The following is a 113,369-nucleotide window of genomic DNA, read 5'->3' on the forward strand; positions in this document are numbered from 1 at the left end:
AGCTGGCCAGAATAGCCTGGGCACTGACGGCGCGACAGCAAACTTACGAAGCATAAAGGCAGAAATACACCAGTTTAAACAATCATTCATCTGGTTTTGCGAATACTGATATTGATGATACAAACGGCCCACCGGCCTGTTGAGGAACCTGTAAAACGGAAAGGCTCGCTGAAGCCGTATATTTTCTGGAGGTTCATCAGGCGCGGAACTCATCGAGGCGCGGGAATAAAATCCCATTCAGACGCCGGATAGATTCAAGCAAGCCAACTTATCGTCAAAATCGGTGTTGCAAAAACGGGAGTGACCATAGATTCCGTTTATATCGTTATGCGTTAATAAATGTAGCTTATGAATCAGTGACAAGGATTGGCGATTCCGGGGGATTGCCGTAGAATGTCCGCCCTCATTACGAGTCACCAAGGTGGTTACACACAAACCCCGCTTCAGTCTGCTGCCTGAGGCGTCTATATGGGACAGCGCAAAAATTGAATACACAAACCCGTTCACCGCTGGTGAAACTGGAACGAATTCGTAAACGTTTTGAAGGCAAAGATGTCATTTCCGACCTCACTCTCACCATCAATGACGGTGAGTTTCTGACGCTGCTTGGCCCCTCCGGCTGCGGCAAAACAACCGTACTGCGCCTTATCGCCGGGCTGGAAAGCGTCGATAACGGCCATATCCATCTTGAAAACCAGGACATCACCCGGGTTCCTGCCGAAGATCGCCACGTCAATACCGTCTTTCAGAGCTATGCTCTCTTTCCGCACATGACCGTGTTTGAAAACGTGGCGTTTGGCCTGCGGATGCAAAAAACCCCGGCGAGCGAGATTGAACCGCGCGTCACCGAGGCCCTGCGCATGGTGCAGCTTGAGACGTTTGCCCAGCGTAAACCCCACCAGCTTTCCGGCGGCCAGCAGCAGCGCGTGGCCATCGCCCGCGCCGTGGTCAACAAGCCTCGCCTGCTCCTGCTGGATGAATCCCTTTCCGCGCTCGACTACAAGCTGCGCAAGCAGATGCAGAACGAGCTCAAGGCGCTGCAGCGCAAGCTCGGCATTACCTTTGTCTTCGTCACCCACGATCAGGAAGAGGCCCTGACCATGTCCGACCGCATCGTGGTGATGCGTGACGGCAAAATCGAGCAGGACGGCACGCCGCGTGAAATCTACGAAGAGCCGAAAAACCTGTTTGTCGCCAGCTTCATTGGCGAGATCAATATCTTCGACGCCACGGTGATCGAGCGCCTGGACGACCAGCGCGTGCGCGCCAGCGTCGAAGGACGCGAGTGCAATATCACGGTGAATTTCCCCGTCGAAAAGGGGCAAAAGCTCAACGTTCTGCTGCGTCCGGAAGATCTGCGCGTCGATGAAATCCACGGCAGTACCGAGGCCGAGGGCTTGATCGGCTATATCCGCGAGCGCAACTACAAAGGGATGACGCTGGAGTCTGTCGTCGAGCTGGAAAACGGCAAAATGGTGATGGTCAGCGAATTCTTTAACGAAGACGATCCGGACTTCGACCACTCTCTCGACCAGAAAATGGTTATCAACTGGGTAGAAAGCTGGGAGGTTGTGCTGGCTGATGAAGAACACAAGTAAGTTCCAGAATGTGGTGATTGCCACGATCGTCGGTTGGCTTGTGCTGTTCGTCTTTTTACCCAACCTGATGATTATCGCCACCAGCTTTCTGACCCGCGACGACGCTCACTTCGTTTCGCTGGTCTTTACGCTGGACAACTACGCGCGCCTGCTCGATCCGCTCTATTTCGACGTGCTGCTGCACTCGCTCAATATGGCGCTGATTGCTACCCTCGCCTGCCTGGTGCTCGGTTATCCTTTCGCCTGGTTCCTCGCAGGCCTGCCGCAAAAGGTGCGTCCCCTGCTGCTGTTTTTACTGATTGTTCCCTTCTGGACGAACTCGCTCATCCGCATTTATGGCCTGAAGATCTTCCTCAGCACCAAAGGCTATCTCAACGCGTTTCTGCTGTGGCTGGGAGTGGTTGATACGCCGATCCGCATTATGTTTACCCCGAGCGCGGTGATTGTGGGTCTGGTCTATATTCTGCTGCCGTTTATGGTGATGCCGCTCTACTCCAGCATTGAGAAGCTGGATAAACCGCTGCTGGAAGCGGCAAAAGATCTGGGCGCCAGCAGGCTGCAGACGTTTATCCGCATCATCATTCCGCTGACGATGCCCGGCATTATCGCGGGCTGTTTGCTGGTGATGCTCCCGGCGATGGGCTTGTTCTACGTGTCGGACCTGATGGGCGGCGCGAAAAACCTGCTGATTGGTAACGTGATCAAGAGCCAGTTCCTCAACATCCGCGACTGGCCGTTCGGATCCGCGACCAGCATTACGCTGACGGTCGTCATGGGCCTGATGCTGCTGGTCTACTGGCGCGCCTCGCGCTTGCTGAATAAAAAGGTGGAACTCGAATGATCGGTCGACTGCTTCGCGGCGGTTTTATGACCGCCATTTACGCCTATCTGTATATTCCGATTATCATTTTGATCGTGAACTCGTTTAACAGCTCGCGGTTCGGGATTAGCTGGCAGGGCTTTACCACCGACTGGTACAGCCTGCTGATGAACAACGACAGCCTGCTGCAGGCGGCGCAGCACTCGCTGACGATGGCGATCTTCTCCGCCACCTTCGCCACGCTGATTGGCTCGCTCACGGCCGTAGCGCTTTATCGCTACCGCTTTCGCGGCAAGCCGTTCGTCAGCGGCATGCTGTTTGTGGTGATGATGTCACCGGACATCGTGATGGCGATTTCGCTGCTGGTGCTGTTTATGCTGCTGGGCATTCAGCTGGGCTTCTGGTCGCTGCTGTTCTCGCACATCACCTTCTGCCTGCCGTTTGTGGTGGTGACCGTCTTCGCGCGCCTGAAAGGCTTCGACGTGCGCATGCTGGAGGCGGCGAAAGATCTGGGCGCCAGCGAGATGACGATCCTGCGCAAAATCATCCTGCCGCTGGCGATGCCCGCCGTGGCGGCCGGATGGCTGCTGAGCTTCACCCTGTCGATGGATGACGTGGTCGTGTCCTCCTTCGTCACCGGGCCGAGCTATGAAATTCTGCCACTGAAAATCTATTCGATGGTGAAAGTCGGCGTCTCACCCGAGGTGAACGCGCTGGCGACCATTCTGCTGGTGCTGTCGCTGACTCTGGTGATCGCCAGCCAGGTTATTGCTCGTGATAAAACAAAATCTCAGGGGACAATGAAATGAAAAAAATGCTCGCCGCTGCGGCGCTGGTGCTCGGCATGGGTGCCGCGCACGCTGATGACGGTAAAACGCTCTACTTCTACAACTGGACCGAATACGTGCCGCCGGGTCTGCTGGAACAGTTCACCAGGGAGACGGGCATCAAGGTGATCTACTCGACCTACGAGTCGAATGAAACCATGTACGCCAAGCTGAAAACCTACAAGGACGGCGCGTACGATCTGGTCGTTCCCTCTACCTACTTTGTCGACAAAATGCGCAAAGAGGGCATGATCCAGAAGATCGACAAAACGAAGCTGAGCAATTTTTCAAACCTCGATCCGGAGATGCTCAACAAGCCGTTCGACCCGAATAACGACTACTCCATCCCGTATATCTGGGGTGCGACCGCGATTGGCGTCAACAGCGATGCCGTCGATCCGAAATCGGTGACAGGCTGGGCCGATCTGTGGAAACCCGAATATAAAAGTAGCCTGCTGTTGACCGACGACGCGCGTGAAGTGTTCCAGGTGGCGCTGCGCAAGCTGGGCTACTCGGGCAACACGGCAGATCCTAAAGAGATCGAAGCGGCGTATAACGAGCTGAAGAAGCTAATGCCTAACGTGGCGGCCTTCAACTCCGATAACCCGGCAAACCCGTACATGGAAGGCGAAGTGAATCTGGGTATGGTCTGGAACGGCTCCGCGTACGTTGCCCGCCAGGCAGGTACGCCGCTTGAGGTGGTCTGGCCGAAAGAAGGCGGGATATTCTGGATGGATAGCCTGTCGATTCCGGCCAACGCGAAAAACGTGGATGGTGCCCTGAAGCTGATCAACTTCCTGCTGCGCCCTGACGTGGCAAAACAGGTTGCCGAGACGATTGGCTACCCGACGCCAAACCTCGCCGCACGCAAGCTGCTGAAGCCTGAAGTGGCCAACGATAAGACGCTCTACCCGGATGCCGAAACCATCAGCAAAGGGGAATGGCAGAACGATGTCGGTGACGCCAGCCGCCTCTACGAAGAGTATTACCAGAAATTAAAAGCGGGCCGATAAACGGTATCGCGTTCTTCCTCACGCCGCCGTGCGGCGTGAGGGAGGATTAACTTACCGCATTCTCCCCTGCCCAGATGGTCGCCTTTCTCATCGCCTCAACCACCGCCTCATCCGACAGCCCCAGCGCCTGACGAACCCTGTCCGCCTCGTCCCACTGCTGCTGTTCATAGTAACGGCACAGGCTCAACACGTCGGCCAGACGTCCCTCCTGATGGCACAGCGCGTTGCTCACGCTTTGCGGCACCGCAATTTGCTTCATCAACTCGGCCATCGGCAGCTCAAGGAGCGTATCGAGCAGAGAAAACAGGCCGCACATGAAGGCATTTTCAGCCAGCGCCGGTTCTTTCATGGTCTGTGCGATCAGCTCGCAGAACTTGCCGCGCATCATACTCAACGGGTAAAGCTCGCTCACGGTGTCGTTGCCCGCGCTGGCGAGGACCACGACGGCAACGAAGCGTCGGAGCTGGTTTTCCCCAAGATATCTGAGCACTTCACTCAGGGTTAACTTGCTGAAATTGCAGGCGCCGATATGTTTAAAGGCGGTGTGTTTCATGTAGCGCATGATTTTATATGACAGCGTAAGATCGCTTTTAATCAACGACTCGACGATCCGGAAATCAGGTTTATTGCGTCCGACCTCCATTTGCAGCCGAAAAATCGCCAGCTGATTTTGCGACAGCCGTTTATATTTAATCACCTCCGGACGGCAGAAGAAATAGCCCTGAAACAGCGAGAATCCCTCTTCCCTGTACTGGTTGAATTCCTCTTTAGTCTCAATTTTTTCAGCAAGATATTTAATATGGCCGGTGAGGTGTTTATGCTCGTCCAGATACGCTTTAATTTGCGCTAAGGTATAATTTCTGACGTCAAATTTCAGTATCGAAATATAGGGCAAAAAAGCATCCCATTCTGGTGCAAGGGTAAAATCATCAAGCGCAAATTGATAACCGTGCGCATTCATCTCCCTGACGGCCTGCAGCAGTTCCGCTCCTGGCTCCGCGTCTTCAAGGATCTCAATCACCACGCTCTCTTTATCCAGCGCTTCACCACTGCGGTCAATGACCATTCGCGACGGGAAATTAATAAACGACGTATGCGCCCCGGCGATGCGCTGGGACGGCACGCATAAAAACTGATCGGATATCATTCTGGACGTGGCGTATTCCGCCGACACATCCGGAAATCGGTTTGTCATCCCATCGCGAAAGAGCAGCTCATAGGCCACCGTCTTCATCTCGGGGTTAAAAATGGGTTGTCGCGCAATAAATCCGTACATATCCCATCCTCCTCTACAACTTTATATTTATTAGCATCCTCTTTCTACACGACGATAACGAGTATTATCGAGCACTATTTTGATTGAATGCACAAAATAAAAGCATCCACACTAATTAACAGGATTTATATGTTCCGGATTTAAATTAAATATATCCGGCGATCTACAGAAAGCGGAAAAAATATCCGATAAGGAATAGGTGCCTGCCCGACATGCACGATATTACGGGAGAAGAGAATGAGAGATGCCATGGTCCGAAAACCGAAAATAAGAGTCAAGACGTTGATGCTATTGTCCATTTTCCTCACCGTGACGGTGGGCTTTACGGCAACGATCGGGTTTATGATGTGGCAGTGGATGGTGCAGCAAGAGGTGCTGGCCAAAAAACATATCCGCCAGATAGCCGAGGTGCAATCGCTACAGGTCAGCAAACAGCTGGATTCCGCCCTGACGGCCGCCCGGGATATGGGCAATAGCGCCCTGGCGCTGCGCGAGGCGGGCGTGGCCGACCGCCAGAGCCTGAACCAGCTGCTCATCCACTATCTGTCGGCGCATCCTCAGTTTCTCTCTATGTCGATGGCCTTTGAGCCTAACGCGTTCGACGATAACGATGCCGCCTTTGCCGGCCAGAGCGGTGAAGATCCTGCCGGACGCTACGCCCGCTACGTCGATCGCGACGCCACCGGCAAACCGACATTACACCTGCTGACGGACATCGAAACGCCCGGCAGCGGTGATTACTATCTGCTGCCGAAACAGCGGCATAAAGAGGTGATCATCGAGCCCTATATTTATCCCTACAACGGCGTGGACGTGATGCTTACCTCTATTGCCGCCCCCATCATGCGTGACGGGCAGTTTCTGGGCTCGGTCACCTCTGACTTCTCGCTCGCCACGCTGCAAGCGACGATCGGCGCGATTAAACCGTGGAACGGCACGGGCTACGCTCTGCTCCTCTCGGCGGGCAATAGCGTGGTGTCCAGTCCGGACAAGCGCGCCGCAGGCAAGCCTTACGCCGGTCAGATTACCGGTCATGACGTCACTCGGGTCGACGATCCGCTCCTGAAGGAAGAGGCGTTTATCACCTGGCAGGACATTGCCGTCGGGAATAGCCAGACGCCGTGGAAACTCGCCATCATCACCCCGGTGAGCGAAGTGATGGCTGAAGCGCGGGCATTTTTACTGAAAGCCATCATCCTGATGGCGTTAAGCATCGTGGCGGTTAGCCTGGTGATGGCGCAGATCTTTACCCGCAAAGTTGACCGCCCCGTCGGGGGTGAACCTTCTGAAGCCGCCGGGATCGCCCTGGCCGTTGCGCGGGGAGAGCTGAACAACATCATCCCGGTGCGTTCCGGGGATACCCGCAGCATTTTTTATGCCCTGCACACCATGCAGATGCAGCTCAAGCGCATCGTCGACAATATCAGCGAAGCCAGCCATTCCGTGCACGGCGGCACCAGCGAAATTTCGGCAGGCAACCTTGACCTCGCCTCGCGCACCGAAGAACAGGCGGCGGCGATTGTGGAAACGGCAGCCAGCATGGAAGAGATTTCGGTCACGGTAAAAAATAATGCCGATAACGCCCACAAGGCGACCACCCTGACCGATCGCGCCGCGAGCCTTGCCGGACATGGCGAAACGCTGGTGAACGACGTGGTCGTGGTGATTGGGGAAATTGACGAAAGCGCGCGTAAGATCGGTGAGATTAACAGCATCGTCGACGGCATCGCCTTCCAGACCAATATCCTGGCGCTGAATGCGGCCGTTGAAGCGGCACGGGCTGGCGAACAGGGGCGCGGCTTCGCGGTCGTTGCAGGCGAAGTGCGTAACCTTGCCCAGCGAAGCGCTAACGCGGCAAAAGAGATCTCTCAGCTGATTGCCGAGTCCTCAGGCCGCGTAAGCAAAGGCGTTGCGCTGGTCAATGAAACCGGGGTGATGATGAAACAGGTGATTGAGGCGGTGTCGCACGTGCATCTGGTCATTAACGACATCGTTCAGGCGCTGGACGAGCAGAATCGGGGGATTAGCCAGGTCAGCACCGCGGTTAACCAGATGGACAGTACCACCCAGCAGAACGCCTCTCTGGTGCAGCAGATCTCTGCGGCGGCGCTCTCGCTGGACGAGCAGGCTAAATCGCTGGAGAAGACGCTGGCGTTCTTCCACTCATAAACAGGAAGGCACCCGCTGGACGGGTGCCTTTTCACGCAATTGCCGTTACAGCCCTTTCAGCAGCTTGTCGACAAATTCCGGGACGACCGCGCTTGCCAGACCGTAGTGTTTCTCTTCGAACTCGCTGCCCACCTGGCTTGGCTCAAGATTGAGTTCTACCGTATGCGCGCCGTGCAGTCGCGCTTCATGGACAAACCCGGCCGCCGGGTAAACGTGGCCGGATGTGCCGATGGCGATAAACACGTCCGCCATGGCCAGCGCGCTGTAGATCTCATCCATGCCCAGCGGCATTTCGCCGAACCAGACCACGTGCGGACGCAGGCGCGACGGGAACTGGCAGCAGTGGCACTTATCCTCAGGCAGCACGTCCTCTTTCCAGTCCAGCACCTGACCGCTCCAGGCGCAGCGAACCTTGAGCAATTCACCGTGCATGTGGATGATGTTCTTGTTACCGGCCCGCTCGTGCAGGTTGTCGATATTCTGCGTCACCAGCAGGAAACGATCGCCGAGCGCCTCTTCCAGCTTCGCCAGCGCCAGATGCGCCGCATTGGGCGCAATCTCAGGCTGGAGCAGCTGGCGGCGGCGGGCGTTGTAAAACGCCTGCACGAGATCCGGGTCGCGGGCAAAGCCTTCCGGCGTGGCCACATCCTCCACGCGGTGCTCTTCCCACAGCCCGTCCGCCGCGCGGAAGGTTCGAATACCTGACTCGGCGGAAATCCCGGCCCCGGTCAGCACCACCACTCTGGGTTTATCCATCGCTTCTGGCATGATTCTGTCTCTGAAAAAGATCCGCTGGCGCAGACGCTCACGCAAGCGGCGTTTGTTTTTGCGAAAACGGCTGAGTCGACCCTGGCGACGCGACAGCATAGAAACCTCGTAAACTAATCGGTGAGATGAAGGAATGCGGCTCCGCGCATGCCTCCTGCGTCCCCGTGTCGCGCGCGTTCAATACGCGGCACGCGGGCAACCGGCAATAAATGTCGGGGCAAACGCCCGGACAACCGTTCCGTAATCGCGGTAAAGTTTGAAAGCCCTCCCCCGATCACCAGCAGATCCGGGTCGACGATGGTGAGAATATTGCCCAGACACACCGCCAGCAGATCCAGATAGCGCTCGACGTGCTCACGCGCCTGCGCATCCCCCTGCTCCCACAGGGTAATGATTTGAGGGGCCTCAAGTTTCTGATGATAGAAGTGTTCGTAAAGCCATGCAAACCCGCGACCGGAAAGGTAGTTCTCAATGCAGCCGTGCTGGCCGCAGCCGCAGCGGGTCAGCGGGAAATCACGTCCTACCACCTCGAGGGCATCCACCGGCAGGCGGATATGGCCAAACTCGCCGGTGATGTAGCTGCGCCCGGTGATGGGCTTACCGTTGATCACCATTCCCCCGCCGACGCCGGTGCCGAGGATCAGCCCCATCACCAGCGGATAATGACGAAACTCATCATCCCAGGCTTCAGAGAGCGCAAAGCAGTTGGCATCGTTATCTAAACGCACGTCGCGTTCAAGGAGGGCGGAGAGATCGGCGCGCAGCGGTTTACCGCTGGCGGCAGGTACGTTGGCCGCGTACAGCGTGCCGTCGTCGGTTTCGGGCATGCCCGGAATACCAATGCCGACGCTGCCTTTGACGCCAAAGCGTTCATCCGCCTGCGCCACCAGCGCGGCAATGGTGGTTAAAAATTCGTCGTAGCTTTCGCGCGGCGTGGGAACGCGAGTTTCCCACTGCAGCTTGAGGTTTTTATCAAACACGCCGAGCGCAATCTTGGTGCCGCCAATATCAAATCCATAATACATAGTGCATTCCTCTTTTGACCTGGCGACCCGCAAGCCGCTAGATCATGACGTAATTACTGGCCACTTAATACCCTCGCCGGATCGATTCGGCTTGCGCGACGCGCCGGATACCAGCTTGCCAGCAGACTCAGTAAAAGTGCTGTAAGCAGCACATAAAAAACGTCCAGCCAGTGCAGTTCAGACGGCAGGAAGTCAATAAAATAGATATCACCCGACAGGAACTGGTGACCAATAAGCTTTTCAATCCCGTTGATAATGGGGGTCAGCTGCAGGGACACCACCACGCCGATCGCCACGCCGCACAGGCTGCCGAAGAGCCCCGCCAGCAAACCGTACCAGACGAAGATGGCGCGAATAAGACCGTCTTTCGCCCCGAGCGTTCGCAGGACGGCAATGTCGCCGCTCTTGTCCTTGACCGCCATCACCAGCGTGGAGACGATATTAAAGCACGCGACGCCAATCACCAGCACCATCGCCAGATACATAATCGCGCGGATCATCTGGATATCACGATACATATACCCGTAAGTGCCGATCCAGCTTTTGATGTAGACATAGTTATTGGTTACGCTGCCCGCGTCGCGGACCAGTTTATTGGCGTTAAAGACGTCGTTCACCTTAATGGCAATACCCGTCACGCTGTCGCCCATGTCGAGATACTGGCGCGCATCCTCCATCGGCACCATCGCGAAGCTGTGATCGAGCTGACCGCTCAGCTGAAGAATACCGGTGACGTGCAGGCGCACGCGCTTAGGCTGCTGCAGCTTGTGATCGGCGCTGGCGTTCGGGATCATGATTGACACCCAGTCGCCCTGCTTCACCTTCAGAGCGTCGGCAACGCCTTTGCCCATGATGATCTGCTGCTCTCCCGCCCTGAAGTTGGCCCACGCGCCGTTCTGCACATAGTTCGGCAGCGCGCTGAGACGCGCTTCCTGAGCGGGGTTGACCCCTTTCACCTGAATGGCGCGCAGGTTTACCCCGCTCTCCACCAGCCCGGTGAAGTTGATATAGGGCGCGGCCGCGGCAATGCCCGGCACTTTTTCGACCCTGGCGAGCGCGTCGCTCCAGTTCATCCACGGCTGGTTAACCGGCTCGATCTCCCCGTGCGGCACCACCGCCAGAATGCGGTTATTCAGCTCGCGCTCAAAGCCGTTCATGGCGCTTAAGCCCACGATCAGCACCGCCACGCCCAGCGCAATGCCGATGGTCGAGATAACGGAGATCAGCGACACCATGCCGCCGCGACGGCGGCCGCGGCTAAAACGTAAACCGATGAGTAACGATAACGGTGACGCCATTAGTCTGCTCCCATCAGGGTCAGTTCCGCGTTCAGATGGCCGTCGCGCATCTCAAGCTGGCGCCCCATGCGTTTTGCCAGCTGCAGATCGTGGGTCACCACCAGAAACGCGGTGCCCTGCGAGGCGTTCAGCTCGCCCAGCAGCTGGAAAATACTGTCCGCGTTGCGCGCGTCCAGGTTACCGGTCGGCTCATCCGCCAGCACCAGACGCGGGTTGTTGACCAGCGCACGCGCAATCGCCACGCGCTGGCGCTCGCCGCCGGACAGCTCCGACGGACGGTGGTTACCGCGATGGCCCAGCCCCACCGCTTTCAGCATGTCGCTGGCGCGGGCGTTAATTTCTGCCGGCTTTTTTTTGCCAATCAGCAGCGGCATCGCCACGTTTTCCAGCGCCGTGAAATCCGGCAGCAGGTGGTGGAACTGGTAGATAAAGCCCAGCTCGCGGTTGCGCAGCTCGGCCTTCGCCGCTGAGGACATTTTGCTCATCGGCTGGCCGGAGAAAATCACGTCACCGCTGGTGGGCGTATCCAGCCCGCCCAGCAGATGCAGCAGCGTACTTTTGCCCGAGCCGGAGCTGCCGACAATCGCCATCATCTCGCCTTCGCCCACGCTAAAGCTCACATTGTGCAGCACGTCGGTTTGCACAGTGCCTTCCTGATAGCGTTTGGACAGGTTGTCGCATTGCAACAGGATCTTATTCATAACGTAAAGCCTCAGCGGGTTGAGTGGCGGCAGCGCGCCAGGAAGGATAAAGCGTAGAAAGCAGCGCAATGGCCATCGCGGCCAGCGCAATACCGACCACCTGCAGCGGCTCGATAGCCACCGGCAGCGCCGCGCCGTCAAGCAGCGCGCCGATAATCGGCATTAGGTTGTTGAGCTGGCTGGCAAGCAGTGCTCCCAGCACCGCCCCGAGCAGCGCGCCGATGATACCGGCGCTGGCGCCCTGCACCATAAAGACGGCCATGATCTGGCGCGGCGTGAGCCCCTGGGTTTGCAGAATCGCGACTTCGCCCTGCTTCTCCATCACCATGAGGCCCAGCGAGGTGATGATGTTAAATGCAGCCACCGCCACGATCAGGCTCAGCAGCAGCCCCATCATGTTTTTTTCCATCCGCACGGCCTGGAACAGTTCGCCTTTACGCTCGCGCCAGTCCTGCCATTTGGTGCCGTCCGGCAGTTTTTGCTGGCTGAGGGTATCGACCTTCAGCGGCGCGTCGAGCCACAGCCGCCAGCCGGTGATATTTCCTGCCGGGTAGCGCATCAGGCGGGACGCGTCCTGGATGTTAACCAGCATCTGATAGCCGTCCACTTCGCTATTGGCGGCAAAGGTACCAATCACGTTGAACAGGCGCTGGCTTGGCAAACGGCCCATCGGCGTAAACTGGCTGGCTGAAGGCACCATCACGCGCAGCTGGTCGCCACGGTTGACGCCAAGCTGTCCGGCAAGCTGTTCACCCAGAATCACGTTGTATTTTCCGGCTTCCAGATCGCTCTGCTTCACGTTCACCAGATAGGGCGTGAGCGGGTCTTTTTGCGCCGGATCGATACCCAGCATCACGCCGACCGCCACGCTGCGGGCGCTTTGCAGCACCACGTCACCGGTGGTCAACGGCGCTACGCGCGTGACGCCCTGTAACTTCGCCGCGCTTTCCGGCAGCTGTTGCGGGTTAACCGAACCGTTGGATGATGAGAGAACGGCCTGCGGCATCAGCCCCAGGATGTTGTTTTGCAGCTCGCGCTCGAAGCCATTCATGACGGAAAGCACCGTCACCAGAGCCATCACGCCAAGCGTAATGCCAATAGTCGAAAGCCAGGAGACAAAGCGACCGAAGCGGTCCGCGGCGCGCCCACGCATGTAACGTAAGCCTATAAAGAGTGCGACAGGTTGATACATGAAGTCCGTCTGTTTGCTGATAGCAGACCCACGAGTATATAAGCGAATCCGCTAAGCGTAAATGACTGAAACCGTAAGCTTTGGTAATCATTTTTCCGAAAAATTCAGATAAATCAGGGTGCTATTGCCTGAATACTCGCCTCGCCACCTCCACCTTTTCCGAAAAACCTCCTGATACAGACTGTTACCCATTACATCCTGGCGTCGTTTTACAACAATTGCCCGTTCGTTTATGGCAATAAGGTAGTGGCGAACAATGAAGCAAAAAGCATTATGGATTAACCAGATAAAGGGGCTGTGTATCTGCCTGGTGGTTATCTATCACTCGGTTATCACGTTTTACCCGCATCTGATCGACCTGCAACACCCGCTCTCCGGCCTTCTCGCCAAATGCTGGGTCTATTTTAACCTCTATCTCGCACCGTTTCGTATGCCGGTCTTCTTCTTTATCTCCGGCTATCTGATCCGTCGCTATATTGACGAGGTGGGCTGGCGAACCAGCCTCGACAAACGGATCTGGAGCATTGTCTGGGTTCTGGCGCTGTGGGGCGTCCTGCAATGGCAGGCGCTGACCCACCTGAACGCCTGGCTGGCGCCCGATCGTGAGCTTGCCACCGCGTCGAACGCGGCCTATGCCGACTCGCTCTCGGGATTTGTACGGGGAATGCTCACCGCCAGCACCAGCCTGTGGTACCTGTATGCCCTGGTGGTCTACTTCACGCTGTGCAAACTGCTGAGCCGCTGGAAACTGCCGGTACTGGGAGTGCTGGCGCTGGCAAGCATCGCGATCAACTTCCTGCCGCTGCCGTGGTGGGGGATGAACAGCGTGGTCCGCAACATGATCTACTACAGCCTCGGGGCGTGGTATGGCGCAGCGCTGATGGCGTGGATGAAAAGTTTCAGTCTGCGCCGCACGTGGCTGGCGACAGGCGCCTTCGCGGCCGTCTCGGTGGTGCTGTGGTTTGCTAACGTTCCGCTGCTGCTCTCGTTGCTGTCGATTGTGGTGATCATGAAGCTGTTCTACGGCCTCGAGCAGCGCTATGCCGTTCAGCCGAACAATCTGCTGAACGTGATTGGCTCAAACACCATTGCGATTTACACCACCCACCGCATCCTGATTGAGGCCTTTAGCCTGTTCCTGATTGGCGAGATGAATGCCGCGTACTGGCCGGTCTGGGCAGAGCTGGGCTTAATTCTGGTCTACCCGTTTGCCAGCCTGCTTATCTGTACCCTTGCGGGGCTCGGGGTGCGTAAACTCTCCACCGCGCTCTTTGGCGATCTCTTCTTCTCTCCTCCTTCGACTCTCACTCTGTCACCGTCGACGCGCTAACGCCCTCTCCGCCCCCGTTTCGGGGGCGTATCGTCCCGCCGTGCGGTTACGATTTGCTTATGTAAAACGATCGAGGATAATAAAGACATTGCGTATCAGTGATATGCCCCAATACTGTTGGTATATCCCTAAGAGACTCTGACATAGCCATGCCTGAACACTATCGTTATTCCTTGCCTGTCAAAGCGGGCGACCAGCGCCAGCTGGGTGAACTCACGGGCGCGGCGTGCGCCACGCTGGTGGCGGAAATCGCCGAGCGTCATCCGGGCCCGGTGATCCTGGTTGCCCCGGATATGCAAAACGCCCTGCGCCTGCACGACGAAATCGGCCAGTTCACCGATAGCCTGGTGTTCAGCCTGGCCGACTGGGAAACGCTGCCGTATGACAGCTTCTCGCCGCATCAGGAGATCATCTCCTCGCGCCTGTCGACGCTTTATCAGCTGCCGACCATGCAGCGCGGCGTGCTGATCGTGCCGGTGAATACCCTGATGCAGCGCGTCTGTCCGCACAGCTATCTGCACGGTCACGCGCTGGTGATGAAAAAAGGCCAGCGCCTGTCGCGTGATGCCCTGCGCGCGCAGCTTGACGGTGCGGGTTATCGCCACGTTGACCAGGTGATGGAGCACGGAGAATACGCGACCCGCGGCGCGCTGCTCGACCTTTACCCGATGGGCAGCGACCAGCCGTATCGTCTGGACTTTTTCGATGATGAAATCGACAGCCTGCGCGTATTCGACGCCGACACGCAGCGCACGCTGGAGGAAGTGGAGTCCATCAATTTACTGCCCGCGCACGAGTTCCCGACGGATAAAACCGCCATCGAACTGTTCCGCAGCCAGTGGCGCGACAGGTTCGACGTCAAGCGTGATGCCGAACATATTTACCAGCAGGTCAGCAAAGGCACGCTCCCGGCCGGGATCGAATACTGGCAGCCGCTGTTCTTCAACGAGCCGCTGCCTGCCCTGTTCAGCTACTTCCCGGCGAACACGCTGATTGTGAACACCGGCGATATCGACGCCAGCGCCAGCCGCTTTGAAAGCGAAACCCGCGCGCGCTTCGAAAACCGGGGCGTTGACCCGATGCGTCCGCTGCTGCCGCCGGAAGCGCTGTGGCTGCGCACCGACGAGCTCAACGCCGAGCTGAAGCGCTGGCCGCGCATGCAGCTGAAAACCGATTCTCTCGCCGATAAGGCCGCCAACACCAACCTCGCCTTCCGAACGCTGCCGGACCTGGCCGTTCAGGCGCAGCAGAAATCCCCGCTGGATAATCTGCGCAAGTTTCTCGAGTCCTTTACCGGCCCGGTGGTGTTCTCCGTTGAGAGCGAAGGCCGTCGCGAAGCGTTAGGTGAGCTGCTGGGACGCATTAAGGTCGCGCCGAAGCGCATCCTGCGCCTGAGCGAAGCGACCGGAAACGGTCGTTACCTGATGATAGGCGCCGCCGAGCACGGATTTATCGACACGCTCAACAACCTGGCGCTGATTTGCGAAAGCGATCTGCTGGGCGAGCGCGTCGCGCGCCGCCGTCAGGACAGCCGTCGGACCATCAACCCGGACACGCTGATCCGTAACCTGGCCGAACTGCATCCGGGCCAGCCGATTGTTCACCTGGAACATGGCGTTGGGCGCTATCAGGGAATGACCACGCTGGAAGCGGGCGGCATTAAGGGTGAATACCTGATGCTGACCTACGCCAACGACGCCAGGCTGTATGTTCCGGTGTCGTCCCTGCATCTGATCAGCCGCTACGCGGGCGGTGCCGAAGAGAACGCGCCGCTGCACAAGCTGGGCGGCGACGCCTGGGCGCGCGCGCGCCAGAAGGCCGCGGAAAAAGTGCGCGACGTGGCGGCCGAGCTGCTGGATATCTACGCCCAGCGCGCGGCCAAAGAGGGCTTCGCCTTTAAGCATGATAAGGAACAGTACCAGCTGTTCTGCGACAGCTTCCCGTTTGAAACCACGCCGGATCAGGCTCAGGCCATTAACGCCGTGCTGAGCGACATGTGCCAGCCGCTGGCGATGGACCGCTTAGTCTGCGGCGACGTCGGCTTCGGCAAAACCGAAGTGGCAATGCGCGCCGCCTTCCTGGCGGTGGAAAACAACAAGCAGGTAGCGGTGCTGGTGCCGACCACCCTGCTCGCCCAGCAGCACTTCGACAACTTCCGCGACCGCTTCGCCAACTGGCCGGTGCGCATCGAGATGCTGTCGCGTTTTCGCAGCACCAAAGAGCAGACGCAGATCCTGGAGCAGGCCAGTGAAGGCAAAATTGATATTCTGATCGGCACCCACAAGCTGCTGCAAAGCGACGTGAAGTGGAAAGATCTGGGGCTGCTGATCGTCGACGAAGAGCACCGCTTCGGGGTGCGTCATAAAGAACGCATCAAAGCGATGCGCGCCGACGTCGATATCCTGACCCTGACCGCCACGCCAATCCCGCGAACGCTAAACATGGCGATGAGCGGCATGCGCGATCTGTCGATTATTGCCACGCCGCCAGCGCGCCGTCTGGCGGTAAAAACCTTTGTCCGCGAGTACGATAACCTGGTGGTGCGCGAGGCGATCCTGCGTGAAGTACTGCGCGGGGGTCAGGTCTATTACCTCTACAACGACGTGGAAAACATTCAGAAAGCGGCCGACAGGCTGGCGGAGCTGGTGCCGGAAGCGCGCATTGCCATCGGTCACGGGCAAATGCGCGAGCGCGAGCTGGAACGGGTAATGAACGACTTCCACCACCAGCGCTTTAACGTGCTGGTGTGCACCACCATCATCGAAACCGGGATCGACATTCCGACGGCGAACACCATCATCATTGAACGCGCGGATCACTTTGGCCTGGCGCAGCTTCACCAGCTCCGCGGCCGCGTCGGGCGTTCGCACCATCAGGCCTACGCCTGGCTGCTGACGCCGCATCCGAAAACAATGACCACCGACGCGCAAAAGCGTCTGGAAGCCATCGCCTCGCTGGAAGACCTCGGCGCAGGCTTTGCGCTGGCCACGCACGATCTTGAGATCCGCGGGGCTGGCGAGCTGCTGGGTGAAGACCAGAGCGGCTCGATGGAGACCATCGGCTTCTCGCTCTATATGGAACTGCTGGAAAACGCGGTTGATGCACTGAAGGCCGGGCGCGAACCGTCGCTGGAGGATCTCACCAGCCAGCAGACCGAGGTCGAGCTGCGCATGCCTTCCCTGCTGCCGGACGATTTCATTCCGGACGTGAATACCCGACTGTCGTTCTACAAGCGCATCGCCAGCGCGAAGACGGAAAACGAGCTGGAAGAGATCAAGGTTGAGCTGATCGACCGCTTTGGCCTGCTGCCCGATGCGGCGCGAAACCTGCTGGATATCGCGCGCCTGCGCCAGCAGGCGCAGAAGCTGGGCATTCGCAAGCTCGAAGGCAATGAAAAAGGCGGAGTGATTGAATTCGCCGAGAAGAATCACGTCAACCCGATGTGGCTCATCGGCCTGCTGCAAAAACAGCCGCAGCATTTCCGCCTTGATGGCCCTACGCGCCTCAAATTTACCCAGGAGCTGACGGAGCGCAAAACCCGTATGGACTGGGTGCGTAACTTTATGCGGCAGCTGGAAGAGAACGCGATCGCATAAATCCCCTTCCCCCGTTAGCCAACGCTAACGGGGGACAATTTACAAACTCTTTGCACTTCACCCGATCTTCCCGACACATCCATTCGCCATAATTATTATTAACGCCTTATAAAACAATAACCTTATCATTTACATGGATTATGGTGATGATGACCTCTTCGCGTTTTACTCGCTGGATGACCCTGTTTGCGCTGGCAGCCACCGTCGCGGTTGCGCTTCCTGCTCGGGCAAACACCTGGCCCCTTCCTCCGCCCGGCAGCAAGGTCGTGGGCGAAAACCGCTTCCACGTGGTTGAAAATAATGGCGGTTCGCTGGAAGCCATTGCAAAAAAATATAACGTCGGCTTTCTGGCGCTGCTGCAGGCGAACCCCGGCGTCGACCCGTACGTCCCGCGCGCGGGCAGCGTGTTGACCATCCCGTTACAGACTATCCTGCCGGACGCGCCGCGCGAGGGAATGGTGATAAATCTGGCCGAGCTGCGTCTCTACTATTACCCACCGGGCAAAAACGAGGTCACCGTCTACCCGATCGGTATTGGACAGCTGGGCGGCGATACGCTGACGCCGACGATGGTCACCACGGTCTCGGATAAACGCGCGAATCCAACCTGGACCCCAACGGCGAACATTCGTGCCCGCTATAAGGCTCAGGGCATCGATCTTCCCGCGGTTGTTCCGGCTGGTCCGGATAACCCGATGGGGCACCACGCGATTCGCCTGGCGGCCTACGGCGGCGTTTACCTGCTGCACGGAACGAATGCGGATTTCGGCATCGGCATGCGCGTCAGCTCCGGCTGTATTCGCCTGCGCGATGATGATATCAAAACGCTGTTTAACGTCGTTACGCCGGGAACCAAAGTGAACATTATCAATACGCCGATCAAGGTTTCTGAGGAGCCGGGCGGCGTGCGGCTGGTCGAAATTCACCAGCCGCTATCGAAAAATATCGGCGACGATCCGCAGACGCTGCCCATTAACCTCAATGCTGCGATGGTAAGTTTCAAAACCAATGTGAATACCAACAGCGCGGTGATGGAGCGGGCAATGGAGGTCCGGTCAGGCATGCCGACCGACGTCACCCGGCATCACGATGTCATTCAGCAATCGATGTGAACCAGAAAGAAAAACGCCCTGCTTAGCAGGGCGTTTTTTATTGCAGTGGCATAAATGAGGGTTTTTATGTCCGGCTTATTTGTAGATGACGGCGGTGCCGTGCAGGGTGTTAGGACCGGTCACAGAGGTGATGCGGTAAGATTTTGCACCCATTTCCTGCGCTTTTTGCGCCAGCTGATCTTCCAGGGAACCCAGGTTGGTCCCGGCAGACGCGGAAATTGTACCGACTTTATGCTGATCGGCAGGGGTGGATTGAACCTGTACAGCAGCAAAGCTTGCGAAAGAGAGTGAGCTCAGAACAGCGGCAGCGATAAGAGTTTTTACGTTTTTCATGATGTTTACCTATAGCAGATGAATATGGAGGTCGTTAATCATTTAGTTAACGATCGATATGTAAATCATAAATGTGATCCACATCACACGTCAACACAATTTTATAACGAGCATTAATTTAATTTCAAAGTCGTTATTTTTCATGAAGATATGATTAATTTATTTTTAAGCATTCTGCACTGGTGGTGGGTTGCGTTTATTTTTATAATGGTCATTCACCAAACCAACAGAGGACCAACGGCAAATGACAACCGACGTCACGAGTTGTGCGAAGAAAAGCCGTGGCCGACCAAAAGTGTTTGACAGGGATGCCGCGCTTGATAAGGCCATGACGCTCTTCTGGCAATACGGGTATGAAGCGACCTCGCTTTCCGACCTGGTCGAAGCGACCGGAGCCAAAGCGCCAACGCTGTATGCGGAATTCACCAATAAAGAGGGGCTGTTCAGGGCGGTGCTGGACAGGTACATTTCCCGCTTTGCGGCGAAACACGAAGCCCAGCTTTTTTGTGAAGAGAAAAGCGTGGAACAGGCGCTACGGGACTATTTCACCGCTGTCGCCACCTGCTTCACCAGTAAAGATACGCCTGCGGGCTGCTTTATGATTAACACCTCTGCCACCCTGGCGGCATCGTCAAAAGAGATTGCCAAAACGGTGAAATCGCGGCATGCGATGCAGGAGGAGACGCTTTGCGCATTTCTAGCTCAGCGCCAGCAGCGCGGTGAAATTCCCGCGCAGTGTAATCCTCAGCTTCTGGCGCAATACCTGAGCTGCATTTTGCAGGGTATGTCCATCAGCGCCCGCGCAGGGGCTACGCTGGAAAAACTGCAGAATATCAGTGAAACCACGCTTCGGCTGTGGCCTGAGCTACTGAAAATCTGAAGCAAAAAAAAGCTCCTCAGCCTGAGCGCATGAGGAGCTAAATTCAGAGAACATCTTTTTTACACTTTGTTATTCAGAACCAGCTGGCCGTTTCCATCCAGTGGAATTTGCGTGCCCGGGTCTTTATCCATGCGGATTTTGCCCTGCTGATCGCCAATTTTGTACGTCACGTCATAGCCCAGCATTTTTTCCGACTTGTCATAGACGGTTTTACAGCGTTGCTGAGTGGTGGTGTAGGTATCGTTGTCCTGCATCGCGCCCTGCACCTGGTTACCGGCATAGCCGCCACCCAGCGCGCCAACCACGGTTGCGACATCTTTACCCCGGCCGCCGCCAAACTGGTGACCAATCACGCCACCCGCTACCGCACCCAGAACAGAACCGGCGATGCGGTTTTCATCCTGCACCGGACGACGATGCGTCACGGAGACGTTGCGGCATTCCTGACGAGGGGTTTTTACGGTTTCTTTAATCGGTGTTGCAGAAACCACCTGAGCATACTGCGGGCCGCGATCTAATACGTTGAGACTGGCAACGGCAGCCACACCTAACGCAGCCGCGACGCCAATCCCTATACCCGCCAACATTGATTTATTCACGGGACTTCCTCCTTTGTTGCTATTGGTAACAATTTTGCTATGGAAGCAACGCTGCGCCAATCAGATAAAGGATCAAAAAATGGGCGTTGAAAGGAGATATATTCTATTTAGGAGAACTCTTAAGCACTCAATCGGTGATCTACAGCATGAAATGCTAAAAACTCCCCCCGGAGAGCCCGGAGGGAGTGAAAGATTAGTGCAGCTTGAGACGCGGACGGATCACGCGGTTGATTCTGCCCACCAGCATCATCAGCCCGGTTTTAAAGTAGCCGTGCAGCGCAATCTGATGCATTCTGTACAGGGAGATATACACGAAGCGGGCAATGCGCCCTTCTACCATCATTGAGCCGCGCATCAGGTTGCCCATCAGGCTGCCGACGGTTGAAAAGTTTGACAGTGACACCAGTGAACCGTGGTCTTTGTAGACATAGGCTTTCATTGGCTTGCCTTTGTACTGCGCCAGAATATTGTGCAGCACCAGGCTTGCCATCTGGTGAGCGGCCTGCGCGCGCGGCGGCACGAATCCTCCCTCAGGACGGGCACACGAGGCGCAGTCGCCGATGGCAAAGATTTCAGGATCGCGCGTGGTTTGCAGCGTAGGCTCCGTCACCAGTTGATTAATGCGGTTGGTTTCCAGGCCGCCGATATCTTTCATAAAGTCAGGGGCTTTGATGCCCGCCGCCCAGACCATCAGATCCGCTTTGATGTACTCGCCGTCTTTGGTGTGCAGGCCGCCTTCGTCGGCGCTGGTCACCATGGTCTGGGTCAGTACCCGGACGCCCAGCTTGGTGAGCTCATTGTGCGCCGCACCGGAAATACGCGGAGGCAGCGCAGGCAAAATGCGCTCACCGGCTTCAACCAGCGTGACGTTCAGCGCGTCATTCGTTAACCCTTTGTAACCGTAGCTGTGCAGCTGCTTCACCGCATTGTGCAGCTCCGCAGAGAGCTCAACGCCCGTCGCGCCGCCGCCGACAATAGCGATATTCACCTTACCGTTTGCACCCATATTGCTGGTGTACTTCAGGAACAGGTTCAGCATTTCCTGATGGAAACGACGCGCCTGGTGCGGGTTATCGAGGAAGATACAGTGCTCTTTTACGCCCGGCGTGTTGAAATCGTTGGAGGTACTGCCCAGCGCCATGACCAGCGTGTCATACGCCAGCTTGCGCTCGGGAACCAGCAGCTCTCCTTTTTCATCGCGCAGCTCTGCCAGGGTGATGGTTTTGCTTTCACGGTTGATGTCCACCACCGAGCCCAGCTGGAACTGGAAATGATGGTTGCGCGCGTGTGCCAGATAGCTGAGCGCGTCCACGCCCTCATCCAGAGAGCCGGTCGCCACTTCGTGCAGCAGCGGTTTCCACAGGTGGCTGTGGTTACGATCCACCAGCGTGATTTTGGCTTTTTTACCGCGACCCAGCTTTTTACCCAGCTGCGTAGCCAGCTCCAGCCCGCCAGCACCACCGCCTACAATCACTATCTTTTTCAATGGCGTAGTCAACGTGACCCCCTCAAATTATTAACCAATTGTTAATTAAAAGTTATAAAAATAACCCTTAATTAACAACAGGTTACAGCACTGAAACCATTCAGGTGCATTGAGAATACCACGTCAGGCGCATTGGTCATACCAAAATTGATATGCATCAAGTTTTGATGGCTTAAAAGTAGACAATTCTGGGTAAAAAGAAAGCCCGGCACGCTTTCGCGGCCGGGCTTAGATGCCTGCTCGCACGGGGTTAACCCAGCGTTTTAAAAGCTTTGATACGCTGCAGGTGCGGGGAGATGTTTTTGAACTTGTGGGTCTGCTCTTCGTCCCAGACGATCTCATAGTAATGATGCAGCAGTTCTGCTGACCGGTGGCTGTTGAGCGCCTCGTCATTACGCGACAGGATGACCAGGCAGCGGTCACGGTTTTTCTCACGAAAATTGCTGACGCACTTGGTCGCAATGTCGACATACTCTTCCGGGCGGTCGATCTTGCCTTCCATGTTTTCGTTCGGGAAAAGGTTGGGATTGAATACCACCTGGCGAATGTCGCACAGGAAGCCAATCCGCTCCGCCCAGTAGCCGCCCAGCCCCACGCCGCAAATCAGGGGGCGATCGTCGACGTTGAGCTGCAGCATCTTGTCCACCTCTTTAAGCAGATGCTGCATGTCATGCTTCGGATGGCGCGTGCTGTAGCTGATTAACCGTACATCCGGATCGATAAACTGCAGCTGCAGCACCTTCTCATGATTACCTGGACTGTTTGAGTCAAAACCGTGTAAATAGATGATCATCGTCTTCTCACCACGCTACGCCTTCCGGGAGGGTTTACAGGCTGGCTTTATGTGCCTGCCAGCGCTCATTCAGGTCTTCAAGCCGGGCGTTGACCGTCTTCCAGCGCGCCGAATCCATCAGCTCCTGACGGCTAAATGAACCTTTATGATACAATTGTGTAACACGCTCTGCATTGATCGGCGACAGGTTATCCAGCACGCTAACGGCACCTTTACGATTATTGCAGACCAGGATCATATCGCAACCCGCATCCAGCGACGCCTGACCGCGTTCAGCGTAGCTGCCCATAATCGCGGCGCCTTCCATCGATAAATCGTCAGAGAAGATCACCCCATTGAAGCCCAGCTCCTGACGCAGAACGGTTTTCAGCCAGTGCGGTGAGCCGCTGGCTGGGCGCGGGTCAACGTCGCTGTAAATCACGTGCGCGGGCATGATGGCATCCAGCTTGTTGTCGGTGATAAGCGATCTGAACACCGACATATCTTTGGCGCGAATCTCCGCTTCCGGGCGCGGATCGCGCGGGGTCTCTTTATGGGAATCCGCCGTCACCGCTCCGTGCCCTGGGAAGTGTTTCCCGGTGGTTTTCATCCCGGCATCGTGCATGCCGTCAATGAACCGGGTCGCCATGGCCAGCGCAATACGCGGATCGTCATGGTATGAGCGCTCGCCGATGGCAGCGCTGATATGCCCTACATCCAGCACCGGGGCGAAGCTGATATCGATATCCATGGCAATCATTTCGCTGGCCATCAGCCAGCCGGCCTCCTGTGCCAGCTTGCCGCCCTCTTCCGTGCCGAGCAGCGCAGCAAAAGACTGGGCGGCGGGCAGGCGGGTAAAACCGTCGCGAAAACGCTGCACGCGTCCGCCTTCCTGATCGACGGCGACCACCAGATGATTGCGCGACGCGGCGCGGATCTGACGCACCAGCTCGCGCAGCTGCGCCGGATCGTGATAGTTGCGGGTAAACAGGATCAGGCCACCCACCAGCGGATGCGCCAGAATTTCACGCTCCTCCGCATCCAGCTCAAACCCTTCTACATCCAACATGACTGGACCCACATCCACCTCTCTTATCCTTTCGTTTGTAACTGACGCCAGGCATCGTCTGCCAGCGCAATAAATTGTTTGTCTCTGGACTGCCGATAGCGCATTTCAAACCAGCCCGCCATTAACATGACGACCCAGGGTCGCCAGCGTTTGACCTGACGCCTCAGCAGGTCGGGTTCAATATGCGCTACCCGGGCGTAGTCACCGATGAGCCTCTGCCGCGCGGCATCGCTCTCTGCCCACACTGCCGCCAGCTCCAGCGCCACATCGCCATCCCCGGCATATTCCCAGTCGACAAGCCTGACGCCTGCTGGCGTATGAATAATATTTCCGGCATGAACGTCCATATGCAGCGGCGAGAGCCGAATCGGCTGCGGCTCGCCGGTTTTACGCAACCGCCTGAGAAGCGCCAGCCACGCGGGCGTGCGTCTGTCAGGCGAAGCCTGCTGCCAGTAACGTTCAAGCAGCGGGTATAGCGTGATCCGCCATCCCAGACGCCGCTGCCGGTGCAGATGATACAGCATTGCCGCAAGCTCGGGCGTGTCCGGCAGCGCGCTTTTAACGTCACCGTCCAGATAGTCGACGGCCATCCAGCCCTGGCTGAAAAAACGTGGGGCAGGCACGAGATCTGATGGAAGACGTTTCAGGGCGCGAAACTGACGACGGAAGTGGGAGGCTGGCGCGTCGGGGTCGTGATGGTGCCGCAACACCAGACGTCGTTCGCCATAGGCGATAATGCAACTCGCGCCGCCAAGCCCGGAGTGGGCCTGCGGCGCGATAAGGCGGTACTGAGGAAAAGAGCGCGTCAGAATCTCTTCACGCGTGCTGTCATTGTTGCGTAACCGCACCTTTACCTGACCAGATAATTTCGCCTGTCTGAACCAGCATCAGCTGCATCTGCAGGGCTGGTGTGTTCACGTTACCGGTGGCGTTAGAGTAAAGCACGTACTGCGCGCCAACGTTACGGGCAATGCCGATCGCCTTGCTGCGCGTGCCCAGGCTATCCTGCGGCGACAGGCCCAGCTGCTGTTTGGCTACCGCGAGCTGCTGAGCCGAGACCAGCGTAAACTTGCCGTTGTTAGCCAGCGCATTGCGCAGGGTTTCCGTCGCTTCGCCCGCGTTCAGCGAACCGTTGGTGCGGTTGTTCACGCTGTCGACCAGCAATACGCTTCCCGCCGTCACGCCCTGTGCCTGCAGCATTTTGCCGACCATAGGCTGCATCGCCCCGTTCCAGTCGTAATGGCGAACGCGCGGCGTAGGCTGTGACGTCTGGTCCGGATGCTCAATCGGGCCTGGCTGTGCCGGTATTGACGGTACGGACGGCACGGTTGGCTGCGGCTGCGTTGGCTGCGTCGGCTGTTCCGTACCCGGCTTCGCCTCTTCCACAGGCGCAGGCTGTTCAGTTCGGGTCACACACCCTGCCAGGAACAGAGCGAAAGCTGTGACGAGCGCATAGCGGCTCAAATTTTTAATCAAGATTCACCCCTCAGAGATAAAGATAAAGTCTCACCTTGTGTGCACCCAGATAGTTGGCGCTGCCATAGAGCGTTACCGACGATCTGGCCGGAATGGTGACGCTGCGCGGCGCCTCCAGCGGATGCATTTCGAGACCTCTTACGTCATACCAGAAAAAACGGTAGTGGACCGTCACGGGTTCGTGTCTTTCATTAAAGAGCGTAGAGGAGGCAGATGAGTTGATTTCACTGATGGTCAACGCGGGCTGTTGCGCCGTGATGCCTGCCGCAAGCACGGAAGATTCCATGACCAGCGTCTGTTCATCATTAACGGGGATCGCCGGACGCGAGCTGCATCCCACCATCATCATCGCCATTACCAGCGCTGCAATACGCCCTTTAAGCATGTCAAAGACCTTTATGTGCCAGCATCGGTCCCAGAGGACGTCCACCCAGCAGATGCATGTGAATATGGTAAACTTCCTGACCACCGTGACGGTTGCAGTTCATGATCAGACGATAACCGTCTTCTGCAATCCCTTCCTGTTCAGCAATTTTCGCGGCCACCGTCAGCATACGACCTAACGCCACTTCGTGCTCGGTTTTTACGTCGTTTACAGTCGGAATCAGAATATTGGGAATGATAAGGATGTGCGTCGGTGCCTGAGGGGAAATGTCCCGGAAAGCCGTCACCAGTTCATCCTGATAGACGATATCCGACGGAATTTCGCGACGGATAATTTTACTGAAAATCGTTTCTTCAGCCATGACCTTTTCCTTTTTTGTTTAATCTGGCGCAATGCGTCCGCTGTAAACACACTCTCTAAATGAGCGTGTGACACAATTCAAGAGTATGAGCGAGTTTCTCCTGTCCTTTCAACCTCCTCCCTCGATTTCTTTCCTGAATGACCATCAGCTGACTGAAGAGTGACCGCTCGCGGAGCTAAACGGGCTGAAACATTATTTCAGATCGGGTCGACACATCTGTTTACAGCATTAATAGCAATGCGTATATTTCGCATTTGCATTTTCATGCGCATTTTTAACATAGAAAACGACGCCAGCCCGCTGCTGCGGGACTGACGCATCCCCCCTTCACCGTTATAAGGGTTTGATCATGTCTTTCATTAATCACTCCAGGGATGGGCAACATCAGCCTGCCGCAACGCCTTCGTTGCTGGCAGTCTGCATCGCTATGGCATTGACGCCAGCCGCCGCTTTCGCTGCATCAGCGGCTGAAGACACCGTTGTCGTTGACGGCGGTTTTGACAACACACAGGATCCTTCCGCAAGCCAGGAGCAGGATTACAGCGTAAAAACCACGACTACCGGCACCAAACTGTTGCTGGTTCCCCGCGATATCCCGCAGTCCGTCAGCGTGATTAGCCAGCAGCGCATGGCCGATCAGAACCTGCAATCTATCGGCCAGGTGTTAACCAACACCACGGGCGTGACGGCGCAGGTCCAGGACAGCGACCGTACCGTATTTTACTCGCGCGGATTCTTCGTCAGTAACTACGCCTATGACGACCTGCCCACCTCCATCAGCGAGGTGTGGAACTTTGGTGATACCGCCGCCGATACCGCCATCTACGACCGTATCGAAGTGGTGCGCGGCGCAACCGGCCTGATGTCCGGTACGGGCAACCCGGCGGCGTACGTCAACATGGTGCGAAAGCATGCGGACAGCAATGAATTCAAAGGGAATGTCTCGGCCAGCTATGGCAGCTGGGACAAGCAGCGCTACGTGCTGGATCTCCAGGCACCGCTGGTGGAGTCCGGTAAGGTGCGGGGCCGCCTGATTACCGGTTATCAGGATAACGACAGCTTCGTGGATAACTATCACTACCGGAAGAAATTCCTCTACGGCGTGATGGATGCGGACGTCACCGACAGCACGACCCTCTCTGTGGGATATGAGTATCAGGAAAGCAATACCGACAGTCCGACCTGGGGCGGGCTGCCGACGTGGTACAGCGACGGAAGCAAAACCGATTACAATCGCAGCCAGACCGTTGCACCAAAGTGGGCTTATTCGGATAAAGACAGCACGCGCATCTTTGCTAACCTGACCCAGCGCTTCGACAACGGCTGGGAGGCGCACATTAACGGCATGCATGCTGAAACCAACTTCGACAGCAAGCTGATGTATATGTCCGGCTATCCGGATAAAGAGACCGGCGCGGGCATGGTGGGCTATGGCGGCTGGAACCGTGGCGAACGTAAACAGGATGCCGTGGACGCGTTCCTGCGCGGCGATTTCGACCTCTTTGGCCGCCAGCACGAAATGATGTTCGGCGGCAGCTTCAGCCGCCAGCGTAACCATTATGACAATTCAATGCCTGACGCGGTTTACGGCATGGTTGATGTGGGCAACTTTAAGAACTGGAATGGGAACATTTCCGACCCGCAGTGGACGCCGTGGAAGCTCTACAGTCAGGACGATATCCGCCAGTCCTCAGCGTATACCTCAGCCCGCTTCTCGCTGGCCGATCCGCTGCATCTGATCCTCGGCGCGCGCTATACCAATTATAACATTCGCTATAATCCGGCAGGCTCTCCGGACACCCGTCTGCAAAGCACCAAAGATGACGTAACCCCCTACGCGGGCCTGGTCTACGACATCAATGAAGACTGGTCGACCTACGTCAGCTTCACCTCCATCTTCCAGCCCCAGGACAAGCGGGACGCCAGCGGACGCTATCTCGACCCCACCACGGGAAAAAGCTACGAAGCCGGTGTGAAAGCAGACTGGTTCAACACCCGCCTGACCACCTCGCTGGCGATATTCCGCATTGAACAGGATAACGTGGCAAGCAATACCTATACCTACATGCCGAGCGGCGAATCCATTTATGAATCGCTGGACGGCGTGGTCAGTAAAGGGATTGAGTTCGAGCTGAACGGCGCGTTAACCGATAACTGGCAGCTGACCTTCGGCGCGACGCGCTACATTGCTGAAGATAAGAACGGCAACGCGGTAAGTTCCGATCAGCCACGCACCACCATGAAACTGTTCACCCGTTATCAGCTGCCTATGCTGCCCGCGCTGACCGTAGGCGGAGGCGTAAACTGGCAGAACAAAGTGTGGACGGATGTGGATGGCGCGCCGGCGGGCCGCAGCCGTGCAGAGCAAGGGAGCTACGGGCTGGTTAACCTGTTTAGTCGCTATCAGGTCACTAAAGATTTCGCCGTTCAGGCGAACGTCAACAACCTGTTCGACAAAGAGTACTACGATTACGTCGGCTCTTATGTGGTTTACGGCGCGCCGCTGAACGTCTCGGTGAGCGCGAGCTACGACTTCTGAGCGTTAAGCCGGGCCTGCCCTTCACGTAGGCCGGGTAAGGCGCAGCCGCCACCCGGCATCACAAACCGCACTAATAAAAAAGGCAGCCATTCGGCTGCCTTAGTCTCCCCGGTCACAACTTAGTTGTTGCGGATGTACTCATCCATTTCGGTTTTCAGGTTATCGGATTTGGTACCGAAGATTGCCTGAACACCAGAACCTGCAACAACCACGCCCGCTGCGCCCAGTTTTTTCAGACCCGGCTGGTCTACTTTCGCTACGTCGGCAACGCTCACACGCAGACGAGTGATACACGCGTCCAGGTTAGTGATGTTCTCTTTACCACCGAACGCGGCAACCAGTGCTGGTGCCATTTCGCTGGTCGCACCTGCTTTGCTGTCTTCAGTTGCATCTTCACGACCTGGGGTTTTCAGGTCCAGTGCTTTGATCAGCACGCGGAAGATGGTGTAGTAAACAACGGCATAGCACGCACCGACGATTGGGAACAGCCACAGTTTGCTGCTGTTACCAGACAGAACGATGAAGTCGATCAGGCCGTGAGAGAAGGACGTACCGTCACGCATACCCAGCAGGATACAGATTGGGAACGCCAGACCCGCCAGAATCGCGTGGATAACGTACAGGATCGGCGCAACGAACATGAAGGAGAACTCGATCGGCTCGGTGATACCGGTCAGGAACGAGGTCAGCGCTGCGGAGATCATGATACCGCCCACTTTTGCACGGTTCTCTGGTTTAGCAGAGTGCCAGATGGCAATCGCAGCAGCCGGCAGACCGTACATTTTGAACAGGAAGCCACCAGACAGTTTACCTGCAGTTGGGTCGCCCGCCATGTAACGTGGGATATCGCCGTGGAATACCTGACCTGCCGCGTTGGTGAATTCACCAATCTGCATCTGGAATGGAACGTTCCAGATGTGGTGCAGACCGAATGGCACCAGGCAACGCTCGATGAAGCCGTAGATACCAAACGCCACAACCGGGTTCTGGTAAGCAGCCCACTGAGAGAAGGTCTGGATCGCGGAACCGATTGGTGGCCAGATGAAGGACAGGATCACGCCAGTGAAAATCGCTGCCAGACCAGAGATGATCGGAACGAAACGCTTGCCCGCGAAGAAGCCCAGATACTCAGGCAGCTTGATGCGATAGAAGCGGTTGAACATATACGCTGCAATCGCACCGGAGATGATACCGCCCAGAACACCGGTGTCAGCCAAGTGTTTCGCGGCAATCTCTTCTGCCGGTAAATGCAGAACCAGCGGCGCAACCACGGCCATGGTTTTCACCATGATGCCGTAAGCTACCACTGCAGCCAGCGCAGATACGCCGTCGTTATTGGTGAAGCCCAGAGCCACACCGATCGCGAAGATCAGTGGCATGTTAGCAAAGACAGAACCGCCTGCTTCGGCCATCACGTGGGACACTACGGCTGGCAGCCAGCTGAAGTTAGCAGAACCGACACCCAGCAGGATACCTGCGATAGGCAGTACGGATACTGGCAGCATCAGCGATTTACCGACCTTTTGCAGGTTAGCAAATGCATTCTTAAACATAATTGAGAGTGCTCCTGAGTATTTGTGCTTTTTTTACGCTTTCACGCATTGGCCCGGGGGGAGTACCGTGCCGTGGACAGGACATCTAAGCGCCCTTTATTTATTACACAGAGTAAAATAATTCCCTCTGAGTTTGTTTGACGGCTATCACGTTTCAGCTTAAGGCGGTCGAAAAACTTGCAGTTATTTACAAAAAGCATGTCTGGATGTGTCTAAAAACACCCTCACCGCCCCAAATGAGGCGGTGAACTTTACTCGCTTTGTTTATTAATTACGAGCCTAAAAAAAACAGGTGTATCAGACAGATTGCAGGCGGGCGGGGTCAATATGGAACAGCGTGGAGAAGTTTTCCGTCGTGACGCGGGCCAGCTCTTCGATGCTGACGCCCTTCAGTACGGCCATGTACTCCGCCACGTCTCTCGTCATCGCGGGCTGGTTCTCTTTACCGCGATGCGGAACCGGCGCCAGATACGGAGAATCGGTCTCCACCAGGATGCGATCGAGTGGGACATAACGGGCAGCATCACGCAGCTGCTCGGCGTTACGGAACGTCACGATCCCGGAAAACGAGATATAAAACCCCAAATCAAGCAGCTTACCCGCCGTTTCTCTGTCTTCTGTGAAACAGTGTAGTACGCCACCGCAATCCGTCACGTTTTCTTCCCGGAGGATCGCCAGGGTATCCGCTCGCGCATCGCGGGTGTGGACGATAACCGGCTTGTTCAGCTCGCGGCCAATACGAATATGGTTGCGGAAGGACTCCTGCTGGCGCGGTTTGGTTTCCGGCGTATAAAAATAGTCCAGCCCGGTCTCGCCCATTGCCACTACGCCCTCTTCTGCCGCCAGTCGGCGCAGATCCTCAACGTCGTACGCCTCGTCCTGATTCAACGGGTGCACGCCGCAGGAGAACACCACGTTATCGCGAACGCCCACCAGCTCGCGCATGGTGCGATACCCCGGCAGCGTCGTCGCCACCGCAAGGCAGAATTTCACATCGCGGGCAGCGGCTTTTTCCAGCACGTCATCCACGTTTTTATGCAGGGATTGATAATCCAGGCCATCAAGATGGCAGTGTGAGTCGACTAAAAACATAATGTCTCTCTCAGAGATGGGAAACCGGCGGCGTAACGCCGGGTTGCAGGTAGTGTTCAATACGCAGTAACTGGTCGGTCAGTAAAAGCTCGCGATTAAGACCCGTCACGGTTAAAAGCTGTTCACGGCTGTGGCAAACTTCATGAAGCACCGCGCGCAGAATCGCCCCTGAGAGGCGGTTCGCCAGCGTATTGACCAGCGGCCACGCGTCCGGATTGGTCAGCAGCGTTGCCCCCTGCTGGATTTTAAGCGCATCCAACAGCAGGGAGGCCAGCCAGTGCAGACGCTCCACCACCCGATCGCTGTTCAGCGCGGGCAGTAAACTGAGCCAGTCACGGTTATCGAGCGCCGCTTCGACGGCCCGGCAAAGCGTTTCTCGCTCTGACCAGACGTCAGGTTGCAGCAGCGCCAGCGCCGCCGCGGGCGCACCGCTGCTCAGGCGTAACGCGGTCAGCGCGCTTTCTTGTGACGTTGTCACCTCGCGCGCAAGCCAGCTCAGCGCCCACGATTCCTGAGGCACCGCCAGGTGATGAAGACGACAGCGGCTGCGCAACGTCGCCAGCAAGCGTCCCGGGTCACGGCATGAGAGGAAGAACCACGTTTTTACCGGCGGCTCTTCCAGGGTTTTTAGCAGGGCGTTAGCCGCCGCCTCGGTCAGCAGCGTTGCGTCTTTAAGCCAGACCACCTTCGCGCCGCCCAGCCGCGCGTGTTCATACAATTTTTCACTGACTTCACGCACGGCATCAATACCGAGCGCGCTTTTGCCCTTCTCAGGCTCAAGCGTATAGTAGTCAGGATGCGTGCCCGCCTGCATCAGCTGGCAGCCGCGGCATTTGCCACAGCTCTTGTGCCCTTCCGGCTGCTGACACATCAGAAAACGGGCGATGGCGTAAATCAGCGCATCGTCGCCCATTCCCGGCAAGGCCTGAATCAGTAACGCATGATGCCCCCGACCCGCCTGATAGCTGCCGATCAGCTGTTCAAAGTGCGGGCGCAACCATGGATACCATTTCATGCCTGCTGCTCCTGCACCCACTGCGTAACGGTTTGCTGAATGTCACGCGTAACGTCGTCCAGGGATTGCGTTGCGTTGATGGTGCGAATGGAGCTGTCCTGTGCGGCCAGTTCAAGATAGCGCGCGCGGGTGCGGTTAAAGAAATCAAACGACTCCTGTTCAATGCGATCCAGCTCGCCGCGCGCGCGGGCGCGCTTGAGGCCCACTTCCGGGGTCACATCGAGATAGAGCGTCAGGTCGGGGCGAAAATCACCTAATACGGCATTGCGCAGCGTTGCCAGCATGGTCTGGTCAATACCGCGACCTCCGCCCTGATACGCCTGAGTGGACAGATCGTGACGATCGCCAATTACCCACTTGCCGCTGGCCAGGGCAGGCTTAATCACCGTCTCAACCAGCTGAACGCGTGCCGCGTAGAACATCAGCACTTCGGCTTTGTCAGTGATAACCTCGTCGCCGACGGATTTAATATCCAGCACCAGGCTGCGCAGCTTTTCAGCCAGCTGCGTGCCGCCCGGCTCGCGGGTGAATACCATGTCCACCACGCCAAGCGCGTTGAGCGTATCCACCACCACGTTGCGGGCGGTGGTTTTACCCGCCCCTTCGAGTCCCTCAATGACAATGTATTTACTGCGCATTTTTTTCCTTAAGTGCCTTCAGATAGTCCTGAACGGAGCGATTGTGGCTGGCAAGGTTGGTGTTAAAGGTATGCCCCCCTTTTCCATCAGCCACAAAATAGAGATACGGTGTTTTCGCCGGATGCGCGGCGGCGTTGAGCGACGCTTCGCTCGGCGTGGCAATCGGGCCTGGCGGCAGGCCGCTAATCACGTAGGTATTATACGCCGTTGGCGTCTCGAGATCTTTCCTCGAAATCTTTCCGCTGTAGCTCTCGCCCATGCCGTAAATAACGGTAGGGTCGGTTTGCAGACGCATGCCGATGCGCAGACGGTTGATAAATACTGACGCCACGCGATCGCGCTCCGCTGGCACGGCCGTCTCTTTCTCGATGATCGAGGCCATGGTCACGAACTGGTTCCGATCGCTGTAAGGCAATCCTTCCATTCGGCCTTCCCAGGCGGCATCGACGGCGGCGACCATTTTTTTGTGCGCCCGCTTCAGGATCGCCACATCGGTCGTGCCGGCCGTGTACATCCAGGTGTCGGGCCAGAACCAGCCTTCCACCCATTCCGGGTGTTCAAGCTTCAGCGCTTCAGCTACCGTCTGATAGCTGTCGTCTTTTAACGTATGTTTGATATACGGCGCATCGCGCAGCTGTTTGAGGTAATCGCTCAGGCGCATCCCTTCCACAAACCGCAGGGGGAACTGGGCTTCTTTGCCGCTTTCCAGCAGCTGCAGCATCTCTCTGACGGTCATTCCCGGCGTAAAGCGATAGGTCCCGGCCTTGAAATGTGACAGCTCCGGTTCAACGCGCAATAGCCACTGGAATACCCGTGGACGATTAATGATCTTGTCGCCATAAAGCTGTTCCCCAAGCGCCTGACGGCCGGTTCCTGCTTTCAGGGTAAAGATCGTTTCGTCTTTAACCAGGATCTTGCTGTTCGCCAGCTGGCGAACTTTCCATACGCCAGCTCCGCCAGCGACGCCCAGCGCAACGATGAGGATAAGGACAAAGCGCAACATTTTTTTCATGACTATCTGGTTTGCTCACATATCGGGGCTAAAAACTGAAACAGCTCGCGCGAAGACCAGCGTTGGTGGCCATACGCACGGACCGGTACAACAGGCATCAGCGCATTGCAAATGATGACTTCATCCGCGGTCTGTAGGGCGGCTTCTCCTGCGCTAACTTCGACAACGCGAAAGCCAGAGCGTGCCAGCCGATCCAGACAAAACTGACGCATTAATCCATTTACGCCAGCGTGTTCCAGCGACGGCGTAAACACCTCTTCCCCCTGCCGCCAGAATAAATTAGCCGCACAGCATTCCGTAATGAACCCTTCGCTGTCAAGAACCAGCGCCTCATCGGCGTCTGTCTGTTCAAGTTGAGTACGAATGAGCACCTGCTCAAGGCGATTGAGATGCTTAAGCCCGGCCAGCATCGGGTTTCGTCCCAGCCGTATTGGGCTCAGCGTCAGCGTGACGCCGTCCTCTCGCCAGCGAGAGTAGTGCGCGGGATAAGCAGAAACGGAGAGAATACGCGTGGGGTTAAGACACGCTGCGGCGCTGTAACCCCGGCCACCGCTGCCGCGGCTGATGATAACCTTGAGTACGCCGCCAGGCTTGCCGGATGCGAGCTGGCACATTTCCTGGCGCAGTGCGTCCCAGAGCGTAAAGGGGATCATTAGCGTTTCACAGGCATGCTGCAGGCGACGAATGTGCGCCTCAAGCAGGCAGACCTCGCCGTCCAGAATGCGCGCCGTCGTAAAGCAACCATCACCGAACTGTATCGCCCTGTCGCTGGCAGGCAGCGTGTCCTGCTCAAGGCCATTGATTAAAAACATGGTGGCTCCTTATGCGTGGGCGTTTAGTCTGGCAGGATGTCATGCAGCCGACAAGAAGATTAGGCTGAATAAAAAAAGGCCCGGCAAGCGGACCTTTTTAAACGCTATCGGGACGTCAGGATCAGATCTTTTTGAAGATCAGAGAACCGTTGGTGCCGCCGAAGCCGAAGGAGTTACACAGGGTGTACTCCATACCGCTAACCTGACGCGCTTCGTGAGGCACGAAGTCCAGATCGCAACCTTCATCCGGGTTATCCAGGTTGATGGTTGGCGGCACAGCCTGATCGCGCAGCGCAAGGATGGAGTAGATGGACTCTACCGCACCCGCCGCACCCAACAGGTGACCGGTCATGGATTTCGTCGAGCTGACCAGTACGCGGCTGGCAGATTCGCCGAAGATAGACTTAACCGCCTGAGCTTCCGCTTTATCGCCTGCAGGCGTAGAGGTACCGTGCGCGTTCACGTAGCCAATTTGTGCTGGGGTAATACCCGCATCACGAATCGCGTTTTCCATCGCCAGCGCGGCACCCGCGCCGTTCTCAGGAGGAGACGTCATGTGATACGCATCGCTGCTCATACCAAAGCCAACGACTTCAGCATAAATTTTCGCACCGCGTTTTTTCGCGTGTTCGTACTCTTCCAGTACGATCATGCCCGCCCCGTCGCCCAGCACGAAGCCGTCACGGTCTTTATCCCACGGACGGCTCGCCGCCTGCGGATTATCATTACGGGTAGACAGCGCACGCGCCGCACCAAAACCGCCAACACCCAGTGGGGTACTGGCTTTTTCAGCACCGCCCGCAACCATAGCATCTGCATCGCCGTACGCAATAATGCGCGCGGCCTGGCCGATGTTATGTACGCCAGACGTACAGGCGGTCGCGATAGAAATGCTTGGCCCACGCAGGCCGAACATGATGGTCAGGTGACCCGCCACCATGTTAACAATCGTGGACGGAACGAAGAACGGGCTGATCTTACGCGGGCCGCCATTCATCAGAGATGTATGGTTTTCCTCAATCAGGCCAAGACCGCCAATCCCGGAGCCAATAGCGGCGCCGATACGGGTTGCGTTCTCTTCCGTAATCTCAAGGCCAGAATCCTGCATGGCCTGAACGCCAGCGACAATTCCATATTGAATGAAGGCATCCATCTTGCGCTGTTCTTTGCGCGAGATGATCTCTTCACAGTTAAAATCCTTTACTAAGCCAGCAAATTTCGTTGCATAGGCGCTAGTATCGAAATGGTCGATTAGGCTGATGCCGCTCTGACCGGCAAGGAGAGCTTTCCAGGTGGACTCTACGGTATTGCCGACAGGAGACAACATGCCAAGTCCGGTCACAACTACACGACGCTTAGACACGTTTGTCCTCCAGGGAGGGATAAAAAAAGAGATTCGTGGGACTAAAAAAGATAAAACTCAGGCGGTCGAATGACCGCCTGGAGATGTTCACTTACGCCTGGTGACCGTTGATGTAATCAATGGCAGCCTGAACGGTGGTGATCTTCTCAGCTTCTTCGTCCGGAATCTCAGTATCAAACTCTTCTTCCAGAGCCATTACCAGCTCAACGGTGTCAAGAGAATCTGCGCCCAGGTCTTCAACGAAGGAAGCGGAGTTCACAACTTCTTCCTGCTTAACGCCCAGCTGTTCGCCGATAATTTTCTTAACGCGTTCTTCGATAGTGCTCATACTCTTAAATTTCCTATCAAAACTCGCTTTCGCGATGGTTTTCGTAGTGTATAAAATGTTGAAAAATTTGCAACTAAATCCCGGCAGTTCTTACCACGATTTTACGTTATTTTGAGGCCATTCGCCCTAATAACGCAAATATTTTTGATCGTGATTAAACCATGTACATCCCGCCGTTGACGTGGAGGGTCTCACCAGTGATGTAACCCGCTTCGTCAGAGGCTAAAAATGCAACCGCACTGGCGATTTCTTTAGGGTCGCCAAGACGACCCGCCGGAACTGCCGCCAGCGTACCCGCACGCTGATCGTCCGTCAGCGCACGCGTCATGTCCGTTTCAATAAAGCCCGGAGCAACAACGTTTACCGTAATACCGCGGGACGCAACTTCACGCGCCAGCGACTTACTGAAACCGATCAGACCCGCTTTCGCCGCAGCGTAGTTAGCCTGACCAGCATTTCCCATGGTACCAACCACAGAACCGACAGTGATAATACGACCATGACGCTTTTTCATCATAGCGCGCATTACCGCTTTTGACAGACGGAATACAGATGACAGGTTGGTTTCGATGATATCGTTCCACTCGTCGTCTTTCATTCGCATTAACAGGTTATCGCGAGTGATCCCGGCATTGTTTACCAGAATGTCCACTTCGCCAAACTCTGCGCGAATATTTTCCAGAACAGATTCGATAGATGCAGGTTCAGTCACATTCAGTACCAGACCTTTACCGTTCGCACCCAGATAGTCGCTGATGGCCTTAGCGCCATTCTCGCTGGTTGCTGTACCAATCACCTTCGCGCCGCGCGCAACCAGTGTTTCAGCAATTGCACGCCCGATACCGCGGCTTGCGCCAGTGACCAGGGCGATTTTTCCTTCAAAACTCATGGTATTCCTCTTTTATTGCGAGAGTGCCGCTGACATGGCTTCCGGCTCGTTAATCGCCGAGGCAGTCAGGGTGTCAACAATACGTTTTGTCAGGCCGGTGAGGACTTTACCTGGGCCGACTTCATACAGATGCTCAACGCCCTCCGCTGCCATAAACTCAACGGTTTTGGTCCACTGTACCGGGCTGTAGAGCTGGCGAACCAGCGCATCGCGGATCGCTTCCGGCGTGGTTTCGCATTTCACATCGACGTTGTTCACAACGGAAATCGTCGGTGCGTTAAACGTAATTTTTTCGAGCTCAACCGCCAGCTTCTCGGCAGCAGGCTTCATCAGTGCACAGTGGGACGGCACGCTGACCGGCAGCGGCAGCGCACGCTTAGCACCGGCTGCTTTACAGGCCGCACCCGCACGTTCAACCGCTTCTTTATGACCGGCAATAACCACCTGGCCCGGCGAGTTGAAGTTTACCGGAGAGACAACCTGACCTTCAGCAGACTCTTCACACGCTTTTGCAATGGCCGCATCATCCAGACCGATGATGGCTGACATGCCGCCCGTGCCTTCCGGCACCGCTTCCTGCATGAATTTACCGCGCAGCTCCACCAGGCGTACCGCGTCAGCAAACGCGATCACACCGGCACACACCAGCGCAGAGTATTCGCCCAGGCTGTGACCGGCGAGCAGGGCTGGCGCTTTACCGCCCTGCTGCTGCCAGACGCGCCACAGCGCAACGGAGGCGGTCAGCAGCGCGGGCTGCGTCTGCCAGGTTTTGTTCAGTTCTTCGGCCGGCCCCTGCTGGGTCAGCGCCCATAAATCATAACCCAGTGCATCAGAAGCTTCACGGAAAGTCTCTTCAATGACCGGATAGGTTGCTGCCATTTCAGACAACATACCAACGGTCTGAGAGCCCTGGCCCGGGAACACAAAAGCAAATTGCGTCATTTTTTATTCCTTATACTAGAAACGAACCAGCGCGGAACCCCAGGTGAACCCGCCACCGAAGGCTTCAAGCAAGACCAACTGGCCCCGTTTGATTCGTCCATCGCGTACCGCTTCATCAAATGCGCACGGTACCGACGCCGCAGAGGTGTTGCCGTGACGGTCCAGCGTCACCACAACGTTATCCATCGACATGCCCAGCTTTTTCGCGGTCGCACTGATGATACGCAGGTTCGCCTGGTGCGGCACCAGCCAGTCAAGCGCGGAGCGCTCAAGGTTATTCGCTTCCAGCGTTTCATCGACAATGTGCGCAAGCTCAGTCACTGCCACCTTGAACACCTCGTTCCCTGCCATGGTCAGGTAGATTGAGTTGTCCGGATTCACGCGATCGGCGTTAGGGAGCGTCAACAGTTCGCCATAGCTGCCATCAGCATGCAGATGCGTAGAGATGATGCCCGGCTCTTCGGACTGCCCCAGCAGCACCGCGCCCGCACCATCACCAAAAATAATGATCGTTCCACGATCGCCAGGATCGCAGGTGCGCGCAAGCACGTCAGCACCGATCACCAGCGCATATTTAACGGCACCGGATTTCACGTACTGATCGGCAACGCTCAGCGCATAGGTGAAGCCTGCGCACGCGGCAGCGACGTCAAACGCCGGGCAGCCTTTAATACCGAGCATGTTTTGCACCTGGCACGCCGCGCTTGGGAAAGCATGCGTGGCAGACGTCGTGGCAACCACGATCAGGCCAATCTGTTCTTTATCAATGCCCGCCATCTCGATAGCACGCTGTGCGGCTTCGTAACCCATGGTCGACACGGTTTCGTCTGGCGCGGCAATACGACGTTCACGGATACCTGTGCGCGTGACAATCCACTCGTCAGACGTATCTACCATTTTTTCCAGATCGGCGTTGGTACGCACTTGTTTTGGCAGGTAGCTGCCGGTACCTAAAATCTTCGTATACATGTACGCTCAGTCACTTTTAGCTAATACAGATTCCAGGCGAGCGGCAATCCGCTGAGGGACTTGTCGCTGCACCGCCTGCACTGCCTGTTCAATCGCGACAGCAAATGCTCGCTGATTGGCGGCGCCATGACTCTTAATCACGATGCCGCGCAATCCTAACAGACAGGCGCCATTATACTGGTCGGGGTTGAGGTGACTGAATCGCCGCGTCAGGCTTTTTTGTAACCAACGCTTCAATAAAATCAGCCACCAGGCGCTTTTTTTGCCTTCTCCCTGAGATTTCAGCAGAGAAAGAAACATGCGCACGACCCCTTCCATGGTCTTCAACGTGACGTTTCCGGTGAAGCCATCGCACACCAGAACATCCGTTTTCCCCGTCAACAACTCATTGGCTTCGAGATAACCAATATAGTTGATGGAGGGAACCTGTTTGAGCAATTCAGCCGCTTCGCGAATGCTGTCCAGGCCTTTGGTCTCTTCTTCACCAATGTTCAGTAACGCAACACGGGGCGTGTTGATCCCGACCACTTCTTCTGCCAGCACCGCTCCCATCACGGCAAACTGGGCCAGCATAGTACTATCACAGTCGACGTTAGCGCCCAAATCGAGCACTACCGTCTTGCCCTTCTGCTGATGCGGTAATACCGTCACCAGCGCCGGGCGCTCAATACCGTCAATCGGTTTGAGCAGCAATTTCGACAGCCCCATCAGCGCGCCGGTATTCCCCGCGCTAACGCAAGCCTGGGCTCGCCCCTCTTTCACCAGCTCCAGCGCTATCCGCATCGAGCTGCCACGACTGTTGCGAATCGCCTGCGAGGGTCGGGCATCACTGGCAATAACTGACTGCGCAGGAATAATCTGCAGACGTGAACGTTGTTCAAAGTCAGCTTTTGCGAGTAATGGCGTGATTGTGTCGGGATTGCCGACTAAAAGAAGTGTGAGTTGCGAATTAGAATTCAGTGCCTGCAATGCTGCAGGCACTGTCACGGAAGGGCCAAAATCTCCCCCCATGACATCTAACGCCAGGGTTAGACGTGTCAAGGTATCGTCGCAGCCTGGTTCGGTAAATTCCCCGCTTGCACGGGGAAATCCTCACTAAGCCTAATCACGCTTGCGCGTGATTACTTAGTGATAACCTTGCGGCCGCGGTAGAAACCGTCAGCGGTGATGTGGTGACGCAGGTGTTTCTCACCAGAAGTCTTGTCTACAGACAGGCTGGTAACTGCAGTCAGCGCGTCATGGGAACGACGCATGCCACGTTTGGAACGGGTTGGTTTATTCTGTTGTACGGCCATGGACCTTACTCCTCAATTACTTACGCTTTAAGCTGGCTAATACGGCAAATGGGTTTGGTTTTTGCGCTTCATCAGGCAGTTCCCCAAAGACCATGTCCGCCTCGGACACTTCACAGTGTTCAGAATCATGCACCGGAACCACTGGCAAGGTGAGGATGATTTCATCTTCAACCAAAGCCAGAAGATCGATTTCACCGAATTCGTTAACCTCAATCGGCTCATACGCTTCCGGGAGTGCTTCAGCCTGTTCGTCAGAACGAACCGGACTGAAACAATACGTTGTGTGAACATGCTGTACAAACGGTTTCCCGCAACGCTGACACTCGAGCGTTACCGTCACCTTTGCATCACCGGTTAAAACGGCGAGACGCTGGTTGTCGATAGCGAACGACATGGAGCATTCTACATCACTGTCCACACTGACTACGGATTCGGCAATACGCTCGGCCTGATCGGAAGTATAGATACCTTCGTAATCGAGGCGTTTTTGAGCCGTACGAACCGGATCAAGAGTCAGGGGTAATTTTACCTTTTGCATAGGGCGCGCATATTAACTTTGTAACGTCATAGAGTCAAAGAAAAAGGCAACCAGAGCTGCCTTTTGCCAATTATTCGCACACATTGCGGCCTGTAGTTTAAAATGGCTGGCATCGATACGCTATATCTGGTGATAAAAATATGCCAAATCTCGTCCTTGCTTCCACGTCTCCCTACCGCCGAATGCTGCTGGAAAAGCTCGGGATCCCGTTTGAATGCGCCGCGCCAGAGGTGGATGAGACGCCACAGCCGGGTGAATCACCGCGTCATCTGGTGACGCGTCTTGCCAAGGAGAAAGCGCAGTCGCTGGCCGCACGCTACCCTTCGCATTTGATTATAGGCTCCGATCAGGTTTGCGTACTGGACGGCGAAATCACCGGCAAGCCCCATACTGAGGAGAACGCCTGCCAGCAGCTGATGCGCGCGCGCGGTACTATCGTGACCTTCTATACCGGCCTTGCCCTCTATAACTCCGCATCTGGCCATCTGCAAACCGAGTGTGAGCCGTTCGACGTACACTTCCGTCATCTCAGCGAGCAAGAGATTATGGATTACGTGCACCGGGAACGGCCGCTGAACTGCGCGGGGAGCTTTAAAAGTGAAGGATTGGGAATTGCGCTGTTCGACAAGCTGGACGGTCGCGATCCGAATACGCTGGTGGGGTTACCGCTGATTGCACTGTGCCAGATGTTGCGCAGAGAAGAGTGTAATCCGCTGACGGTGTAACTTTGCCCAGCGGCGCTTCGCTTGCATGGGCCTGCGGGTTTCGTAGGCCGGGTAAGCGCAGCGCCACCCGGCAAAAAATCAGCCGCGCAAAACCTTAAGACAGCGTTTCAACTGCTCATCCAGCGGCGCTTCAATACGGATGACCTCCCCCGTATTAGGATGGGTAAACTTCAGCGCTGCCGCATGCAGGAACAGTCGCGACAGGCCCGTCCCTGCCAGCTGCTTATCAAACTCGCGGTCGCCATAGCGGTCATCAAACGCGATGGGGTGCCCTGCAAACTGCGTATGCACGCGGATCTGGTGGGTACGGCCGGTCACCGGGCTGCAGCGCACCAGCGTGGCATACTCATAGCGCTCTTCAACCTTAAAGCGCGTTTCAGACGGTTTCCCTTCCTGGCTCACGCGAACAATACGCTCACCGCTTTGCAGAATGTTCTTCAGCAGCGGCGCCTGAACCACTTTTACATGGGACTGCCACTGGCCGCGCACCAGCGCCAGATAGTCTTTCTGCATTCCTTTCTCACGCAGCTGTTCATGCAGCGAACGCAGCGCGGAACGCTTTTTCGCCACCAGCAGCACGCCGGAGGTGTCGCGGTCCAGGCGGTGAACCAGCTCGAGGAAACGCGCTTCCGGGCGCAGGGCACGCAGCCCTTCGATTACGCCGAAGCTCAGACCGCTACCGCCATGAACGGCCGTTCCTGACGGTTTATTCAGCACCAGAATATGGTCGTCTTCGTAAAGAATGACATCGCTCAGGGCCGCCACTTTCTGTAGCTTCGGTGAAACGGTCTCTTCTTCACGCTCTGCCACGCGCACCGGCGGAATACGCACTTCATCGCCCGCCTCGAGCTTGTACTCGGGCTTCACGCGCTTTTTGTTGACCCGCACCTCGCCCTTACGCAGGATGCGGTAAATCATGCTCTTCGGTACCCCTTTCAGCTGGGTACGCAAAAAGTTGTCGATACGTTGCCCCGCGTCATCTTCGGCGATAGCAACCATTTTTACGGCTGGAGTCTCTGTTTTCATGGTTGGCGATTCTAAATATCGTCAGCCATTAGCGCCACTCATTTTTCTATGCTTATATTTACTTTTATCCGGGCACTCTTCGGTTTCGCGCAATCGATTTGGTGGTTATTAAACCAATCACCACCTTGAAGTGAAAAAACTGTGAGTAACCGGGTGATAATTGGTAAAAGTCATCTTGCTATAACCCGGCGAGCAGTGGAATAATGAAGCCGTTTTCCGTGTTAAATCCTGGTTACGTAAGGATGTCGACGGAATGACCAATTTTGCCTGACCGATCATCCACGCAGCAATGGCGTAAGACGTATTGATCTTTCAGGCAGTTAGCGGGCTGCGGGTTGCAGTACTTCCCGGTATAAGGATTGTTCTCTGGAGAGTTCTACCCAGGCAATTCCCCTGATAATTGCGCTGTGTTTCCGTATGAAATACAGGCAACCGACACTCTGCGCCTCTTAAGCGAGCGACAACCGTGAGGTTGGCGACGTGAACAGACACGAGGCCATCGGTTCATACCCCGGAAAGCGTCACCTTGCCCGCAGCTTTGTCGTCAATGTAAGAATAACGAGTAAGTTACGATGAAAAGAATGTTAATCAACGCAACTCAGCAAGAAGAGTTGCGTGTCGCCCTTGTGGATGGGCAGCGCCTGTACGATCTGGATATCGAAAGTCCTGGACACGAACAGAAAAAAGCGAACATTTACAAAGGTAAAATCACCCGCATTGAACCAAGCCTTGAAGCTGCATTTGTCGATTACGGTGCTGAGCGTCATGGTTTCCTCCCTCTGAAAGAAATCGCCCGCGAATATTTCCCTGCAAACTACAACGCCCATGGCCGCCCAAACATCAAAGATGTTCTGCGTGAAGGTCAGGAAGTTATCGTTCAGATCGATAAAGAAGAGCGTGGCAACAAAGGTGCCGCACTGACTACCTTTATCAGCCTGGCAGGGAGCTATCTGGTACTGATGCCTAACAACCCGCGTGCGGGTGGCATCTCTCGCCGTATCGAAGGTGATGACCGTACCGAGCTGAAAGAAGCGCTGGCAAGCCTTGAGCTGCCTGACGGCATGGGGCTTATCGTGCGTACCGCAGGCGTTGGCAAATCCGCCGAAGCGCTGCAGTGGGACCTGAGCTTCCGTCTGAAGCATTGGGAAGCTATCCAGAAAGCTGCGGAAAGCCGCCCTGCTCCGTTCCTGATCCACCAGGAAAGCAACGTGATCGTGCGTGCCTTCCGTGACTACCTGCGTCAGGATATCGGCGAGATTCTGATCGACAACCCGAAAGTGCTTGAGCTGGCGCGCCAGCACATTGCCGCGCTGGGCCGTCCGGATTTCACCAGCAAAATTAAACTGTACACCGGTGAAATCCCGCTGTTCAGCCACTACCAGATCGAATCCCAGATTGAGTCCGCCTTCCAGCGTGAAGTGCGTCTGCCGTCCGGCGGCTCTATCGTTATCGATTCCACTGAAGCGCTGACCGCTATCGACATCAACTCCGCTCGCGCAACGCGCGGTGGCGATATCGAAGAGACCGCCTTCAACACCAACCTCGAAGCCGCTGATGAAATCGCCCGCCAGCTCCGCCTGCGCGACCTGGGCGGTCTGATTGTTATCGACTTCATCGACATGACCCCGGTTCGTCACCAGCGTGCGGTAGAAAACCGTCTGCGCGAAGCGGTGCGTCAGGACAGGGCGCGTATCCAGATTAGCCATATCTCCCGCTTTGGCCTGCTGGAAATGTCCCGCCAGCGTCTTAGCCCGTCTCTCGGCGAGTCCAGCCATCACGTCTGTCCGCGCTGCTCCGGCACCGGTACCGTACGTGATAACGAATCTCTGTCTCTCTCTATTCTGCGTCTGATTGAAGAAGAAGCGCTGAAGGAAAATACCAAAGAGGTTCACGCGATTGTGCCTGTGCCGATCGCCTCCTACCTGCTGAACGAAAAACGTGCAGCGGTCAGCGCTATTGAAGCGCGTCAGGGCGGCGTTCGCTGCATCATCGTGCCAAACGATCAGATGGAAACCCCGCACTATCACGTGCTGCGCGTCCGCAAAGGTGAAGAGACCTCCACGCTCAGCTACCTGCTGCCGAAGCTGCATGAAGAAGAGATGGCCCTGCCATCCGATGAAGAGCCCGCCGAGCGCAAACTGCCAGAGCAGCCTGCGTTAGCGACCTTCATCATGCCTGAAGCACCGCCGGAAGCGGCCCTGGAAAAACCTGCGGCCAAGCCTGCAGCGCAGAAACCTGAAGCCGCAGTGGCGAAAGCCCAGCCGGCACAGCCGGGTCTGCTGAGCCGCTTCTTTGGCGCGCTGAAGAAGATGTTTTCTGGCGAAGAAGAGGTTCAGCCAGAGCAGCCGAAAGAAGAGCCAAAAGCAGCCAAGCCTGAGCGTCAGCAGGACCGCCGTAAGCGTCAGAACAACCGCCGCGACCGTAATGACCGTAGCGATCGTAATGACCGCAGCGAGCGTCGTGACAACCGTGACAATCGCTCTGAGAATGGCGAAGGCCGTGAGCAGCGCGAAGACAACCGTCGTAACCGTCGCGAGAAACAACAGCAGAATGTTGAAGATCGTGAAATTCGCCAGCAGGCGGGCGATGAGTCTGAGAAGAGCAAACAGCGTGATGACCAGCAGCCGCGCCGTGAACGCAGCCGTCGCCGTAATGACGAGAAGCGTCAGGCACAGCAGGAAGTCAAAAACCTGAACCGCGTAGAGCCTGTTGAACAGCAGGACGGCGAGCAGGAAGAACGCACTCAGGTTATGCCGCGTCGTAAGCAGCGCCAGCTTGCTCAGAAAGTTCGCTTCGCCTCTGAAGTAGCCGAAGAGTCAGCCGTTGTCGCGGTTGAAACCCGCGAGAGCACCACCGGTACACAAGTGGCGAAAGTCGATCTGCCAGCGGTTGTTGATAACAACGTTGAGCAGGATGACAACGGTGAAAACCGTGATAACGCCGGTATGCCGCGCCGTTCACGCCGTTCTCCACGTCATCTGCGCGTCAGCGGCCAGCGCCGTCGTCGCTATCGTGATGAGCGTTACCCAACGCAGTCTCCAATGCCGCTGAACATTGCCTGTGCTTCACCAGAAATGGCCTCCGGTAAAGTCTGGATCCGCTACCCGGTTGCGCGCCCGGAGCAGGTTGTAGAAGAACAGCCTGTAACCGAAGAGGTGATTGCCCCTGTCGCCGCGGTTGAAGAGGTGGTGACAGAAGCGGCAACCGTGGTTGAGCCTCAGGCTGTTGAAACGGAAGCACCTCACGCAGTGGAAGTTGAAACCACTCACCCTGAAGTGATTGCCGCGCCGGTTGAAGCCGCTCCGCAGCTTATCGCTGAAGAAGATGTCGCGGTGGCTGAAGAAGTCGCTGAAGAAGCTGAACCGGTCGCCGCGGTCGAAGACAGCGCTGAAACCGTCGTCGAAACCACTCCTGAAGAAGTCGTTCAGGACGTTGAGATTCAGGTTGAACCGGTTGTTGAAGAAGCAAAAGCGCCGGAAGTGAAGCCTGAGCCGGTTGTTTCTGCGCCAGCCGCTGCCCACGTGGCGACAGCACCGATGACGCGCGCCCCGGCGCCGGATTACGTGCCTGAAGCCCCGCGTCACAGCGACTGGGTACGCCCGGCCTTCAGCTTCGAAGGTAAAGGCGCTGCAGGCGGCCACAGTGCAACGCATCAGGCAACTGCACCGGCGACCCGTCCGCAGTCCGTCGAATAACGACGCTGAAAAGTAAAAAGCCGACCCTCGGGTCGGCTTTTTTATGCCTGCTTCATGGGCGTTCTCATCCCGGTAACCTCCGGCATGACCTGCCGCATCAGCTCCAGAAAACGCCGCAAGCGTGCCGGATAATAGCGGGACCAGGGATAAACCAGGTGAACCGGTAGCGCCGCCGGCTGCCACTCCGGCAGCAAATGTACCAGCCGCCCTTCCCGAAGATCCTCCTGTACCGTCCAGCTGGAGACCACCGCCACGCCAAGGCCGGTGAGCGCCGTATTGCGTGCGACATACAGGCTGTCGGTGCTGAGGCGTGGGGTAATCGCAATCCGCGCGGTGGCGGGCGAGGCATGGTGAAAAAGCTCTACGTGGCGCTGATAGAATGAGCTGATCGCAATCCAGGGAAACTGTTGCAGATCTTCCGGCGTATTCACCGCCGGAAAGCGAGCCAGCAGCGCCGGAGACGCCACCACCGAGCGCGGCACTTCGGCCAGCAGCACGGACACGGTTGCCGGATCGACCTCCATGCCCACCCGAATGGCGCAGTCGAGGTTATCACCCAGGAAATCCGCCGATCGATCGTTGAGCATCCACTCGATCGAAAGCTGCGGATAGCGTTGCAAAAATTCGGTTACAGGTTTCAGCAGCTGATCCTGACCAAACGCGTGCGGTGCCCGCACCCGCAGCACGCCTACAGGCTCGTCTTCCGTCTGCCCTACCTCATCTTCGAGCGCCAGCCAGCTGTCAATCACCCGGCGGGCGTGCTGATAGCAGCGCTCGCCGTCGTCCGTCAGCCGCGTGGTGTGGGTGGTGCGCAACATCAGGCGCACGCCCAGCATGCTCTCGAGCGACTGTAATCGTCTGCTCACCGTGGCCTGGGTTGTGGCCAGCTGACGTGCCGCCGCAGAGAGGGAACCCGCTTCTACAATGCGCACAAACGTCCGCATTAGCTCCACTCTGTCTATACGCTCAGCTCTTTTCATCTTCTTTTCAATTATACGTTCAACGTATAAGCGTTTTACCACCGGGCCCGCTACCGTCGCAAGGCGTCCTGATAAAAAATAGCGCCACACAACGTATGAGGAACATCTGATGAACACAACAAACGCCGCCCATGCCGTGAGCCGCTGGGTCATCTTCATGCTGGCGATCGGGGCTGGCTTCAGCGTGGCATCTATCTATTACGCCCAGCCTCTGCTGCCGCTGATGGGGGCCGATCTGCATCTGAGCATTGAAGGTATGGGCCTGGTGCCAACATTAACTCAGGCAGGCTACGCGCTCGGCATCCTGTTCCTGCTGCCGCTTGGCGATGGCCACGACCGCAGGACGTTAATTCTGATAAAGAGTGCCGCGCTGGCGCTGTTTCTACTCGGCTGTAGCCTCACCGGACAGATCCACTCCCTGCTGCTGGCAAGCCTGCTTATCGGCATGGCCGCCACCATGGCGCAGGATATTGTCCCTGCCGCGGCCATTCTCGCGCCGGAAGGCAAACAGGGGAAAACCGTGGGCACGGTAATGACCGGGCTGCTGATGGGGATCTTGTTATCAAGAACCGTGAGCGGCGTGGTGGGCGAAGCGTTTGGCTGGCGCGTTATGTACAAGCTGGCCGCGGCGAGCATTGCGTTCATCGGCGTGATGATGTGGTTCGTACTCCCCCGCTTTGCTATTCACTCCACGCTGAGCTACCCCGCGCTGATGCGCTCAATGGAACACCTGTGGCGTCGTTATCCGGCGCTGCGCCGGGCGGCGCTGGCTCAGGGTTTCCTGTCGATTGCTTTTAGCGCCTTCTGGTCAACGCTAGCGGTCATGCTGCTGGAACGCTATCACCTTGGCAGTGCCGTCGCGGGAGGTTTTGGGATTGCCGGTGCCGCCGGTGCGCTAGCCGCCCCGCTGGCAGGCGGTTTAGCAGACAGGCTGGGGGCAGGAAAAGTCACGCAGCTTGGTGCCGTACTGGTAACCGTCTCCTTCGCCCTGATGTTCCTGATGCCCGCGCTGAGCGTTCATGGACAGCTGATGCTGATCGCTCTCTCCGCCGTCGGGTTCGACCTGGGCCTGCAGTCGAGCCTGGTCGCCCACCAGAACCTGGTGTACAGCCTTGAACCGCAGGCGCGTGGTCGTCTCAACGCCCTGCTCTTTACGGTGGTCTTTATCGGAATGGCGCTGGGTTCCGCGTTGGGCAGCAATATCTACTCGCTGGCCGGCTGGACGGGCGTGGTCGCGCTGGCGACCGTCTGTGGCGCCATTGCGCTGGCAATCCGTCTGATTGAAAGCGCGCGTGTTGCCTCGGCACCGGCGGAAGCTGCATAAAAAAATGCCCAATCCACACGGATTGGGCAGTAAAACATGCCCAGTTTCAAGACATGCTCTAAGAGGTCAAGATGTTATTTGTTCAGCTGGAACAGAGACATGCCCTGCATATCACTAAACGCTTTATAAGACGCCTGCAGGGCCGCCTGCTGCATGGTGTAAGAGGAAATTGCCGCATTCCAGTCAACGTCCACAAGGTCGCTCATTTGCGAAGTCTGAGAGAGTGACCGGTCGTTACTCAACGTGTTCAGTTTATCCAGTTCGTTAAGCTTGGTACCCAAATCAGCCCGCACGGTTAATACATTATCGAGCGAGTTACGTAGCCCCCGGTTAGCAGCATCAATAGCGGCATTTTCCTGGTCGACCTTTGTTTGATCGTCCCCAACGGGGGTGTTCAACGAGGCGATCGCGTTATCCAGTATTTTGAACAAATTCTTTTCCGGTGTTCCACCACCCGGCTCCGGTGTTGCATTACTGGTAAACGTGGCGAAAACCTCTGTACCCGTGTGGCTGATCTGCATATTTCGCGCAGAATCCACCTGTTGGTTAACCGGGGTAGCACCACCGATATAATTGCCGCTGGTTTGGTCAAAAGCGACATTTTCCGTCTTGTAGCCAGCGAAGATATATCGTCCATTACCGTCAGTGCTGTTGGCGAGGTTCATCAACTGATCGCGGATGCCTTGCAGGTCCGTCGCCAGAGATGCTCGATCGCTGTCACTCAATGTCCCGTTCCTTGCATAGACGACTTTTTCCTGAGCGCTCTGAATGGCCGTTGTAACCTGTGAAAGGACGCTTTCTTCAAGAGATACTTTCTGCGTTGCAAAGGTACGCGCAAGATCGAATTGGCTATTCTGCGCCTGAGCCTGAGACAGAACAATCGCCTGCGACGCCGCAATAGGATCGTCCGACGGACGATTGACGCGCTTACCGGTGGTCATTTGTTCGCCGTAACTCAACCATTTGCTTTGGGAATCGGTGATCCCCCGCATGTTCTGGTCGTACATCATCTGGGTGCTAATACGCATTGTTCACCTCAACCTTAACGAATATTGATAATTGCGTCGAAGAGCGTGCTAGCAGTTTGTAAAACCTGCGCGTTGGCAAGGTAATACTGCTGGTAACGCTGCAAATTGCCATACTCTTCGTCGAGGTTTACCCCTGAGATAGACTGCTGCTGCTTGGTTAACTGCGTTTCCACATTCGCTTTCGTCTGGCTACTCACCTTCAGTGACGCCGTTGAGCTACCGACTGTACTGACAAGAGAGGCATACGCATCGTTGAAGGTTTTATTTCCGCCCACCACTTTCGCGTTTTGCAGGTCAAGCAGTTTTTGGCCGTTACGGTTGTCACTTTCGCCGCCGTTCTGCACCGAGGCCATCGCCAGCTTGGACTCGTCGCTGATCGCCAGATCCATGTTCATGATGACGTCGGAAACGGGCTTCACGGTGAAACTGTCTTTGGTATTTGCCGTGCCGCTTACGTTCACGTTAAGGCCATCAAACGACAGATTTCCACTGGCATCCGGGCTCATCGTAAAGCTGGTTTTGTCCGAAGTACGGGTGATGGTCCAGTCGGTGCCGTTAAACTGCAGCTGATAGTCCGTTGCCTGAACCTTGGTGCTATCCGCTACGGCGGCAGTGACGGTCGCCGTACCGCTATTTTTGCTGTTTGAAAGCACAGCTGGCGAACCAAAATCGAACAGCTTACCGCCCGCGTCGCCATTCGCATCAAATCCCGCTTCATGCTGCGTGTTCATCGCATCGGCAAAGGCCAGCGCCATCTGGTTCAGGGTATTACGCGCCTTATCCAGATCTTCAGAGCGAAACGTCAGTAACCCCCCTAACGAGCCGGTGGTGACCATCTTCTCAGGGATCTCAACATTCCCCGCCACGTCATCGACGTAGGCGATAGTGGTACGGGACGGATCCGCGCTGGACTTCACGGCCGCCAGCTGGTTAGCTTTGCTGCCCTGCACCAGGCTGTAACCGTTGCCGAAAGAGATGTTGTACGTGCCGCCATCCTGAACAGAGACTTCCACACCTACGATTTTGTTCAGCTCGGTAACAAGCTGATCGCGCTGATCGAGCAGATCGTTCGGCGATGCGCCCGCACCGACGCCGGTCAGGCGGGAAATCTGATCGTTCAGATTCGCAATCTGCTTTGCATAGTTGTTGATCTGCGAAACGCTGGCACCGATCGCAGTATTGACCTGCGCATCCTGGTCGCGAAGATACTGATCGTTGGTTTTGAACTGATTGACCAGACCACCCGCTTTACCCAGCACCGTCTGACGTGCAGCCGGGTCTTCGGCGTTGCTCACCAGGGTTTGCAGGCTTTTGAAGAAGTCCTGCAGGGTGGTGGAGAGCGAGTTGGTGGTATCGGACAGCACATCGTCAATTTTTGACATCTGCTGGTAGCGCGTCGTCAGGCCGCTGCTCTGCGTCTGCGCGGCGCGCAGCTGGTTGGTAATGAAGGCGTCATACTCACGCTGGACACCGGAGACATACACCCCGTTACCCACCCAGCCACCGCCGGTCAGCGTGCTGTTAGAAGCGCCCAGCACCGTGGTCTGGCGGGTGTAACCTGCCACGTTATAGCTTGAAATATTATTACTGACGGTATTGAGTGCCGACTGCGCAGCACTGAGGCCACTCATGGCGCTGTTAATCAAACTGGACATGGGGGTTCCTTTTATACGTTCAGACACGAGTCCTGATGAAGGTTATCGGCAACCTCCACCGGGACTTGAGAACTTTCAGAACAGATTTTCAATATCTGTGCTATAGGCTTTGCTGACCTTCTCGCCCATCGATTTCAGCTGCTGGATCATGCTGGTGAGCTTGCGGGCATAGTTCGGGTCAGTCGCGTAGCCCGCGTTTTGCAGCGCCTGAGCACCCTGCTCCGCCGTCGCCGCCTGGGTCACGGCGGTATAGCGCGGATTTCGGCTCAGCAGGCCAACGTAATCGGACAAGGCTTCCAGATAGGAGCTGTAGACGCGGAATTTGGCTTTCACCTTCACCGCCGCGCCGTTCTCGTATTCGGTGGTGGTGATCTCCGTTGTCGGCCCCTTCCAGCTGGAGGTAGCCTTCACGCCGAAGATGTTGAAGCTCGGCTCGCCGTTTTGCTTGCGGATCTGGCGCTGCCCCCAGCCCGACTCCAGCGCGGCCTGGGCCAGAATCAGGTGATGCGGCACGCCGCTCTGTTCGCTGGCAAGGCGCGCAGGCAGAGAGAGCTGCGCCAGGAAGTCTTTGCTGTCACCCGAGAGCGGCTCATCGCCGCTGCCCGTGGCTTTCGGCATCGCTTTACGCACCAGTTGCGTCAGGGCCTGGTTCTGATAACTGGTCACCGTTTCCAGGTCGAACTTCATCGGCACCTGCTGCGGCTGCTCCTGAGGCTGAATGCCCTGCGCGGCTTCGGTCTGTTTGACAATCATGTCAGCCAGGCCGAGGCCTTTACCGGCGGTCATCTGCTGCGCAATCTGCTGATCGTACATGCTGGTGTACAGACGCGTTGAATCACTGCTGAACATCCCGTCCTTCGGCAGGGTTTCACGCATGCTTTTCAGCATCATCTGTACAAACATCCCTTCAACCTGGCGGGCGACCGGGCGGATGTTTGCCGCCGGGTCTTTTCCTGCTTTGGTTTTCAGTTCGTTCAGCGACTGGGCGTCCCAGGCGGCACTGGTCAACAGTTTGCTATCGGTCAACATTAGATGATTTCCAGTTTCGCGCGCAGGCAGCCGGCGCTTTGCATGGATTGCAGGATGGACATCAGGTCCATCGGCGTTGCGCCCAGGGCGTTCAGGGCACGCACCACGCTGTTCAGGTTGGCGCTGGAGCGCACGCTCTGCAGTGACCCGCCGCTCTGGCGCAGATCGATCTGCGTTTGTGGCGTCACCACCGTCTGTCCTCCACCAAATGGCGTATTCGGCTGGCTCACGTTCGCGGAGCGGTTTACCGTCACGGAGAGGTTCCCCTGCGCCACGGCGCAGCTGTCGAGCGACACTTCCCGGTTCATCACCACCGAGCCGGTACGGGAGTTGATGATCACCTTCGCATCCTGAACCGGAACGTTCACTTCCATATTCTGGATATCCGCCAGCATGCGCACCTGGTTGCTGCTGCCGGTGGAGGTGCGGATCTGCACGGTGCGCGCATCGAGCGCCGTGGCATTACCGTAGCCGCGGCTGCGGTTGATGGTATCGGCAATCTGCTGCGCCATCGTGAAGTCTTCATTATTGAGCTGAAGGTTGATGGTATTGCCCGTACCAAACTGGGTCGGCAGCTCGCGCTCAATGATCGCCCCGTTGGTAATACGTCCGCCGTTGAGCTGGTTCACCTGCACGCTGCTTCCGCCTGCGGATGCTCCCGCACCGCCGACCAGAATGTTCCCCTGCGCCAGGGCATAGACCTGGCTGTCGACGCCCTTCAGCGGGGTCATCAGCAGCGTACCGCCGCGCAGGCTTTTGGCGTTACCCATGGAGGAGACCACCACGTCAATGGTCTGCCCCTGACGCGCAAACGCCGGATAGGACGCGGTAACCATCACCGCGGCCACGTTTTTCAGCTGCATGTTGGTTCCCGCCGGCACGGTAATGCCGAGCTGGGAAAGCATGTTGTTCAGGCTTTGGGTGGTGAACGGCGTCTGGGTGGTTTGGTCACCCGTACCGTCCAGCCCCACCACCAGGCCATAGCCAATCAGGGAGTTTTCACGCACGCCCTGAACGCTGGTGAGATCGCGAATACGGTCAGCCTGGGCAAACGTTGCCACCAGCGCGAGCGCCACGGCGAAGATCGATTTAAACATGGGTCACCTCGCTTACATCGGCGATAAATTAAGGAAGAAGCGCTGCAGCCAACCCATATTTTGCGCTTCATTGATATAGCCGTTACCGACGTACTCAATGCGCGCATCCGCCACCTGGGTGGACGGAACGGTGTTGCTGCCGCTGATGGTGCGAGGGTTAACCACGCCCGAGAAGCGAATGAATTCAGTGCCCTGGTTGATGGCGATCTGTTTTTCACCCACAACGTGCAGGTTGCCGTTAACCAGTACCTGGTCAACCGTGACCGTCAGCGTGCCGCTGAAGGTATTGCTGGCGTTCGCACCGCCTTTCCCGTTAAAGGTATTGCCGCCGGACGCGTTCATATCAGCACGCGCGTTGCCGAACAGCCCTTCGAGATAGCGTGGCACGGTATCGAAGCCAAAATTGGTTTTGCCATCGCGGCTGGCGTTCGCCGACGAGCTCTTGCTCGCGCTGACGTTTTCCTGCAGCACAATGGTCAATGTATCGCCGACGTTACGCGGGCGGCGATCTTCAAACAGCGGCTGATAGCCGTAATTAATCGGCTGCGCGGTCTGGAAAATGGAGCCGTTTACCACTGGCGCGGGGCCGGGAACGGGTTGGGCAGTCGTCGCACCCTGGACCAATGGTTTAGACGGGATCAAAGCACACCCGCTGAGGGTGACGGCCAGAACAGTCAGTATCGGATAACGAAACGCCGCGTTTTTTTGCATTGCCTTCATCTTCGAAAACAGGGAGCCGGCGCGGCGTTGACCGCACCGGGCTACACCTTAGAGTTGCGTCAGTTTCTGCAGCATCTGGTCGGTCGTCGACACTGCTTTACTGTTAATTTCATACGCGCGCTGGACCTGGATCATATTCACCAGCTCTTCAGCCACGTTTACGTTGGACGTTTCAACATAACCCTGGTACAGCAAACCCGCGCCGTTCAGGCCCGGGGTGCTCTCATTCGGCGTACCGGAGGATTGCGTTTCGGTGTAGAGGTTCTCACCAATGCTTTCCAGACCGGTATCGTTCATGAAGGTCGTCAGGTTGAGCTGCCCCACCTGAACCGGCGCCGCCTGCCCCTGCTGGGTGACGCTCACCACGCCGTCACGTCCAATGGTGATGCTCAGGGCGTTCGCCGGGATGGTGATCGCCGGCTGCACCTGGAAACCGCCCGCCGTCACCAGCTGGCCGTTCTGATCGACCTGGAACGAGCCGTCGCGGGTATAGGCTGAGGTTCCGTCAGGCAGCTGCACCTGGAAGAAGCCCTGGCCTTTGATTGCCACGTCTTTGCTGTTGTTGGTCTGTGACAGGTTGCCCTGGCTGTGCAGACGCTCGGTCGCCACCGGACGCACGCCGGTACCGATCTGCAGGCCGGAAGGCAGCGTCGTCTGTTCAGAAGACTGCGCGCCCGGCTGGCGGATGGTTTGATAAAGCAAATCTTCGAAAACGGCACGCTGACGCTTGAAACCATTGGTGCTCACGTTTGCCAGGTTGTTGGCAATCACGTCCATATTGGTTTGCTGGGCGTCCAGGCCAGTTTTCGCGATCCATAAAGAACTGATCATAAGGAGTCCTGTTAACTCATAGACAGAAGTTGGTTAGCCTTGCCCGCGTTTTCATCCACGCTGCTGATGATCTTCATCTGCATTTCGAAACGGCGGGCGCTGGCGATCATGTCGGTCATGGCTTCGACCGGCTTGACGTTACTGCCTTCCAGAACGCCGGACATCACGCGGATGCTCGGATCGGCCTGTAACGTGGCGCCCCGCGTCGCCTGCGCTGCCTGGGTCAGACGGAACATGCCGTCGTCGCCGCGCTGCACGTCTTTGGCTTCCGCTTTAACCAGCTTCAGACGGCCGACGGGCGCAACGGTGTTGGCCGGGTCGCCCGGGTTCAGCGCCGAAATGGTGCCGTCCGCGGCGATAGTCAGCTCAGAGCCTTCCGGCACGGTCAGCGGGCCTGCCTCGCCCATCACCGGATGACCCTGAATCGTCAGCTGGCCCGTCGCGCTCACCTGGATATTCCCGTTACGGGTATAGCCTTCACTGCCGTCCGCCGTTTGCACCGCCAGCCAGCCGTCCTGCTGCAGGGCAACGTCCAGCGGGCGTGAGGTATAGTCCATCTGCCCAGGCGTCATATCTGCGCCCGGGGTCGATGCCGTCACCAGCGTGCGGGTCGGCAGGGAAAGCCCTTCCACCGGCACCGCGCGCAGCGCATTAAGCTGAGCGCGAAAGCCCGGCGTCGAGGCGTTTGCCAGGTTGCTGGCGGTAACGGCCTGCTGGTTGAGCGTCTGGCTTGCCGCGCCCATCGCGGTATATATTGCGTGATCCATTGCGCCTTCCCGTTAGCCGCTTAACGCAGGTTAACCAGCGTGTTGAGGATCTGGTCCTGGGTTTTGATGGTCTGCGCGTTCGACTGATAGTTACGCTGCGCGACAATCATGTTCACCAGTTCTTTACTCAGGTCCACGTTGGAGGCTTCCAGCGCGCCGTTGGTCAGCGTACCGAAGTTGCCGCTTCCCGCCGTGCCCAGCAGCGCCACGCCGGAGGACTGGGTCGCCGACCAGACGTTATCGCCTTCCGATTTCAGGCCTTCGTTGTTGGCAAAGTTTGCCAGCACGATCTGCCCCAGCACCTGAGTCTGCTCGTTGGAGTAGTTCCCGACTACGGTGCCGTCATCGTTGATCTGGTAGCTCACCAGGTCGCCAGGCTTGAAGCCGTTCTGGCTGGTCGCCACGATATTGTTCGCACCGGTGTTCTGCTGCATGGAGTTAGCAAAACTCATGGCGAAGGTCGCAGGGGTCGCACCCGGAATGGTTCCGGTCGTGATGTTGATGCTTCCACCGCCGGTCAACGTGCCGTTATTGTCGAAGGTCAGGGTGGTAGCCGGCGCCGCCGGGCTGCCTGCCACGCTGCCGTCCTGGGCATAGACTTTCCAGGAGTTGGCCGGGGCCGCATCTTTAACGTAAAACAGGTTCATGTTGTGCGCATTACCCTGGCTGTCAAAGACGGTGACGGTGCCTTTTTTGTTGTAGGTGTCCGGGTTGGTCGGATCAAAGGCGGTCGTCGGTGCGGTATCGGTGGAGTTGAGGTTAATCTGCTGGGAAGCCGTGGTGGTGGACTTCGCCGCCATCAGCGTGGTCGGAATGTTGATCGCCTGCGGGTTTGCACCGGTCTGAACCGTTGACGGCGTCCCGGCCACCGGATAACCGGTTAATTGCATTCCCTGCATGTTCACCAGGTTACGGTTCTCATCCAGCTTGAACTGGCCGTTACGGCTGTAGAACACCGAGCCGTTTGCATCGACCATACGGAAGAAACCGTTCTGGCTGATGGCAACGTCCAGACCGCGACCGGTATTGGTGGTGGTGCCGTCGGTAAAGTCCTGAGTGATGCCCGCAACCTTCACGCCCAGGCCCACTTTGGAACCGGCAAACATGTCTGCAAAGGAAGCAGAACCGGATTTAAAACCATAGGTCGCGGAGTTGGCGATGTTGTTGCCAATGACGTCCAGGTTGGTGGCTGCAGCATTCAGGCCGCTGACCGCTTGAGAAAAGGCCATGACTTACTCCTGATAAGTGTTAAGGCTTAGATAATCTGCCGAACTTCGTCGAGTGTGGTGGAACCCGAGGTTCCCAAATCCAGTTTGCTGCCGTCGCTTCCTTTAATCACGCCCTGTACCAGCGCGAACTGCAGCGGCTGCGCGACCAGCTGGGTCGTCCCGTTGCTGGCGCTGATGGCCACCTTGTAGGAACCGTTTGGTGCTTTCGTGCCGTCGGTCAGGCTGCCATCCCAGGTAAAGGTATGAACGCCCGCCTTCAGCTCGCCGATGTCGATGGTGCGGACCACGGCGCCGGTCGAGTCGGTGATCGTCGCGGTCACTTTGTCAGCGGCCTGCTGCAGTTCAACGCCAAACGGCGTGGTGGTCGTGGTGGTGTTGCCTTCGGTGGTGCTGGTGCCCGCCAGAATCGTGGTGCCCGGGATCATCACCCCGTGGCCAATCAGGCTGGCGGCCTGCAGAGACTGGGCGCTGTTGATCTGGCCGGAGACGGAACCCAGGGTGGTGTTCAGTTTCTCAATGCCGCTGACGGTACTGATCTGCGCAAGCTGCGTGGTCAGTTCGTTGTTCTGCATCGGGTTGGTGGGATCCTGGTTCTTCAGCTGCGCCACCAGCAGCGTCAGAAAGCTGCCCTGCAGATCGGCGGCATTACTCCCGGTCAGGGAGTTAGACCCTGTCGAACTCTTCGTGTTATTAACACCCGTGTTCGTGGGATCGTTCATATTGACGGCAATGGACATGCGTGTCTCCTTTACTGGCCGAGAGTGAGTGTTTTGAGCATCATGCTCTTCACGGTATTAAGCACTTCGACGTTGGCCTGGTAGCTGCGGGATGCCGACATGGAGTTCACCATCTCCCCCACCACATCTACGTTCGGCATTTTCACGTATCCGCTGGCATCCGCGAGCGGGTTACCCGGCTCATACACCAGCCTGTCCGGCGCCTGGCTCTCAACCACATCAGAGACCTTCACGCCGCCCGTCGCCGCGCCTGGCGCCGCGTCGACCTGAAAGACAACCTGTTTGGCACGATAGGGCTGACCGTCGGGTCCGGTTACGCTGTCGGCGTTCGCCAGGTTACTGGCCGCCACGTTCAGACGCTTGGACTGGGCGGTTAACGCCGAACCGGCAATATCAAAAATATTCAACAAGGCCATCTATCAGTTCCCCCCCTGCAGGACGTTCATCATGCCTTTGATTTGTCCGCCGAGTACGGTCAGGCCCGTCTGGTATTTCAGGCTGTTATCGGCAAACTGCGTACGCTCCCGGTCCATATCCACGGTGTTACCGTCGAGTGAGGGCTGATCGGGAATGCGGTAAAGTAAATCGGTCGCTGGCGCGGTCATCGCCTGAGCAGGAATATGGCGAGAAGACGTCATGGCAAGTGCAACACCCGTTCCTTCGGCACGTCCACGCTCCATCACCTTTTTGAGTTCACTGGAAAAATCAATATCGCGCGCCTGAAACCCCGGGGTATCGGCGTTAGCGATGTTGGCGGCTAAAATCTCCTGCCGCTGGGCGCGTAAATTGAGCGCTTCCTGCTGAAAACGTAACGCGGCGTCGAGTTTATCGAGCATGTCTCCTCCGCTGATGGCAAAATTTCAGTTCACAGCTTAAATCTCACCCGGTCTCCCCTATCGACGGAATAAGCGCAAAATGCGTCGCTATTTATTCCGTTGATGCAAAACCGCTGCAGGTAGAATTCATTCAACTCTGGAAACGGTGGAACTTGCGATGCAAACGTTAAAACGTGGCCTGGTGGCAACTTTCTTGCTGTTTAGCCCGCTGGTGCAGGCTGAAGGCTTGCAGGATCGGCTGACGGCTTTTTTTGCGGAAAAGCTGGCGGGCTTTAGCGATGAGGTTAACGTTACCGTGCGCACGCCGCCGAATCTGTACCCGACCTGCGACCAGCCGTCATTCAGCGTGACGGGGACCACCCGGCTGTGGGGGAATGTGAACGTGCTGGCACGCTGCGCCGGTGAAAAACGCTATTTACAGGTTGCCGTTCAGGCGACGGGCAATTATGTTGTTGCCGCCGTGCCGATTGCGCGCGGCAGCGTGCTGCAGCCGAGCAGCGTGATGCTGAAGCGCGGCCGCCTGGATCAGCTCCCGCCCCGCACCATGCTGGAAATGAACCAGGCCCAGGACGCCGTGAGCCTGCGCGATGTTGCACCCGGCCAGCCGATACAGCTCTCCATGCTGCGTCAGGCATGGCGGGTAAAAGCGGGTCAACAGGTGATGGTGGTGGCCAACGGAGATGGCTTTAGCATCAACAGTGAAGGGAAAGCGTTAAACAATGCCGCGGTGGCGCAAAACGCCCGCGTCAGAATGTCCTCAGGCCAGGTGGTGAGCGGAACCGTCGATCCCGATGGGAATATTCTGATTAACCTATAATCTTTTTAAAGATTTTGCGGCGCGTGCCGATAAATATTCCACTAATGATGATGTCAGGCGCAAACGCCGCGAACCCTCGATGAGGACAACACTATGAGCATTGATCGTACATCAGCCCTGAAGCCGGTAAGCGCTGTACAGCCTCGCGAAACGAATGACGCTCCTGCGCAGAAAACGCGTCTGGAAAAACCGTCAACGTCCAACAGCACCAGCGTAACCCTGAGCGACGCACAGGCAAAACTGATGCAGCCAGGCACCAACGATATCAATATGGAACGTGTTGAAGCGCTGAAAACGGCTATTCGTAACGGTGAGCTGAAAATGGATACCAGCAAGATTGCTGATGCCCTGATTCAGGAAGCTCAGAGTTTCTTACAGAGTAACTAACCGTATGAGTCGACTGTCAGAAATACTGGACCAAATGACGGTTGTCCTGAACGACCTGAAAACGGTAATGGACGCTGAGCAGCAGCATCTCTCTTCCGGTCACATCAACGGCAGCGCGCTGCAGCGCATTACTGAAGACAAAAGTTCGCTCCTGGCAACGCTGGATTATCTTGAGCAACAGCGTCGCGCTGAGCAAGATGCAAAGCGCAGCGCCAATGACGATATTGTTGAGCGCTGGCAGACCATTACCGAAAAAACCCAGCACCTGCGCGACCTTAACCAGCACAACGGCTGGCTGCTGGAAGGTCAGATTGAGCGTAATCAGCAGGCGCTTGAGGTGTTGAAGCCGCATAAAGAAACCGGACTCTACGGAGCGGACGGTCAGACAGCGACGGCGCGTATTGCGGGAGTTAAAAAGATTTCGATTTGAAGCCTGGGCGACAAATCATGCAGTGGGGAGCACCATCAGGTGAACTCCCCTTTTGGCGTTTATGCGGTACGGCGGGCAAACTCTTTCACTTTGAAGCCCAGCACCGCGAGCGTAGCAAAGTACGCCACCACCCCGACGCCCACCACGGCCATCAGCCGCATCAGACGGAAGGGCATGGTGCCCTGAGACCACTCCGGCATGACATACATAATGCCGAGCAATGCCGCAGACATCACCAGTACCGCAATAATCAAACGCACCAGGAAGCTTGCCCAGCCCGGCTGCGGCGTGAAGATATCCTGCTTGCGCAGCTGCCAGTACAGCAGTCCGGCATTCAGACAGGCCGCCAGACCAATCGATAGCGACAGGCCGGCATGCTTCAGCGGGCCGATAAACGCCAGGTTCATCAGCTGCGTCATAATCAGCGTCACGATGGCAATTTTTACCGGCGTTTTGATGTCCTGACGGGAATAGAACCCCGGCGCCAGCACTTTTACCACAATAAGCCCCATCAGTCCGACCGAGTAGGCAATCAGCGCGCGCTGGGTCATTGCCGCATCGAAAGCGGTGAATTTGCCGTACTGGAAAAGCGATACCGTCAGCGGTTTGGCCAGAATACCCAGCGCCACCGCGCTGGGCAGCGCCAGCAGGAAGCAAAGACGTAAACCCCAGTCCATCAGGCGGCAATATTCATCGTGGTTGCCGCTGGCAAAGCTTTTCGACAGCGACGGCAGCAGAATAGTCCCCAGCGCCACGCCCAGCACCCCGGACGGAAACTCCATCAGACGGTCGGCGTAGTACATCCACGATACCGAGCCGGATACCAGGAAAGAGGCAAAGATGGTGTTGATGATCAGCGAGATCTGGCTGACGGAGACGCCGAGAATGGCGGGCCCCATCTGCTTAATCACGCGCATCGCGCCGGCATCTTTGAGATTGATGCGCGGCAGCACCAGCATGCCAATTTTTTTCAGGTGCGGCAGCTGGTACGCCAATTGCAGCACGCCGCCGACGGTGACCGCCCAGGCCAGCGCCAGCACGGGCGGTTTGAAGTGCGGCGCGGCGAACAGGGCAAAACCGATCATGCTGACGTTAAGAAACGTCGGCGCAAACGCCGGCACCGAGAAGCGGTTCCAGGTATTGAGGATGGCCCCCACCAGCGAGGCCAGCGAGATGAGCAAAATATAGGGAAAAGTAATGCGCAGCAGCTGCGAGGTCAGCGCAAATTTATCAGCCGTATCGGCAAAGCCAGGCGCGGTCACCATAATCACCCACGGCGCGGCCAGCATCCCGACGACGGTCACCACCGCCAGCGCCAGCGTCAGCAGGCCGGAGACATAAGAGACGAAGACGCGCGTGGCGTCCTCACCCTGCTTGCTTTTATATTCCGCCAGGATTGGGACGAATGCCTGAGAGAATGCCCCTTCTGCAAAAATACGACGCAGCAGGTTCGGCAGTTTGAACGCGACGAAGAAGGCGTCCGTGGCCATCCCTGCACCAAATACCCTTGCCACAATGGCATCGCGCGCAAAACCGAGCACGCGGGAAAACATGGTCATCGAGCTGACGGCCGCCAGCGATTTTAATAAGTTCATTAACGTGAATTTCCAGAACCATACGGATGTATAGGCCGGGTAAGCGCAAGCGCCACCCGGCAAAGCCAACAAGCGGCGCTTAGTCTAACCGGATTTCAACGAATTACTATCCGCAGATGTTACAGCGGGTTATTCGCTCATGGCCTCGCGCCAGAGCCTTTCCACAATGCGCTGGGCCAGAATGGCCTGTTCGCCAGACGTTTCAGGAACCGTCTGATTTTGCACGCAGGTGATAAAGTGGCGGGCGCATCCTGCGAAACCGCGCTGCTCGAGGGTGCTCTGCCAGCCCGGCGCCGGGAGCGTCACCACGCCGTTCCCCTTCTCTTCCCGCCACTCGCGCATGTCGGTAATGTCGTACAGCGCGCCGTCGGTCACCGCCTGCACGGATTCACGCTGACTCCCCGCGCGACGGTGCATGCTGGTGGTAATCTGAAGGTGCTCAACGGCAAAGTGATGTTCCGCATAGACCATCTGCCCCTGGTCGTTCGTCACCAGGGTACCGCTTTTCAGCAGCGCTTCGCCGTTGCCCAGCCACAGCGCCGTATCCACAACGTGCAGATAGTCATCCAGCAGCGTAAAGCGCAGATCGTTTGGCCCAATGCTGTCGGTGCGGTGCTTATCCATCCTAAGCGAAGCGAGCGTGCCCGACTGCGCCTTCAGCTGCTGATAAAGCGGCGCGAAGCGGCGGTTGAAGCCCACCATCAGCGTCAGTTTTTTGCGCGCTGCCAGCTCAATCAGCCGTTCCGCATCCAGGACATTTTCCGCCAGCGGTTTATCCACGCAGACGTGAACGCCCGCGTTGAGCAATTCGCTCACCACCTGGTAGTGGGTGGCCGTTGAGGTGTGCACAAAGACCGCATCACACTCGCGGGCCAGATCCTGAAGCGATGCCGCATACGGCATGCGCCAGGTGTCGCAGATCCGTTCTGCCTTTTCTCGGGTGGGGGACCATGCCCCTTGCAGGGTCCAGTCCGTCGCGGCACCTAAAACAGGCAGCCAGGCTTTTTGCGCGATGCCCCCCAGACCCACCACGCCTATGCGTAACTTTTTCACGGTTAGTCTCCCAGATGTGCCAACAGGGCATCCAGACGCTGCTTCAGCCCGGCAACCTCTTCTTCCAGCGCCTCTACGCGCGCGGCAAGCGTTTCGTTGCCTGCTGGAGATCCCGCGTCATCCTCCGCGCTAGCGACATCGACGTCGCCGCTGAAAAGATGCATATAGCGGCTTTCGCGCTTGCCCGGCTCGCGCGCCAGACGCGCCACGTAGGGGCCGTCTTCACGCCCGGCGAGCCCTTCCAGGGTCTGCTCGACTTCCTGCATATCGCTGAACTCGTGCATACGCGACGCGCGCGTGCGCAGTTCGCCCGGGGTCTGCGCCCCGCGCAGCAGCAGGGTGGTGATGACCGCCACTTCCGCACTGCTGAGCTTAAGGTCGCCAAATTCGGAGTTACAAAAGCGCTGCTCGTATTTGGTTACGCGGTTGCCGAAGCCGCTGACGGTGCGCAGATAGTGGCGTTTTACCAGTGCATCCAGCACGTCCTGAACGTCATGCTCGCTGAGGTTCATCACCGGCTCGCGGTTGGTTTTCTGGTTGCAGGCCAGGGTGACGGCGTTGACGGAGAGCGGATACTGCTCCGGCGTAGTGACCTGTTTTTCGAGCAAGCACCCAATCACGCGCGCTTCTGTAGCGTTTAGCTGATACTTCATCTTTTCTCCTTAACGACCTGCGGTCCAGTCCCGGGTGGTTAACGCCGTCAGAACGTGGTCGCGCCACTCTCCGTCTATCAGCAGATAGTCTTTGGCGTAACCCTCTTTCTCAAACCCTAAACGCGCCAGCAAATTGCCGCTGCGCTGGTTATGCGGCATATAGTTCGCCATAATGCGATGGATGTGCTGCGTGCGTTGCATATAGCGGATCGCCACCGTCAGCGCCTCGAACATCAGCCCCTGCCCCTGCCATTTTTGGCCGATGGAGTAGCCAAGGTAGCAGGCGTGAAACGACCCCCGCACCACGTTTGAAAAATTGGCGATCCCGATAATCTCTTTCTCTTCTGGATCCAGCAGCGCAAAATAAAACGCGCTGCCCTGCTTGTGAAATTCCGCGATCATGCTGAGCCGCGCCTGCCAGCCGGAAGGGTAACAATGGCTCTCGTCCCGAACGGGTTCCCAGGGTTTTAAAAACTGGCGATTCTCGGCGTAATAATCCGCCAGACGCCAGGCATCACGCTCGTGCACCAGACGAACGACCAGCCTGTCCGTTGTCAGACGCACTTTTGGCACATTACTGCGATAGCCAAACATCGATACCACTCCTTCCCGTCACTTCTGCTCACCCATTAGCTTTACTATACCTGCGCCTGCGCCGTCTGTGAAAACAGTGACATACCATTTTGCCCTCTTTTCGCCATTTTCGATGAGAACTCTCTATCAAAGCACCCTTTTGATAAAAAAATATTGTCACCTCCAGGGGTGGGAAAACGCGCGGCGACACCGCAGAATGTTAGCGTGCTCACCTTCTTATTTTCCCTGGAGGGAAAATGTCCCGCGTATCACAGGCCAGGAGCCTGGGTAAATATTTCCTGCTCGTCGATAACATGCTGGTCGTGCTCGGCTTTTTTGTCGTTTTTCCGCTCATCTCGATCCGCTTTGTCGATCAAATGGGCTGGGCGGCACTCATGGTTGGCATTGCCCTCGGGTTACGCCAGTTTGTCCAGCAGGGTCTGGGCGTCTTTGGCGGGGCCATTGCTGACCGCTTTGGCGCTAAGCCGATGATCGTCACCGGTATGCTGCTGCGCGCGGCAGGGTTTGCCACAATGGCGGTCGCCCAGGAGCCCTGGCTGCTCTGGTTCTCCTGTTTCCTCTCCGGTATCGGGGGTACGCTGTTCGATCCGCCACGCACCGCGCTGGTGGTGAAGCTGATTCGCCCGCAGCATCGTGGTCGTTTCTTCTCGATTCTCATGATGCAGGACAGCGCCGGGGCGGTTGTCGGCGCCCTGCTGGGAAGCTGGCTGCTGCAGTATGACTTCCGTCTGGTCTGCGCCGCTGGCGCGGTGCTCTTTATCCTCTGCGCGCTGTTCAACGGCCTCTATCTTCCGGCCTGGAAACTGTCGACGGTGAAAGCGCCGGTGCGCGAGGGGCTTGGACGCGTTATGCGTGACAAGCGCTTTGTCACCTACGTGTTGACCCTGACCGGCTATTACATGCTGGCCGTGCAGGTCATGCTGATGCTGCCAATCATGGTTAACGACATCGCGGGCACGCCTGCTGCCGTTAAGTGGATGTACGCTATCGAAGCCTGTCTGTCACTGACCCTGCTTTACCCTATTGCCCGCTGGAGCGAGCGGCGTTTTCGCCTGGAACATCGCCTGATGGCCGGCCTGTTTCTGATGACGCTGAGCATGATGCCGATCGGCCTGGTGAACTCTCTCCAGCAGCTGTTTACGCTGATTTGCACGTTCTATATTGGGTCGATCATCGCCGAGCCTGCCCGTGAAACGCTGAGCGCCTCCCTTGCGGATGCGCGTGCCCGCGGCAGCTATATGGGCTTCAGCCGACTGGGGCTGGCGCTGGGTGGCGCCTTAGGCTACGCCGGCGGCGGCTGGCTGTTTGATGCCGGCAAAGCGCTGAACCAGCCCGAGCTGCCGTGGATGATGCTCGGCGCGGTGGGCTTTATGACGCTGCTGGCCCTCTGGTGGCAGTTCAGCCAGAAGCGCAGCGCGAGCGGGATGCTCGAGCCGGGCGCGTAGCCTTTCCCTCGGGCGGGAACCTTCCCCGCCCCACTTCTCAGTTTTTTCTGCTGGTTTCTGCTATTTCACACTGACATACTGGCGCAACAGGACAGAAGCGCCGATTTTTCGTTGAGGAACACTATGAAGAAAATTGTCTTAGCCGCGGCATTAGTCGTCAGCGGCCTGCTGGTTGGCTGTAACCAGCTCACGCAATATACCGTCAGTGAACAGGAAATTAATCAGGCGCTGGAAAAGCATAACAATTTTTCTAAAGACATTGGCGTGCCGGGGCTGGCGGACGCGCATATCGTGCTAACGAATCTGACCAGCCAGATCGGACGTGAAGAGCCAAACAAAGTCACCCTGGCCGGCGATGCGGCTCTCGATATGTCATCTCTCTTTGGCAATCAGAAGGCCAACATCAAGCTCAAGCTGAAGGCACTCCCGGTGTTCAACAAAGAGAAAGGGGCCATTTTCCTGCAGGAGATGGAAGTCGTCGATGCGCAGGTTTCGCCGGACAAGATGGCGCCGGTTCTGCAAACTCTGATGCCCTATCTGAACCAGTCGCTGCGTAATTACTTTAACCAACAGCCCGCGTACGTCTTAAGTGAAGATAAAAGCAAGGGTGAAGCTCTGGCGAAAAAATATGCAAAAGGGATAGAGGTGAAGCCGGGAGAAATTATCATTCCTTTCACCGATTAACCTGAGGGGCGCTGCGGCGCCTTTTTTTTTCCGGAAAAGTGTGCAAACGAAAACGTTTCCGCTTATGATTTGTGTCCGGCAAAAACAGCCATCCTTATGACTGATTCCTGACAAGCCGGAGCTTCCATGACTGTACAACCCCAGGTTTTAAAAATCCGCCGCCCAGACGACTGGCATATCCATCTGCGCGATGGCGATATGCTGAAAACCGTCGTGCCTTATACCAGCGAAATTTATGGCCGCGCGATTGTCATGCCTAACCTGGTGCCACCAGTCACCACCGTCGATGCCGCAATCGCCTATCGCCAGCGCATCCTGGATGCCGTGCCTGCGGGGCACGATTTCACCCCGCTGATGACCTGCTATCTGACCGACTCGCTGGATCCGAACGAAGTGGAGCGCGGATTTAACGAAGGCGTATTTACGGCAGCGAAACTCTACCCGGCGAACGCCACCACCAACTCCAGCCACGGCGTCACCAGCATTGATGCCATCATGCCGGTGCTGGAACGCATGCAAAAACTGGGCATGCCGCTGCTGGTTCATGGTGAAGTCACCCATGCCGAGATTGACATCTTCGACCGCGAAGCCCGCTTTATCGAGACCATGATGGAGCCGCTGCGCCAGCGCCTGCCCGCGCTGAAGGTGGTCTTTGAACATATCACTACCAAAGATGCGGCAGAGTACGTGCGTGACGGTAACGATCTTATCGCCGCCACCATTACGCCGCAGCACCTGATGTTTAACCGTAACCATATGCTGGTAGGCGGGGTGCGCCCTCATCTGTACTGTCTGCCCATCCTTAAGCGCAACATCCACCAGCAGGCGCTGCGCGAGCTGGTGGCCAGCGGGTTCTCCCGCGCGTTCCTCGGCACCGATTCCGCGCCTCACGCCCGCCACCGTAAAGAGGCGAGCTGCGGATGCGCAGGCTGCTTCAACGCCCCAACGGCCCTTGCCAGCTACGCGACCGTATTTGAAGAGATGAACGCGCTGGACCATTTCGAAGCGTTCTGCTCCCTTAACGGCCCGCGCTTCTACGGCCTGCCGGTCAACGACACCTTCATCGAACTTGAGCGCAAAGCGAGCCACGTTGAGGAGTTTATTGCGCTGACGGATGATACGCTGATCCCGTTCCTGGCGGGCGAAACCGTTAACTGGACGGTAAAACGTTAAAAAATCAATGCCCCTTGTTGTCAAACCGACAATATGCCTGTATAAATAAACAGTATATTACACAGGGGGCATTTATGCGTATTGAAGTCACCATTGCCAAAACTACCGTTCTGCCTGCCGGCGCGCTTGATGCGCTGGCCAGCGAATTATCCCGTCGTATTAACAACACCTTTCCCGACAACGCGGGTGCCGTCACGGTGCGCTACGCCGCGGCAAACAACCTCTCCGTCATGGGTGCTGCGAAAGAAGATAAAGATCGCATCAGCGAAATCCTGCAGGAAACATGGGAAAGCGCAGACGACTGGTTTATCACAGATTAACACTGCTCCCTCATTGTGTTTTTTTGCCGGGTCGCCCCGGCTTTTTTTTGCCTAAAAATACGGTAAGTTCAAATTAATTCGGTATCTTCTTTAAGAATCGTGAACAAGATGGTGTTTTATTGTTCGAACAATCCTAAAAAGCAGAAAAATGTGTTGCCACCTGTTTATTTTTCCCGTCGGAACCCTTATTACTTGGTATACTGAAGATGCTTTCAGAAAAACATGCATTGAACCTCAAAGCCGTTGTCTTCTAACACGCATTAAGGGGGTTATAATGGAAAAGAATAGTGAAGTGATCCAGACCCATCCACTTGTCGGCTGGGATATCAGTACCGTAGATAGCTACGATGCGCTGATGCTGCGTTTGCACTACCAGACCCCAAATCAACTTAACCGTGACGAAGCGGAAGTTGGACAGACGCTGTGGCTAACAACAGACGTCGCCCGTCAGTTTATTTCTATTTTAGAGGCAGGTATTGCAAAAATAGAATCTGGCGACTATCAGGAAAATGAGTATAAACGGCACTAAGCTTATGCCCACTTTTCTCTCTACAGGCACCCTCGCGGTGCCTTATTTATTTCTCCCTTGTCTAAGCCCGCGTTGTTAATTACTCTGCTAACAAAACGTCAGTTTAAGAGATGCATATGAGATACGACTTAATCATTATTGGTAGCGGCTCCGTGGGCTCTGCCGCCGGTTATTACGCGACGCAGGCAGGGCTGAAGGTCCTGATGATCGATGCCCATCTTCCTCCTCATTCGGAGGGTAGCCACCATGGCGATACTCGCCTCATGCGCCATGCGTACGGAGAAGGCGAGCGCTACGTACCGCTGGTGCTTCGCGCCCAGACGCTGTGGGATGAGCTGGCGAAGCAGACCGAAGAGCGCATTTTCGAGCGTACCGGCGTCGTCAACCTGGGTCCTGCCCATTCTGAATTTCTCGCCAGCGTCGAGCGCAGCGCGAAGGCCTTTAATCTGGACATGGAGAAGCTGGACGCAACGGGTATTACCGCGCGCTGGCCTGAAATTACCGTCCCGGACGATTACATTGGCCTCTTTGAAGCCCACTCCGGCGTGCTGCATTGTGAAACGGCGATCAAGACCTGGATCGATCTTGCCGCGAAGGCCGGCTGTGGACAGCTGTTTAACTGTCCGGTGGAGGCCATCACCCATGACGAGAACGGCGTCACGGTCACGACGATTGACGGCGACTATTCCGCAGACCGCCTGCTGGTCAGCGCGGGAACCTGGGTTACCCACCTGCTGCCGGACCTGCCGATCCAGCCGGTGCGCAAGGTCTTCTCCTGGTTCCAGTCAGACGGTCGCTACAGCGCGCAGAATAAATTCCCGGCCTTCACCGGCGAATTGCCGAATGGCGACCAGTTCTACGGTTTCCCTTCCGAGAAGGACGCGCTGAAAATCGGTAAACACAACGGGGGCCAGGCGATCTCCTCCCCTGAAGAGCGCAAACCCTTCGGCGCCTTCCCACAGGATGGGTCAGAAGCCTTCACGTTCCTGCGCACGATCCTTCCGGGCGTCGGTGGCCTGCTTTATGGCGCAGCCTGTACCTACGACAACACGCCGGACGAGGACTTTATCATTGATACGCTGCCGGGGCATGACAACACGCTGATCATCACCGGGCTGAGCGGTCACGGCTTTAAGTTTGCTTCCGTGCTCGGTGAAATCGCCGCGCAGTTTGCCCAGGGCATTACGCCGCAGTTTGATCTGACGCCGTTCTCCCTCTCGCGTTTTAACGGATAATCCGCCGCGGGCTCCGGACGTGCCGGGGCCCGTTTCATTCACACGGCACTACGGGGCGTTATGCGCAGGATCGTTAACTTTCTGATGAACAATATTCGCGAGCATTTTATGCTCTATATCTTGCTGTGGGCGCTGCTGGCCATTATTGATTTTGTTTACATTGTATTTTACTGAAAAGCCGGATTGACAATAATTGACGTTAATTTATATTAGTTGAAACTCTTAATTTCATCTTGCCCGACCTCACTGAATTACATTAGCCGATCCTTTTCAAAATCGCTGATATAAATAAAATAACAGTCCATATACCGTTTTTTCAGTTGCAATATATCGCCGCCCCGTTCATTTTTAACTTTCTGTTAATCTGAAAATGGACATTCTAATGCAGTTGCGTAACGCCCCCCAACGCTACGGAATAATATCCATAGGTTTGCACTGGATATTTGCTCTTGCCGTCTACGGTATGTTTGGACTTGGACTCTGGATGGTCACGCTCAGCTATTATGATGGCTGGTATCATCAGGCACCGGAGTTACATAAAAGCATTGGCGTCCTTCTGATGCTGGGGCTGGTTTTCCGCGTCATCTGGCGGCATATTTCCCCGCCGCCCGCCGCGCCGAAGACCCACAGCAAACTGACCCGCGTCAGTGCAGTCGCCGCGCATATTGCTCTTTACGCGCTGCTGTTTGCCATCCTGATTAGTGGTTATCTCATTTCGACGGCTGACGGTAAGCCGATCAGCGTCTTTGGACTTTTTGACGTCCCGGCCACGCTCAGCGATGCGGGCGCTCAGGCGGATACGGCTGGGGTCGTTCACCTCTGGCTTGCGTGGAGCGTCGTCATTCTGTCCGTACTGCACGGGCTTGCCGCCCTTAAACACCATTTTATTGATAAAGACGATACGCTAAAGCGCATGCTTGGCCGCTCGTCAGCTGACTCTGGAGCATAAAATGAAAAAACACCTGCTGGGTATCGCACTGGGTTCTCTGTTATTTACCGCCGGTTCCGCCGTGGCGGCAGATTATAAAATTGATAAAGAGGGCCAGCACGCTTTCGTCAATTTCCGTATTCAGCACCTGGGATATAGCTGGCTGTACGGCACCTTTAAGGATTTTGACGGCACGTTCACCTTTGACGATAAAAATCCCGCGGCCGATAAGGTCAATGTGACCATTAATACGAACAGCGTCGACACGAACCATGCAGAGCGCGATAAACACCTGCGCAGTGGGGAATTCCTGAATGTCGCGAAATTCCCGCAGGCGACCTTCACCTCCACGGAGGTGAAAAAAGAGGGCGATAAGCTGAATATTACCGGCAACCTGACGCTTAACGGCGTAACAAAACCTGTCACGCTTGATGCTAAATTACTGGGTCAGGGTGACGATCCGTGGGGCGGTAAACGCGCAGGATTTGAAGCGGCGGGTAAAATTCACCTGAAAGATTTTAATATCACAACGGATTTAGGCCCGGCATCTCAGGACGTTGAGCTGATTATTTCCGTTGAAGGTGTGCAGCAGAAATCATAATAGATTCGCCCGGCAGGCTTTCGCCTTGCCGGGCGTGATTATCATTCCGGGTCAGGGATACCCAGTTTGGTATTCAGACGGCCGCGTGATTTATTAAAAATCTTGTTGCCATTTTCACGCCCTGCCCGACGGCGACGCTGCTCTTCTTCCGGCAGGACGCTCTCTTCGCTGCACAGCTCGCTGCAGCAGCCGTTAAACTTCTCGGCACAGGCCGGACACTGAATGAACAGCAGATGACACCCGTCGTTCTTGCAGTTGGTATGGGTATCGCACGGCGCGCCGCACTGATGGCACTGGGCAATCACATCCTCTGAGATTCGCTCGCCCATACGCTCGTCAAAAACAAAGTTTTTCCCGATAAAGCGTACAGGTAACCCCTGCTCGCGGGCGCGGCGGGCATACTCGATAATGCCGCCTTCAATGTGCCAGACCTTATTAAAGCCGTTGTGCTTCATCCACGCGCTGGCTTTCTCACACCGGATACCGCCGGTGCAGTACATAACGATCTTTTTATCTTTATGTTCCTGCATCATCTCAACCGCTTTCGGCAGCTGTTCGCGGAAGGTATCGGCGGGGATTTCCATCGCGTTCTCGAAATGCCCCACTTCGTACTCGTAGTGGTTACGCATATCGATGAACACGGCATCCGGATCGTCCAGCATCGCATTGACTTCCGCGGCCTTCAGGTATTCACCGACATCCGCCGGGTTAAACTCAGGATCGTCGATACCGTCCGCCACGATGCGCTCACGCACCTTCATGCGCAGCACCCAGAAGGATTTCCCGTCATCATCCAGGGCAATGTTCAGGCGCAAGCCGTTAAGGGCCGGGTCAAACTGATAAAGCACGTCACGGAAGGCGCTGACCTTGCTTTCCGGTACGCTAATCTGCGCGTTGATGCCTTCACGGGCAAGGTAGACGCGGCCGAAGACGTTCAGCGCGGTGAACGCCTGATAAAGCGCATCGCGGGTCGCCTGCGGATCGTCGATGGTGAAGTACTTGTAGAACGAGATGGTCGTGCGCGGTTCGGTTTCAGCCAGCATACGCGCTCTTAACATCTCATTCGATACGCGGTTATGTAACACTGGCATGGTGTACAGTCCTGGATCGTTAGAGAAAATGAAAAAATCGGTCGGCATCATATAGCAAACAAAACCAATTTACATCCACACAATTTACGCTACATTTCACACTCCCTGATTAATCAGGCTTAACAATTGCTGTATTCGTGCACGCTTCGACAGCAGATATTTTGGCTACGTCTCAAAAAATGAGACACTAGCAAAACAGGACGTTTATACACAGGAAAGACATGACCCAGTTACCAAAATTTACTGTCGCCCTTTTGCATCCCCGCTATTGGTTGACCTGGCTTGGCATCGGCTTTTTATGGCTACTGGTACAGCTTCCCTACCCTGTTATTTTCCGGTTGGGTAAATCTCTGGGCCGTTTCGCGCAACTGTTTATGAAGCGCCGCGCCGCAATCGCGTACCGCAACCTTGAGCTGTGTTTTCCGCAGATGAGCGAATCAGAACGTCACGATATGGTCACGAAGAATTTCGAATCCGTCGGAATGGGGCTCATGGAAACCGGTATGGCGTGGTTCTGGCCGGACAAACGCATGGCTCGCTGGAGCGAGGTAACAGGAACCGGTATGGATCCGGTGCACACGCTTCAGGCCAACCAGACGGGCGTTCTGCTGATCGGCGTCCATTTTCTGACGCTGGAAATCGGGGCGCGCATGTTCGGCATGCAGGCGCCCGGCATTGGCGTTTATCGCCCTAACGATAACCCGGTCATCGATCTCATCCAGACCAACGGCCGCATGCGCTCCAACAAAAGCATGATCGACCGGAAGGATCTGAAGGGGATGATCCGCGCGCTGAAATCCGGTGAAGTGGTCTGGTATGCTCCCGACCACGATTATGGCCCACAGGCCAGCGTATTTGTTCCCTTCTTCGCCGTTGAAGAGGCCGCCACCACAACCGGAACCTGGATGCTGGCGCGCATGTCAAAAGCGGCCATCGTGCCATTTGTTCCCCGCCGTAAGCCGGATGGGTCAGGCTACGAGCTGATGATGCTGGAGCCGGAGCTCGCGCCGCCGCTCGACGATGCGGAAACCACCGCGCGCTGGATGAACAGCGTCGTGGAGAAGTGCATCATGCTCGCGCCGGAGCAGTATATGTGGCTGCACCGTCGCTTTAAAACGCGACCACAGGGCACGCCGTCCCGCTATTGATCCTCATGCGGCCCCGTCCGGGCCGCATTCCATTTTAGCTTTAAAAGCTCACCCGCATTGCGGCAATCATAACCCAGGCGCATAATTAGCAGGCTTATTACCTTATGCTTCAGGTGCTCTGCACCTCATTATGCGGATAGTTATGTCACCCTCAGATGCCCCCATAAACTGGAAGCGTAACCTCACGGTTGCGTGGCTTGGCTGTTTTCTTACCGGCGCGGCGTTTAGCCTGATCATGCCCTTCCTGCCGCTCTACGTCGAACAGCTGGGCGTGACGGGCCACGGCGCGCTCAATATGTGGTCTGGCCTGGTCTTCAGCATCACGTTTCTCTTTTCCGCGATGGCCTCGCCGTTCTGGGGTGGCCTGGCCGATCGCAAGGGTCGAAAAATCATGCTGCTGCGTTCGGCTCTGGGGATGGCCATCATCATGGCGCTGATGGGCGTGGCGCAAAACGTCTGGCAGTTTCTGATCCTGCGCGCGCTGCTGGGCTTGCTGGGGGGATTTATTCCCAACGCGAATGCCCTGATTGCCACGCAGATACCCCGCCATAAAAGCGGCTGGGCGCTGGGCACGCTCTCCACCGGCGGCGTGAGCGGCGCTCTGCTGGGGCCGCTTGCCGGTGGATTGCTGGCGGATAACTACGGCCTGCGTCCGGTCTTTTTCATCACCGCCAGCGTGCTATTCCTGTGCTTTATCGTCACCCTGCTCTGTATTCGTGAAAAATTCACGCCCGTCGCCAAAAAAGAGATGCTCCACGCCAGGGAGGTGCTGACCTCGCTTAAGCATCCCAGACTGGTGCTCAGCCTGTTCGTGACGACCCTGATTATTCAGGTGGCGACCGGTTCGATTGCCCCGATTCTGACGCTGTACGTGCGGGATCTGGCGGGTAACGTGAGCAGTATTGCATTCATCAGCGGGATGATTGCGTCCGTGCCCGGCGTGGCGGCGCTGCTGAGCGCCCCGAGGCTGGGCAAGCTGGGGGATCGCGTCGGTCCGGAAAAAATACTGATCTGCGCGCTGGTGATTTCCGTCCTGCTGCTTATCCCGATGTCAATGGTGCAATCGCCCTGGCAATTGGGCGTCCTGCGCTTTTTGCTCGGTGCCGCCGACGGCGCGTTACTGCCCGCCGTACAGACCCTGCTGGTCTATAACTCCACGAACCAGATCGCCGGGCGTATTTTCAGCTATAACCAGTCATTCCGCGATATCGGTAACGTCACCGGACCGCTGCTCGGTGCCGGGATCTCCGCCAGCTTTGGTTTTCGCGCCGTTTTTATCGTGACGGCCGGCGTGGTGCTGTTCAACGCGATTTATTCATGGTTCAGTCTATCCCGCGCGCTACGGCCCGCGACAGAATAAGGTGAAAGCCTGACGGCTTATTTTCGCTTTCATACTTGCAGAATCTGATATTCAGCTATTCTTTCCCTGAAACCTTCTGGAAAACAGGGAGACACCCATGACCATGTACGCCACGCTGGAAGAAGCGATTGATGCCGCTCGTGAAGAGTTCCTCGCCGATAACCCCGGCGTTGAGGAAGAAGATGCTGACGTTCAGCAGCTTAATATCCAGAAATACGTTCTGCAGGATGGGGATATTATGTGGCAGGCCGAATTCTTTGCCGACGAAGGCGAAGAAGGGGAATGTTTGCCGATATTAAGCGGTGAAGGTGCGCAGGCCGTTTTTGATGGCGATTATGATGAGATCGAACTGCGGCAGGAATGGCTGGAAGAGAACACCCTGCACGAGTGGGATGAGGGTGAGTTTCAGCTCGAGCCGCCGCTGGATACGGAAGAAGGTCAAACCGCAGCCGATGAGTGGGACGAGCGTTAACTGACGCTACTCGTAAGGGCCATGGCTGGCGTCAATGGGCAGTAAGAGGGTGTCAAAAATCAGCGAGAACGGCAGATCGAGCACGGTCAGGTAGCGCCATGCGGAATCGCGGACATCCCACTTCACGCCCGGGTAATACTGATTCCCATGGCCCTGCCCTGGTATGGTGCGGCTGATGATGCTGCCGCAGCCGCTCAGCAGGCACGCCATCAGTACGACGATGAGTATTCTCATGAGTTACCTCTAAAAAAATACCGGCGATTAAGCCGGTATTTTATCTGGCGGGAGGCGTTTCGCTTACCCGCCCTGCTTAACAACCTACTTCGCCTTCAGCGCCAGCGGATTGAGCTTCACGTCCTTATAGTAGTTCACCCACGAAGAGTATCTTTCCGGAGCGGACCACACGCGGTAGTGAAGACGCGCCATTGTCACCGGGTCGCTCAACAGCACCAGTCGACGGTCGCGGCTGAGTTTCTCCGGCGTCTCGTTAAGCGCCTGCTCAACGTGACGATCGCGGGCAATCTCCAGCACCTGGCTGGCACGGTGACGCGCAGTCGCCATTGCCGTTGCCAGGGCGTTGAATGACGGGTTAAACACGGCGTGCATAAAGCCATCATCCAGCGAGCGATTGCGGTTCTGTTCCAGGTAACGATCGGTATCCACCAGCACCTGCGGCGGGGAGTACTCTTCCGGGATCAGGAACAGCTTCCAGCGCTTGGTTCGCAGCCCCACCGTTGAACGGCTGGAGATCACGGAGACAAACGGCGACAGGATCAGCGAGAACACAATCGGTGCCAGCCAGAACAGGAAGCGCAGATCCAGCCAGGCCATCCCGGCCGCCCACACCAGACCCAGCAGCAGCTGAGAACCGTGGCGCATAAAGGCCTCACCCCACGGCGTGGAGTCGTCGTCACGCTGCGGTGAGTTCCAGACCACTTCCCAACCCAGGAACGCGCTGACCACAAACACGGTGTGGAACAGCATACGTACCGGCGCCAGCAGCACGGAGAACAGGACTTCCAGCAGCAGTGAAAGGGTCACGCGGAAGAAACCGCCGTACTCTTTCGAGCCTTTGCACCAGATCAGGATGATGCTGAGCAGCTTAGGCAGGAACAGCAGCACCATGGTGGAAGCAAACAGCGCAATCGCCAGCTCCGGACGCCACTGCGGCCACACCGGGAACAGCTGGCGCGGTTGCAGGAAGTACTGCGGCTCCGTCAGAGCATGGACGACCTGCAGCGCAGTGGAGAGCGCGAGGAACATAAACCACAGCGGTGCGGAGAGATAAGACATCACGCCCGTCAGGAACACCGCACGGTGAACCGGGTGCATCCCTTTCACCAGGAACAGGCGGAAGTTCATCAGGTTACCGTGACACCAGCGGCGGTCACGCTTGAGCTCGTCCAGCAGGTTCGGCGGCAGCTCTTCGTACGATCCCGGCAGGTCGTAGGCAATCCAGACGCCCCAGCCAGCACGACGCATCAGCGCCGCTTCCACGAAGTCATGCGACAGAATCGAACCGGCAAACGAACCCTCGCCCGGCAGCGGCGCCAGCGCACAGTGTTCAATGAACGGCTTCACGCGGATGATGGCGTTGTGACCCCAGTAGTGCGACTCGCCCAACTGCCAGAAGTGCAGACCGGCCGTAAACAGCGGCCCGTAGACACGGGTGGCGAACTGCTGGCAGCGCGCATAAAGGGTGTCCATACCGGACGCTTTTGGTGAGGACTGGATGATACCCGCGTTCGGGTTGGCTTCCATCAAACGCACCAGACCGCTCAGGCAGTCACCGCTCATGACGGAGTCGGCATCCAGCACCACCATGTAGCTGTACTGATTACCCCAGCGACGGCAGAAGTCATCAATGTTACCGCTTTTACGCTTCACACGACGGCGGCGGCGGCGGTAGAAGATCTGCCCTTCGCCCTGCACTTCTGCAATCAGCTCCATCCACGCTTTTTGTTCCGCCACGCAGATATCCGGGTTGTAGCTGTCGCTCAGGATGTAAACGTCGAAATGCGCCGCGTTGCCGGTCGCCTTCACGGACTCCCAGGTCGCACGCAGGCCCGCAAAGACGCGGTCAACGTCTTCGTTACAAATAGGCATAATCAGCGCGGTACGGTGCTCAGGATTGAGGGGTTCATCCCCGACCGTTGACGCTGAAATGCTGTATTTGTCACGCCCCATCAGCAGCTGCAGGAAGCCCATCAGCGCGGTCCAGAATCCGGCCGAAACCCAGCAGAAGAGCACCGCGAACAGCAGGAGAATGCCGCTCTGCAGGATATACGGCAGCAGCTGCATGAAGGAGACCCAGAGATCCTGGCCCATCATGTCCGTCGGGTTGATGAACGCCCAGCCCTGATAAGGCAGGATGGTTTTCATGTACCAGGTCGCGACGACCGTCTGCGCCAGCGTCAGAAGCAGCAGGATGTAGCGACGGATAGTCCCCACAGTACGCCATTTCTGTTCGGACGCCTGCTCCTCTTTCGTCAGGCGCGACAGATAGCGCGGCGTCACATCGCGCCCGCGCAGGCGATCCCAGAAGCGACCCACCGGGTTGGTGCGCCAGGGGTCGGGGAACATCGAGGAACGCGTCGCCTTCGGCATCGCCTGAAGCTGATCGCGTCCTTCGTCGTCTTTAATCAACTGCCCTTCCGCCAGCGAGTCCGGCCAGGCCTGCTCCAGACGCGCCTTGACTGACCCGAGCGGCGTATCATCATCACGGGTAAACGTACGATGTTCACCATCCAGCGCGGTGTGAACCGCGCGGATGTCGCTCTTAGGCAGCGCCGCTTTTTCGATATCCGTCAGCGGCATGGCATCAATATATTCAGATGTATTATTCATTGGCAGGTAGCTGATAGCTCCAGGTTTCACTCAGCGGCTGATCGTTACTGACCAGCGCAGCACGCATTTCAGTGGTCTGTTTCGGATCTTTCACTTTCACGCGCAGGGTCAGACGCCAGCCTTTGGTTACCGGGTTGTAACGCACGGTATTCTCAACGATTTCACCGTTATCACCGATGCTGGCCTGAGCGGCAACAGCGGTATCCGGTGACAGTTTCTTCATATCCTGGCCCGTGAAGTCCACGACAAATGCCACGGTACCGTCAGGCTGACGGATGAGATTCGACTGCTTCACATCACCCGTTGAGCGGCGAGTCTGCATCACGTACGCGTTATCCGGCGCATGCAGCTTGTCTTCGTCTCGGCTGAAGGTAATGGTGTACTTGAAGTTCATCTCTTTACCGGCTTCCGGCAGCTGATCCGGCGTCCAGTAAGCGACGATGTTATCGTTGGTTTCGTCGTTGGTTGGGATCTCTACCAGCTCGACCTTACCTTTACCCCAGTCACCGTTTGGCGTGACCCAGGCGCTTGGACGCTGGTCATAGCGATCGTCCAAATCTTCAAAGCGGGAGAACTGACGACCACGCTGCAGCAGGCCAAAACCTTGTGGGTTTTCCATTGCGTAGCTGCTCACCGCCAGGTGTTTCGGGTTATTCAGCGGACGCCAGATCCACTCGCCGTTGCCGGCATGAATAGACAGGCCGTTGGAGTCATGCAGTTCCGGGCGGAAGTTGGTTGCCGGTGACGGCTGGTTCGGCCCAAACAGGAACATACTGGTCAGCGGTGCCACGCCCAGTTTGCCCACTTTATCACGCAGGTAAACCTTGGACTGCACGTCAACCACCGTGTCACGACCCGGCATAATCACAAAGCGATAGGCGCCGGTTGCACGTGGGGAATCCAGCAGCGCATAGATGGTCAGACGCTTGTCCGTTGGTTTTGGACGCTCAATCCAGAACTCGCGGAAACGTGGGAACTCTTCACCTGATGGCAGCGCGGTATCAATAGCCAGACCACGCGCGGAAAGCCCGTATACCTGCCCCGCGCCAATGACGCGGAAATAGCTGGCACCGAGCATGCTGACGATTTCGTCGTTTTTATCTTTGCTGTTGATCGGGTAAAGCACCTTAAAGCCCGCGAAGCCCAGGTCTTTCACCGTATCTTTGTCGTGTTGCACATTGCCAAAATTGAAGTAATCCGGGCTGTACTTGATCTTACGGACCGCGGTCGCCGTCACTTCATTGATGGCAACAGGCGTGTCGAAGTACATACCCTGATGATAAAACTCAAGCTTGAACGGGGTTTTAATGTTGCTCCAGTACGCTTTGTCGTGATTGAACTGGATCTGCTGATAGTCCGCATACTTCATGTCGCGGAAAACGGAGGGCAAGTTACTTTTCGGCGCTTCGTAGCTCTTGCCTGCCATCGATTTTGCCTGTTTTGCGACATCGTCGATGTTAAAGGCCAGTGCCGATGAGGTATACAGTGATAACACCACTGCAGCACCTAACCAACGCATTTTCATCATCTGTGGTTTATGTTTCATAATAAGTAAGCACTTCCCCCTTTGTGTGCTTATATCGATCCGATCCATTTTAATGGAAACTCAGGCAATCCGACAACATTATCACTGCTTTGTTCAGCTGCTGGCTCATGGAATAAGCAAATGAAAGAACCCGCTTTTCACTTTGCGTGCTTATCCTGGAGACAGGGTGTCGGTCTTGGTGTAGGGTTGGCTTCGAATGTAACCATTATGAGTCTTAGGGATAAGACGAAAAGTCTGAGAATGCACAACGTTATATGAGCACAACACCAACAGAACGTGAATATTTCCTCGACTCGATCCGGGCCTGGCTGATGCTATTGGGGATCCCCTTTCACATTTCACTGATTTACTCCAGCCACACCTGGCACGTGAATAGCCAGATGCCGTCCTGGTGGCTGACGCTGTTTAATGACTTTATTCACGCCTTCCGTATGCAGGTGTTTTTCGTCATATCCGGCTATTTTTCCTACATGCTGTTTTTGCGGTATCCGCTTAAACGCTGGTGGAAAGTGCGCGTAGAACGCGTAGGGATCCCCATGTTGACCGCCATTCCGCTGCTTACGCTGCCCCAGTTCATTATGTTGCAGTACGTCAAGGGCAAGGCGGAGAACTGGCCGAATCTTACGCCGTATGAAAAGTACAATACGCTGGTCTGGGAGCTGGTGTCTCACCTGTGGTTCCTGCTGGTGCTGGTGGTGCTCACCACGGTGAGCCTGTTGATATTCAGCCGCCTGCGCCACCATTTGAGTACGAAAGCCGATACCTTCTTCGCTAACGTGACGATGGGTAAACTGTCGGTGCTCTTCTTGCTGTTGGGGATCGCCTATGCCGCCGTGCGACGGACCCTGCTCATCGTCTATCCGCCGATTTTGAGCGACGGATTATTTAATTTTGTCGTGATGCAGTCACTGTTCTACATTCCGTTCTTTTTAATCGGCGCGCTGGCCTTTATCCATCCCAAACTTAAATCGCTGTTTATCACCCCGTCACCGTGGTGCGCGCTGGGAGCCACCCTTGCGTTCGCAGCCTATCTGCTGAACCAGCGCTACGGCAGCGGCGATGCCTGGATGTATGAAACGGAAAGCGTGATCACGATGCTGCTGGGCCTGTGGATGGTGAACGTGGTCTTCGCGCTGGGCCACCGTCTGCTGAACTTTAAGTCCAGCCGCGTGACCTACTTCGTGAATGCGTCACTGTTTATTTATCTGGTGCATCACCCGTTAACGCTTTTCTTCGGGGCTTACATCACGCCGCACATCACCTCCAACACGCTGGGCTTCTTTACTGGGCTGGTGTTTGTAGTAGGCGTGGCGATCGTCCTTTACGAAATCCACCTGCGGATCCCGCTCCTGCGTTTCCTCTTTTCAGGAAAGCCACCGGCGAAAGCCTCATAACAAACGCGGCGCATTGAATGCGCCGCGCTTGCTTTAGCTTTCCAGCTCTTGCCGGCGCTGAGTCAGAAGCCGCTGATAAAGATGCAGGGTGTCTTCGTCAAAACAGACAAAAATGACCTTCTCTGGCAGCGGTTTTAACGACAGATAGCGGTAAACGGTGTCTACGGCGATGGTGGCGGCGGCGGCCTTAGGGTAACCATACGCGCCGGTGCTGATGGCCGGGAACGCCATCGTTTTATAACCGTTGTCGGCGGCCAGCCGCAGGCAGTTCCGGTAAGCCTCTTCCAGAATGCTCGCTTCGTGCTGGTGCCCGCCATGCCAGACGGGCCCTACGGCATGAATAACCGCTCTGGCAGGCAGATTACCCGCCAGCGTAATGACCGCGTGACCGGGAGGACACTCGCCCTGCTGTTGCCGCACGGTTTTACAGGCTTCCAGCAGCTGCGGTCCGGCGGCCCGATGGATAGCCCCGTCCACGCCGCCGCCCCCCATCAGGGATGGATTGGCCGCATTGACGATAACGTCGACGTGCTGTGTCGTGATATCGCCATGAATAATGTCAATTTGCGGTTTCATAAAGCCCCTCTGCAACCCGCCTTTTTCTTAAGTGTATCGCAGAGGAGACCGGGAGAAAAAACTATCAGAAAAAATCCTCTTCCACCGCAGGGCGGGAAAGTGCGCATCAGCGATACTGAATTTCGACAACCGCGAGCGTTTTTTCAGGATTAAGGTATTTCATATTGAGCGTCGCCAGGCTTGAGTCGCTCACTTTTCCGTTGAGCGCCTCTTCATAGCTGACCATACGTGTTTGCATACGGTTATTATTTGGACATGACATGGCAAACTGCTGCTTCTGCGGAGTGACTTCACAGGGGTCTGCGACAATGGCCCCGCGAAAATGAATGACGCCACCGTCAACAAGCGTGGCTGAATAAGCCGGGATACTCAGAGCAGAAACGACCAGACCCAGACCTGCCGCGAGCCGAGCAAAAGAGTTGTTCATTATAAGTACTCCTCAATGAAAATCGTCCATGAGGGGTAAACGCGCTTCATTAATCAGGACAAACGAAGTTCACGTTACGGAACATAACGACCAGGTTCCTGATATCAGCATAGCTCAACGGCACAGACCCGCCACATTCGCAACGCATTGATTTCATGAATAATTAGATCGAACTGCCCGCTGGCGACCACTGTTGTGATAAATGAAGCGATTTTCCATCTGAAACGGTGACGACGATTTTTACCGTGTCACCGGCGCTTATATTTAAACTCAGGCGCATTAAATCAATCGTCTGATTAGCGGGGATAAAAAGCGTGTTTTGCTGACGGGAAGAGCTTTGTCCTCCCTGTCCTTCCCGCACAGAAACAATCTGAACCTGGCAGTCACACGATTGCGCCAGGGTGACCTGCGGAATAATGGTGGTCATATTTTCCTGCTGCGACGTTTTGAAAGTGATCTGGCTTGAAAGGGCGGCAAGTAGAATTAAGGTATTCATGATGAACTCCCGAAAAAAAACAGGGCATCAGCCCTGTTTTTTTGTAGCACAGATATCAGTATCAGTACTGATGGGCTGTCGCGTGGTTACCAAAACCGATCTGGGTAACGTTAACAGTCGAGTTGGAAGCAGTCTGGTCTACGAGTGCACCGTTAAAGCCGCCGGACTGGCTCACGTTCATGACGGATTTTTTACTGTTCCACTGGTCAAGTGTTGCACTGTTGCCGAAACCGTTCTGGGTCAGGTTGATTTTACTGTCATCAGAACCCTGACCAACGTCAGCGCCGTTACCGCCACCGGTCTGGCTAATATTCAGGACGGAATTTCTGGCATCTGTCTGCAGGGCTACCGCGGAGTTACCGCCACCGTTCTGATAAATATTCAGGGTAGAATTTGGACCACCGTAACCGCCATGGCCATGTCCATGACCCCAGCCATCCTGATTAATCAGACCAGCCATAGCACTACCAGAAACTACGATTGCTGCAAGCGCTGCCACTTTGAAAAATTTCATGGTAAACCCCCGTCGGATTGATTAAAGTCGCCGCGTAAGCGTTAATGTTGAATAACGTTAATCGCCATTTGCGACTGTTTCTGCACTACAACTGCGGTTTTCTGCGTACCGTACTGCGTAATATTTGCTCTATTACCCGACCCTTGCTGGATAATTTTTGCGCTATTACCGTATCCATCTTGCGTAATACCTGCATCATTCCCGTTACCGCTCTGAGCGATCCAGGCAATATTGTAACCCCCTGATTGATCAACTCTCGCTCTGTTGCCTGCTCCATCCTGGGAAATAATGGACAAAAGTTTTGAACCTTCCTGGCGAACCTGAGCGTCATTAAAAACACCCTGTTGACCAATAATGGCTGCCTGATTTAATGCTGAAAGACTTAATTCGTTCACCGCAAAGTTATATTCAGGATTGGCTAAATCTGAATTCGCTGCGGTTACAAATCCAGGCGCACCCAGTAATGTAAACACCATAAATAACGATGTGTATTTCATGTTGTCACCCTGGACCTGGTTATTGAATCACGCCATAACCGTAAGACCGTGTTACTTGTAAAAACGATTCGTATTGTGTTAACGCGTCGTTACGGTGAAGAGTATGTCCGCTGAAACATTTTAAATATCTCACCCGCGCGGCTTATTTTTATTTAACGGCTCACCTCAAAGTCGTAATTTCCATCAAAAATCACTTGAATCAGGCCAGCTTATATTTTTTATTGCGAATATCTGACAGTAGGGTTGTACAACGAGACGAAGGCTGTCCACGCTTCCTTCCGCGTTGTTTAAACGTAACGGCAGAAGACGATTTTTTCTCAAGCGTGACACGAAACCCGTTTTCTTAAGGCAGACAGCCGCTCAATTCCGGACTTAGAAATAATCGGTAAATCATACTCAACTATCATTGTCGGAAAATAATAAATTCCATTTTAAATCATGCAGATAAAAATATTTGTATGATTTTTAAAATCTATGCATACGTATTAGCATGTACAACTTTAGCATCATTTTTCATCATTCACTACATTCGATTTTAACAAATTAATATTGATTTTTACATTTAGTTACACGTTTAACACTTGCTTTAAACTTCGTAAAAGCTAGATTGAAATTAGATGTACGAAATTGGTTTTATATTTACCTCCCTGTGGAGGTTATGGTCTGATTCTACACACAGCAGTGCAACATCTGTCAGTACTTCTGGGGTCCTCTCTTAATGAGGAGGCCAACTGTCAGGTGCCAATAAAAAGTGGGGTTTCATCATGTATAATGAAGTCCATAGTTTACATGGTCATACATTACTGTTGATCACAAAACCTTCTTTGCAAGCGACAGCGTTATTACAACATTTAAAGCAATCTTTATCACTGAACGGGAAATTGCATAATATTCAACGTTCTTTTGATGATATTGCACCTGGCAGCATTATTCTGTTCGATATGATGGAAGCTGATAAAAAGCTTATCCATTACTGGCAAGATATTTTAAGCAGGAAAAACAATAATATCCGCGTACTGTTGTTAAATACCCCTGATGAATATCCTTTCAGGGATATCGAAAGCTGGCCGCATATCAATGGCGTGTTCTACGTCACGGAAGAAGAAGACCGGGTGGTCGAGGGCCTGCAGGGTATCTTGCGCGGAGAGTGTTATTTTTCGCAAAAGCTTGCCAGCTATCTCATCACGCACTCCGGAAATTATCGCTACAACAGCTCAGAGTCAGCACTGCTCACGCACCGTGAGAAAGAGATCCTGAATAAGTTACGCATTGGTGCTTCAAATATTGAAATCGCCCGTTCGTTATTTATCAGCGAAAATACGGTAAAGACGCACCTCTATAATCTTTTCAAGAAGATAGCTGTGAAAAACCGAACTCAGGCGGTTTCGTGGGCAAACGATAACCTCAGGCGTTAATCACATGAAGCGCACGTTGAGTTGGATCGCCGCAGCGGGTTTTCTGCTCGCTGCCGGGAATCTGAAGGCCGTCGAGGTTGAAGTTCCCGGATTGTTAACAGACCACACCGTCTCGTCGGTCGGGCACAGCTTTTACCGTGCCTTCAGTGACAAATGGGACAATAAATACACGGGTAATATAACAATCAATGAGCGGCCCAGTGCACGATGGGGAAGCTGGATAACAATAACGGCTAATCAGGACGTTATATATCAAACGTTTTTATTCCCGACCAAATTAGACTTCGATAAAAACGTAGCCCAGGCACTGGCACAATCAGAAGACGCTATTAATCGCCTGCAAATAGATAAAGCTCTATTAAGCACGCGCGATTTAGCAAAAGATGAGTTCTAGCGAACCGATATCTGGAGGCTGTCATGCGTATTGCATATGCAGTTGTTTCGATAATGCTGATCACCCCGATTAGCTGGGCCGGGAACATGACGTTTCAGTTCCGTAACCCTAACTTTGGCGGTAACCCTAACAACGGCGCGTTTCTGCTGAATGAGGCTCAGGCGCAAAACTCTTATAAGGACCCAAGCTTAAAGAATTTTAGCGTGGATACCCCCTCCGCACTGGACAATTTCACCCAGGCTATCCAGTCGCAGATTTTAGGCGGTTTGCTTACCAATATTAATACCGGTAAACCCGGCCGAATGGTGACCAACGACTTTATTGTTGATATCGCCAACCGGGACGGACAGCTTCAGCTGAACGTGACCGATCGTAAAACCGGAAAAGTCTCGACCATTCAGGTTTCCGGTCTACAAAACGATTCAACTAACTTCTAAACAACAACGAAATAAGGACAACAATCATGCAGCGCTTCCTGATATTTGTTGCAGTGTGCTTATTGAGCGGTTGTTTAACTGCTCCGCCTAAAGAAGCTGCAAAACCGACATTAATGCCTCGGGCCCAGAGTTATCGTGATTTAACGCATTTACCTTCTCCTACGGGGAAAATATTTGTCTCCGTGTACAACATTCAGGATGAAACCGGGCAATTCAAACCGTACCCGGCAAGTAACTTCTCCACGGCCGTGCCGCAAAGCGCCACCGCGATGCTGGTTACCGCGCTGAAGGATTCACACTGGTTTATTCCTCTGGAACGTCAGGGGCTGCAGAACCTGTTGAACGAACGCAAGATTATTCGTGCTGCCCAGGAAAATGGCACCGTCGCGGACAATAACCGTACGCCTCTGCAATCGCTGGCGGCGGCGAACGTGATGATTGAAGGGTCGATAATTGGTTACGAAAGTAACGTTAAATCGGGCGGGGTGGGCGCGCGGTACTTCGGTATCGGTGCGGATACCCAGTACCAGCTCGATCAAATCGCCGTTAACCTGCGCGTGGTCAACGTCAGCACCGGCGAAGTGCTCTCTTCGGTGAACACCAGCAAAACCATACTGTCTTATGAAGTTCAGGCGGGGGTATTCCGCTTCATCGATTACCAGCGTTTGCTGGAAGGTGAAATTGGCTACACCTCTAACGAGCCGGTGATGATGTGTCTGATGTCAGCCATTGAAACCGGCGTGATCTTCTTAATCAACGATGGTATCGATCGCGGGCTGTGGGATCTGCAAAACAAAGCAGACGTGCAGAACCCGATTCTGGTGAAATACCGCGATATGTCAGTACCTCCGGAATCCTGACGGGAAGCGCGTAAAAAAGGCGAGATGATTATCTCGCCTTTTTTTATTCACTCACTGCCGTGACGTTTTGCGCTTTTTCCCGCCGCGACGCCAGCCAAAGACCGCTGTTTTTCATGGCATAGCCAAACACCAGCCCCAGCGCCAGGGAGGGGACCACCAGCTTCCAGTCTCCCTGCCCTGCAAAGGTCGCGCACGCCCCGATAAAGGTTCCCGGCACAAACGACAGCAGCAGATGCCTGGCCTGAACGCACATCAGGAAGGCAACAACGCCCGTCATGACGTAACTCAGGATCTCAACATGCGGCGCCAGCGCGCTGCCTTTCATGATGACCAGCGCCCAGATAACGCCGCTCATCAGCGTGCAGCCTGAGATAAAGAGCCCTTTGACGCCCCCCTGCGGGCAGGCGAAATAGGCCGTACAGCCAAGGAATCCGGCCCAGCTGAGCAATCCGAGAGATACGGCCACCCATCCCCAAAGTCCGGAGAGAATGCCCGTCGTTATTGCGATAGAAAGTAATATGTTCATGGCGCGCATCTTAGCAGAAGCGCACCAGAGAAATGCGATCAGAAGCACATTACGTGCAAATTGAGATGTTGAGTTGCAGAATTTATGTGAGCTAAATCACTCTTCATTCTCTTCTTCCAGCTCATCCCACATCGCCGCAATCGCATCGCGGGTGATCGGTGCCAGCGTCCTCCAGAATGGCGAGGTGGCATGGGCTTCGACTTTACCCAGAAATGTCCCCACCCACGGCAGCAGATACGTTTCGAAAAGGGTTTCGATGGCTTCGTTCTCATCATCCCCGGCGTTGTCTTCGATCCAGGAGGCAGCCAGCAGCAGCGTACCGATATGGTCGGCAGGCGTATCGCTCAGCGGCATACCGCGCGAAGAGAGGAAAGCACGCACTTCCGCTTCCGTTGCCCCTTCCTGCCAGGCGGAACGGTATGGCGAAACGCGGCACCCCTCGCCGACGAACAGCGCATTGTAGTCCGTCGCAATCTGCTGCATGTCGCAGCTTTTTTGCAGACGTTCCAGTAAATCATCCTGTTCCAGCGGCCAGTTCTGCGCCAGTTTGCCTTCACGAATTAACGTAAAAAGCGGAACCAACAGCGGGTCCTGCGGCTGGCGATAATAGAGCGTACCCAGCACGCGACAAAGGATGGAGAACTCGTTCATTTTTATTATTCCATTACACAATTAAAGATCGGCAAATTCGTCAATCGGCTCCATGCCGCGCGACTCGAGGAAATCGAGCATGCGGCGTGGGGTGACGTTGAGGATTTGCGCTTCCGGGAAGTTAACATCATTCAGCACTTTCAGGCACTCGCTGAAATCACCCAGCGTAAACGCGGTATGGGAATCTGAGCCCAGCGCCACCATGCCGCCGGCATCACGCACGGCAGCGGCCACCTCACGACAGTTGGCTTCACTGCCCTTACGCGAGTGAACGAAGGAGGAGTTGTTAATCTCCAGCGCCACGCGGTGTTTCGCTGCCGCCTGCGCGACGGCCTGAATATCAATGGGGTACTTCGGGTTACCGGGATGACTGATAATGTGCACATTGCCGCTGGCAATGGTGGCAATCATCGCCGCGGTGTGGGTCTCTTTATCCTGAGGCGGGAAAACCGGCTCATGAAAACCGGCGAGGATAAGGTCGAGAGAGGTCAGCATCGGGCCGGTGCAGTCAATCTCACCGTCGGTGTTTTTGATGTTCGCCTCAATGCCGCGCAGGATCCCAATGCCATCCACCAGTCGTGGCCAGATACGCATATTCACAAAATGCCAGTAGTGCGGCGCGTCCGCCATGTCCGGGCCATGATCGGTGATCGCGAAAAGCTTGATGCCTTTAAGCTTCGCCTGGGCGATATAATCATGGAGGTTGCTATACGCGTGGGTGCTGGCGACGGTGTGCATATGCAGGTCAACGGGATACATCTCTCTCTCCTCTGCGGTTTTTCCAAAGGATAGCAGTTATCAGCGGCGAATATTAGCAAAAACCCGGCGAACGCCGGGTTTCTCTCAGTAGCCGCGCCGTCTGTCGACCTGGCCGGTGACTGGGTTGCCCTTTTCCATTTCGCTGATGGTATGGGAGATATACGCCACCGCCTCTGCCGGACGGGTCACGGCAGCCACGTGCGGGGTCATCGCCACGCGCGGATGCGCCCAAAGCGGGCTTTCCGCGGGCAGCGGCTCGCGGCTATAGACATCCAGCATCGCGCCTTTTAGCTTTCCGCTGTCCAGCGCCTTCAGCAGATCGGACTCGACCAGGTGCACCCCGCGCGCCAGGTTCATCAGGTAGCTCTGGTCGACGAGCTGATTGAGCAGGGCTGCATTGATGATCCCTACCGTTTCCGCCGTATTGGGCAGCAGGTTGATCAGCACGCGCGTGCCGTTCAGAAACGCCGGAAGCTCATCCGTGCCGGCAAAGCTCTCGACGCCCGGATAGTCCTTGCGGCTGCGGCTCCAGCAGCGCAGCGGAAAGCCCCACGGAGCGAGGGCTTCAGCCACTTTTGAGCCCAGCACGCCTGCGCCGAGGATCCCGATAGTAAAGTCTTCGCGACGGTAATCCGGCAGCGGCTCCCAGCGGGCCTGCTGTTTAAAGGCCTGATAGTCATCAAAGCGGCGGAACCAGTGCAGCACCTGGCTGACGGCATATTCCTGCATCTGCTGGCCCATTCCGGTATCCTCAAGGCGGAACAGGGGGATCTCTTCCGGGAGCATTTCAGGGTGTGCCTTCAGTTTGCTCAGAATGGAATCCACCCCCGCCCCCAGGGCAAAAACAGCCTTCAGCTTGCGGCCCTGGAGCATTTCTACCGGAGGATGCCAGACCAGCGCATAGTCAGCATGTTCATTATCGCCACGCTTCCACTCGCGAACGCGTGCGCCGGGTAATGCTGCCGTAAGCGCCTTGATCCAGTATGCCGTATCAAACGTGGGGTGATAGAAAAGTATATCCATAGTTATTCCTGCCTTTTATTGCGCTGATTTATTTTGCTTTTTCACTGGAGGGTCAGCATATCAAATTTATTGCGCGACCGTGTTGCTGATAAAAAAGACGCTTTCAGCACATTTAAGAATCATGTTGCCTGAAGTTTGTCTAAACGCGCTAAATTACTGAAAAAGTGAGTTGACGGCAGTTCGGCTTTTCCTTACATTAGCGCCCGTCCCGACAACAACGGGATGACAATATGGTGAGGTGTCCGAGTGGCTGAAGGAGCACGCCTGGAAAGTGTGTATACGGCAACGTATCGGGGGTTCGAATCCCCCCCTCACCGCCATATTTAAAAGAAGAGCTCGCATGAAAATGCGGGCTTTTTTTTTGCATATTGCACGTATGCGGGGGGATTCGAACCTTGTGGCTCTGTGCGAAACTCATGTCGGGTGGCGCTGCGCTTACCCGACCTACAAAAACTACTCTTCAACCATCTTCGCGTACTCTGCGGTCAGAAAATCTACCAGCGTCCTGACGGACGGCAGCAAACCGCGCCTTGAAGGATAAACGGCGTGAATCACTTCCCGTCGCGGTTCCCAGGCATCAAGTACCCGAACCAGCTCCCCGGACTCTAGCTGATCCTTCACCATTAAAATCGGCAATTGCACCACGCCGATGCCCGCCACGGCAGCTTCACGTAGCGCGAGCATATCGGTGGTGATCAGCCGGGGATGGTAATGGATTTCCGCTCTGGCGCCGCCGGGGCCACAGAGTTCCCATTTATGGATATGTTTCCCCTCACTCATGCTTAACCCGGGCCAGGCACTGAGTTCTGACGGGGCGACCGGTTCTCCCATGCGTTGAATCAGCGCCGGACCGGCGACCAGACAATGCCCCCTGTCAGCCAGCACCCTTAACACCAGGTCGCTGTCATCAAACGGACGCGGGCGGACGCGGATCGCGATATCCACGCCCTCTCCCACCAGGTCGACCCGCCGGTTAGTCGCCTCCAGCTGAAGATTGATGCCGGGGTAGCGCGCCATAAATTTGGCCAGCATCGGACCCACGTGGACATGCAGCAGGGTTATCGGGCAGGTGATCCTGACGACACCGCGCGGTTCAGCCTGCAGTGCCGCCACGGCTTCCTCGGCGGCCTCGGCCTCTACCATCATTGCCTTACAGTGCTGATAGAAGGTCTGCCCGACCTCGGTCACCGTAAACTGTCGGGTTGTTCGGTGAATAAGCCGCACGCCGAGGCGTTCTTCCAGCTGGGCAATCCGGCGGCTTAGCCTGGACTTGGGCAGGTCAAGCGCCCTTCCCGCCGCCGCAAAGCCACCGTAGTCCACCACCTTCACAAACCAGACGAAGTCATTGAGATCCTGCATAAATCCTCATTGTTCTATTTTCAGAACAGTGAATGCCATTTTCACTATCTACCGGGATATTAACCCTGAATATAAGCTAATTACATCAACAGAACATCAGGAGTTAATCATGAAAAACGTAACAGGCGTTTATACCGCTCCCCGCCAGCACTGGGTCGGAGACGGTTTCCCGGTCCGTTCAATGTTCTCTTATCAGACGCACGGCGAGCCTCTCAGCCCGTTCCTGCTGCTGGACTACGCGGGCCCGTACACCTTTCCGGCAGGTGGGGCGAAGCGCGGCGTAGGCCAGCACCCTCACCGGGGTTTTGAAACGGTCACCATCGTCTATTCCGGTGAAGTGGAGCATCGCGACTCCACGGGTAAAGGCGGCGTTATTGGCCCCGGCGACGTGCAGTGGATGACCGCAGGCGCAGGCATTTTGCACGAGGAGTTCCACTCCAGCGCGTTCTCGCAGAAAGGCGGCGAGCTGAAAATGATGCAGCTGTGGGTCAACCTGCCGGCGAAAGACAAGATGGCGGCGCCGGGCTACCAGAGCATAACGAAGGATGCGATCCCGGTGGTGACGCTACCGGATAACAGCGGTTCGCTGCGGGTCATTGCCGGCCGCTACGACACGGTGACCGGCCCGGCGCACACCTTCTCGCCGCTCAACGTCTGGGACATCGTGCTGAATCAGGGAAGCCATTTGACGCTCAATCAGCCCGAAGGCTGGAGCACCGCGCTGGTCGTGCTGGAAGGCAACATTACGGTAAACGGTACGGCTCAGGCTGGTGAAGCCCAGTTGGTCGTATTGAGTCAGGAAGGCGACAAACTGCACCTGGAGGCGAACGGCGATGCAAAAGTGCTGCTGATGGCGGGCGAGCCGCTGAACGAACCCATCGTGGGCTATGGCCCGTTTGTGATGAACAGTAAAAGCGAAATCAACGAAGCCATTCGTGATTTCAACTCCGGCCGCTTCGGCCAGATCTGACGGTAATAAAGGAGAAGAAAATGTCTACACCTGCAAATTTTAACGGCACGCGTCCGGTTATTGATGTGAACGATGCGGTGATGTTGCTCATCGATCACCAGAGCGGCCTTTTCCAGACCGTGGGGGATATGCCCATGCCGGAACTGCGCGCCCGTGCGGCAGCGCTGGCTAAAATCGCGACGCTGGCGAAGATCCCGGTGATCACCACAGCATCCGTTCCGCAGGGGCCAAACGGCCCGCTTATCCCGGAGATCCACGCCAACGCGCCGCATGCACAATACGTTGCCCGTAAAGGTGAGATCAACGCCTGGGATAACCCGGAGTTCGTGGCGGCGGTGAAAGCGACCGGACGCAAGACGTTGATTATCGCAGGCACTATCACCAGCGTCTGCATGGCCTTCCCGTCAATCAGCGCGGTTGCGGACGGGTATAAGGTGTTTGCGGTGATCGATGCCTCCGGTACCTACAGCAAAATGGCGCAGGAGATCACGCTGGCGCGCGTCGTGCAGGCAGGCGTGGTCCCGATGGATACGGCGGCGGTGGCCTCTGAGATCCAGCGTACCTGGAACCGTGAAGACGCAGCGGAGTGGGCTGAGGTCTATACCCACATCTTCCCGGCTTACCGGCTTCTGATCGAAAGCTACGGCAAAGCGCAGGAAGTGGTTAAAAACAGCGAAGTGCTCGATTCACAGCGTTGATGACTCGTGCTGCGACCCGAGCTGATTAAGGCTTAACCGAACGCACACGAATACAGAAAATCTGCTTGACCGCTTTAGCGCAACTCCCTATAGTAGCGCCCCGTTGCCCCCCAAGCGGTCAGGCAGCAAAACAATATGGTGAGGTGTCCGAGTGGCTGAAGGAGCACGCCTGGAAAGTGTGTATACGGCAACGTATCGGGGGTTCGAATCCCCCCCTCACCGCCATATTTAAGATAAGAGCTCGTACGAAAGTACGGGCTTTTTTCTTTTGGATCGACCGAACCCTGAGACTCCCTGCGCGCTTTATGCCTGGTGGCGCTGCGCTTACCAGGCCTACGGGTCCTGAGGGTTTGTAGGTCGGGTAAGCGCAGCGCCACCCGACATCATGCCCGCACAAAAAACAAAGCCCGGTTTCCCGGGCCTTGAACGCAACAGCAAACTCAATAATACGCTTGCAGCGTCCTCTGACACAGCGCCGACCGCACGCAGTCCTCTTTGGTGAAGCGTACCACCCCAATCATCTCATCTTCCTCAAAACGTGACATGGCGTCGCTCAACCCGGACTTCACGCCGGACGGCAGGTCACACTGGGTGATGTCGCCGTTGACGATAACCGTCACGTTCTCCCCGAGGCGCGTTAAAAACATCTTCATTTGCGCAGCGGTCACGTTCTGAGCCTCGTCAAGAATGACGACCGCATTTTCAAATGTACGTCCGCGCATATAGGCGAACGGCGCGATTTCCACCTTGCCAATCTCCGGTCGCAGGCAGTACTGCATGAAGGATGCGCCCAGCCGCTTAACCAGCACGTCATAGACGGGCCTGAAGTACGGGGCAAACTTCTCCGAAATATCGCCGGGCAGGAAGCCGAGATCTTCATCCGCCTGCAGTACCGGACGGGTAACGATAATTCTCTCCACGTCCTTATGGATCAATGCTTCCGCCGCTTTGGCCGCACTAATCCACGTTTTCCCGCATCCGGCTTCACCGGTTGCAAAAATGAGCTGTTTACTCTCGATAGCATTCAGGTAGTGCGCCTGAGCCTCATTGCGCGCCACAATTGGAGAATTATCACGGCTGTCTCGGGCCATGCCAATTGCTTCTACGCCACTCATCTGCACAAGCGAGGTGACCGATTCTTCTTCACGCTGTTTATGGCTGCGTGAATCCCGTCTCAGCACACGTTTTGCTTCGCGACGAGCTTTGATCACTGCTTTTTGTCTTCCCATGGATAGCACCTTGAGTTGTTGGTATTCATCACACGCGCCAGCGTCGGCACGATTATGCGCACGAACATCAGAGGGTTGGCTTCCTTGTAAGCCATTGCTTGCACTATCGGATGACGATACGGAACAGCTACGCGCACCGTTCTGCACGTCGGTCGAATCAGGTTCTTGAGGAAGGGGGGTGAATTTATTGGTGAGGAAATCGCTGCCGGAGTCTGAGCCTCCGCGCCGGGTGCTGCGGTTGTTATGTTTACCTTGTCCAGTACAGGACGCAACCATTCGCGATCTCCATAGTGATACAGCATCACTGCCGGGAACTACCGCTGTCTTATCTTAAGTACATCAGGAGTTATCATAAATGCAACATTTATTTTACCTGAATGCAACTTTTAAGACTGCTCCTGCAGCGGATTCAGTCTTATATAGAAATATTACAGAAATATAACAACAAGATAGTCATATGAAAAAATAATGTCCCCGCGAACGGTTGCGGGGACGATTATCAGGCTTCAATAAGACCTTGAGCGAGGTACGCGTTGCTGTCGCGCACGCCCGGCAGGGCAAAGAAATAGCCGCCGCCGATGGGCTTAATGTACTCTTCCAGCGCTTCGCCGTTGAGCCGCTTCTGCACGGTCAGGAAGCCTTTTTCCAGATCGTGCTGGTAGCAGACGAACAGCAGCCCCATATCAAGCTGGCCGGAGTTGGTCACGCCGAGCGAGTAGCTGTAGCCGCGACGCATCATCAGGCTCGACTGCGTCTCTTTGGTGCGCGGATTGGCCAGACGAATATGGCTGTCCAGCGCGATGGTGTCTCCATTCGGATCGCTGGCGTAGTCGGGCACGTCATGCTCATTCTTCATGCCGAGCGGCGCCCCGCTCTGCTTGTCGCGGCCAAAGATGGTCTGCTGCTCTTTGAGCGGCGTGCGGTCCCAGAACTCCACGTGGAACTGGATAATCCGCACCGCCTGATAGCTGCCCCCCACCGCCCATGCCGGTTCGCCCTGGTCAGCAGTGACCCACACCACCTCCTTCATGAGCGCAGCATCGTGGCTGTCCGGGTTGGCGGTGCCGTCCTTGAAGCCCAGAAGGTTGACCGGAGTCTCTTTCCCTTTGCTGCGGGCGGCGTGGTCAGAGATAAACCCTTCCCGCTTCCAGCGCACGCTGAGCAAATCCGGCGTGTGCTTGATGATGTCGCGCAGGGCGTGGATCACCGTGTCCTGGGTATTGGCGCAAATCTGCAGGAGCAGGTCGCCGTGGCACAGCGCCGCGTCGAGGGAATCATTCGGGAAGCGCGTCATTTTTTGCAGCGCTTTCGGCTTCTGCTTTGCCAGACCGTAGCGCGCATCAAACAGCGATTCACCCAGCGAAACGGTAATGGTCAGGTTATCCGGGGCGATAAACGGCCCCAGAATGCCGGAGTCCATCGGCGGCAGGCGCGGGTTCGGCGTATCCGGCGCCGGTCCCCCGGCGGTAAGAAACGCGATGCGCGTCGTCAGCAGGCGGAACAGGCGTTCCAGATCGGCTTTATCGCTGGCCAGCGAATCAAAGGCCACCAGCATCATCGACGCCTGCTGCGGCGTCAGAATACCGGCCTGGTGCTCGCCGTAAAACGGCTGCGTCTCCATGCGGGCATTGGGTGACAGCGTGCCGGGCGCGCTTTGCGGTTTCGCCGCGTGCGCCACCGGACAGCCACCGGCCAGAGCAAGCGCGCCCCCCAGCGCCCCTACCCCTTTTAGCAGCCGGCGACGGGAAGGCTCGACCACGTCGCTTTCGTTATGCTTGTTCATCGTGCTTAGTCCAGACCCAGTACGCCACGCAGCAGGGAGAGATCTTCCGCCAGAGCGGTAATCGGGCCTTTCAGCGCGTTGCGATCGGCATCGGTCAGCTTGTCGTAGGTCTCAAACCCGTCTTTGGTGCGGTACTTCGCCAGGATGGTGTCGACCTTTTTGAAGTTGGCATCCACCTTGGCCAGCAGTTCGCCGTTCTCTTTCTGCAGCTGAGGACGCAGCAGGTTAACAATTTTCTGCGCGCCGTCGACGTTGGCCTGGAAGTCCCACAGGTCGGTGTGGCTGTAGCGATCCTCTTCGCCGCTGATTTTGCTCGCGGCCACTTCTTCAATCAGCCCGGCCGCGCCGCCCACCACTTTTGACGGCGGGAAGGCCAGCTCGCTGATGCGCTTTTGCAGCTCCAGCACGTCGCCGTTCAGCTGCTCGGCGTATTTCTCCATCCCTTTGGCAGAGTTATCGCCAAACAGCGCTTTTTCCAGACGGTGGAAGCCGGTGAATTTCGGATCGGCGGCCTTCTGCTCGTAGTCATCTTCACGGGCGTCAATGCTGCCGTCGAGGTCGGAGAACAGCTCGGCAATCGGCTCAATGCGCTCGTAGTGCTGACGGGTTGGCGCGTAGAGGGATTTCGCTTTTTCGATATCACCCGCTTTTACCGCGTCGGTAAAGGCTTTGGTGCTCGCCACCAGATCCGCCGTCTCTTTGGTGACGTACGCTTTATAGGCGGTAATCGCATCGCCCAGGCTCAGCACCGCAGCGCCTTTCGCCGCATCGGCCGTCGCTTCACCTTTGACGATAAGCTTACCCTTAGGATTGGTCAGCAGGCCGCAGGTCATCTCGTACTCGCCCGGCTGCAGGTTGGCGGTCATCTTCTGGCTGAAGCCAGGGGCGATATTTTCGCGCTCTTCGACAACCAGCACCCCTTTCAGGATCTCCCACTCCAGCGCCTTCTGGCTGTGGTTCTGAATAATGAACTGGGTTTTGCCGCTGTTCACCGTGAGGGTCATCGGCTCGCACTGCTTGTCGTTGACGGTCACTTTAACCTGTGGAACATCCGCGCCCCAGGCGGAGAATGCGGAAGCGAACAGCGCGGCAATGCCTGCGCATAATGCACTACGACGGAACTGAATTGCCATGACTCTTCCCTTTAAAAGTATGTTGTCACTAAATCAATGATTACGGCGCAACGCGCGACGCCTGGGTGCCGGCACGCGGCGGCATAGCAAACAGCACCAGCGCCGGAACCAGATAAATAAAGTACATCGCCACTTCGCTGACGCTCGGCGTTTCCTGATAGCCGAAAATGCCTTCGAGCAGGGTGCCGGTCAGCGAATGGGTGGAGAGGACGTTGCTGAGGTCGAACGCCACGTCCTGGAAATGATTCCACAGGCCCGCTTCATGGAAGGCGCGGATCGCCCCTGCCGCCAGCCCGGCCGCCACCAGCAGAATAAACAGGCTGGTCCACCTGAAGAACGCGCCCAGGTTCAGGCGAATACCGCCCCAGTAGAGCAGGAAACCGAGCACCACCGCCGTAGCAAGACCCAGCACGGCGCCCAGCGGGGGCCAGATCCCCACATCCTGCTGAAACGCCGCCAGCAGGAAGAAAACAGACTCCAGCCCTTCGCGCGCCACGGCGAAAAAGACCATCATAATGAGCGCCCAGCCATGGTTATTGCCCTTCTGCAGCGCGTTATCCACCGCCTGCTCCAGCTGCACCTTCACGTTGCGCGAGACTTTACGCATCCAAAACACCATCCAGGTGAGGATGACGACCGCAATCACGGCGACGATACCCTCAAACAGCTCCTGCTCCTTTTGCGGGAACTCGCCGGTGGTTTCGTTGATGAGGATCCCCAGACCCAGGCAGAGCGCCGCGGCAAGGAATACCCCGATCCACATGACGCCAATCCAGCGTCCGCGCTGGGTTCGCTTCAGATAACTGGCGATGAGGCTGACGATAAGGGCGGCTTCGAGCCCTTCACGTAACATAATGAGAAATGGAACAAACATGCCGACACCTTAAATGTTTATCGCGGTCAACTGATGCAAAGAAAGGTAAATTCTTGTGATAGTGATTATCATTACGGCGAAACGAAACACAAGCGAAATGTGTGGTGTTTTGATGACGAGTTGTAAACGCCAAGCAAGGTAATAGTTACCTGCGTGACGTTCAGGTTTATAAGTTATAACGAAAATGCCCATTTACGGTTAATCAGCGCTGTGGCTAAATATCAGCCTCGAAAACCAAGTGAAAATAAACCATGTTTAAGATTGTCCATTTCCTGCTGGCGCTGGTGATTATTCTTGCGCTGGCCTGGCTGGTGAGTTTCGACCGCCGAAAAATTCGCATTCGTTATGTTTTACAGCTGATTATTATTGAAATTGCCCTGGCGTTCTTTTTCCTGCACGCCGAAAGCGGCTTATTCCTGATTAAATACGTTTCCGGCTTCTTTGAATCCCTGCTGAAATTTGCCGGCGAAGGCACCAATTTTGTCTTTGGCGGCATGGGTGAAAAAGGGCTGGCGTTCATTTTCCTCGGCGTACTTTGCCCGATTATTTTTATTTCCGCGCTGATTGGTATTCTTCAGCACTGGCGAATTCTGCCGATTTTTATTCGGGTGATCGGTACGCTGCTGTCAAAAGTGAACGGCATGGGCAAGCTGGAATCGTTTAACGCGGTGAGCTCGCTGATCCTCGGCCAGTCGGAAAACTTCATTGCCTACAAGGGCGTGCTGGGGGATCTCTCCTCGCGTCGCCTGTTCACCATGGCGGCTACGGCCATGTCGACGGTCTCCCTGTCGATTGTCGGGGCGTATATGACCATGCTCGACGCCAAATTCGTCGTCGCGGCGCTGATTTTAAACATGTTCAGCACCTTTATTATTCTCTCCGTCATCAACCCGACCCGCCCGGAAGCGGAGCCGGATATCAGGCTGGAAAAACTGCATGAATCCCAGAGCTTCTTCGAAATGCTCGGCGAGTATATTATGGCCGGTTTTAAGGTCGCGATGATTATTCTGGCGATGCTGATTGGCTTTATCGCCCTTATTAGCGCCGTCAACGCCCTCTTCTCCAGCGTATTTGGCATGAGCTTCCAGCAGATTCTGGGCTATGTATTTTATCCCCTGGCGTGGCTGGTGGGTATTCCGCTGAGCGATGCCCTAAACGCGGGCAGTATTATGGCGACCAAGCTGGTGGCAAATGAATTTGTGGCGATGATTGAGCTGCAAAAAATCGCGCACCAGATGTCCCCGCGCGGGCTGGGCATTTTATCGGTCTTCCTAGTGTCGTTCGCGAACTTCGCCTCCATCGGCATCGTGGCCGGGGCGATTAAGGGGCTGAACGAGCAGCAGGGGAACGTGGTATCGCGCTTTGGCCTGCGTCTGGTCTACGGCGCGACGCTGGTGAGCCTGCTGTCGGCGAGCTTTGCGGGGCTGGTGTTGTAAGTTTTGTGCGGTTTGTGCCCGGTGGCGGCTACGCCTTACCGGGCCTACAACACTATCCCGCCGTTTTGCTTAAAACTGCACGCACACCGGCTGGTCGACACGCATCACCGACTCCTGCGCGAAGCGTGATTTGTAAATCCCGCGTAGCGCTTCGATGTTCTTCTCGCTCTGCGCGTCCTTGCCGTGGATCAGCATTAACGCTTTGCTCGGCTCGCGCGCCACTTTCCCGTCGTTCCCCAGCCACTGCCCCCGGGCATCAAATACCGTTAAGCCATCGCGAAAGCGCGGCGTCACGTCCTGGTCAACGAACTGCTGCCACTCGTTGCCGGTAATCTGCGCCCCGGCAGGGCGATTTAAGCCGAAATAGAGCGTGGTTTGCTGCATCTGGTTATCCGCTTTGCAGGTCTCCACCGCCGCGTGTTGCGATGGTGCGTTGCAGCCAGCCAGCATCAATAATGCCGCCGCCATTAACCCTGTTTTGATTGTCATGCTTCGCTATCCTCATTGTTATAAGCACAGCGATATCAACGTAAATTGCAGAATTTAGCAAGAGAGGTTTATTCCCTCTCCCCTTTGGGGAGAGGGTTAGGGTGAGGGGAAAATTATTCCGGCTGCAGCTTAGACGGCGGCGCGGAGCGGTAATGCGCGTCTGCTTCAGCAAAGCGTTTCTGCATGGCGGCAGACGGTGCCTTACCCAGCAGGCTGAAGACCACGATGCCGATGCTGCCGAAGATGAAGCCTGGGATGATTTCGTACAGGCCCAGCCACGCGAACTGCTTCCAGACGATGACGGTCACCGCACCGATGATCATCCCCGCCAGCGCGCCGTTGCGGGTCATACGTGACCACATGACGGAGAACAGCACCACCGGACCAAACGCCGCACCGAAGCCCGCCCACGCGTAGCTCACGAGGCCCAGCACGCGGTTTTCCGGGTTGGCCGCCAGGGCAATCGCCACCAGCGCCACCACCAGCACCATAAAGCGCCCGACCCACACCAGCTCTTTCTGACTCGCGTTCTTGCGCAGGAAGGCTTTGTAGAGGTCTTCGGTAATCGCGCTGGAGCAAACCAGCAGTTGGCAGCTCAGGGTGGACATCACCGCCGCCAGGATCGCGGAGAGCAGAATACCGGCAATCCACGGGTTAAACAGAATCTGCGCCAGCTCGATGAACACGCGTTCCGCGTTCTGGTTCACCGCACCCGCCTGCGCCGGGTTGTTGTTGAAGTAGGCAATACCGAAGAAGCCGACCGCACACGCCCCTGCCAGACACAGGATCATCCACGTCATGCTGATGCGGCGCGCGTGAACGATGGTATGGTGAGAATCCGCCGCCATAAAGCGCGCCAGAATGTGCGGCTGGCCGAAGTAGCCTAACCCCCAGCCCATCAGGGAGACGATGGCGACAAAGTTCAGCCCTTTCAGCATGTCGACGTTTTCGATGCTCTTCTGCTTGATCACTTCCAGCGAATCGGCAAAGCCGCCAACGGTGAAAATGACAATCACCGGGGTCAGGATCAGGGCGAAGATCATCAGGCTCGCCTGCACGGTGTCGGTCCAGCTTACCGCCAGGAATCCGCCCACGAAGGTATACAGGATAGTCGCCGCCGCACCCGCCCACAGGGCGGTTTCATAGCTCATGCCGAAGGTGCTTTCGAACAGACGCGCGCCCGCCACGATGCCGGAGGCGCAGTAGATGGTGAAGAACAGCAGAATAACCACCGCTGAGATAATGCGCAGGATGCGGCTGTTGTCTTCAAAACGTCCGGTGAAGTAGTCCGGCAGCGTCAGGGCGTTATTGTTGGCCTCGGTGTGCACGCGCAGACGGCCTGCCACCAGCTTCCAGTTGATCCATGCGCCGACGGTCAGGCCGATGGCGATCCAGCTTTCCGAGATACCGGAGATGAAGATCGCGCCCGGCAGCCCCATCAGCAGCCAGCCGCTCATGTCCGACGCGCCCGCAGAGAGTGCGGTCACCATTGGGCCTAAGCTGCGTCCGCCCAGAATGTAGTCGTCAAAGTTTTTCGTTGAACGCCACGCCAAAAACCCTATCAGGATCATGCCAAATATATAAACGAGAAATGTCACCAGCATCGGTGTGCTAATCGCCATGCAAATTCTCCAAAAGTGTCGAGCGACAGCCGTCCGGGCTGCCTTGTTATATGATCACCGGAACGAGGTGACGGTATCTTGTGTTTCGATGAGGCGCGCTATCCTGCCGTATGCGCCTCCCGCTGACAAACGATTTAACACTGCATTTACATCAAATTCATCCCCGGTTTGATACGAGTTTCCTATAGGTTGCACTCGCTCACGCTTTTGCAGGTTGCACCTTTTAAAAGTGTTAACTCCCGCATAAAAACTGGCCTCCAGCAGAACCGTCAGCGCGTTTTTCCAGCTAACTATTCGTTAACAATCCATTCATTTTCCGGGTTGCAAACCAGGTCACATTTAACACGGTTGCACAAAGTTGCAACATGGTGGATATTTCACGCTAACGACCAAATACGATGAAAGCACAACAGGAGCTTTGGCATGGGTATGACCACCATGGGGGTGAAGCTGGATGACGCCACCCGCGAACGGATTAAGACCGCAGCAACCCGCATTGACCGCACGCCGCACTGGTTAATTAAGCAGGCAATTTTTAACTATCTCGAAAGGCTAGAGAGCGACGAGGGTCTGCCGGAGCTGCCTGCCCTGCTGGCCGGAGCGGCCAATGAAAGCGAGGAAGCCCCAGCGGCTGGCGACGAGAGCCATCAGCCGTTCCTCGAGTTTGCCGAGCAGATCCTGCCGCAGTCCGTCACCCGCGCCGCCATTACCGGCGCCTACCGCCGTGCCGAAACCGACGCCGTGCCGATGCTGCTGGAGCAGGCTCGCCTGCCGGAAGCGATTGCCGCGCAGGCGCACAGCCTGGCCTATCAGTTAGCCGACAAGCTGCGCAACCAGAAAACCGCCACCGGCCGCGCCGGGATGGTTCAGGGTCTGCTGCAGGAGTTCTCCCTATCCTCGCAGGAAGGCGTGGCGCTGATGTGCCTGGCGGAAGCGCTGCTGCGTATTCCGGATAAAGCCACCCGCGACGCGCTGATCCGCGACAAGATCAGCAACGGCAACTGGCATTCGCACATTGGCCGCAGCCCGTCGCTGTTCGTCAACGCGGCCACCTGGGGCCTGCTGTTTACCGGCAAGCTGGTGTCGACCCATAATGAAGCTAACCTCTCCCGCTCCCTGAACCGCATCATCGGTAAGAGCGGCGAACCGCTGATCCGCAAAGGCGTGGACATGGCGATGCGCCTGATGGGCGAGCAGTTCGTCACGGGAGAAACCATTGCCGAAGCGCTGGCCAACGCCCGCAAGCTGGAAGACAAAGGCTTTCGCTACTCGTACGACATGCTGGGCGAAGCGGCGCTGACCGCCGCCGACGCGCAGGCCTATATGGTCTCCTACCAGCAGGCGATCCACGCCATCGGTAAAGCCTCAAACGGCCGTGGCATTTATGAAGGCCCGGGCATCTCCATCAAGCTCTCCGCCCTGCACCCGCGCTACAGCCGCGCGCAGTATGACCGGGTGATGGAAGAGCTCTACCCGCGCCTGAAGTCCCTGACCCTGCTGGCGCGCCAGTATGACATCGGCATCAACATTGACGCCGAAGAGGCCGACCGTCTGGAGATCTCCCTCGACCTGCTGGAAAAGCTGTGCTTCGAGCCGGAGCTGGCGGGCTGGAACGGCATCGGCTTCGTTATCCAGGCCTACCAGAAGCGCTGTCCGTTCGTCATTGATTACCTGATTGACCTGGCCAGCCGCAGCCGCCGCCGCCTGATGATCCGTCTGGTGAAGGGCGCCTACTGGGACAGCGAAATCAAGCGCGCCCAGATGGAAGGGCTGGAAGGCTATCCGGTCTATACCCGCAAGGTTTACACCGACGTCTCTTACCTCGCCTGCGCGAAAAAGCTGCTCGGCGTGCCGAACCTGATCTACCCGCAGTTCGCTACCCACAACGCCCACACCCTGGCGGCAATCTACAGCCTGGCGGGGCAAAACTACTATCCGGGCCAGTACGAGTTCCAGTGCCTGCACGGCATGGGCGAACCGCTGTACGAGCAGGTGACCGGTAAGGTGGCGGACGGCAAGCTCAACCGCCCGTGCCGCATCTATGCCCCGGTAGGCACCCACGAAACCCTGCTGGCGTACCTGGTGCGTCGTCTGCTGGAAAACGGCGCGAACACCTCCTTCGTGAACCGCATTGCCGACACCACCCTGCCGCTGGACGAGCTGGTGGCCGACCCGGTGCAGGCCGTAGAGAAGATGGCGGCGCAGGAAGGCCAGATTGGCCTGCCGCATCCGAAGATTGCCCTGCCGCGCGAGCTGTACGGCAAAGGCCGCGTCAACTCGGCGGGCCTGGATCTCGCCAACGAACACCGTCTGGCATCGCTCTCCTCTGCCCTGCTCAACAGCGCCCTGCAGAAATGGCAGGCGAAGCCGATCCTGGAACAGTCCGTTGAGGACGGCGACATGCAGCCGGTGATCAACCCGGCGGAACCAAAAGATATCGTCGGCTACGTGCGTGAAGCCACCGAAGCGGAGGTGGATCGCGCCCTGGACAGCGCGGTGAACAACGCCCCTATCTGGTTCGCCACGCCGCCGCAGGAGCGCGCCGCCATTCTGGAGCGCGCCGCGGTGCTGATGGAAGATCAGATGCAGTCGCTCATCGGCATTCTGGTGCGCGAGGCGGGTAAAACCTTCAGCAACGCCATTGCCGAAGTGCGCGAGGCCGTCGACTTCCTGCATTATTACGCAGGCCAGGTTCGCGACGACTTCGATAACGAAACCCACCGTCCGCTGGGACCGGTCGTCTGTATCAGCCCGTGGAACTTCCCGCTGGCGATCTTCACCGGCCAGATTGCCGCCGCCCTGGCCGCAGGCAACAGCGTGCTGGCTAAACCGGCAGAGCAGACCCCGCTGATTGCCGCGCAGGGTATCAACATTCTTCTGGAAGCGGGCGTGCCAGCGGGCGTGGTTCAACTGCTGACGGGCCGCGGTGAAACGGTGGGCGCCAAACTGACCGGCGATAACCGCGTACGCGGCGTGATGTTTACCGGCTCGACCGAAGTCGCCTCGCTGCTGCAGCGCAATATTGCTACCCGTCTGGATGCGCAGGGCCGTCCTACGCCGCTCATCGCGGAAACCGGCGGCATGAACGCCATGATCGTTGACTCCTCTGCCCTCACCGAGCAGGTGGTGGTCGACGTGCTGGCCTCCGCGTTCGACAGTGCCGGTCAGCGCTGCTCCGCCCTGCGCGTGCTCTGCCTGCAGGACGACGTGGCGGACCACACGCTGAAGATGCTGCGCGGCGCGATGGCCGAATGCCGCATGGGCAACCCGGGCCGCCTCACCACCGACATCGGGCCGGTGATCGACGCGGAAGCCAAAGCCAATATTGAAAACCACATTCAGGCCATGCGCGCGAAAGGCCGTCCGGTATACCAGGCGGTGCGTGAAAACAGCGAAGATACCCGCGAATGGCGCACCGGTACCTTTGTGCCGCCAACGCTGATTGAGCTGGCAAGCTTCGACGAGCTGAAAAAAGAGGTCTTCGGCCCGGTGCTGCACGTGGTGCGCTACAACCGAAACAACCTCAACGAGCTGGTTGAGCAGATCAACGCTTCCGGCTATGGCCTGACGCTCGGCGTGCATACCCGTATCGACGAGACTATCGCCCAGGTGACCGGCAGCGCGAAAGTGGGCAACCTGTACGTCAACCGCAACATGGTTGGCGCGGTCGTGGGCGTGCAGCCGTTCGGCGGCGAAGGCCTCTCCGGCACCGGTCCGAAAGCGGGCGGTCCGCTCTACCTGTACCGTCTGCTGGCGAACCGTCCGGAGAATGCGCTGGGCGTCACCCTGGCGCGTCAGGACGCGGAGTATCCGGTCGATGCGCAGCTGAAAACCGTGCTGACCCAGCCGCTGGAGGCGCTGATCGCATGGGCGGAAAAACGTCCTGAGCTGCGTGCCGTGGCGCAGCAGTATGGCGAGCTGGCGCAGGCGGGCACGCAGCGCCTGCTGCCGGGGCCGACCGGCGAACGCAACACCTGGACGCTGATGCCGCGCGAGCGCGTACTCTGCGTGGCGGATAACGAGCAGGACGCGCTGGTCCAGCTGGCCGCCGCGATGGCAACCGGGTGTGAGGTACTGTGGCCGGAAGACGCGCTGCATCGCGACCTGGCCAAACAGCTGCCGAAAGCGGTTTCGGACCGCATTCGCTTCGCGAAGGCCGACACGCTGCTGACGCAGCCGTTTGATGCCGTCATTTATCACGGTGATTCCGACCAGCTGCGCGAGCTCTGCGAGCAGGTCGCGGCCCGCAGCGGGGCAATCGTGTCGGTGCAGGGCTTTGCGCGCGGGGAAACCAACCTGCTGCTGGAGCGTCTGTACGTGGAGCGTTCGCTCAGCGTCAACACCGCGGCGGCAGGCGGTAACGCCAGCCTGATGACCATCGGTTAATCGTGTAAACTTTCCCCGGTGGCGCTACGCTAACCGGGGCTACAAAATCACCGTAGGCCGGATAAGCGCAGCGCATCCGGCTTTTTTACATGGAGGGGATGATGAAAAGAGTATTTCTCGCAGGTGCCGCACTGCTGCTGAGCGCCAGCGCGCTGGCCGACGAGTGCGACAAAGCCAATACGCAGCTTGAGCTGAACACCTGCAGCGCGCAGCAGTACCAGGCAGCCGATAAAAAGCTCAACCAGACCTATCAGGCCGCCGTTAAGCGCGCGGCGGCCCCCCAGCGCGACCTGCTGAAAAAGGCGCAGCAGGCGTGGATCGCCCTGCGCGACGCGGACTGCGCGTTTATCGGTTCGGGGACGGAAGGCGGGAGCGTCCAGCCGATGATTGTGAACCAGTGCCTGGCGGAAAAAACCGTGGAGCGCGAAGCGTTTCTGGCCTCGCTGATGCAGTGTGAAGAGGGCGACTTAAGCTGTCCCCTCACCCCGGCCCTCTCCCCATAGGGGCGAGGGAGAAAAACCGCGCAGAACAGTCCCCTTTTCAATAGGGGCGAGCGAGAAAAGACCGCACAGAACAGTCCCCTCTCCCCTTTGGGGAGAGGGTTAGGGTGAGGGGAACTAGCGCACGCGGATCCCTTCAATAATCATCCGCTGCACGTTTTCCAGGGTGCTGTGGAAAAACGCTTCGTCCTGCAGCGTTTTCCCGGTGACCGCCTCAACCTGGGCCGCAAAGTCAGCGTAATGCTGGGTGGCGGCCCAAATCATAAAGATCAGATGCTGCGGGTCGACCGGAGCCAGCTTTCCGCTGGCGACCCATCCGGCAATAATCGCCGACTTATCGTCCACCAGCTGCTTTAAATCTCCCGTCAGCTCAGCCTGCAACAGCGGCGCGCCCTGCAGCATCTCAAGGCAGAACAGCCTTGACGCCTGCGGGTAATCGCGCGACACCTCCAGCTTCAGGCGAATGTACTCCCTGATTGCCACCAGCGGAGCCAGCTCTTCGCGGAACGCTTTGAGCGGCGCCAGCCAGATATCGAGGATCTGCTGCATCACCGCCACGTAGAGCGCCTCTTTCGACGGGTAGTAATAGAGCAGATTGGTTTTGGATACCCCGGACTGCTCCGCCACCTGCTCCAGCCGCGTGCCGTGGATCCCAAACTGCGAAAAGGTCTCCAGCGCCGCGCTGAGGATCGCCTGCTTCTTGGCGCTCACCGCCTGCGAACGTTTACCTGGTGTTTTCACTGCGCCTTGTGTCATTCCCGCTCTCCTTATTCTGCGTTGTCCTCAGCATAGCAAAACCCCCGTCTCGCCTCGACATCCTGCACTCCCATCGCGCATGAGTGCCTGTTTTCTGTGCAACGTTTTTGACCAGTTAGTCCACATTTTATCGTATCAACCCACCAACCTTTAATTAACACATTAATAACACTGTCTTTTTGAAAACTGGCACTGCCTTTGCAAAAAGACCGTTACACCTGCGACGTAATGAAGAGAGGTTCGTGATGAAAATTGGCGTATTTGTACCCATCGGCAACAACGGCTGGCTTATCTCGACCACTGCACCGCAATACATGCCGACCTTCGAACTGAATAAAGCCATCGTGCAGAAAGCGGAGCACTACCATTTCGACTTTGCGCTTTCGATGATCAAGCTGCGCGGCTTTGGCGGCAAAACCGAATTCTGGGATCACAACCTGGAGTCCTTCACCCTGATGGCCGGGCTGGCCGCGGTCACCTCGCGTATTCAGATTTACGCCACCGCCGCCACGCTCACCCTGCCCCCGGCGATCGTCGCGCGCATGGCCTCCACCATCGACTCCATCTCCGGCGGGCGCTTTGGCGTCAACCTGGTCACCGGCTGGCAAAAGCCCGAGTACGAGCAGATGGGGCTCTGGCCGGGTGACGACTACTTCTCGCGTCGCTACGACTACCTGACCGAGTACGTGCAGGTCCTGCGCGACCTGTGGGGTACCGGCAAAAGCGATTTCAAGGGCGACTTCTTCACCATGAACGACTGCCGCGTCAGCCCGCAGCCGTCGGTGCCGATGAAGGTGATCTGCGCCGGGCAGAGCGACGCGGGAATGGAATTCTCGGCGAAATATGCCGACTTTAACTTCTGCTTCGGTAAAGGCGTTAACACGCCTGCCGCCTTCGCCCCGACCGCAGCGCGCATGAAGGAGGCCGCCGACAAAACCGGTCGCGACGTGGGCTCCTACGTGCTGTTTATGGTCATCGCCGACGAGACCGACGAGGCCGCGCGCGCGAAATGGGAGCGCTATAAGGACGGTGCCGACGAGGAGGCCCTGAGCTGGCTTACCGAGCAGAGCCAGAAGGACACCCGCTCCGGCGCGGACACCAACGTGCGCCAGATGGCCGACCCGACGTCTGCGGTCAATATCAACATGGGCACGCTGGTCGGCTCTTATGCCAGCGTCGCCAGAATGCTTGACGACGTCGCCGCCGTCCCCGGCGCGGAGGGCGTCCTGCTGACCTTCGATGATTTCCTCACCGGCGTGGAGACCTTCGGCGAGCGCATCCAGCCGCTGATGCAGTGCCGCGCCCACATTCCTGCCGTGACGAAGGAGGTGGCGTAATGACGACCCTTAACGCTCGCCCGGAAGCCATTACCTTTGCGCCAGAGCAGAGCGCGCTGATCGTGGTGGACATGCAAAACGCCTACGCCAGTAAAGGCGGCTATCTGGACCTGGCGGGGTTCGACGTCTCCGCCACCCGTCCGGTGATTGAGAACATCAACACCGCCGTCGCCGCCGCGCGCGCCGCAGGCATGCTCATCATCTGGTTCCAGAACGGCTGGGATGATCGGTACGTGGAGGCCGGTGGCCCCGGCTCGCCCAACTTCCACAAGTCCAACGCCCTGAAAACGATGCGCAAAAACCCAGAACTGCAGGGCAAGCTGCTGGCAAAAGGCGGATGGGATTATCAGCTGGTGGATGAGCTTGTGCCGCAGGCGGGCGATATCATCCTGCCGAAACCGCGCTACAGCGGCTTTTTCAACACGCCGCTCGACAGCCTGCTGCGCAGCCGGGGCATTCGCCACCTGGTCTTCACCGGCATTGCCACCAACGTCTGCGTGGAGTCGACCCTGCGCGACGGCTTTTTCCTCGAGTATTTTGGCGTGGTGCTGGAAGACGCGACCCACCAGGCCGGGCCGGAATTTGCCCAGAAGGCGGCCCTGTTCAATATCGAAACCTTTTTTGGCTGGGTCAGCAGCGTCAATGATTTCTGCGACGCCCTGAATCCCCCGCTCGCCCGTATCGCCTGAGGAGACACCTGATGCCGAAATCCGTAATCATCCCGCCGGGTACCAGCACCCCGATCGCCCCGTTCGTTCCCGGCACGCTTGCCGACGGCGTGGTGTATGTCTCCGGCACGCTGCCGTTTGATAAAGACAACAACGTGGTGTTTATCAACGACCCAAAGGCGCAAACCCGCCACGTGCTGGAGACGATCAAAACGGTGATCGAAACGGCGGGTGGCACCATGGCGGATGTGACCTTCAACAGCATCTTTATCACCGACTGGAAAAACTACGCCGCGATTAACGAGATCTACGCCGAGTTCTTCCCCGGCGATAAACCGGCGCGGTTCTGCATTCAGTGCGGGCTGGTGAAGCCAGAGGCGCTGGTTGAAATCGCCACCGTTGCGCACATCGCGAAGTGAGGCAGGTATGAAACTCTCCGTCTCACCGCCCCCGTATGAGGGGGCGCCCGTGGTGGTCTTAATTTCCGGTCTCGGCGGCAGCGGCAGCTACTGGTTGCCCCAGCTGGCCGCGCTGGAGCCGGAGTATCAGGTGGTGTGCTATGACCAGCGCGGAACGGGCAATAACCCCGCCACCCTGCCGGAAGGCTACAGCCTGGCGCAGATGGCGGACGAACTGGCCCAGGCGCTGGCTGAGGCCGGGATCGCGCGCTACAGCGTCGTCGGGCACGCGCTGGGGGCGCTGGTCGGCCTGCAGCTGGCCCTCGACAGGCCCGACGCCCTCACCGCGCTGGTGTGCGTCAACGGCTGGTTAACCCTCAACGCCCACACCCGACGCTGCTTTCAGATCCGCGAGCGCCTGCTGCATTACGGCGGTCCGCAGGCGTGGGTTGAGGCGCAGCCGCTGTTTCTCTACCCGGCGGACTGGATGGCCGCCCGCGCCCCCCGTCTGGAGGCCGAAGAAGCGCTGGCGCTGGCCCATTTCCAGGGCAAAGCCAACCTGCTGCACAGGCTCAGCGCCCTGAAAAAGGCCGACTTCAGCCGCCACGCCGCGCGCATTCGCTGTCCGGTACAGATTATCTGTTCCGCCGACGACATGCTGGTGCCCGCGGTCTGCTCGTCCGAGCTGCAGGCAGCTCTCCCGCACGGCCACGGCGCGGTGATGCGCCAGGGCGGGCACGCCTGCAACGTCACCGAGCCGGACACCTTTAACACCCTGCTGCTGAACGGGCTCGCCAGCCTGCTGCACAGCCCCGAACCCGCTTTATAAGGAGCTTTAATGAGCGAAGCCATTACCCCCGCCGCGCTGGAAACGCTGTTCACCGCCGCCCGCACCCATAACGGCTGGCAGGATATTCCCGTCAGCGACGAGACGCTGCGCGAAATCTACGACCTGCTGAAATGGGGGCCCACCTCCGCCAACTGCTCTCCGGCGCGGATTGTGTTTGTGCGAAGCACAGAGGGAAAAGCGAAGCTGCGCCCGGCGCTCTCCAGCGGCAACCTGGAGAAAACGCTCGCCGCCCCGGTCACGGCGATTGTCGCCTGGGACGGTGAATTTTACGAGCGCCTGCCTGAACTGTTCCCGCACGGTGATGCCAGAAGCTGGTTTACCTCCAGCCCCGCGCTGGCGGAGGAGACGGCCTTTCGCAACAGCTCAATGCAGGCGGCTTACCTGATTTTCGCCTGCCGCGCCCTGGGGCTCGACACCGGCCCGATGTCGGGATTTGACCGACAGAAGGTCGACGAGGCCTTTTTCACCGGCACCGCGCTTAAAAGCAATCTGCTGATCAACATTGGCTACGGCGATGCGAACAAACTGTACGGGCGCCTGCCGCGCCTGACCTTTAACGATGCCTGCGGGCTGGCGTAAGGAGCTATCGTGACGACACCGGATAAACAAACCTTTCGCGACGCCATGGCCTGCGTTGGCGCGGCGGTCAATATCATCACCACCGACGGCCCGGCGGGGATGGCGGGCTTTACCGCCAGCGCGGTATGCAGCGTTACGGACTCACCGCCCACCCTGCTGGTGTGCCTGAACCGCGGCGCGTCCGTCTGGCCGACGTTCAGCGAAAACCGCACCCTTTGCGTGAATACCCTGAGCGCCGGACAAGAGCCGCTCTCTAACCTGTTTGGCGGCAAAACGCCGATGAAGGAACGCTTTGCCGCCGCCCGCTGGCAAACGGGCGACACGGGCTGTCCGCGCCTGGAGGATGCGCTGGCCTCGTTTGACTGCCGCATCAGCCAGGTGGTGAGCGTCGGCACCCACGACATTCTGTTCTGCGACATTGTTTCGATTATTCGCCACCCCGCGCCGCAAGGGCTGGTGTGGTTTGACCGCGGCTACCACGCGCTGATGCGACCCGCCTGTTAAGGCGCTCTAAGGAGACAACCATGTTCGGATTTCCCCACTGGCAGTTGAAATCGACCTCCACAGACGCAGGCGTGGTCGCGCCGGATGAACGCCTCCCGCTGGGGCAAACGATGGTGATGGGCGTCCAGCACGCGGTCGCCATGTTTGGCGCCACGGTGCTGATGCCGATGCTGATGGGCCTCGATCCCAACCTCTCGATTCTGATGTCCGGTATCGGCACCCTGCTGTTCTTTTTTGTTACCGGCGGACGCGTGCCCAGCTATCTCGGATCCAGCGCTGCCTTTGTGGGCGTGGTTATCGCCACCACCGGCTTTAACGGCCAGGGGATCAACCCTAACCTGAGCGTGGCCCTTGGCGGCATCATCGCCTGCGGCCTGGTGTATACCCTGATTGGCCTGGTGGTGATGAAGATCGGCACCCGCTGGATTGAGCGCATGATGCCTCCCGTCGTCACCGGCGCGGTGGTGATGGCGATAGGCCTGAACCTTGCGCCGATTGCGGTGAAAAGCGTCTCCGGCTCGCCGTTTGAAAGCTGGATGGCGGTCGTGACCGTGCTGTGCATCGGCCTGGTGGCGGTGTTTACGCGCGGCATGATCCAGCGGCTGCTGATCCTGGTCGGGCTGATTGTCGCCTGTCTGGTTTACGCTCTGCTGGCGAACGTTTTTGGTCTCGGCAAGCCGGTTGATTTTACGCTGCTTCAGCAGGCCGCCTGGTTTGGCCTGCCGCAGGTGACCTCACCCACCTTTAACGCCCAGGCGATGATGCTTATCGCACCGGTGGCGGTGATCCTGGTGGCGGAAAACCTGGGTCACCTGAAGGCGGTTGCGGGGATGACCGGGCGCAGCATGGATCCGTACATGGGACGCGCGTTCGTCGGCGACGGGCTGGCGACCATGCTATCGGGCTCTGTCGGCGGCAGCGGCGTCACCACCTATGCCGAAAACATCGGCGTGATGGCGGTGACCAAAGTCTATTCGACGCTGGTCTTCGTCGCGGCGGCGGCGATGGCGATACTGCTCGGCTTCTCGCCGAAGTTCGGCGCGCTGATCCACACCATTCCGTCACCGGTCATTGGCGGCGCATCAATCGTGGTGTTTGGTCTGATTGCCGTCGCCGGGGCGCGTATCTGGGTGCAGCATCGCGTCGACCTTAGCCAGAACAGCAATCTGATTATGGTGGCGGTCACGCTGGTGCTGGGCGCGGGCGATTTTGCTCTGACGCTGGGCGGGTTTACGATTGGCGGGATTGGTACAGCGACCTTCGGCGCGATCCTGCTTAACGCCCTGCTGAGCCGCCGGAAGGCCGCTGCCCCGCAGGGGGAAGTGGTGCATCAGGAGTCGTGAAATCTGCCTGTCGGGTGAGGGCCAGGCCTTACCCGATCAATCTTGCTGAAACAGTCGTTCGATAGATTTTGTCGGAAAGAAAAGAGAATGGCTGTTTTCTCCCGTCAGGGGAATAAAACCCTGCCTAAGATAAAATCGTTTTGCCTGCTCGTTAAGTGCATCAACAAATATTCCGTGTACCCCCACCGCCTGCGACGCCAGATAGACAACCCGCATGGCATGCGCGACGAGCGTTGTTCCCCACGCCTGTCCCTGTATGTTTTTATCAATAGCCAGACGTCCCAGCGTTACGCTGGGCACGTTGCTATAAGGGATGCGCCGCTGCTGCGTCTTAGAGGGAAGCATCTCCCTTTCAAAGCAACTTCCAGACAGCGTGTAATAGCCCAGGACTCGCGGATGGTCGCGCTCTTTAAGCAGGTAGCCGCGTAAAATACGTCCATTGTGCTGACGCACCAGATGTTCTGTGAGAAAAACATTTAGCGAGGGTTCACCACAATCGAACTCCCTGAAATCGTAATCCTTTCCCTCTGCAAACATTTCGATCGTGAGATTTTCCACGACGCATCACTCCATGTCTTGAAGACGTTTTGCCGCTCGCTTCAGGCGTTCATTTGGCTCTGGCGGATTGTCGATGGCATCCATTACCGCATTCCATGATGCTTCGTTTAATACGAGACGCCGATGCTGTTCAATGACCTCTGCAGCACGCGCTGACGCACTGTTCACCATAAACTGGGTGATCGTCTGGTTCGTCATCGCCGCCGCTTCTTCAATCATGGTTTTGTCTTCGTCCGTTAAGCGAAGATCGATACGCTGTTTTTTAAGTGC

Annotated in this window: 115 protein-coding genes and 2 tRNA genes (1 of these 117 running past the window's edge); 47 read left to right on the forward strand and 70 right to left on the reverse strand. The window is 56.7% G+C overall.

From position 1 onward, the window contains the following. Positions 1-237, reverse strand: a 237-nt coding sequence (locus tag ACJBF3_RS09405) for a hypothetical protein (protein ID WP_406544971.1), incomplete at its 3' end; no start/stop codon positions are given. Between the two features lie 218 nt (positions 238-455). On the opposite strand from ACJBF3_RS09405, the gene potA reads away from it, so the two are divergent. The 4 genes from potA to potD are packed head-to-tail and all read left to right on the forward strand — an operon-like array spanning position 456 to position 4,258. Then, positions 456-1,598 carry a spermidine/putrescine ABC transporter ATP-binding protein PotA gene (gene potA, locus ACJBF3_RS09410; protein ID WP_173860525.1) on the forward strand — a complete coding sequence of 381 codons (1,143 nt, stop codon included), beginning with the start codon at positions 456-458 and terminating at the stop codon, positions 1,596-1,598. Continuing rightward, positions 1,582-2,439 carry a spermidine/putrescine ABC transporter permease PotB gene (gene potB, locus ACJBF3_RS09415; protein WP_045326992.1) on the forward strand — a complete coding sequence of 286 codons (858 nt, stop codon included), beginning with the start codon at positions 1,582-1,584 and terminating at the stop codon, positions 2,437-2,439. The genes potA and potB overlap by 17 nt, the downstream gene beginning before the upstream one ends. Continuing rightward, positions 2,436-3,227: a spermidine/putrescine ABC transporter permease PotC gene (gene potC, locus ACJBF3_RS09420; protein WP_045326991.1), complete on the forward strand. Its 792-nt coding sequence runs from the start codon at positions 2,436-2,438 to the stop codon at positions 3,225-3,227. Before potB ends, potC begins: the two co-directional genes overlap by 4 nt. After that, positions 3,224-4,258: a spermidine/putrescine ABC transporter substrate-binding protein PotD gene (gene potD / locus ACJBF3_RS09425; RefSeq protein WP_045326990.1), complete on the forward strand. Its 1,035-nt coding sequence runs from the start codon at positions 3,224-3,226 to the stop codon at positions 4,256-4,258. The genes potC and potD overlap by 4 nt, the downstream gene beginning before the upstream one ends. Positions 4,259-4,304: 46 nt before the next feature. Here the strand turns inward: potD and ACJBF3_RS09430 are convergent, their stop codons facing one another. Next, positions 4,305-5,534: an EAL and HDOD domain-containing protein gene (locus ACJBF3_RS09430; protein WP_045326989.1), complete on the reverse strand. Its 1,230-nt coding sequence runs from the start codon at positions 5,532-5,534 to the stop codon at positions 4,305-4,307. A gap of 237 nt (positions 5,535-5,771) precedes the next feature. Here ACJBF3_RS09430 and ACJBF3_RS09435 point away from each other — a divergent pair, with 237 nt between their 5' ends. Then, complete coding sequence (locus ACJBF3_RS09435) at positions 5,772-7,703, forward strand: methyl-accepting chemotaxis protein (protein ID WP_045326988.1); 1,932 nt, start codon at positions 5,772-5,774, stop codon at positions 7,701-7,703. 45 nt (positions 7,704-7,748) lie between these two features. Here the strand turns inward: ACJBF3_RS09435 and cobB are convergent, their stop codons facing one another. From cobB to lolC, 5 genes are read right to left on the reverse strand one after another with little or no spacing between them, the layout of a single operon-like run. Further along, entirely contained in the window at positions 7,749-8,570 is an 822-nt protein-coding gene (gene cobB / locus ACJBF3_RS09440; protein WP_045326987.1) for a Sir2 family NAD+-dependent deacetylase, read from the reverse strand. Between the two features lie 14 nt (positions 8,571-8,584). After that, positions 8,585-9,496 carry an N-acetylglucosamine kinase gene (nagK, locus tag ACJBF3_RS09445; protein WP_045326986.1) on the reverse strand — a complete coding sequence of 304 codons (912 nt, stop codon included), beginning with the start codon at positions 9,494-9,496 and terminating at the stop codon, positions 8,585-8,587. 53 nt (positions 9,497-9,549) lie between these two features. Next, positions 9,550-10,794: a lipoprotein-releasing ABC transporter permease subunit LolE gene (gene lolE, locus ACJBF3_RS09450; protein ID WP_045326984.1), complete on the reverse strand. Its 1,245-nt coding sequence runs from the start codon at positions 10,792-10,794 to the stop codon at positions 9,550-9,552. Beyond that, positions 10,794-11,495: a lipoprotein-releasing ABC transporter ATP-binding protein LolD gene (lolD, locus tag ACJBF3_RS09455; protein ID WP_045326983.1), complete on the reverse strand. Its 702-nt coding sequence runs from the start codon at positions 11,493-11,495 to the stop codon at positions 10,794-10,796. The genes lolE and lolD overlap by 1 nt, the downstream gene beginning before the upstream one ends. Next, positions 11,488-12,687, reverse strand: coding sequence for a lipoprotein-releasing ABC transporter permease subunit LolC (gene lolC, locus ACJBF3_RS09460; protein ID WP_045326982.1), 1,200 nt, complete (start codon positions 12,685-12,687; stop codon positions 11,488-11,490). Before lolC ends, lolD begins: the two co-directional genes overlap by 8 nt. 256 nt (positions 12,688-12,943) lie before the next feature. Here lolC and ACJBF3_RS09465 point away from each other — a divergent pair, with 256 nt between their 5' ends. The 3 genes from ACJBF3_RS09465 to ACJBF3_RS09475 all read left to right on the forward strand — a co-directional run bounded on the left by ACJBF3_RS09465 (position 12,944) and on the right by ACJBF3_RS09475 (position 18,725). Beyond that, positions 12,944-14,017: an acyltransferase family protein gene (locus ACJBF3_RS09465; RefSeq protein WP_045326981.1), complete on the forward strand. Its 1,074-nt coding sequence runs from the start codon at positions 12,944-12,946 to the stop codon at positions 14,015-14,017. Positions 14,018-14,166: 149 nt separating this feature from the next. Beyond that, the gene (gene mfd, locus ACJBF3_RS09470) at positions 14,167-17,613 is read left to right on the forward strand and encodes a transcription-repair coupling factor (RefSeq protein WP_045326980.1); all 3,447 of its coding nucleotides are present in this window, start codon (positions 14,167-14,169) and stop codon (positions 17,611-17,613) included. Between the two features lie 146 nt (positions 17,614-17,759). After that, a complete protein-coding gene (locus ACJBF3_RS09475) occupies positions 17,760-18,725 on the forward strand; it encodes a L,D-transpeptidase family protein (RefSeq protein ID WP_045326979.1) in 966 nt (321 codons plus the stop codon). Between the two features lie 75 nt (positions 18,726-18,800). Here ACJBF3_RS09475 and bhsA read toward each other — a convergent pair whose 3' ends face one another. After that, positions 18,801-19,058 carry a multiple stress resistance protein BhsA gene (bhsA, locus tag ACJBF3_RS09480; RefSeq protein ID WP_023616599.1) on the reverse strand — a complete coding sequence of 86 codons (258 nt, stop codon included), beginning with the start codon at positions 19,056-19,058 and terminating at the stop codon, positions 18,801-18,803. Positions 19,059-19,302: 244 nt separating this feature from the next. Between bhsA and ACJBF3_RS09485 the strand changes: the two genes are divergently transcribed. Beyond that, positions 19,303-19,938, forward strand: coding sequence for a TetR/AcrR family transcriptional regulator (locus ACJBF3_RS09485; RefSeq protein ID WP_047723682.1), 636 nt, complete (start codon positions 19,303-19,305; stop codon positions 19,936-19,938). Between the two features lie 59 nt (positions 19,939-19,997). On the opposite strand, the gene ACJBF3_RS09490 is transcribed toward ACJBF3_RS09485, so the two are convergent. The 8 genes from ACJBF3_RS09490 to hinT form a co-directional block, all read right to left on the reverse strand. Then, positions 19,998-20,537, reverse strand: a complete 540-nt coding sequence (locus ACJBF3_RS09490; protein ID WP_008500779.1) for a glycine zipper 2TM domain-containing protein — start codon at positions 20,535-20,537, stop codon at positions 19,998-20,000. Between the two features lie 193 nt (positions 20,538-20,730). After that, positions 20,731-22,035 (reverse strand): NAD(P)/FAD-dependent oxidoreductase, encoded by a 1,305-nt coding sequence (locus tag ACJBF3_RS09495; protein WP_032639686.1) that lies wholly within the window; start codon positions 22,033-22,035, stop codon positions 20,731-20,733. 238 nt (positions 22,036-22,273) lie between these two features. Next, the gene (ycfP, locus tag ACJBF3_RS09500) at positions 22,274-22,816 is read right to left on the reverse strand and encodes an alpha/beta hydrolase YcfP (RefSeq protein WP_045326977.1); all 543 of its coding nucleotides are present in this window, start codon (positions 22,814-22,816) and stop codon (positions 22,274-22,276) included. Between the two features lie 34 nt (positions 22,817-22,850). Next, entirely contained in the window at positions 22,851-23,876 is a 1,026-nt protein-coding gene (nagZ, locus tag ACJBF3_RS09505; protein WP_047716251.1) for a beta-N-acetylhexosaminidase, read from the reverse strand. Between the two features lie 11 nt (positions 23,877-23,887). Beyond that, the gene (gene thiK, locus ACJBF3_RS09510; RefSeq protein WP_045326976.1) at positions 23,888-24,712 is read right to left on the reverse strand and encodes a thiamine kinase; all 825 of its coding nucleotides are present in this window, start codon (positions 24,710-24,712) and stop codon (positions 23,888-23,890) included. Then, positions 24,693-25,340 carry a penicillin-binding protein activator LpoB gene (lpoB, locus tag ACJBF3_RS09515; protein ID WP_045326975.1) on the reverse strand — a complete coding sequence of 216 codons (648 nt, stop codon included), beginning with the start codon at positions 25,338-25,340 and terminating at the stop codon, positions 24,693-24,695. The genes thiK and lpoB overlap by 20 nt, the downstream gene beginning before the upstream one ends. Positions 25,341-25,350: 10 nt before the next feature. Then, complete coding sequence (locus tag ACJBF3_RS09520; protein WP_045326974.1) at positions 25,351-25,725, reverse strand: YcfL family protein; 375 nt, start codon at positions 25,723-25,725, stop codon at positions 25,351-25,353. Position 25,726: 1 nt separating this feature from the next. Further along, positions 25,727-26,086, reverse strand: a complete 360-nt coding sequence (hinT, locus tag ACJBF3_RS09525) for a purine nucleoside phosphoramidase (RefSeq protein WP_006809243.1) — start codon at positions 26,084-26,086, stop codon at positions 25,727-25,729. 349 nt (positions 26,087-26,435) lie between these two features. On the opposite strand from hinT, the gene fhuE reads away from it, so the two are divergent. Beyond that, positions 26,436-28,625, forward strand: coding sequence for a ferric-rhodotorulic acid/ferric-coprogen receptor FhuE (gene fhuE, locus ACJBF3_RS09530; protein WP_045326973.1), 2,190 nt, complete (start codon positions 26,436-26,438; stop codon positions 28,623-28,625). A 119-nt stretch (positions 28,626-28,744) separates the two neighbouring features. Here fhuE and ptsG read toward each other — a convergent pair whose 3' ends face one another. From ptsG to yceD, 14 genes are all read right to left on the reverse strand, one after another. Continuing rightward, positions 28,745-30,178: a PTS glucose transporter subunit IIBC gene (gene ptsG, locus ACJBF3_RS09535; protein ID WP_008500788.1), complete on the reverse strand. Its 1,434-nt coding sequence runs from the start codon at positions 30,176-30,178 to the stop codon at positions 28,745-28,747. A 297-nt stretch (positions 30,179-30,475) separates the two neighbouring features. Continuing rightward, positions 30,476-31,270, reverse strand: a complete 795-nt coding sequence (locus ACJBF3_RS09540; RefSeq protein ID WP_045326972.1) for a metal-dependent hydrolase — start codon at positions 31,268-31,270, stop codon at positions 30,476-30,478. A 10-nt stretch (positions 31,271-31,280) separates the two neighbouring features. Beyond that, a complete protein-coding gene (holB, locus tag ACJBF3_RS09545; protein WP_045326971.1) occupies positions 31,281-32,285 on the reverse strand; it encodes a DNA polymerase III subunit delta' in 1,005 nt (334 codons plus the stop codon). After that, complete coding sequence (tmk, locus tag ACJBF3_RS09550) at positions 32,282-32,923, reverse strand: dTMP kinase (protein WP_047716234.1); 642 nt, start codon at positions 32,921-32,923, stop codon at positions 32,282-32,284. The genes holB and tmk overlap by 4 nt, the downstream gene beginning before the upstream one ends. After that, on the reverse strand, positions 32,913-33,935 hold the full coding sequence (yceG, locus tag ACJBF3_RS09555) for a cell division protein YceG (protein WP_045326969.1): 1,023 nt from the start codon (positions 33,933-33,935) through the stop codon (positions 32,913-32,915). Before yceG ends, tmk begins: the two co-directional genes overlap by 11 nt. Before the next feature lie 2 nt (positions 33,936-33,937). Then, positions 33,938-34,747: an aminodeoxychorismate lyase gene (pabC, locus tag ACJBF3_RS09560; protein ID WP_045326968.1), complete on the reverse strand. Its 810-nt coding sequence runs from the start codon at positions 34,745-34,747 to the stop codon at positions 33,938-33,940. Between the two features lie 121 nt (positions 34,748-34,868). Next, positions 34,869-36,110 carry a beta-ketoacyl-ACP synthase II gene (gene fabF / locus ACJBF3_RS09565; RefSeq protein ID WP_032639670.1) on the reverse strand — a complete coding sequence of 414 codons (1,242 nt, stop codon included), beginning with the start codon at positions 36,108-36,110 and terminating at the stop codon, positions 34,869-34,871. A 91-nt stretch (positions 36,111-36,201) separates the two neighbouring features. Next, the gene (gene acpP / locus ACJBF3_RS09570; RefSeq protein WP_003857954.1) at positions 36,202-36,438 is read right to left on the reverse strand and encodes an acyl carrier protein; all 237 of its coding nucleotides are present in this window, start codon (positions 36,436-36,438) and stop codon (positions 36,202-36,204) included. Positions 36,439-36,592: 154 nt separating this feature from the next. Then, positions 36,593-37,327: a 3-oxoacyl-ACP reductase FabG gene (gene fabG / locus ACJBF3_RS09575; protein WP_045326967.1), complete on the reverse strand. Its 735-nt coding sequence runs from the start codon at positions 37,325-37,327 to the stop codon at positions 36,593-36,595. Between the two features lie 12 nt (positions 37,328-37,339). Beyond that, on the reverse strand, positions 37,340-38,269 hold the full coding sequence (gene fabD / locus ACJBF3_RS09580; protein WP_045326966.1) for an ACP S-malonyltransferase: 930 nt from the start codon (positions 38,267-38,269) through the stop codon (positions 37,340-37,342). 15 nt (positions 38,270-38,284) lie between these two features. Beyond that, complete coding sequence (locus tag ACJBF3_RS09585; RefSeq protein WP_045326965.1) at positions 38,285-39,238, reverse strand: beta-ketoacyl-ACP synthase III; 954 nt, start codon at positions 39,236-39,238, stop codon at positions 38,285-38,287. Positions 39,239-39,244: 6 nt separating this feature from the next. Further along, positions 39,245-40,279 (reverse strand): phosphate acyltransferase PlsX, encoded by a 1,035-nt coding sequence (plsX, locus tag ACJBF3_RS09590; protein ID WP_059517976.1) that lies wholly within the window; start codon positions 40,277-40,279, stop codon positions 39,245-39,247. 80 nt (positions 40,280-40,359) lie between these two features. Further along, on the reverse strand, positions 40,360-40,533 hold the full coding sequence (gene rpmF, locus ACJBF3_RS09595) for a 50S ribosomal protein L32 (RefSeq protein WP_003857964.1): 174 nt from the start codon (positions 40,531-40,533) through the stop codon (positions 40,360-40,362). A gap of 16 nt (positions 40,534-40,549) precedes the next feature. Further along, a complete protein-coding gene (gene yceD / locus ACJBF3_RS09600) occupies positions 40,550-41,071 on the reverse strand; it encodes a 23S rRNA accumulation protein YceD (protein ID WP_014883375.1) in 522 nt (173 codons plus the stop codon). Between the two features lie 140 nt (positions 41,072-41,211). On the opposite strand from yceD, the gene ACJBF3_RS09605 reads away from it, so the two are divergent. After that, entirely contained in the window at positions 41,212-41,796 is a 585-nt protein-coding gene (locus tag ACJBF3_RS09605) for a nucleoside triphosphate pyrophosphatase (RefSeq protein ID WP_045326963.1), read from the forward strand. Between the two features lie 78 nt (positions 41,797-41,874). Here ACJBF3_RS09605 and rluC read toward each other — a convergent pair whose 3' ends face one another. Next, on the reverse strand, positions 41,875-42,822 hold the full coding sequence (rluC, locus tag ACJBF3_RS09610) for a 23S rRNA pseudouridine(955/2504/2580) synthase RluC (RefSeq protein ID WP_045326962.1): 948 nt from the start codon (positions 42,820-42,822) through the stop codon (positions 41,875-41,877). A gap of 572 nt (positions 42,823-43,394) precedes the next feature. Here rluC and rne point away from each other — a divergent pair. Beyond that, positions 43,395-46,517: a ribonuclease E gene (gene rne, locus ACJBF3_RS09615; RefSeq protein WP_045326961.1), complete on the forward strand. Its 3,123-nt coding sequence runs from the start codon at positions 43,395-43,397 to the stop codon at positions 46,515-46,517. Positions 46,518-46,558: 41 nt separating this feature from the next. On the opposite strand, the gene ACJBF3_RS09620 is transcribed toward rne, so the two are convergent. Beyond that, positions 46,559-47,461, reverse strand: coding sequence for a LysR family transcriptional regulator (locus tag ACJBF3_RS09620; protein WP_072265734.1), 903 nt, complete (start codon positions 47,459-47,461; stop codon positions 46,559-46,561). Positions 47,462-47,606: 145 nt separating this feature from the next. Between ACJBF3_RS09620 and ACJBF3_RS09625 the strand changes: the two genes are divergently transcribed. After that, entirely contained in the window at positions 47,607-48,821 is a 1,215-nt protein-coding gene (locus ACJBF3_RS09625; protein ID WP_045326960.1) for an MFS transporter, read from the forward strand. Between the two features lie 74 nt (positions 48,822-48,895). Here ACJBF3_RS09625 and flgL read toward each other — a convergent pair whose 3' ends face one another. From flgL to flgB, 11 genes are all read right to left on the reverse strand, one after another. Next, positions 48,896-49,849: a flagellar hook-associated protein FlgL gene (gene flgL / locus ACJBF3_RS09630; RefSeq protein WP_045326959.1), complete on the reverse strand. Its 954-nt coding sequence runs from the start codon at positions 49,847-49,849 to the stop codon at positions 48,896-48,898. Between the two features lie 14 nt (positions 49,850-49,863). Then, complete coding sequence (gene flgK, locus ACJBF3_RS09635) at positions 49,864-51,504, reverse strand: flagellar hook-associated protein FlgK (RefSeq protein ID WP_045326958.1); 1,641 nt, start codon at positions 51,502-51,504, stop codon at positions 49,864-49,866. A gap of 75 nt (positions 51,505-51,579) precedes the next feature. Further along, on the reverse strand, positions 51,580-52,533 hold the full coding sequence (flgJ, locus tag ACJBF3_RS09640; RefSeq protein ID WP_045326957.1) for a flagellar assembly peptidoglycan hydrolase FlgJ: 954 nt from the start codon (positions 52,531-52,533) through the stop codon (positions 51,580-51,582). Next, a complete protein-coding gene (locus ACJBF3_RS09645; RefSeq protein ID WP_032639652.1) occupies positions 52,533-53,630 on the reverse strand; it encodes a flagellar basal body P-ring protein FlgI in 1,098 nt (365 codons plus the stop codon). Before ACJBF3_RS09645 ends, flgJ begins: the two co-directional genes overlap by 1 nt. Positions 53,631-53,642: 12 nt before the next feature. Beyond that, positions 53,643-54,341, reverse strand: a complete 699-nt coding sequence (gene flgH, locus ACJBF3_RS09650) for a flagellar basal body L-ring protein FlgH (RefSeq protein ID WP_045326956.1) — start codon at positions 54,339-54,341, stop codon at positions 53,643-53,645. A 57-nt stretch (positions 54,342-54,398) separates the two neighbouring features. After that, positions 54,399-55,181, reverse strand: a complete 783-nt coding sequence (gene flgG, locus ACJBF3_RS09655; RefSeq protein WP_008500810.1) for a flagellar basal-body rod protein FlgG — start codon at positions 55,179-55,181, stop codon at positions 54,399-54,401. Between the two features lie 11 nt (positions 55,182-55,192). Beyond that, positions 55,193-55,948, reverse strand: a complete 756-nt coding sequence (locus tag ACJBF3_RS09660) for a flagellar basal body rod protein FlgF (RefSeq protein WP_045326955.1) — start codon at positions 55,946-55,948, stop codon at positions 55,193-55,195. A gap of 20 nt (positions 55,949-55,968) precedes the next feature. Beyond that, positions 55,969-57,177: a flagellar hook protein FlgE gene (gene flgE / locus ACJBF3_RS09665; protein ID WP_045326954.1), complete on the reverse strand. Its 1,209-nt coding sequence runs from the start codon at positions 57,175-57,177 to the stop codon at positions 55,969-55,971. Between the two features lie 26 nt (positions 57,178-57,203). Then, positions 57,204-57,914 (reverse strand): flagellar hook assembly protein FlgD, encoded by a 711-nt coding sequence (flgD, locus tag ACJBF3_RS09670; RefSeq protein ID WP_045326953.1) that lies wholly within the window; start codon positions 57,912-57,914, stop codon positions 57,204-57,206. A gap of 11 nt (positions 57,915-57,925) precedes the next feature. Then, positions 57,926-58,330, reverse strand: a complete 405-nt coding sequence (gene flgC, locus ACJBF3_RS09675) for a flagellar basal body rod protein FlgC (RefSeq protein ID WP_008500814.1) — start codon at positions 58,328-58,330, stop codon at positions 57,926-57,928. A 3-nt stretch (positions 58,331-58,333) separates the two neighbouring features. Further along, positions 58,334-58,750 (reverse strand): flagellar basal body rod protein FlgB, encoded by a 417-nt coding sequence (flgB, locus tag ACJBF3_RS09680; RefSeq protein ID WP_023311135.1) that lies wholly within the window; start codon positions 58,748-58,750, stop codon positions 58,334-58,336. A 157-nt stretch (positions 58,751-58,907) separates the two neighbouring features. Between flgB and flgA the strand changes: the two genes are divergently transcribed. The 3 genes from flgA to flgN all read left to right on the forward strand — a co-directional run bounded on the left by flgA (position 58,908) and on the right by flgN (position 60,384). Further along, positions 58,908-59,567 carry a flagellar basal body P-ring formation chaperone FlgA gene (flgA, locus tag ACJBF3_RS09685; RefSeq protein WP_045326952.1) on the forward strand — a complete coding sequence of 220 codons (660 nt, stop codon included), beginning with the start codon at positions 58,908-58,910 and terminating at the stop codon, positions 59,565-59,567. Between the two features lie 93 nt (positions 59,568-59,660). After that, a complete protein-coding gene (gene flgM / locus ACJBF3_RS09690) occupies positions 59,661-59,954 on the forward strand; it encodes a flagellar biosynthesis anti-sigma factor FlgM (RefSeq protein ID WP_032639635.1) in 294 nt (97 codons plus the stop codon). 4 nt (positions 59,955-59,958) lie between these two features. Beyond that, a complete protein-coding gene (flgN, locus tag ACJBF3_RS09695; RefSeq protein WP_045326951.1) occupies positions 59,959-60,384 on the forward strand; it encodes a flagella biosynthesis chaperone FlgN in 426 nt (141 codons plus the stop codon). 59 nt (positions 60,385-60,443) lie between these two features. Here the strand turns inward: flgN and murJ are convergent, their stop codons facing one another. The 4 genes from murJ to rimJ all read right to left on the reverse strand — a co-directional run bounded on the left by murJ (position 60,444) and on the right by rimJ (position 64,279). Continuing rightward, on the reverse strand, positions 60,444-61,979 hold the full coding sequence (gene murJ / locus ACJBF3_RS09700) for a murein biosynthesis integral membrane protein MurJ (protein WP_406544980.1): 1,536 nt from the start codon (positions 61,977-61,979) through the stop codon (positions 60,444-60,446). A gap of 129 nt (positions 61,980-62,108) precedes the next feature. Beyond that, on the reverse strand, positions 62,109-63,032 hold the full coding sequence (locus ACJBF3_RS09705) for a Gfo/Idh/MocA family protein (protein WP_045326949.1): 924 nt from the start codon (positions 63,030-63,032) through the stop codon (positions 62,109-62,111). A gap of 2 nt (positions 63,033-63,034) precedes the next feature. Then, a complete protein-coding gene (locus tag ACJBF3_RS09710; RefSeq protein ID WP_045326948.1) occupies positions 63,035-63,685 on the reverse strand; it encodes a YceH family protein in 651 nt (216 codons plus the stop codon). A gap of 9 nt (positions 63,686-63,694) precedes the next feature. Next, a complete protein-coding gene (gene rimJ, locus ACJBF3_RS09715) occupies positions 63,695-64,279 on the reverse strand; it encodes a ribosomal protein S5-alanine N-acetyltransferase (protein ID WP_045326947.1) in 585 nt (194 codons plus the stop codon). A 236-nt stretch (positions 64,280-64,515) separates the two neighbouring features. Between rimJ and mdtH the strand changes: the two genes are divergently transcribed. The 9 genes from mdtH (at position 64,516) to ACJBF3_RS09760 (ending at position 71,194) form a co-directional block, all read left to right on the forward strand. Further along, positions 64,516-65,724, forward strand: coding sequence for a multidrug efflux MFS transporter MdtH (mdtH, locus tag ACJBF3_RS09720; protein ID WP_045326946.1), 1,209 nt, complete (start codon positions 64,516-64,518; stop codon positions 65,722-65,724). Positions 65,725-65,847: 123 nt separating this feature from the next. Continuing rightward, positions 65,848-66,408, forward strand: a complete 561-nt coding sequence (locus ACJBF3_RS09725) for a lipoprotein (RefSeq protein WP_032639620.1) — start codon at positions 65,848-65,850, stop codon at positions 66,406-66,408. Between the two features lie 126 nt (positions 66,409-66,534). Then, a complete protein-coding gene (gene pyrC / locus ACJBF3_RS09730) occupies positions 66,535-67,581 on the forward strand; it encodes a dihydroorotase (protein ID WP_045326945.1) in 1,047 nt (348 codons plus the stop codon). Positions 67,582-67,655: 74 nt separating this feature from the next. Beyond that, positions 67,656-67,901, forward strand: a complete 246-nt coding sequence (gene dinI, locus ACJBF3_RS09735) for a DNA damage-inducible protein I (protein ID WP_045326944.1) — start codon at positions 67,656-67,658, stop codon at positions 67,899-67,901. Positions 67,902-68,175: 274 nt separating this feature from the next. Continuing rightward, a complete protein-coding gene (gene bssS / locus ACJBF3_RS09740) occupies positions 68,176-68,430 on the forward strand; it encodes a biofilm formation regulator BssS (protein WP_003858012.1) in 255 nt (84 codons plus the stop codon). 116 nt (positions 68,431-68,546) lie between these two features. Next, on the forward strand, positions 68,547-69,665 hold the full coding sequence (gene solA / locus ACJBF3_RS09745; RefSeq protein WP_045326943.1) for an N-methyl-L-tryptophan oxidase: 1,119 nt from the start codon (positions 68,547-68,549) through the stop codon (positions 69,663-69,665). Positions 69,666-69,725: 60 nt separating this feature from the next. Further along, positions 69,726-69,839 (forward strand): YceO family protein, encoded by a 114-nt coding sequence (locus tag ACJBF3_RS09750; RefSeq protein ID WP_032639612.1) that lies wholly within the window; start codon positions 69,726-69,728, stop codon positions 69,837-69,839. A 208-nt stretch (positions 69,840-70,047) separates the two neighbouring features. Beyond that, positions 70,048-70,614, forward strand: coding sequence for a cytochrome b (locus tag ACJBF3_RS09755; protein WP_045326942.1), 567 nt, complete (start codon positions 70,048-70,050; stop codon positions 70,612-70,614). A 1-nt stretch (position 70,615) separates the two neighbouring features. Next, on the forward strand, positions 70,616-71,194 hold the full coding sequence (locus ACJBF3_RS09760; RefSeq protein WP_045326941.1) for a YceI family protein: 579 nt from the start codon (positions 70,616-70,618) through the stop codon (positions 71,192-71,194). 41 nt (positions 71,195-71,235) lie between these two features. On the opposite strand, the gene ACJBF3_RS09765 is transcribed toward ACJBF3_RS09760, so the two are convergent. Beyond that, positions 71,236-72,285 carry a rhodanese-related sulfurtransferase gene (locus tag ACJBF3_RS09765; protein WP_045327124.1) on the reverse strand — a complete coding sequence of 350 codons (1,050 nt, stop codon included), beginning with the start codon at positions 72,283-72,285 and terminating at the stop codon, positions 71,236-71,238. 221 nt (positions 72,286-72,506) lie between these two features. On the opposite strand from ACJBF3_RS09765, the gene ACJBF3_RS09770 reads away from it, so the two are divergent. The 3 genes from ACJBF3_RS09770 to ACJBF3_RS09780 all read left to right on the forward strand — a co-directional run bounded on the left by ACJBF3_RS09770 (position 72,507) and on the right by ACJBF3_RS09780 (position 75,265). Further along, entirely contained in the window at positions 72,507-73,433 is a 927-nt protein-coding gene (locus ACJBF3_RS09770) for a Kdo(2)-lipid IV(A) acyltransferase (RefSeq protein ID WP_045326940.1), read from the forward strand. Between the two features lie 142 nt (positions 73,434-73,575). Further along, positions 73,576-74,793, forward strand: coding sequence for a multidrug efflux MFS transporter MdtG (mdtG, locus tag ACJBF3_RS09775; RefSeq protein ID WP_045326939.1), 1,218 nt, complete (start codon positions 73,576-73,578; stop codon positions 74,791-74,793). A 97-nt stretch (positions 74,794-74,890) separates the two neighbouring features. Continuing rightward, positions 74,891-75,265 (forward strand): MysB family protein, encoded by a 375-nt coding sequence (locus tag ACJBF3_RS09780; RefSeq protein ID WP_023311118.1) that lies wholly within the window; start codon positions 74,891-74,893, stop codon positions 75,263-75,265. A 6-nt stretch (positions 75,266-75,271) separates the two neighbouring features. Here ACJBF3_RS09780 and ACJBF3_RS09785 read toward each other — a convergent pair whose 3' ends face one another. From ACJBF3_RS09785 to mdoG, 3 genes are all read right to left on the reverse strand, one after another. Continuing rightward, positions 75,272-75,499: a YceK/YidQ family lipoprotein gene (locus tag ACJBF3_RS09785; protein WP_045326938.1), complete on the reverse strand. Its 228-nt coding sequence runs from the start codon at positions 75,497-75,499 to the stop codon at positions 75,272-75,274. 84 nt (positions 75,500-75,583) lie between these two features. Further along, positions 75,584-78,112, reverse strand: coding sequence for a glucans biosynthesis glucosyltransferase MdoH (mdoH, locus tag ACJBF3_RS09790; RefSeq protein ID WP_045326937.1), 2,529 nt, complete (start codon positions 78,110-78,112; stop codon positions 75,584-75,586). Then, complete coding sequence (gene mdoG / locus ACJBF3_RS09795; protein WP_032672403.1) at positions 78,105-79,658, reverse strand: glucans biosynthesis protein MdoG; 1,554 nt, start codon at positions 79,656-79,658, stop codon at positions 78,105-78,107. The genes mdoH and mdoG overlap by 8 nt, the downstream gene beginning before the upstream one ends. A gap of 254 nt (positions 79,659-79,912) precedes the next feature. Between mdoG and mdoC the strand changes: the two genes are divergently transcribed. Then, complete coding sequence (mdoC, locus tag ACJBF3_RS09800; protein ID WP_045326936.1) at positions 79,913-81,052, forward strand: glucans biosynthesis protein MdoC; 1,140 nt, start codon at positions 79,913-79,915, stop codon at positions 81,050-81,052. Positions 81,053-81,085: 33 nt separating this feature from the next. On the opposite strand, the gene ymdB is transcribed toward mdoC, so the two are convergent. The 5 genes from ymdB to csgB form a co-directional block, all read right to left on the reverse strand. Next, positions 81,086-81,628, reverse strand: a complete 543-nt coding sequence (ymdB, locus tag ACJBF3_RS09805; protein ID WP_045326935.1) for an O-acetyl-ADP-ribose deacetylase — start codon at positions 81,626-81,628, stop codon at positions 81,086-81,088. A 106-nt stretch (positions 81,629-81,734) separates the two neighbouring features. After that, positions 81,735-82,055 (reverse strand): type 1 fimbrial protein, encoded by a 321-nt coding sequence (locus ACJBF3_RS09810; protein WP_045326934.1) that lies wholly within the window; start codon positions 82,053-82,055, stop codon positions 81,735-81,737. A 163-nt stretch (positions 82,056-82,218) separates the two neighbouring features. Continuing rightward, the gene (csgC, locus tag ACJBF3_RS09815) at positions 82,219-82,551 is read right to left on the reverse strand and encodes a curli assembly chaperone CsgC (RefSeq protein ID WP_045326933.1); all 333 of its coding nucleotides are present in this window, start codon (positions 82,549-82,551) and stop codon (positions 82,219-82,221) included. A 61-nt stretch (positions 82,552-82,612) separates the two neighbouring features. Beyond that, entirely contained in the window at positions 82,613-83,065 is a 453-nt protein-coding gene (gene csgA / locus ACJBF3_RS09820) for a curli major subunit CsgA (protein ID WP_045326932.1), read from the reverse strand. A gap of 41 nt (positions 83,066-83,106) precedes the next feature. After that, positions 83,107-83,562, reverse strand: a complete 456-nt coding sequence (csgB, locus tag ACJBF3_RS09825; protein WP_045326931.1) for a curli minor subunit CsgB — start codon at positions 83,560-83,562, stop codon at positions 83,107-83,109. Positions 83,563-84,326: 764 nt separating this feature from the next. Between csgB and csgD the strand changes: the two genes are divergently transcribed. Genes csgD through csgG form a run of 4 tightly spaced genes read left to right on the forward strand, consistent with a single transcriptional unit; the run spans position 84,327 to position 86,668 of the window. Beyond that, positions 84,327-84,977, forward strand: coding sequence for a biofilm master transcriptional regulator CsgD (csgD, locus tag ACJBF3_RS09830; RefSeq protein ID WP_021240790.1), 651 nt, complete (start codon positions 84,327-84,329; stop codon positions 84,975-84,977). Positions 84,978-84,981: 4 nt separating this feature from the next. Continuing rightward, entirely contained in the window at positions 84,982-85,371 is a 390-nt protein-coding gene (csgE, locus tag ACJBF3_RS09835) for a curli production assembly/transport protein CsgE (RefSeq protein WP_045326930.1), read from the forward strand. Positions 85,372-85,394: 23 nt separating this feature from the next. After that, entirely contained in the window at positions 85,395-85,808 is a 414-nt protein-coding gene (csgF, locus tag ACJBF3_RS09840) for a curli production assembly/transport protein CsgF (protein ID WP_045326929.1), read from the forward strand. Positions 85,809-85,834: 26 nt separating this feature from the next. Further along, entirely contained in the window at positions 85,835-86,668 is an 834-nt protein-coding gene (gene csgG / locus ACJBF3_RS09845; protein ID WP_028019093.1) for a curli production assembly/transport protein CsgG, read from the forward strand. A 43-nt stretch (positions 86,669-86,711) separates the two neighbouring features. On the opposite strand, the gene ACJBF3_RS09850 is transcribed toward csgG, so the two are convergent. The 4 genes from ACJBF3_RS09850 to ghrA all read right to left on the reverse strand — a co-directional run bounded on the left by ACJBF3_RS09850 (position 86,712) and on the right by ghrA (position 89,627). Then, the gene (locus ACJBF3_RS09850) at positions 86,712-87,194 is read right to left on the reverse strand and encodes a DUF1097 domain-containing protein (RefSeq protein ID WP_072265743.1); all 483 of its coding nucleotides are present in this window, start codon (positions 87,192-87,194) and stop codon (positions 86,712-86,714) included. Positions 87,195-87,290: 96 nt separating this feature from the next. Beyond that, entirely contained in the window at positions 87,291-87,845 is a 555-nt protein-coding gene (locus tag ACJBF3_RS09855; RefSeq protein WP_045326927.1) for a molecular chaperone, read from the reverse strand. 21 nt (positions 87,846-87,866) lie between these two features. Then, positions 87,867-88,604 carry a phosphatase gene (locus ACJBF3_RS09860; RefSeq protein WP_045326926.1) on the reverse strand — a complete coding sequence of 246 codons (738 nt, stop codon included), beginning with the start codon at positions 88,602-88,604 and terminating at the stop codon, positions 87,867-87,869. A gap of 84 nt (positions 88,605-88,688) precedes the next feature. Next, the gene (gene ghrA / locus ACJBF3_RS09865) at positions 88,689-89,627 is read right to left on the reverse strand and encodes a glyoxylate/hydroxypyruvate reductase GhrA (RefSeq protein ID WP_045326924.1); all 939 of its coding nucleotides are present in this window, start codon (positions 89,625-89,627) and stop codon (positions 88,689-88,691) included. A gap of 232 nt (positions 89,628-89,859) precedes the next feature. On the opposite strand from ghrA, the gene ACJBF3_RS09870 reads away from it, so the two are divergent. After that, positions 89,860-89,947: transfer RNA gene (locus ACJBF3_RS09870), tRNA-Ser, on the forward strand. A gap of 133 nt (positions 89,948-90,080) precedes the next feature. On the opposite strand, the gene ACJBF3_RS09875 is transcribed toward ACJBF3_RS09870, so the two are convergent. After that, positions 90,081-90,986 carry a LysR family transcriptional regulator gene (locus tag ACJBF3_RS09875; protein ID WP_045326923.1) on the reverse strand — a complete coding sequence of 302 codons (906 nt, stop codon included), beginning with the start codon at positions 90,984-90,986 and terminating at the stop codon, positions 90,081-90,083. Positions 90,987-91,095: 109 nt separating this feature from the next. Between ACJBF3_RS09875 and ACJBF3_RS09880 the strand changes: the two genes are divergently transcribed. The 3 genes from ACJBF3_RS09880 to ACJBF3_RS09890 all read left to right on the forward strand — a co-directional run bounded on the left by ACJBF3_RS09880 (position 91,096) and on the right by ACJBF3_RS09890 (position 92,879). After that, a complete protein-coding gene (locus ACJBF3_RS09880; RefSeq protein ID WP_045326922.1) occupies positions 91,096-91,956 on the forward strand; it encodes a pirin family protein in 861 nt (286 codons plus the stop codon). A 20-nt stretch (positions 91,957-91,976) separates the two neighbouring features. Continuing rightward, entirely contained in the window at positions 91,977-92,654 is a 678-nt protein-coding gene (locus tag ACJBF3_RS09885) for an isochorismatase family protein (RefSeq protein WP_045326921.1), read from the forward strand. A gap of 137 nt (positions 92,655-92,791) precedes the next feature. Further along, positions 92,792-92,879, forward strand: a tRNA-Ser gene (locus ACJBF3_RS09890). A 215-nt stretch (positions 92,880-93,094) separates the two neighbouring features. Here the strand turns inward: ACJBF3_RS09890 and phoH are convergent. The 4 genes from phoH to efeU all read right to left on the reverse strand — a co-directional run bounded on the left by phoH (position 93,095) and on the right by efeU (position 97,673). Next, positions 93,095-93,883 (reverse strand): phosphate starvation-inducible protein PhoH, encoded by a 789-nt coding sequence (phoH, locus tag ACJBF3_RS09895; protein ID WP_024908976.1) that lies wholly within the window; start codon positions 93,881-93,883, stop codon positions 93,095-93,097. Between the two features lie 499 nt (positions 93,884-94,382). Beyond that, complete coding sequence (gene efeB, locus ACJBF3_RS09900) at positions 94,383-95,666, reverse strand: iron uptake transporter deferrochelatase/peroxidase subunit (RefSeq protein ID WP_045326920.1); 1,284 nt, start codon at positions 95,664-95,666, stop codon at positions 94,383-94,385. 5 nt (positions 95,667-95,671) lie between these two features. After that, positions 95,672-96,799 carry an iron uptake system protein EfeO gene (gene efeO, locus ACJBF3_RS09905; protein ID WP_045326919.1) on the reverse strand — a complete coding sequence of 376 codons (1,128 nt, stop codon included), beginning with the start codon at positions 96,797-96,799 and terminating at the stop codon, positions 95,672-95,674. A gap of 40 nt (positions 96,800-96,839) precedes the next feature. Continuing rightward, positions 96,840-97,673, reverse strand: coding sequence for an iron uptake transporter permease EfeU (gene efeU / locus ACJBF3_RS09910; RefSeq protein ID WP_045326918.1), 834 nt, complete (start codon positions 97,671-97,673; stop codon positions 96,840-96,842). Between the two features lie 251 nt (positions 97,674-97,924). On the opposite strand from efeU, the gene ACJBF3_RS09915 reads away from it, so the two are divergent. Further along, entirely contained in the window at positions 97,925-99,109 is a 1,185-nt protein-coding gene (locus ACJBF3_RS09915) for a NupC/NupG family nucleoside CNT transporter (RefSeq protein WP_045326917.1), read from the forward strand. A 69-nt stretch (positions 99,110-99,178) separates the two neighbouring features. Here the strand turns inward: ACJBF3_RS09915 and ACJBF3_RS09920 are convergent, their stop codons facing one another. Then, positions 99,179-99,598 (reverse strand): DUF3574 domain-containing protein, encoded by a 420-nt coding sequence (locus ACJBF3_RS09920; RefSeq protein WP_032658073.1) that lies wholly within the window; start codon positions 99,596-99,598, stop codon positions 99,179-99,181. Between the two features lie 113 nt (positions 99,599-99,711). Continuing rightward, the gene (gene putP, locus ACJBF3_RS09925; protein ID WP_045326916.1) at positions 99,712-101,220 is read right to left on the reverse strand and encodes a sodium/proline symporter PutP; all 1,509 of its coding nucleotides are present in this window, start codon (positions 101,218-101,220) and stop codon (positions 99,712-99,714) included. A 423-nt stretch (positions 101,221-101,643) separates the two neighbouring features. On the opposite strand from putP, the gene putA reads away from it, so the two are divergent. Further along, complete coding sequence (gene putA / locus ACJBF3_RS09930) at positions 101,644-105,606, forward strand: trifunctional transcriptional regulator/proline dehydrogenase/L-glutamate gamma-semialdehyde dehydrogenase (RefSeq protein WP_045326915.1); 3,963 nt, start codon at positions 101,644-101,646, stop codon at positions 105,604-105,606. Between the two features lie 101 nt (positions 105,607-105,707). Beyond that, on the forward strand, positions 105,708-106,109 hold the full coding sequence (locus ACJBF3_RS09935) for a lysozyme inhibitor LprI family protein (RefSeq protein WP_045326914.1): 402 nt from the start codon (positions 105,708-105,710) through the stop codon (positions 106,107-106,109). Positions 106,110-106,223: 114 nt separating this feature from the next. Here ACJBF3_RS09935 and rutR read toward each other — a convergent pair whose 3' ends face one another. After that, the gene (rutR, locus tag ACJBF3_RS09940) at positions 106,224-106,862 is read right to left on the reverse strand and encodes an HTH-type transcriptional regulator RutR (RefSeq protein ID WP_045326913.1); all 639 of its coding nucleotides are present in this window, start codon (positions 106,860-106,862) and stop codon (positions 106,224-106,226) included. 245 nt (positions 106,863-107,107) lie between these two features. On the opposite strand from rutR, the gene rutA reads away from it, so the two are divergent. The 7 genes from rutA to rutG are packed head-to-tail and all read left to right on the forward strand — an operon-like array spanning position 107,108 to position 112,541. Further along, positions 107,108-108,199, forward strand: a complete 1,092-nt coding sequence (gene rutA / locus ACJBF3_RS09945) for a pyrimidine utilization protein A (protein WP_045326912.1) — start codon at positions 107,108-107,110, stop codon at positions 108,197-108,199. Next, the gene (gene rutB / locus ACJBF3_RS09950; protein WP_045326911.1) at positions 108,199-108,888 is read left to right on the forward strand and encodes a pyrimidine utilization protein B; all 690 of its coding nucleotides are present in this window, start codon (positions 108,199-108,201) and stop codon (positions 108,886-108,888) included. Before rutA ends, rutB begins: the two co-directional genes overlap by 1 nt. 11 nt (positions 108,889-108,899) lie before the next feature. After that, a complete protein-coding gene (gene rutC, locus ACJBF3_RS09955) occupies positions 108,900-109,286 on the forward strand; it encodes a pyrimidine utilization protein C (RefSeq protein WP_045326910.1) in 387 nt (128 codons plus the stop codon). A 7-nt stretch (positions 109,287-109,293) separates the two neighbouring features. Further along, on the forward strand, positions 109,294-110,094 hold the full coding sequence (rutD, locus tag ACJBF3_RS09960; protein ID WP_045326909.1) for a pyrimidine utilization protein D: 801 nt from the start codon (positions 109,294-109,296) through the stop codon (positions 110,092-110,094). Between the two features lie 9 nt (positions 110,095-110,103). Next, a complete protein-coding gene (locus ACJBF3_RS09965) occupies positions 110,104-110,694 on the forward strand; it encodes a malonic semialdehyde reductase (protein ID WP_045326908.1) in 591 nt (196 codons plus the stop codon). Positions 110,695-110,703: 9 nt separating this feature from the next. Further along, complete coding sequence (gene rutF / locus ACJBF3_RS09970; RefSeq protein WP_072049966.1) at positions 110,704-111,198, forward strand: NADH-dependent FMN reductase RutF; 495 nt, start codon at positions 110,704-110,706, stop codon at positions 111,196-111,198. Positions 111,199-111,218: 20 nt separating this feature from the next. Then, complete coding sequence (rutG, locus tag ACJBF3_RS09975; RefSeq protein WP_045326907.1) at positions 111,219-112,541, forward strand: pyrimidine utilization transport protein G; 1,323 nt, start codon at positions 111,219-111,221, stop codon at positions 112,539-112,541. A gap of 36 nt (positions 112,542-112,577) precedes the next feature. Here the strand turns inward: rutG and ACJBF3_RS09980 are convergent, their stop codons facing one another. Then, positions 112,578-113,078: a GNAT family N-acetyltransferase gene (locus tag ACJBF3_RS09980; RefSeq protein ID WP_173860524.1), complete on the reverse strand. Its 501-nt coding sequence runs from the start codon at positions 113,076-113,078 to the stop codon at positions 112,578-112,580. Between the two features lie 27 nt (positions 113,079-113,105). Beyond that, on the reverse strand, positions 113,106-113,369 hold the 3' portion of the coding sequence (locus ACJBF3_RS09985) for a DUF1778 domain-containing protein (protein ID WP_045326905.1). 6 nt of this gene lie beyond the right edge of the window; 264 of the gene's 270 nt are visible here — the last part of the coding sequence; its start codon lies off the right edge, out of view; the stop codon is at positions 113,106-113,108.

The sequence above is a fragment of the Enterobacter sp. PP-008-ECC_S150 genome, from assembly GCF_045257065.1.
GTDB lineage: Bacteria > Pseudomonadota > Gammaproteobacteria > Enterobacterales > Enterobacteriaceae > Enterobacter > Enterobacter chengduensis.

Coding starts and splice junctions, on each gene's coding strand:
- potB (WP_045326992.1), top strand. CDS start 1,582: ATGAAGAACACAAGTAAGTTCCAGAATGTGGTGATTGCCACGATCGTC.
- potC (WP_045326991.1), top strand. CDS start 2,436: ATGATCGGTCGACTGCTTCGCGGCGGTTTTATGACCGCCATTTACGCC.
- potD (WP_045326990.1), top strand. CDS start 3,224: ATGAAAAAAATGCTCGCCGCTGCGGCGCTGGTGCTCGGCATGGGTGCC.
- ACJBF3_RS09430 (WP_045326989.1), bottom strand. CDS start 5,534: ATGTACGGATTTATTGCGCGACAACCCATTTTTAACCCCGAGATGAAG.
- ACJBF3_RS09435 (WP_045326988.1), top strand. CDS start 5,772: ATGAGAGATGCCATGGTCCGAAAACCGAAAATAAGAGTCAAGACGTTG.
- cobB (WP_045326987.1), bottom strand. CDS start 8,570: ATGCTGTCGCGTCGCCAGGGTCGACTCAGCCGTTTTCGCAAAAACAAA.
- nagK (WP_045326986.1), bottom strand. CDS start 9,496: ATGTATTATGGATTTGATATTGGCGGCACCAAGATTGCGCTCGGCGTG.
- lolE (WP_045326984.1), bottom strand. CDS start 10,794: ATGGCGTCACCGTTATCGTTACTCATCGGTTTACGTTTTAGCCGCGGC.
- lolD (WP_045326983.1), bottom strand. CDS start 11,495: ATGAATAAGATCCTGTTGCAATGCGACAACCTGTCCAAACGCTATCAG.
- lolC (WP_045326982.1), bottom strand. CDS start 12,687: ATGTATCAACCTGTCGCACTCTTTATAGGCTTACGTTACATGCGTGGG.
- ACJBF3_RS09465 (WP_045326981.1), top strand. CDS start 12,944: ATGAAGCAAAAAGCATTATGGATTAACCAGATAAAGGGGCTGTGTATC.
- mfd (WP_045326980.1), top strand. CDS start 14,167: ATGCCTGAACACTATCGTTATTCCTTGCCTGTCAAAGCGGGCGACCAG.
- ACJBF3_RS09475 (WP_045326979.1), top strand. CDS start 17,760: ATGATGACCTCTTCGCGTTTTACTCGCTGGATGACCCTGTTTGCGCTG.
- bhsA (WP_023616599.1), bottom strand. CDS start 19,058: ATGAAAAACGTAAAAACTCTTATCGCTGCCGCTGTTCTGAGCTCACTC.
- ACJBF3_RS09485 (WP_047723682.1), top strand. CDS start 19,303: ATGACAACCGACGTCACGAGTTGTGCGAAGAAAAGCCGTGGCCGACCA.
- ycfP (WP_045326977.1), bottom strand. CDS start 22,816: ATGATCATCTATTTACACGGTTTTGACTCAAACAGTCCAGGTAATCAT.
- ACJBF3_RS09520 (WP_045326974.1), bottom strand. CDS start 25,725: ATGCTTAAAGGGCGTATTGCAGCGCTGGTAATGGCGATGATGATGGTG.
- hinT (WP_006809243.1), bottom strand. CDS start 26,086: ATGGCTGAAGAAACGATTTTCAGTAAAATTATCCGTCGCGAAATTCCG.
- fhuE (WP_045326973.1), top strand. CDS start 26,436: ATGTCTTTCATTAATCACTCCAGGGATGGGCAACATCAGCCTGCCGCA.
- ptsG (WP_008500788.1), bottom strand. CDS start 30,178: ATGTTTAAGAATGCATTTGCTAACCTGCAAAAGGTCGGTAAATCGCTG.
- ACJBF3_RS09540 (WP_045326972.1), bottom strand. CDS start 31,270: ATGTTTTTAGTCGACTCACACTGCCATCTTGATGGCCTGGATTATCAA.
- holB (WP_045326971.1), bottom strand. CDS start 32,285: ATGAAATGGTATCCATGGTTGCGCCCGCACTTTGAACAGCTGATCGGC.
- tmk (WP_047716234.1), bottom strand. CDS start 32,923: ATGCGCAGTAAATACATTGTCATTGAGGGACTCGAAGGGGCGGGTAAA.
- yceG (WP_045326969.1), bottom strand. CDS start 33,935: ATGAAAAAAATGTTGCGCTTTGTCCTTATCCTCATCGTTGCGCTGGGC.
- pabC (WP_045326968.1), bottom strand. CDS start 34,747: ATGTTTTTAATCAATGGCCTTGAGCAGGACACGCTGCCTGCCAGCGAC.
- acpP (WP_003857954.1), bottom strand. CDS start 36,438: ATGAGCACTATCGAAGAACGCGTTAAGAAAATTATCGGCGAACAGCTG.
- fabG (WP_045326967.1), bottom strand. CDS start 37,327: ATGAGTTTTGAAGGAAAAATCGCCCTGGTCACTGGCGCAAGCCGCGGT.
- fabD (WP_045326966.1), bottom strand. CDS start 38,269: ATGACGCAATTTGCTTTTGTGTTCCCGGGCCAGGGCTCTCAGACCGTT.
- ACJBF3_RS09585 (WP_045326965.1), bottom strand. CDS start 39,238: ATGTATACGAAGATTTTAGGTACCGGCAGCTACCTGCCAAAACAAGTG.
- rpmF (WP_003857964.1), bottom strand. CDS start 40,533: ATGGCCGTACAACAGAATAAACCAACCCGTTCCAAACGTGGCATGCGT.
- yceD (WP_014883375.1), bottom strand. CDS start 41,071: ATGCAAAAGGTAAAATTACCCCTGACTCTTGATCCGGTTCGTACGGCT.
- ACJBF3_RS09605 (WP_045326963.1), top strand. CDS start 41,212: ATGCCAAATCTCGTCCTTGCTTCCACGTCTCCCTACCGCCGAATGCTG.
- rluC (WP_045326962.1), bottom strand. CDS start 42,822: ATGAAAACAGAGACTCCAGCCGTAAAAATGGTTGCTATCGCCGAAGAT.
- rne (WP_045326961.1), top strand. CDS start 43,395: ATGAAAAGAATGTTAATCAACGCAACTCAGCAAGAAGAGTTGCGTGTC.
- ACJBF3_RS09620 (WP_072265734.1), bottom strand. CDS start 47,461: ATGCGGACGTTTGTGCGCATTGTAGAAGCGGGTTCCCTCTCTGCGGCG.
- ACJBF3_RS09625 (WP_045326960.1), top strand. CDS start 47,607: ATGAACACAACAAACGCCGCCCATGCCGTGAGCCGCTGGGTCATCTTC.
- flgL (WP_045326959.1), bottom strand. CDS start 49,849: ATGCGTATTAGCACCCAGATGATGTACGACCAGAACATGCGGGGGATC.
- flgK (WP_045326958.1), bottom strand. CDS start 51,504: ATGTCCAGTTTGATTAACAGCGCCATGAGTGGCCTCAGTGCTGCGCAG.
- flgJ (WP_045326957.1), bottom strand. CDS start 52,533: ATGTTGACCGATAGCAAACTGTTGACCAGTGCCGCCTGGGACGCCCAG.
- ACJBF3_RS09645 (WP_032639652.1), bottom strand. CDS start 53,630: ATGTTTAAATCGATCTTCGCCGTGGCGCTCGCGCTGGTGGCAACGTTT.
- flgH (WP_045326956.1), bottom strand. CDS start 54,341: ATGCAAAAAAACGCGGCGTTTCGTTATCCGATACTGACTGTTCTGGCC.
- flgG (WP_008500810.1), bottom strand. CDS start 55,181: ATGATCAGTTCTTTATGGATCGCGAAAACTGGCCTGGACGCCCAGCAA.
- ACJBF3_RS09660 (WP_045326955.1), bottom strand. CDS start 55,948: ATGGATCACGCAATATATACCGCGATGGGCGCGGCAAGCCAGACGCTC.
- flgE (WP_045326954.1), bottom strand. CDS start 57,177: ATGGCCTTTTCTCAAGCGGTCAGCGGCCTGAATGCTGCAGCCACCAAC.
- flgD (WP_045326953.1), bottom strand. CDS start 57,914: ATGTCCATTGCCGTCAATATGAACGATCCCACGAACACGGGTGTTAAT.
- flgC (WP_008500814.1), bottom strand. CDS start 58,330: ATGGCCTTGTTGAATATTTTTGATATTGCCGGTTCGGCGTTAACCGCC.
- flgB (WP_023311135.1), bottom strand. CDS start 58,750: ATGCTCGATAAACTCGACGCCGCGTTACGTTTTCAGCAGGAAGCGCTC.
- flgA (WP_045326952.1), top strand. CDS start 58,908: ATGCAAACGTTAAAACGTGGCCTGGTGGCAACTTTCTTGCTGTTTAGC.
- flgM (WP_032639635.1), top strand. CDS start 59,661: ATGAGCATTGATCGTACATCAGCCCTGAAGCCGGTAAGCGCTGTACAG.
- flgN (WP_045326951.1), top strand. CDS start 59,959: ATGAGTCGACTGTCAGAAATACTGGACCAAATGACGGTTGTCCTGAAC.
- murJ (WP_406544980.1), bottom strand. CDS start 61,979: ATGAACTTATTAAAATCGCTGGCGGCCGTCAGCTCGATGACCATGTTT.
- ACJBF3_RS09710 (WP_045326948.1), bottom strand. CDS start 63,685: ATGAAGTATCAGCTAAACGCTACAGAAGCGCGCGTGATTGGGTGCTTG.
- rimJ (WP_045326947.1), bottom strand. CDS start 64,279: ATGTTTGGCTATCGCAGTAATGTGCCAAAAGTGCGTCTGACAACGGAC.
- mdtH (WP_045326946.1), top strand. CDS start 64,516: ATGTCCCGCGTATCACAGGCCAGGAGCCTGGGTAAATATTTCCTGCTC.
- ACJBF3_RS09725 (WP_032639620.1), top strand. CDS start 65,848: ATGAAGAAAATTGTCTTAGCCGCGGCATTAGTCGTCAGCGGCCTGCTG.
- pyrC (WP_045326945.1), top strand. CDS start 66,535: ATGACTGTACAACCCCAGGTTTTAAAAATCCGCCGCCCAGACGACTGG.
- dinI (WP_045326944.1), top strand. CDS start 67,656: ATGCGTATTGAAGTCACCATTGCCAAAACTACCGTTCTGCCTGCCGGC.
- bssS (WP_003858012.1), top strand. CDS start 68,176: ATGGAAAAGAATAGTGAAGTGATCCAGACCCATCCACTTGTCGGCTGG.
- solA (WP_045326943.1), top strand. CDS start 68,547: ATGAGATACGACTTAATCATTATTGGTAGCGGCTCCGTGGGCTCTGCC.
- ACJBF3_RS09750 (WP_032639612.1), top strand. CDS start 69,726: ATGCGCAGGATCGTTAACTTTCTGATGAACAATATTCGCGAGCATTTT.
- ACJBF3_RS09755 (WP_045326942.1), top strand. CDS start 70,048: ATGCAGTTGCGTAACGCCCCCCAACGCTACGGAATAATATCCATAGGT.
- ACJBF3_RS09760 (WP_045326941.1), top strand. CDS start 70,616: ATGAAAAAACACCTGCTGGGTATCGCACTGGGTTCTCTGTTATTTACC.
- ACJBF3_RS09765 (WP_045327124.1), bottom strand. CDS start 72,285: ATGCCAGTGTTACATAACCGCGTATCGAATGAGATGTTAAGAGCGCGT.
- ACJBF3_RS09770 (WP_045326940.1), top strand. CDS start 72,507: ATGACCCAGTTACCAAAATTTACTGTCGCCCTTTTGCATCCCCGCTAT.
- mdtG (WP_045326939.1), top strand. CDS start 73,576: ATGTCACCCTCAGATGCCCCCATAAACTGGAAGCGTAACCTCACGGTT.
- ACJBF3_RS09780 (WP_023311118.1), top strand. CDS start 74,891: ATGACCATGTACGCCACGCTGGAAGAAGCGATTGATGCCGCTCGTGAA.
- ACJBF3_RS09785 (WP_045326938.1), bottom strand. CDS start 75,499: ATGAGAATACTCATCGTCGTACTGATGGCGTGCCTGCTGAGCGGCTGC.
- mdoH (WP_045326937.1), bottom strand. CDS start 78,112: ATGAATAATACATCTGAATATATTGATGCCATGCCGCTGACGGATATC.
- mdoG (WP_032672403.1), bottom strand. CDS start 79,658: ATGAAACATAAACCACAGATGATGAAAATGCGTTGGTTAGGTGCTGCA.
- mdoC (WP_045326936.1), top strand. CDS start 79,913: ATGAGCACAACACCAACAGAACGTGAATATTTCCTCGACTCGATCCGG.
- ymdB (WP_045326935.1), bottom strand. CDS start 81,628: ATGAAACCGCAAATTGACATTATTCATGGCGATATCACGACACAGCAC.
- ACJBF3_RS09810 (WP_045326934.1), bottom strand. CDS start 82,055: ATGAACAACTCTTTTGCTCGGCTCGCGGCAGGTCTGGGTCTGGTCGTT.
- csgC (WP_045326933.1), bottom strand. CDS start 82,551: ATGAATACCTTAATTCTACTTGCCGCCCTTTCAAGCCAGATCACTTTC.
- csgA (WP_045326932.1), bottom strand. CDS start 83,065: ATGAAATTTTTCAAAGTGGCAGCGCTTGCAGCAATCGTAGTTTCTGGT.
- csgB (WP_045326931.1), bottom strand. CDS start 83,562: ATGAAATACACATCGTTATTTATGGTGTTTACATTACTGGGTGCGCCT.
- csgD (WP_021240790.1), top strand. CDS start 84,327: ATGTATAATGAAGTCCATAGTTTACATGGTCATACATTACTGTTGATC.
- csgE (WP_045326930.1), top strand. CDS start 84,982: ATGAAGCGCACGTTGAGTTGGATCGCCGCAGCGGGTTTTCTGCTCGCT.
- csgF (WP_045326929.1), top strand. CDS start 85,395: ATGCGTATTGCATATGCAGTTGTTTCGATAATGCTGATCACCCCGATT.
- csgG (WP_028019093.1), top strand. CDS start 85,835: ATGCAGCGCTTCCTGATATTTGTTGCAGTGTGCTTATTGAGCGGTTGT.
- ACJBF3_RS09850 (WP_072265743.1), bottom strand. CDS start 87,194: ATGAACATATTACTTTCTATCGCAATAACGACGGGCATTCTCTCCGGA.
- ACJBF3_RS09855 (WP_045326927.1), bottom strand. CDS start 87,845: ATGAACGAGTTCTCCATCCTTTGTCGCGTGCTGGGTACGCTCTATTAT.
- ACJBF3_RS09860 (WP_045326926.1), bottom strand. CDS start 88,604: ATGTATCCCGTTGACCTGCATATGCACACCGTCGCCAGCACCCACGCG.
- ghrA (WP_045326924.1), bottom strand. CDS start 89,627: ATGGATATACTTTTCTATCACCCCACGTTTGATACGGCATACTGGATC.
- ACJBF3_RS09875 (WP_045326923.1), bottom strand. CDS start 90,986: ATGCAGGATCTCAATGACTTCGTCTGGTTTGTGAAGGTGGTGGACTAC.
- ACJBF3_RS09880 (WP_045326922.1), top strand. CDS start 91,096: ATGAAAAACGTAACAGGCGTTTATACCGCTCCCCGCCAGCACTGGGTC.
- ACJBF3_RS09885 (WP_045326921.1), top strand. CDS start 91,977: ATGTCTACACCTGCAAATTTTAACGGCACGCGTCCGGTTATTGATGTG.
- phoH (WP_024908976.1), bottom strand. CDS start 93,883: ATGGGAAGACAAAAAGCAGTGATCAAAGCTCGTCGCGAAGCAAAACGT.
- efeB (WP_045326920.1), bottom strand. CDS start 95,666: ATGAACAAGCATAACGAAAGCGACGTGGTCGAGCCTTCCCGTCGCCGG.
- efeO (WP_045326919.1), bottom strand. CDS start 96,799: ATGGCAATTCAGTTCCGTCGTAGTGCATTATGCGCAGGCATTGCCGCG.
- efeU (WP_045326918.1), bottom strand. CDS start 97,673: ATGTTTGTTCCATTTCTCATTATGTTACGTGAAGGGCTCGAAGCCGCC.
- ACJBF3_RS09915 (WP_045326917.1), top strand. CDS start 97,925: ATGTTTAAGATTGTCCATTTCCTGCTGGCGCTGGTGATTATTCTTGCG.
- ACJBF3_RS09920 (WP_032658073.1), bottom strand. CDS start 99,598: ATGACAATCAAAACAGGGTTAATGGCGGCGGCATTATTGATGCTGGCT.
- putP (WP_045326916.1), bottom strand. CDS start 101,220: ATGGCGATTAGCACACCGATGCTGGTGACATTTCTCGTTTATATATTT.
- putA (WP_045326915.1), top strand. CDS start 101,644: ATGGGTATGACCACCATGGGGGTGAAGCTGGATGACGCCACCCGCGAA.
- ACJBF3_RS09935 (WP_045326914.1), top strand. CDS start 105,708: ATGAAAAGAGTATTTCTCGCAGGTGCCGCACTGCTGCTGAGCGCCAGC.
- rutR (WP_045326913.1), bottom strand. CDS start 106,862: ATGACACAAGGCGCAGTGAAAACACCAGGTAAACGTTCGCAGGCGGTG.
- rutA (WP_045326912.1), top strand. CDS start 107,108: ATGAAAATTGGCGTATTTGTACCCATCGGCAACAACGGCTGGCTTATC.
- rutB (WP_045326911.1), top strand. CDS start 108,199: ATGACGACCCTTAACGCTCGCCCGGAAGCCATTACCTTTGCGCCAGAG.
- rutC (WP_045326910.1), top strand. CDS start 108,900: ATGCCGAAATCCGTAATCATCCCGCCGGGTACCAGCACCCCGATCGCC.
- rutD (WP_045326909.1), top strand. CDS start 109,294: ATGAAACTCTCCGTCTCACCGCCCCCGTATGAGGGGGCGCCCGTGGTG.
- ACJBF3_RS09965 (WP_045326908.1), top strand. CDS start 110,104: ATGAGCGAAGCCATTACCCCCGCCGCGCTGGAAACGCTGTTCACCGCC.
- rutG (WP_045326907.1), top strand. CDS start 111,219: ATGTTCGGATTTCCCCACTGGCAGTTGAAATCGACCTCCACAGACGCA.
- ACJBF3_RS09980 (WP_173860524.1), bottom strand. CDS start 113,078: ATGTTTGCAGAGGGAAAGGATTACGATTTCAGGGAGTTCGATTGTGGT.